The organism is Mucilaginibacter sp. Bleaf8, from assembly GCF_018390515.1.
Lineage (GTDB): Bacteria > Bacteroidota > Bacteroidia > Sphingobacteriales > Sphingobacteriaceae > Mucilaginibacter.
The window spans coordinates 1-115,343 of sequence record NZ_JAHBBK010000006.1; the positions used below are offsets into that span (position 1 = coordinate 1).

91 protein-coding genes (1 of these 91 running past the window's edge) are annotated in these 115,343 nt (G+C 43.8%); 61 read left to right on the forward strand and 30 right to left on the reverse strand.

What is annotated here, in order from left to right; genetic code table 11:
• On the forward strand, positions 1-230 hold a 230-nt coding region (locus tag KHS38_RS19920; protein ID WP_213490331.1), incomplete at its 5' end, for a hypothetical protein.
• Between the two features lie 100 nt (positions 231-330).
• Here KHS38_RS19920 and KHS38_RS19925 read toward each other — a convergent pair.
• From KHS38_RS19925 to KHS38_RS19945, 5 genes are all read right to left on the reverse strand, one after another.
• Positions 331-1,314 (reverse strand): hypothetical protein, encoded by a 984-nt coding sequence (locus tag KHS38_RS19925; RefSeq protein WP_213490332.1) that lies wholly within the window; start codon positions 1,312-1,314, stop codon positions 331-333.
• A 60-nt stretch (positions 1,315-1,374) separates the two neighbouring features.
• On the reverse strand, positions 1,375-3,495 hold the full coding sequence (locus KHS38_RS19930; RefSeq protein WP_213490333.1) for a peptidase associated/transthyretin-like domain-containing protein: 2,121 nt from the start codon (positions 3,493-3,495) through the stop codon (positions 1,375-1,377).
• A gap of 10 nt (positions 3,496-3,505) precedes the next feature.
• Positions 3,506-4,471, reverse strand: coding sequence for a FecR domain-containing protein (locus KHS38_RS19935; RefSeq protein ID WP_213490334.1), 966 nt, complete (start codon positions 4,469-4,471; stop codon positions 3,506-3,508).
• A 4-nt stretch (positions 4,472-4,475) separates the two neighbouring features.
• Positions 4,476-5,072 carry an RNA polymerase sigma-70 factor gene (locus tag KHS38_RS19940; protein ID WP_249665499.1) on the reverse strand — a complete coding sequence of 199 codons (597 nt, stop codon included), beginning with the start codon at positions 5,070-5,072 and terminating at the stop codon, positions 4,476-4,478.
• 283 nt (positions 5,073-5,355) lie between these two features.
• On the reverse strand, positions 5,356-7,017 hold the full coding sequence (locus tag KHS38_RS19945) for a S8 family serine peptidase (protein ID WP_213490335.1): 1,662 nt from the start codon (positions 7,015-7,017) through the stop codon (positions 5,356-5,358).
• Between the two features lie 320 nt (positions 7,018-7,337).
• Here KHS38_RS19945 and KHS38_RS19950 point away from each other — a divergent pair, with 320 nt between their 5' ends.
• The 5 genes from KHS38_RS19950 to KHS38_RS19970 all read left to right on the forward strand — a co-directional run bounded on the left by KHS38_RS19950 (position 7,338) and on the right by KHS38_RS19970 (position 11,838).
• The gene (locus tag KHS38_RS19950; protein ID WP_213490336.1) at positions 7,338-8,249 is read left to right on the forward strand and encodes an NAD(P)H-binding protein; all 912 of its coding nucleotides are present in this window, start codon (positions 7,338-7,340) and stop codon (positions 8,247-8,249) included.
• Positions 8,250-8,252: 3 nt separating this feature from the next.
• Positions 8,253-8,990: an SDR family oxidoreductase gene (locus KHS38_RS19955; protein WP_213490337.1), complete on the forward strand. Its 738-nt coding sequence runs from the start codon at positions 8,253-8,255 to the stop codon at positions 8,988-8,990.
• A gap of 29 nt (positions 8,991-9,019) precedes the next feature.
• Positions 9,020-9,934 carry a helix-turn-helix domain-containing protein gene (locus tag KHS38_RS19960; protein WP_213490338.1) on the forward strand — a complete coding sequence of 305 codons (915 nt, stop codon included), beginning with the start codon at positions 9,020-9,022 and terminating at the stop codon, positions 9,932-9,934.
• A 586-nt stretch (positions 9,935-10,520) separates the two neighbouring features.
• Positions 10,521-11,633 (forward strand): D-TA family PLP-dependent enzyme, encoded by a 1,113-nt coding sequence (locus KHS38_RS19965; RefSeq protein ID WP_213490339.1) that lies wholly within the window; start codon positions 10,521-10,523, stop codon positions 11,631-11,633.
• 37 nt (positions 11,634-11,670) lie between these two features.
• Complete coding sequence (locus tag KHS38_RS19970) at positions 11,671-11,838, forward strand: hypothetical protein (RefSeq protein ID WP_213490340.1); 168 nt, start codon at positions 11,671-11,673, stop codon at positions 11,836-11,838.
• Positions 11,839-11,909: 71 nt separating this feature from the next.
• On the opposite strand, the gene KHS38_RS22495 is transcribed toward KHS38_RS19970, so the two are convergent.
• On the reverse strand, positions 11,910-13,796 hold the full coding sequence (locus KHS38_RS22495) for a PAS domain-containing protein (protein WP_213490341.1): 1,887 nt from the start codon (positions 13,794-13,796) through the stop codon (positions 11,910-11,912).
• Positions 13,797-13,802: 6 nt separating this feature from the next.
• Entirely contained in the window at positions 13,803-14,606 is an 804-nt protein-coding gene (locus tag KHS38_RS19980; RefSeq protein WP_213490342.1) for an alpha/beta fold hydrolase, read from the reverse strand.
• Between the two features lie 673 nt (positions 14,607-15,279).
• On the opposite strand from KHS38_RS19980, the gene KHS38_RS19985 reads away from it, so the two are divergent.
• Complete coding sequence (locus KHS38_RS19985) at positions 15,280-16,374, forward strand: sensor histidine kinase (RefSeq protein WP_213490343.1); 1,095 nt, start codon at positions 15,280-15,282, stop codon at positions 16,372-16,374.
• A 193-nt stretch (positions 16,375-16,567) separates the two neighbouring features.
• Here the strand turns inward: KHS38_RS19985 and ligD are convergent, their stop codons facing one another.
• The gene (gene ligD / locus KHS38_RS19990) at positions 16,568-18,652 is read right to left on the reverse strand and encodes a DNA ligase D (RefSeq protein ID WP_213490344.1); all 2,085 of its coding nucleotides are present in this window, start codon (positions 18,650-18,652) and stop codon (positions 16,568-16,570) included.
• 236 nt (positions 18,653-18,888) lie between these two features.
• Positions 18,889-19,266: a hypothetical protein gene (locus KHS38_RS19995; protein WP_213490345.1), complete on the reverse strand. Its 378-nt coding sequence runs from the start codon at positions 19,264-19,266 to the stop codon at positions 18,889-18,891.
• Between the two features lie 325 nt (positions 19,267-19,591).
• Here KHS38_RS19995 and KHS38_RS20000 point away from each other — a divergent pair, with 325 nt between their 5' ends.
• The 4 genes from KHS38_RS20000 to KHS38_RS20015 all read left to right on the forward strand — a co-directional run bounded on the left by KHS38_RS20000 (position 19,592) and on the right by KHS38_RS20015 (position 24,114).
• On the forward strand, positions 19,592-21,151 hold the full coding sequence (locus tag KHS38_RS20000; RefSeq protein ID WP_213490346.1) for a protein adenylyltransferase SelO: 1,560 nt from the start codon (positions 19,592-19,594) through the stop codon (positions 21,149-21,151).
• A gap of 297 nt (positions 21,152-21,448) precedes the next feature.
• The gene (locus tag KHS38_RS20005) at positions 21,449-22,450 is read left to right on the forward strand and encodes a zinc-binding metallopeptidase family protein (RefSeq protein WP_213490347.1); all 1,002 of its coding nucleotides are present in this window, start codon (positions 21,449-21,451) and stop codon (positions 22,448-22,450) included.
• A gap of 188 nt (positions 22,451-22,638) precedes the next feature.
• Positions 22,639-23,217: a TetR/AcrR family transcriptional regulator gene (locus tag KHS38_RS20010; protein WP_213490348.1), complete on the forward strand. Its 579-nt coding sequence runs from the start codon at positions 22,639-22,641 to the stop codon at positions 23,215-23,217.
• A 105-nt stretch (positions 23,218-23,322) separates the two neighbouring features.
• Positions 23,323-24,114 (forward strand): SDR family oxidoreductase, encoded by a 792-nt coding sequence (locus KHS38_RS20015; protein ID WP_213490349.1) that lies wholly within the window; start codon positions 23,323-23,325, stop codon positions 24,112-24,114.
• A 155-nt stretch (positions 24,115-24,269) separates the two neighbouring features.
• Here KHS38_RS20015 and KHS38_RS20020 read toward each other — a convergent pair whose 3' ends face one another.
• The gene (locus KHS38_RS20020; protein WP_213490350.1) at positions 24,270-24,872 is read right to left on the reverse strand and encodes an FMN-dependent NADH-azoreductase; all 603 of its coding nucleotides are present in this window, start codon (positions 24,870-24,872) and stop codon (positions 24,270-24,272) included.
• A 186-nt stretch (positions 24,873-25,058) separates the two neighbouring features.
• Here KHS38_RS20020 and KHS38_RS20025 point away from each other — a divergent pair, with 186 nt between their 5' ends.
• The 3 genes from KHS38_RS20025 to KHS38_RS20035 all read left to right on the forward strand — a co-directional run bounded on the left by KHS38_RS20025 (position 25,059) and on the right by KHS38_RS20035 (position 29,684).
• Positions 25,059-25,445: a winged helix-turn-helix transcriptional regulator gene (locus tag KHS38_RS20025; RefSeq protein WP_249665500.1), complete on the forward strand. Its 387-nt coding sequence runs from the start codon at positions 25,059-25,061 to the stop codon at positions 25,443-25,445.
• A gap of 134 nt (positions 25,446-25,579) precedes the next feature.
• Complete coding sequence (locus KHS38_RS20030) at positions 25,580-28,213, forward strand: family 78 glycoside hydrolase catalytic domain (protein WP_213490351.1); 2,634 nt, start codon at positions 25,580-25,582, stop codon at positions 28,211-28,213.
• Positions 28,214-28,499: 286 nt separating this feature from the next.
• Positions 28,500-29,684 carry a TlpA family protein disulfide reductase gene (locus KHS38_RS20035; protein WP_213490352.1) on the forward strand — a complete coding sequence of 395 codons (1,185 nt, stop codon included), beginning with the start codon at positions 28,500-28,502 and terminating at the stop codon, positions 29,682-29,684.
• Between the two features lie 157 nt (positions 29,685-29,841).
• Here KHS38_RS20035 and KHS38_RS20040 read toward each other — a convergent pair whose 3' ends face one another.
• From KHS38_RS20040 to KHS38_RS20055, 4 genes are all read right to left on the reverse strand, one after another.
• Positions 29,842-30,012, reverse strand: a complete 171-nt coding sequence (locus KHS38_RS20040; RefSeq protein WP_213490353.1) for a type II toxin-antitoxin system antitoxin — start codon at positions 30,010-30,012, stop codon at positions 29,842-29,844.
• Between the two features lie 3 nt (positions 30,013-30,015).
• Positions 30,016-30,525 (reverse strand): LURP-one-related/scramblase family protein, encoded by a 510-nt coding sequence (locus KHS38_RS20045; RefSeq protein WP_213490354.1) that lies wholly within the window; start codon positions 30,523-30,525, stop codon positions 30,016-30,018.
• A 2-nt stretch (positions 30,526-30,527) separates the two neighbouring features.
• Positions 30,528-31,385, reverse strand: coding sequence for an SPFH domain-containing protein (locus tag KHS38_RS20050; protein ID WP_213490355.1), 858 nt, complete (start codon positions 31,383-31,385; stop codon positions 30,528-30,530).
• Between the two features lie 946 nt (positions 31,386-32,331).
• Positions 32,332-32,598, reverse strand: coding sequence for a hypothetical protein (locus KHS38_RS20055; RefSeq protein ID WP_213490356.1), 267 nt, complete (start codon positions 32,596-32,598; stop codon positions 32,332-32,334).
• A gap of 60 nt (positions 32,599-32,658) precedes the next feature.
• Between KHS38_RS20055 and KHS38_RS20060 the strand changes: the two genes are divergently transcribed.
• From KHS38_RS20060 to katG, 13 genes are all read left to right on the forward strand, one after another.
• Entirely contained in the window at positions 32,659-32,814 is a 156-nt protein-coding gene (locus tag KHS38_RS20060) for a hypothetical protein (protein ID WP_213490357.1), read from the forward strand.
• 132 nt (positions 32,815-32,946) lie between these two features.
• Positions 32,947-33,825, forward strand: coding sequence for a helix-turn-helix domain-containing protein (locus KHS38_RS20065; protein ID WP_213490358.1), 879 nt, complete (start codon positions 32,947-32,949; stop codon positions 33,823-33,825).
• Positions 33,826-33,889: 64 nt separating this feature from the next.
• On the forward strand, positions 33,890-34,450 hold the full coding sequence (locus KHS38_RS20070; protein ID WP_213490359.1) for a DapH/DapD/GlmU-related protein: 561 nt from the start codon (positions 33,890-33,892) through the stop codon (positions 34,448-34,450).
• 13 nt (positions 34,451-34,463) lie between these two features.
• The gene (locus tag KHS38_RS20075; RefSeq protein ID WP_213490360.1) at positions 34,464-35,528 is read left to right on the forward strand and encodes an NAD(P)-dependent alcohol dehydrogenase; all 1,065 of its coding nucleotides are present in this window, start codon (positions 34,464-34,466) and stop codon (positions 35,526-35,528) included.
• A gap of 26 nt (positions 35,529-35,554) precedes the next feature.
• Positions 35,555-35,965, forward strand: coding sequence for a cupin domain-containing protein (locus KHS38_RS20080; RefSeq protein WP_213490361.1), 411 nt, complete (start codon positions 35,555-35,557; stop codon positions 35,963-35,965).
• A gap of 186 nt (positions 35,966-36,151) precedes the next feature.
• A complete protein-coding gene (locus KHS38_RS20085; protein WP_213490362.1) occupies positions 36,152-36,715 on the forward strand; it encodes a Crp/Fnr family transcriptional regulator in 564 nt (187 codons plus the stop codon).
• A gap of 78 nt (positions 36,716-36,793) precedes the next feature.
• Positions 36,794-37,120, forward strand: a complete 327-nt coding sequence (locus KHS38_RS20090) for a DMT family transporter (RefSeq protein ID WP_213490363.1) — start codon at positions 36,794-36,796, stop codon at positions 37,118-37,120.
• Between the two features lie 47 nt (positions 37,121-37,167).
• Positions 37,168-37,698 carry a GNAT family N-acetyltransferase gene (locus KHS38_RS20095; protein WP_213490364.1) on the forward strand — a complete coding sequence of 177 codons (531 nt, stop codon included), beginning with the start codon at positions 37,168-37,170 and terminating at the stop codon, positions 37,696-37,698.
• 175 nt (positions 37,699-37,873) lie between these two features.
• Positions 37,874-40,222 (forward strand): PAS domain S-box protein, encoded by a 2,349-nt coding sequence (locus tag KHS38_RS20100; protein ID WP_213490365.1) that lies wholly within the window; start codon positions 37,874-37,876, stop codon positions 40,220-40,222.
• A gap of 78 nt (positions 40,223-40,300) precedes the next feature.
• Entirely contained in the window at positions 40,301-40,924 is a 624-nt protein-coding gene (locus KHS38_RS20105) for a class I SAM-dependent methyltransferase (protein WP_213490366.1), read from the forward strand.
• Between the two features lie 301 nt (positions 40,925-41,225).
• On the forward strand, positions 41,226-44,369 hold the full coding sequence (locus KHS38_RS20110) for a PAS domain-containing protein (protein ID WP_213490367.1): 3,144 nt from the start codon (positions 41,226-41,228) through the stop codon (positions 44,367-44,369).
• A 121-nt stretch (positions 44,370-44,490) separates the two neighbouring features.
• Positions 44,491-46,191 (forward strand): RluA family pseudouridine synthase, encoded by a 1,701-nt coding sequence (locus tag KHS38_RS20115; RefSeq protein WP_213490368.1) that lies wholly within the window; start codon positions 44,491-44,493, stop codon positions 46,189-46,191.
• A 248-nt stretch (positions 46,192-46,439) separates the two neighbouring features.
• Positions 46,440-48,716 (forward strand): catalase/peroxidase HPI, encoded by a 2,277-nt coding sequence (gene katG, locus KHS38_RS20120; protein ID WP_213490369.1) that lies wholly within the window; start codon positions 46,440-46,442, stop codon positions 48,714-48,716.
• Between the two features lie 132 nt (positions 48,717-48,848).
• On the opposite strand, the gene KHS38_RS20125 is transcribed toward katG, so the two are convergent.
• Together KHS38_RS20125 and KHS38_RS20130 are read right to left on the reverse strand one after the other, a co-directional pair.
• Positions 48,849-49,994: a hypothetical protein gene (locus KHS38_RS20125; protein ID WP_213490370.1), complete on the reverse strand. Its 1,146-nt coding sequence runs from the start codon at positions 49,992-49,994 to the stop codon at positions 48,849-48,851.
• 20 nt (positions 49,995-50,014) lie between these two features.
• On the reverse strand, positions 50,015-50,908 hold the full coding sequence (locus tag KHS38_RS20130; RefSeq protein WP_213490371.1) for a TssN family type VI secretion system protein: 894 nt from the start codon (positions 50,906-50,908) through the stop codon (positions 50,015-50,017).
• Between the two features lie 116 nt (positions 50,909-51,024).
• On the opposite strand from KHS38_RS20130, the gene KHS38_RS20135 reads away from it, so the two are divergent.
• Positions 51,025-51,963, forward strand: a complete 939-nt coding sequence (locus KHS38_RS20135) for a type VI secretion system baseplate subunit TssG (RefSeq protein WP_213490372.1) — start codon at positions 51,025-51,027, stop codon at positions 51,961-51,963.
• On the opposite strand, the gene KHS38_RS20140 is transcribed toward KHS38_RS20135, so the two are convergent.
• Together KHS38_RS20140 and KHS38_RS20145 are read right to left on the reverse strand one after the other, a co-directional pair.
• Entirely contained in the window at positions 51,960-53,807 is a 1,848-nt protein-coding gene (locus tag KHS38_RS20140; RefSeq protein WP_213490373.1) for a type VI secretion system baseplate subunit TssF, read from the reverse strand. The genes KHS38_RS20135 and KHS38_RS20140 overlap by 4 nt on opposite strands.
• A 7-nt stretch (positions 53,808-53,814) precedes the next feature.
• The gene (locus KHS38_RS20145) at positions 53,815-54,249 is read right to left on the reverse strand and encodes a GPW/gp25 family protein (protein WP_213490374.1); all 435 of its coding nucleotides are present in this window, start codon (positions 54,247-54,249) and stop codon (positions 53,815-53,817) included.
• A 206-nt stretch (positions 54,250-54,455) separates the two neighbouring features.
• On the opposite strand from KHS38_RS20145, the gene KHS38_RS20150 reads away from it, so the two are divergent.
• The 24 genes from KHS38_RS20150 to KHS38_RS20265 all read left to right on the forward strand — a co-directional run bounded on the left by KHS38_RS20150 (position 54,456) and on the right by KHS38_RS20265 (position 78,623).
• Positions 54,456-54,971 (forward strand): type VI secretion system TssO, encoded by a 516-nt coding sequence (locus KHS38_RS20150; RefSeq protein WP_213490375.1) that lies wholly within the window; start codon positions 54,456-54,458, stop codon positions 54,969-54,971.
• A gap of 2 nt (positions 54,972-54,973) precedes the next feature.
• Entirely contained in the window at positions 54,974-55,459 is a 486-nt protein-coding gene (tssO, locus tag KHS38_RS20155) for a type VI secretion system TssO (protein WP_213490376.1), read from the forward strand.
• A gap of 29 nt (positions 55,460-55,488) precedes the next feature.
• On the forward strand, positions 55,489-56,454 hold the full coding sequence (locus KHS38_RS20160) for a PKD domain-containing protein (RefSeq protein WP_213490377.1): 966 nt from the start codon (positions 55,489-55,491) through the stop codon (positions 56,452-56,454).
• A gap of 22 nt (positions 56,455-56,476) precedes the next feature.
• Positions 56,477-58,852, forward strand: a complete 2,376-nt coding sequence (tssR, locus tag KHS38_RS20165) for a type VI secretion system protein TssR domain-containing protein (RefSeq protein ID WP_213490378.1) — start codon at positions 56,477-56,479, stop codon at positions 58,850-58,852.
• Between the two features lie 16 nt (positions 58,853-58,868).
• Positions 58,869-61,355, forward strand: coding sequence for an ATP-dependent Clp protease ATP-binding subunit (locus KHS38_RS20170; RefSeq protein ID WP_213490379.1), 2,487 nt, complete (start codon positions 58,869-58,871; stop codon positions 61,353-61,355).
• A 97-nt stretch (positions 61,356-61,452) separates the two neighbouring features.
• On the forward strand, positions 61,453-61,890 hold the full coding sequence (locus tag KHS38_RS20175) for a type VI secretion system contractile sheath small subunit (RefSeq protein ID WP_213490380.1): 438 nt from the start codon (positions 61,453-61,455) through the stop codon (positions 61,888-61,890).
• A 37-nt stretch (positions 61,891-61,927) separates the two neighbouring features.
• On the forward strand, positions 61,928-63,316 hold the full coding sequence (locus KHS38_RS20180) for a DUF5458 family protein (RefSeq protein WP_213490381.1): 1,389 nt from the start codon (positions 61,928-61,930) through the stop codon (positions 63,314-63,316).
• A 132-nt stretch (positions 63,317-63,448) separates the two neighbouring features.
• Positions 63,449-64,018 carry an NAD(P)H-dependent oxidoreductase gene (locus tag KHS38_RS20185; RefSeq protein WP_213490383.1) on the forward strand — a complete coding sequence of 190 codons (570 nt, stop codon included), beginning with the start codon at positions 63,449-63,451 and terminating at the stop codon, positions 64,016-64,018.
• 124 nt (positions 64,019-64,142) lie between these two features.
• On the forward strand, positions 64,143-64,541 hold the full coding sequence (gene tssD, locus KHS38_RS20190) for a type VI secretion system tube protein TssD (RefSeq protein ID WP_213490385.1): 399 nt from the start codon (positions 64,143-64,145) through the stop codon (positions 64,539-64,541).
• 99 nt (positions 64,542-64,640) lie between these two features.
• Positions 64,641-65,033: a type VI secretion system tube protein TssD gene (gene tssD / locus KHS38_RS20195; protein ID WP_213490387.1), complete on the forward strand. Its 393-nt coding sequence runs from the start codon at positions 64,641-64,643 to the stop codon at positions 65,031-65,033.
• A gap of 118 nt (positions 65,034-65,151) precedes the next feature.
• The gene (locus KHS38_RS20200) at positions 65,152-66,054 is read left to right on the forward strand and encodes a hypothetical protein (protein ID WP_213490388.1); all 903 of its coding nucleotides are present in this window, start codon (positions 65,152-65,154) and stop codon (positions 66,052-66,054) included.
• A gap of 5 nt (positions 66,055-66,059) precedes the next feature.
• Positions 66,060-66,665 (forward strand): hypothetical protein, encoded by a 606-nt coding sequence (locus tag KHS38_RS20205; protein ID WP_213490390.1) that lies wholly within the window; start codon positions 66,060-66,062, stop codon positions 66,663-66,665.
• A gap of 15 nt (positions 66,666-66,680) precedes the next feature.
• Positions 66,681-68,519: a type VI secretion system Vgr family protein gene (locus KHS38_RS20210; RefSeq protein WP_213490392.1), complete on the forward strand. Its 1,839-nt coding sequence runs from the start codon at positions 66,681-66,683 to the stop codon at positions 68,517-68,519.
• Positions 68,520-68,529: 10 nt separating this feature from the next.
• Positions 68,530-70,044 (forward strand): polymorphic toxin-type HINT domain-containing protein, encoded by a 1,515-nt coding sequence (locus KHS38_RS20215; protein WP_213490394.1) that lies wholly within the window; start codon positions 68,530-68,532, stop codon positions 70,042-70,044.
• Positions 70,045-70,054: 10 nt separating this feature from the next.
• Complete coding sequence (locus tag KHS38_RS20220; protein WP_213490396.1) at positions 70,055-70,504, forward strand: hypothetical protein; 450 nt, start codon at positions 70,055-70,057, stop codon at positions 70,502-70,504.
• A gap of 1 nt (position 70,505) precedes the next feature.
• Positions 70,506-71,012 (forward strand): tetratricopeptide repeat protein, encoded by a 507-nt coding sequence (locus KHS38_RS20225; RefSeq protein ID WP_213490398.1) that lies wholly within the window; start codon positions 70,506-70,508, stop codon positions 71,010-71,012.
• Between the two features lie 39 nt (positions 71,013-71,051).
• A complete protein-coding gene (locus KHS38_RS20230) occupies positions 71,052-71,705 on the forward strand; it encodes a hypothetical protein (RefSeq protein WP_213490400.1) in 654 nt (217 codons plus the stop codon).
• A 217-nt stretch (positions 71,706-71,922) separates the two neighbouring features.
• Complete coding sequence (locus tag KHS38_RS20235) at positions 71,923-72,477, forward strand: hypothetical protein (RefSeq protein WP_213490402.1); 555 nt, start codon at positions 71,923-71,925, stop codon at positions 72,475-72,477.
• A gap of 20 nt (positions 72,478-72,497) precedes the next feature.
• A complete protein-coding gene (locus KHS38_RS20240) occupies positions 72,498-72,794 on the forward strand; it encodes a hypothetical protein (protein WP_213490404.1) in 297 nt (98 codons plus the stop codon).
• Complete coding sequence (locus KHS38_RS20245; RefSeq protein ID WP_213490406.1) at positions 72,779-73,069, forward strand: hypothetical protein; 291 nt, start codon at positions 72,779-72,781, stop codon at positions 73,067-73,069. The genes KHS38_RS20240 and KHS38_RS20245 overlap by 16 nt, the downstream gene beginning before the upstream one ends.
• Positions 73,070-73,131: 62 nt before the next feature.
• The gene (locus tag KHS38_RS20250) at positions 73,132-73,527 is read left to right on the forward strand and encodes an RHS repeat-associated core domain-containing protein (protein ID WP_213490408.1); all 396 of its coding nucleotides are present in this window, start codon (positions 73,132-73,134) and stop codon (positions 73,525-73,527) included.
• Between the two features lie 1,438 nt (positions 73,528-74,965).
• Positions 74,966-76,363: an alpha-L-fucosidase gene (locus tag KHS38_RS20255; RefSeq protein ID WP_213490410.1), complete on the forward strand. Its 1,398-nt coding sequence runs from the start codon at positions 74,966-74,968 to the stop codon at positions 76,361-76,363.
• A gap of 589 nt (positions 76,364-76,952) precedes the next feature.
• Positions 76,953-78,098, forward strand: coding sequence for a DUF3800 domain-containing protein (locus KHS38_RS20260; RefSeq protein ID WP_213490412.1), 1,146 nt, complete (start codon positions 76,953-76,955; stop codon positions 78,096-78,098).
• A gap of 381 nt (positions 78,099-78,479) precedes the next feature.
• The gene (locus KHS38_RS20265; protein ID WP_213490414.1) at positions 78,480-78,623 is read left to right on the forward strand and encodes a hypothetical protein; all 144 of its coding nucleotides are present in this window, start codon (positions 78,480-78,482) and stop codon (positions 78,621-78,623) included.
• A gap of 130 nt (positions 78,624-78,753) precedes the next feature.
• On the opposite strand, the gene KHS38_RS20270 is transcribed toward KHS38_RS20265, so the two are convergent.
• Positions 78,754-79,857, reverse strand: coding sequence for a hypothetical protein (locus KHS38_RS20270; protein WP_213490416.1), 1,104 nt, complete (start codon positions 79,855-79,857; stop codon positions 78,754-78,756).
• Between the two features lie 225 nt (positions 79,858-80,082).
• Here KHS38_RS20270 and KHS38_RS20275 point away from each other — a divergent pair, with 225 nt between their 5' ends.
• Positions 80,083-82,407 (forward strand): TonB-dependent receptor, encoded by a 2,325-nt coding sequence (locus KHS38_RS20275; protein WP_213490418.1) that lies wholly within the window; start codon positions 80,083-80,085, stop codon positions 82,405-82,407.
• A gap of 57 nt (positions 82,408-82,464) precedes the next feature.
• On the opposite strand, the gene KHS38_RS20280 is transcribed toward KHS38_RS20275, so the two are convergent.
• Both KHS38_RS20280 and KHS38_RS20285 read right to left on the reverse strand, forming a co-directional pair.
• Positions 82,465-83,232, reverse strand: a complete 768-nt coding sequence (locus KHS38_RS20280; protein ID WP_213490419.1) for a GLPGLI family protein — start codon at positions 83,230-83,232, stop codon at positions 82,465-82,467.
• Positions 83,233-83,237: 5 nt separating this feature from the next.
• The gene (locus KHS38_RS20285) at positions 83,238-86,030 is read right to left on the reverse strand and encodes an outer membrane beta-barrel family protein (RefSeq protein ID WP_213490422.1); all 2,793 of its coding nucleotides are present in this window, start codon (positions 86,028-86,030) and stop codon (positions 83,238-83,240) included.
• Positions 86,031-86,128: 98 nt separating this feature from the next.
• Here KHS38_RS20285 and KHS38_RS20290 point away from each other — a divergent pair, with 98 nt between their 5' ends.
• Entirely contained in the window at positions 86,129-86,554 is a 426-nt protein-coding gene (locus KHS38_RS20290; RefSeq protein ID WP_213490424.1) for a DUF3592 domain-containing protein, read from the forward strand.
• A 1,308-nt stretch (positions 86,555-87,862) separates the two neighbouring features.
• Here KHS38_RS20290 and KHS38_RS20295 read toward each other — a convergent pair.
• Positions 87,863-88,906, reverse strand: a complete 1,044-nt coding sequence (locus tag KHS38_RS20295) for a replication initiation protein (protein ID WP_213490426.1) — start codon at positions 88,904-88,906, stop codon at positions 87,863-87,865.
• Positions 88,907-89,484: 578 nt separating this feature from the next.
• Between KHS38_RS20295 and KHS38_RS20300 the strand changes: the two genes are divergently transcribed.
• From KHS38_RS20300 to KHS38_RS20325, 6 genes are all read left to right on the forward strand, one after another.
• Positions 89,485-90,165, forward strand: a complete 681-nt coding sequence (locus tag KHS38_RS20300; protein WP_213490428.1) for a recombinase family protein — start codon at positions 89,485-89,487, stop codon at positions 90,163-90,165.
• A gap of 354 nt (positions 90,166-90,519) precedes the next feature.
• Entirely contained in the window at positions 90,520-92,394 is a 1,875-nt protein-coding gene (locus KHS38_RS20305) for a type VI secretion system Vgr family protein (RefSeq protein ID WP_213490430.1), read from the forward strand.
• A 3-nt stretch (positions 92,395-92,397) separates the two neighbouring features.
• Positions 92,398-93,474, forward strand: a complete 1,077-nt coding sequence (locus KHS38_RS20310) for a PAAR domain-containing protein (protein ID WP_213490432.1) — start codon at positions 92,398-92,400, stop codon at positions 93,472-93,474.
• Positions 93,475-93,570: 96 nt separating this feature from the next.
• Positions 93,571-93,918, forward strand: coding sequence for a hypothetical protein (locus KHS38_RS20315; protein ID WP_213490434.1), 348 nt, complete (start codon positions 93,571-93,573; stop codon positions 93,916-93,918).
• A 99-nt stretch (positions 93,919-94,017) separates the two neighbouring features.
• Entirely contained in the window at positions 94,018-94,608 is a 591-nt protein-coding gene (locus KHS38_RS20320) for a hypothetical protein (protein ID WP_213490436.1), read from the forward strand.
• A gap of 7 nt (positions 94,609-94,615) precedes the next feature.
• Entirely contained in the window at positions 94,616-95,782 is a 1,167-nt protein-coding gene (locus tag KHS38_RS20325; RefSeq protein ID WP_213490438.1) for a hypothetical protein, read from the forward strand.
• Positions 95,783-95,918: 136 nt separating this feature from the next.
• On the opposite strand, the gene KHS38_RS20330 is transcribed toward KHS38_RS20325, so the two are convergent.
• The 5 genes from KHS38_RS20330 to KHS38_RS20350 form a co-directional block, all read right to left on the reverse strand.
• Complete coding sequence (locus KHS38_RS20330) at positions 95,919-98,357, reverse strand: TonB-dependent receptor (RefSeq protein ID WP_213490439.1); 2,439 nt, start codon at positions 98,355-98,357, stop codon at positions 95,919-95,921.
• A gap of 459 nt (positions 98,358-98,816) precedes the next feature.
• Positions 98,817-100,997: a TIM-barrel domain-containing protein gene (locus KHS38_RS20335; protein WP_213490440.1), complete on the reverse strand. Its 2,181-nt coding sequence runs from the start codon at positions 100,995-100,997 to the stop codon at positions 98,817-98,819.
• A gap of 126 nt (positions 100,998-101,123) precedes the next feature.
• Positions 101,124-102,884 (reverse strand): RagB/SusD family nutrient uptake outer membrane protein, encoded by a 1,761-nt coding sequence (locus tag KHS38_RS20340; protein ID WP_213490441.1) that lies wholly within the window; start codon positions 102,882-102,884, stop codon positions 101,124-101,126.
• A gap of 16 nt (positions 102,885-102,900) precedes the next feature.
• Positions 102,901-105,975, reverse strand: coding sequence for a SusC/RagA family TonB-linked outer membrane protein (locus KHS38_RS20345; RefSeq protein ID WP_213490443.1), 3,075 nt, complete (start codon positions 105,973-105,975; stop codon positions 102,901-102,903).
• A gap of 526 nt (positions 105,976-106,501) precedes the next feature.
• Positions 106,502-109,147 carry a glycoside hydrolase family 31 protein gene (locus tag KHS38_RS20350; protein ID WP_213490445.1) on the reverse strand — a complete coding sequence of 882 codons (2,646 nt, stop codon included), beginning with the start codon at positions 109,145-109,147 and terminating at the stop codon, positions 106,502-106,504.
• A gap of 337 nt (positions 109,148-109,484) precedes the next feature.
• Here KHS38_RS20350 and KHS38_RS20355 point away from each other — a divergent pair, with 337 nt between their 5' ends.
• Positions 109,485-113,477, forward strand: a complete 3,993-nt coding sequence (locus KHS38_RS20355; RefSeq protein ID WP_213490447.1) for a hybrid sensor histidine kinase/response regulator transcription factor — start codon at positions 109,485-109,487, stop codon at positions 113,475-113,477.
• 44 nt (positions 113,478-113,521) lie between these two features.
• On the opposite strand, the gene KHS38_RS20360 is transcribed toward KHS38_RS20355, so the two are convergent.
• The 3 genes in view from KHS38_RS20360 to KHS38_RS20370 are tightly spaced (at most 8 nt apart) and all read right to left on the reverse strand, a layout consistent with a single transcriptional unit that may run on beyond the window.
• Positions 113,522-114,160, reverse strand: coding sequence for a hypothetical protein (locus KHS38_RS20360; protein ID WP_249665501.1), 639 nt, complete (start codon positions 114,158-114,160; stop codon positions 113,522-113,524).
• Between the two features lie 8 nt (positions 114,161-114,168).
• A complete protein-coding gene (locus KHS38_RS20365; protein WP_213490451.1) occupies positions 114,169-114,999 on the reverse strand; it encodes an ABC transporter permease in 831 nt (276 codons plus the stop codon).
• Positions 114,996-115,343: the 3' end of an ABC transporter ATP-binding protein gene (locus tag KHS38_RS20370; protein WP_213490453.1), read on the reverse strand. It continues 507 nt past the right edge of the window; only the last 348 of its 855 coding nucleotides appear in the window; the start codon falls outside the window, past its right edge; it ends in the stop codon at positions 114,996-114,998. The genes KHS38_RS20365 and KHS38_RS20370 overlap by 4 nt, the downstream gene beginning before the upstream one ends.

The window sequence follows — 115,343 nt, forward strand, 5'->3', positions numbered from 1 at the left end:
AAAACTTCGAAAATGCGCTGCTGATATCCAAGGGGCTGGCGAAAGACGGCTTGGCCAGCGCGGCCGGAACACCCAAAAAGCTTGCTGACCTTGCTTTATTTGTTTACTTAAACAACTCTAAGATGGTTGGATTACAAAAAATCGCAGCACCTCTTTTTAACTATCTTGCCAAGAGTGCCATTAAAAAAGGACGTTTAAAAGAACTCGAACTGAAGTACTGCGGAGAATAATAGGTGGCGAAGAAAACAGGCTACAGAACAGCAAGTAAATCCGGAATAAAGAGTTGGAATATACTGCTGCTCCGATAGATAGGAAGGTTTAGGTAAATGACTAAAGTTTAAACCTATATCCCAGTTTTAATGACATCACATTGGGCATATTGCCCTCGCTGTATCTGTCATACCTGATGCCTACATCAAGGCCATTATTTAAGGCTAAGCCTGCTGAAGGTGCATAAACGAAATTGATTCTGCCGTTCATGGCAAACGCGGCTCCTGCTTCTCCGCTTACATAAAACTGATTGCCAGCGTACAGTCTTAAACCTGTTTTTACAGGAATGAATCCTTTTCTTTCTCCCGTAATATCAACCACCCACTCACCTGATGACTGGATGACACGATATCCTGTATATCCTTTAAAATAATGCGTATAGCCACCGCTCACAAAAGCTTCCAAGTTACTCGTTAGGTTTTTATTCACGCTAACCTCGCCGCCGAGTACAAAGTCCTCAAAGGCGGTGGTGGTTAAACCCGGCGTAAGGGCTACACCTAAATGCCATCCGGAATTGGTACTATTCCTTTTATGAGTTGCCAGCTTTCGGGGGCCAAAGCCATAAGCCAGACGCAAAGCAACATCTTTAGTTACCGGGCTTTTCGTATAATCCTCATATTTGAGGCTCACATCCCAGCCATTGCGAAATGCCATACCCACAGATGGCGACCATAAAAACGATGTACCCCACTGCTCAAATGCAATACCTGCGCCAGCCTCCCCGCCAAGATAGAGTTGATTTCCTACAAAGTATTTAATACCAGCCTTTACAGGAATTACATTATACGGGCTACCATACTGCGAATAGTTTGCAAAATGATCCTTTTCAAAAAAATGCGTAAAACCTGCGGTCAGCGTTCCGGCAATCCGGTCATTAAAGTTCTTCTGCACACGAATATCGGCACCAAGCGTGTACCTGAAAGCTTTACTGGTAGCAACGCCCGGGTTAAGGCCAAGGCCAACCCGCCAGCTGCTTTGTGCAAAACAAGCAACAGAGAAAAATAAAAGGCTTGTAATAATCAAAAGTTGAGATTTAAACTTCATCTGTAATGTTTTTTACAAGCAAGACAGTAAACTGATGCGATACCCTTACAGCACTTTATATTATTTGCTGAGCCTTAGCCGGTAACCCAAGCGTAAGGCAAACTGCTTATATTGTGATTGCAGGCCGTAATCTTCAAACTTCACGCCAGCTTCCAGGCCACTACCAAAACTGAAGCCGGTTGAAACGCTGTACATAAGTGAACGGTAAGGTCTCAAATCAGTAACAACAGCGCCATTCGTTGGATCAAGATAAACAACATATTCTTCATTGGGTCCAAATGCAGCACCAATTTCACCTTGAATAAAAAGCCCTCTGGCCATCTTTAAACGGATACCTGCTTGTAAAGGAACAATATTAACCGGCTTAATATCGCTATCTGTTGCAATGTTTGTGTATCCTGTTGACAGTACACCAGTAAGGCCTGAGCCCAAATCACGCTGTAAAAAAAGTTCGCCACCAGATACAGACCGGTAAGGCTCATCCCAGCCTATCCCGCCTGTTGCAGCAACACCCAGGTACCAGACCTGCGATCGATCAATAGTCTTTTTTGCCGGTTTGAACACGCCGTTAAATGCAATACCAGCTTCCCAGCCAAGCCAGTCTCTTGTTTGCGTGGCTCCACGGTGTAGCATGTCAGGGTATTCAGGTGCATGGGTTACATTTTGGTACCCAGTGATATGCCATTGATGATTATACTTGTAATGATTGTAGGTAGGGCCTGCTACCAAGCTTAATTTGGGCGTAAGCTGTAGGTTAAGTAATAACTTTCCCTGCATCCATTGATTGTCCCACTGCGTATTGTTGGCCAAATGATAATCAGCCTCGGCCGACAGGTATACATTATCATTGAACATAAAATCGTGCCCAATGCCCAAACCAAATGCATAAAACTTGTGGTTTGCCGATATGTTAACGCTGGTTAAAAGGGCGCTGTAAAAAACATGTGTGCCGGTTTTTAGAGCTATGTTGGTGTTAGCTAAATTATTGGCCGAATAGGATACTTTATAGAAACCGTTGCGTGTAATGTTTAAGAGACCTATGCTGGCACCTTCTGAGGTATCGGCAACGTTTACCAAGCCTATTTGCACCCCCTTTAGGCGGCGGGTTTCATTATGTAGGGCACTGAGCTGCAAGCCGGATACCTGCGCCTCCGCTTTGTTAGTAAATACAGCGAGCTGAACGCCGCGTAGGGTGTCTAATGCCAGATTGTGTGCTCCGGCCAGTTGCAAGCCCGTCATATTGCCACCCACTAAGTTAAATACACCAGCCAACTGCAAATATTTTGAGTTTTCTTTATTGATATTAAACAAACCGCCAACCTCTAACCCGTTTACACCGGCGGTATACCCGCCAGCCAGGTTAAGCGAAAACTTATTTACAACCTGCGGGCTGAACATGCCGTGCGTGCTCAGCCCTGGTGTTATGGAAACCTGAAATGGTCGCTTAGCAAAGAAATCAGGAATATTAAGACTTTGGATTTTTTGCCTGGCAGAGATGAATAATCCCCCTAAGCCTGTTCTTTCTACACGATTGTAATTATTGCTGCCGTATTTATACTCCCAGGCTTTTGCTCTGCTGCTTATAGGTACCGATTGCAAAAAATTGACTGTGGTATCTTTGTAACTGAGCTTACAAACGGTAATACGAACAGGCTCGCTACTACCCCCTCTGAGCTTTAGCCGGAAATAGCCATGCTCATCAGTGAGGGTAGATACAAGCTGCTGCTTTTCATATACGCTTACATTCATTAGCCTTTCGCCGGTGCGCTCATCAGCCACCAGGCCACTTACAGAGTAACTGTTGTTTTCATCCGTAATATCTGTATTGATTAATGTAAAAAGCCGCAGTTGCGGCAAGATGATTAAATAGTTTTTTCGCTCTTCGTAAGTGTACCGATCATGAAAAAGCTTTATTAATACAGAGGAGATTTTTTCATTGTCTGCAGATAGGCTCACTACGCTATCTTTAGCCAGCAACTTGCCGTCGTAAGCAAAATAGAAGTGTGCTTGTCTGCTAATTTCGCTAAGTACATCAGCTACCCGCTTTTGATTGTAATGCAGGGTAACTGATTTATTTAAAATACCCTGTGCATTGGATTCAAAGACGGCTATAAACAAAAACCAAAGCAGCGCAGCTACTAATTTGGGAACATTGAATTTAGTGGAGTAAGGTTTAGTCATCAATTACCTGTTACTTCAAGATAGTAACACCATTTGCCTTCACTACCTTAATTTCGAAGGTTCGGCTAATGATATCTAAAATATCATCTAAAGATTCGTTTTTAAAAGTAGTATTCAGCGGCATGTTGTTTAGCTTAGGATTAGTGATAACTATATGGCTCGCATAAGCTTCATTCAGCACATTTACAAGTTGCCATAAAGGGGTGTCGTCCGCCACAAATTCATGGGTACGGTAATACTTGTATAATTGGTTGTTAGTATTGGATTTAACTAACGCGCCTCCCGATGATTCGATGCTTAACTTTTCCCGGGGTTTTAGCATAACCGTTTGCGTGCCTCTGCTTACGGCAACCATGCCAGATTCCACAATGATTTCTATCTTACCATTGTTGTTCTTAACATTAAAAGAGGTACCCAATACCTGCACCTGTATTTTTCCGGCATGCATAATGAATGGTTCATTAGCTATATGTGCTACATCAAAAAAAGCTTCCCCTTTACTCAATACAACTTCGCGCCGCTTGCCTTTAAATTGTTCGGGATACCGGAGTGTAGTTTCTTGGTTTAAAGTGACAACAGACCCATCTGACAGGGTATCGGCTTTTACCTCAAAGCGTGTAGTTGCCAGTTCAATTTGAGCCGCGGGCCGCTGCATCCAAAACCACCAGCTGCCACCGGCAAGTAAAAGCAGCGTAGCGGCTATTTTGAGCCAGGTATACAATGGCTTCAGGTGTGCTACATCAGCAGTATCCTGCTGCGGCTCTAATGCCTTTTGCTTAAACCTTTGCAAGGATGCTTGGGCATCCATCTGTTGGTTCAAACTACTGCTTTTACTTGCCTGCCAAATCAACTTGAACTGTTCCAAACGGCGCTGATTTTCAGCATCTGCTTTTAGCCATGTTTCTATTTCCTTTCGCTGCTCGGCAGTAGCTTCATCAAGTAAGTAAGAGATTAATATGTCGTCATGTATTTTCATAGTTTTAGCTTTGGTAATGGTATAGAGCGTTCAACAGAATCCAAAGAATAACCGGCAGGTAGTCTGCCAACTGTGCCCTGAGCTTTTTCAACGCCCGGCTCATCTGTGTTTCTACTGTTTTAACAGATAATCCAAGTTGCTGGGCTATTTCCGCGTATTTCAATTCTTCGAAACGGCTAAGCTGAAAGATGGTGCGGCACTGTTCTGGCAGCATGTTAATTGCCAGTTTCACTTTTAGCTCCAGTTCTTTGTATTGCAACGTGCTCAGGGCATTTTCAGCGTAGGGTTCTTCCTGTTGCATAGCGTGGGATGTATAAGCTTGTTTTACTTGTTGATGCTTTAAATAGTTAAGGCACTCATGGTAAACAGACCGGTACAGGTAGGCCTTTACAGAAGTATGGATCTGAACACCACCCTGTCTTTCCAAAATTTTCCAGAACGTCTGATGTACCATTTCTTCCGCAACAATCTCATCACCTACCATGGCATAGGCATACCGGTGCAAAGCATTGAAATAAACGAGGTATACCTCATCGAATTCCTCGGTGTTTGCTTTTAAATGCAGCACCATACCGTTTTGATAATGTTGATTGACAGGCAAGTTTGTAGTTTATAATTTGAGATGTATAATCAAGTATGGAGACAACACAACTGAGCCAGACCCCTACAATGACTGAAAAAAGATTCAGACAGTTATAAATCATCAAATAACAGGAATTTATTTGTACCCAGACAGTTGGTTACAAAGACATCGCGATGTGCTCCCGGGAGCTAGCACCATAGTTCTTTAAGCCAATGTTGCAGAAAACAGGTTTCGGGCAAATGTTTAAAGCATTGTCAACTTAATTAAAATCTTTAAAACTGACTGATTAGAATGATTTATTTCACCTTGCGCCAACTTTTATTTTAGCCAGTTCCATCGCCTTTTTCATGTCTGCAATACCATAGCCAAAAGGTAATTCAGGATGGCTGGCCCGATCGGCCGATTTACGAATTATCTCCATCAAATCCTTATTGGTTAATTGGGGATTGGCTTCCCATAAACAGGCCACTAATCCACACATAATCGGACTGGCGTAAGACGTACCACTTCTGTTTTCGGTCGTGCCCGAAGAATTTATTACAGCTGCATTTCCTCCCATAGCCATTACATCTGGTTTTATCCGCCCGTCAGCTGTCATTCCCCAAGATGTAAAATAGTTTTGCTTGCCATCACTATTGATTGACCCTGTAGTTAATACACTCGGTGAATCGGCGGGGGTACCAACCCATTTCTGTTCGTTTCCGGCGCAGTTCACAATAAATATCCCTTTTTTAAAAGCCATATTTGCGGCCTTGGTAGCAAGAGCAGTTTTGCCATCCATATCAGTAGCAGTATAACGCTTTATAAGACTTGAATAGCCGTCGCTATAGGTTAAGGAGGAATTGACCAAATCTACTCCTGCACTATCTGCAAATTCTATGGCACTTGTCCAGTAATCCTCTTCAACGGGAAATTCAGTGGCGCTGTCTTCTGTTCTTAGCAACCAGTAATTCGCTTCGGGTGCAGTACCAACGTAGCTTCCAGGTTTACTCACCGCCATACATGAGGTTACCCAAACGCCATGTGTATCGATGCTATAGGGATCCTCGTTCTCATACACAAAGGATTTTGCGCCTTTAATATGTACGTTGCTGAAAGCTGCATTGTCTCTTAAATGGATAAATCCGGCGTCAATAACAGCAATATCCATTCCGGCGCCTTTAAAACCTTGCTGATGCAGCGCTTCGCCTTTTACAGTATTAATGTTAAGCGCGGCTGCACCGTAATCAATAGATGTACCCAAATTGCCTGCACTTCCTGACTGAGGGCTATCTATATATTTAGGAACATTTAAATTCTGTTTCCTTTTGCCAAAGTACACCAATGCAACCTCCTTTACAAATGGCAAAGCTTTGTATTTATCAATTAGAAACTGATCCCGAACGTTCACACACACGGTGTTTAACCACTTACTTTTAGCAACAATTGTGCCTCCAACTTCGGTTATCGCTTTAAGATATTCTCTGGAGATCGGCAAGTCACTTACATCTATGGGGATATGTTGTTTGCGACGCCTCTCAATGGCTTTTTTAGAAAGAAAAGCCTCTGGGTTACCAATTGAATAATCAGATTTTCCCTTATCGGTTAAAACAAGCCTAAATTTATAGTCATTACCATCGGTAACAATTATTTTGCATTTAGCTTCGCCCTTTCCATTTAGTAATTTCCCAAAAACATAGGTAATCCCGGCGCCCTTAGGCCATACAACTCCTTCAGCAGTTACTTCTGCAATACGCGGATTGTCTACACGCCATTCCGCACTGTTTGATGTACCTTCAGGAAAGTTGTCAAGTATGATGGAAAGCCGAGTGCCCAGAAAGTCGTCATTTGCCAGAATAATACTATCCAAACTCATGCGAACAGAAGCGACTGGTTCTTTTGGTATTTCATTCTTTTTACAGGCTGATAAAAAAACAAGAGATGCGAAAAGCCCTGTAAGTAAGTATCGAGTATAAAACTGCATTTAAAAATATTTATTTAGAAACCATTTCTTAATGGATTTTCTGGGATATAAAATTAGGAATAATAGCCATACGCACAAATCAACAAGAATAGGGTGCCGCTGTCTGCCATTTCTCCGGCGTTCCGGTGAACGAGTGTGCCCCCTGGTTTAAATAATATTGCTACAAAATATGTCAAGCGTTATTGACCATAGAGTTTTTGTAAAATCTAAACTTATTCTGTTTACGGACTGTAGCATACGCATTTCAGTTATGAAAAACCGCAGTTAAGTTAATTGAGCCGCTTTGCCTTTGCCCACCTTTGTGATAACATTTAAAGATTATGAAAATAGTTATCACCGGATCTTTAGGGCATATTGGTAAGCCCTTAACCACCAACCTGATTCAGAATGGACATCAGGTAACCGTTATTACCAGCAAAGCCGAACGGCAGCCTGCGATTGAGTCTATGGGTGCTAAAGCAGCTGTAGGAACCTTTTTTGATCTCGAATTCCTGACTTCGACTTTTACCGGCGCCGATGTTGTTTACCTGATGGAGGCCTGGGAAGGCATCGGCAGTATTTTTGACAAGAACGTCGACTTTGTGGCAGCATTCAATCAAATAGGTAACAATTACAAAACAGCAGTGGAGCAATCTGGCGTTAAGCGGGTAGTGCACCTGAGCAGCATCGGCGCACATACCGATCAGGGCACTGGCAGCCTTTACCTGCATAACCAGGTGGAGGGTATATTAGGCGGGTTGCCTAACGATGTTTCTATCAAGTTTATCCGGCCCGTGGGTTTCTACAGCAATTTGTACCGAAATCTTGATGCTATCCGCAACCAGCATGCTATTGTATCCACTTACGGAGGCGACCAAAAGGAACCTTGGGTAGCCGCTGAAGATATTGCCGAAACCATTACTGAGGAAATGGAAAAGCCATTCGAAGGCAGAACCGTTCACTACGTGGTTAGCGACGAAGTATCACCAAATGAAATTGCACAAATTCTGGGCGAAGCCATCGGTGAGCCGGAACTCAAATGGATTGTAATTTCTCAAGAACAAATGCTGAGCGGCATGCTGGCTGCCGGGATGAATGAATGGATTGCGAACGGATTCATCGCCATGCAAGCCGCACAAGGAAGCGGATCATTGTATGAAGACCTGTACCGCCATAAACCAGCGTTCGGCAAAACGAAGTTCAGGGACTTTGCCAAAGAATTTGCACAAGTATATCATCAACAAATCAAATAATTTATGAAAAAAGCATTAATTACCGGTGCCAACAAGGGCATCGGCTTTGAAACCGCACGCCAATTGTTAAGCCATGGCTATTATGTTTATCTGGGCAGCCGGACGCTTGAAAACGGAAAAATAGCTCTGGAAAAGTTGAAAGCAGAAGGTTGGGATCAGGCAGAGGCCATTGAATTGAATGTCACCGACGACCTGTCTGTGCAAGCTGCCCGCGAAGCGATTGGCAGCAAAACAGACGTACTGGATGTGCTTATCAATAATGCCGGTATCAACGGTGGTTTTCCGCAGTCTTCTTTAGAAGCCGGTATTGAGCAATATAAAGAAGTATTCGATACCAATCTGTATGGTGTGGTACGCGTCAGCCAGGCCTTTATCGACCTTTTAATAAAATCACCCGAGCCGCGTATTGTCAATGTATCTTCCAGCGGTTGTTCGCTTACTTTGCACAGCGATCCTACCTGGAAGTACTACTCGCATAAAGCAGCGTTGTATGCATCCTCTAAGGCGGCATTGAACATGTACACCATTGATCTGGCCTATCAATTAAAAGATACCGATTTTAAAGTAAATGCAGTTTGTCCCGGCTTTGTGGCTACCGATTTTAATGAACATCGTGGTACAGGTACAGTGCAGGAAGGTGGCACCCGCATTGCCAAATACGCGATGATTGACCCTGACGGACCTACCGGAAAATTTATTTCAGAGGAGTATAACCCCGAAACAGGTGAAACGCCCTGGTAATTGATATAACAAACAAGTAACTTTAGCTGATGAAAAAGGAAGAAAATCTGATTTATAAATTAGAATCCTTAACCGACTTTCACCGGATGTTTGGGCTCATCGCGCCCAGGCATCCGCTGGTCAGTTTTGTTGATATCCAGCAAATGAAATTTGAGCCGGCAAATCTCCCAGGCGCCTTAATCATGGATTTCTATAAAATAGCCTTTAAAGCTGGTTTATGCGGCAAGGCCAGATATGGCCAAAACTATTATGATTTTGGCGAAGGGGGTTTGGTATTTACCTCACCGGGACAAGTGTTTGAAAGTCCGGATGGTTCTGCCACTTCCGGTTATATGTTACTTGTTCACCCCGATCTACTTTTGTCTTATCCTATCGCGAAGAAAATTAAGCAATATGGCTTCTTTTCTTATGCTGCAAACGAAGCCCTGCATCTATCCGAGCAGGAACGGGCCACCATCATGACCATCTTTAACATTATTGATGAAGAGTTAACCAGCCGCATTGATGATTTTAGCCAGGATGTAATTGTTTCGCAGGTTGAGCTATTGCTGAATTACAGCAACCGCTTTTATAAACGGCAGTTTATTACCCGCAAAGCAGTTAACAATAGCCAGTTACAGCAGTTGGAAGAGCTGCTTGATCAGTATTTTACAACCAATAAAGCCGTGATTCAGGGGATACCAACCGTTCAATACCTGGCAGAACAGCTGCACTTATCACCCAGCTATTTGAGCGATATGTTGCGGGCGCTGACCGGTGAGAATGCGCAACAATTGATACACCACAAATTGGTAGAAAAAGCAAAAGAAGCTCTGTCAACATCCAATCTATCGGTTGCTGAAGTGGCTTACCAATTAGGGTTCGAACATCCGCAATCACTTACCCGGTTGTTTAAAAGCAAGACAAAGATGTCGCCAGTAGATTTTCGGAAATCGTTTAATTAAAATCAATACCGGCTTCGCATAAAAGTCAGTTATATCACAGCCGAGGACCCGCACAATGTGATCATAGCAGACCATAGCTATGCCGGGGCTGTGATTGCAGGTATTGCGGACAGGATACCCGGATGTTTGTCTAAATTGGTTCCTGAATGCAATGCCCTGGGAAATGGGCAAAATGCCCTCGATGTAGTCAAGAAGATATCCGGCAATATCTTAATAAGGGCCGCTACAGACTTCGATAAAGGACTAAGTATGCCGCTTTTACCAGTTACCTTTTGGGGTTGATCCACTTTTGCCGGTATCAAATGGGTGAACGCCCCCGGTTGTACCCAAATAAGTTCTACTATATATGCCGGGCTAATACGAAGCGGCGAAGGTTTTATCATATAAACTAACCTTTCTGTTTTCAGCGACATAAAAAATCAGTTTACAGTTTTGTAACTGAATCAGAACAGGAAGATTGCTAAACTAAATCGATACGGTATTTGATAAAAACACATAAATGATCCAAAGCAGGTACACAAAATTGTCTCTTGAATGTTCAACAGAACGGTAATGGCTGTCAAAAACCATTATTCTTTTTTAGAACATGACATCAGTATCAGCCTACAGGATAGAAAATTTAGAGGAAGCCGATACGCCGCTTCTGGCCGTATATCCTGATATCGTAGTCAAGAACATCGGAAAATTGATCAGTTTCTTTCCTGACAAAAAACAGATACGCCCGCATGTTAAGACGCATAAGTGCCCGCAGGTGGTAAAATTGCTTATAGAGGCCGGTATTACAAAGTTTAAATGTGCTACAATTGCGGAAGCAGAGATGCTTGCGATTGCAGGTGCTGTTGATATATTATTAGCGTACCAGCCCATCGGCCCAAAAGTTTTCCGCTTCATTAAATTGATGACCACTTATCCGGATTGTTCCTTCTCTTGTTTGGTTGATAATGAAACGTCTGCTCAGCAAATTTCTAAAGCGGCTATCGAGTTTAATCTGATTGCAGGCGTTTGGATTGATCTGAATGTGGGCATGGACCGTACTGGTGTTTTGCCGGCGACTGAAGGCAAAAGGTTATTTCAATTCTGCGGCCATTTAGACGGTATTAAAATTGCCGGACTACACGCTTACGACGGCCATTTAACAGATCCGGACCCCGGCGTACGCCTGGCACAGGCAGACGAGGGCTTTGCGGCTGTAAGAAATTTAGCCAATGACCTGGTACTCGCCGGGTTTGACCTGCCCAATATTGTAGCCGGAAGCACGCCGACTATTCAATACTATGCTCAGCAACCGAATATAGAATGCAGTCCTGGCACTTTTATATACTGGGACCAGCACTACCAGCGTCAATTTCCTGAGTTGGCCTTTGAAAATGCCGCATTGGTCATCAGCCGGGTGATCTCTAAGCCAAATCCGGAAACAGTGTGCCTGGATTTGGGCTATAAAGCAGTCTCATCGGAAAGCAGCAAAGAGGAAAGGGTTGATTTTCCTGAACTATCAGATGCTCAGATTATTTCACAAAGTGAGGAACACCTTCTGGTCTTCTCCGGAGCCTCGGAGCTTCAGATAAGTGACGTTGTTTATGGGTTGCCTTACCATATTGGCCGCACCTGCAATCTGTATGAAGCATGTGCCATAATAAAAGATCATAAAATTGAGGAATACTGGCACCATACAGCCAGGAGTAGATGTATAAATCTCTAAGTCCAACGCTCGGCAAAGGCCATTCTATAAGGATTCAATGGCTACAAAGCATGAATTGATTACCAAGGTTGGTATTTACAGATTTAAAGAAGAGCTGAATAACATAACTACACTGACCGGCTTCAAAGATTTTCATGTGCAAGCCGCTGCCGAAATTATCGAAGAAAGATATCTCTCTGATTCTGTTCAATTTCAGGACAGTTGACGGGTTAAATCATCATTCCGCTTTCTGTCTTTAATAGTCACTGCAAGAAACAATGATTGGCATACTGTTGGTTAACCCTGCTTTTCCAGGTGTGTTAAAGCGGTGATCTTACGGATAACCTGATCCAGCTTTTCAGTCGCATCTTCCAGATAATTAAGCAAAGCACCCATATCTTCCTCCGAAGGATTGTTCTTCAGCATGTTGGTGATAGACATAATATTGGTAAGGGGAGCCCTAACGAGATGGGATTGTGTCCAGGAAATATCCGTAAAGGCTTTATTTTGCTTCTCAATGGTGTTCAGGTGGTTCTGGCGCTCGGAGATATCACGCTCGGTGATACAAACCCCAATGACAGTACTTTCGTGATATACTGGTGTTAGTGTGAGGTGCGACCAGTATTTAGAGCCGTCTCCTGAATCAAAGGCCCTGTCATACTCAACCACTTCACCTTCGCTCACCTGCCTTAAATACCGGCCGAATGTTTCCCTTCGGTGTGGCTGCAGGTAGCATAACAGGCTATCGCCGGTTTTAAGCGTTTGCCCAAGAAATCTGTTTAAATATTTTTTTGCCCGGCTGTTAAATGCTTTTACATGATAAGTAGCATCCAGCAGCACGAAAGATTCTATGGAACTTTCAAAGATGGCTCTCAGGTTAAACTCTGATTCTTTGATCTTAATTTGCGCCAGTTTATGCGCGGTTACATCCCGTAATGCACCTACCATCCGGGTTGCTTTTCCGTTCACATCCCGTACAATCCAAGCCCGGTCTGTTACATGGGCATAAGCACCGTCCGCTTTGCGGTAGCGGTATTCGTCCGCCCAGTTAGATACCAAACCTTCAGCAGCCTCCGTAATACTTTTTATTACCCGGCTAGCGTCTTCCGGATGTATAGCTTCCTGCCACGCGTCAATGTGAGGCTTGTTTGAAGCCTGGTCATATCCAAAAATACTTTGGTAATTCTCTCCCCAAAACAAGCTGTTGTGCGTCAAATCCCAGTCCCAGATGGCATCGAATGTAGCTTTGCTTACATAGCGATATCGTAAGTTACTTTCTTCAGCTTCCCGGGTTTTCAAGGCCAATTCCTCGTTGAGTAATTTGAGGTTTTGCTCATACTGATAATGCTGTGTAACGTCCTCAAAAACCCAAAGCACGCCATTCATGCTGCCGGTCTTTACCCTGCGAAACTGGATGTTAATCGCTGTAATGACCGGCTCTTCATAAAGCCACAGCCAGTCCTGTACCTTTTTGTCAGCAAATGCCGCAATGGCTTTTTCTTCAATTTCCTGCTGGTTGGTAGCTTTACTGCGCAATTTGGACATAGCCTCGTGTATTAAGGCCGCATCATTGGTTCCGGGAGGTAACCGGAGTAACTGTGCTGCATTTTCATTGATCCAGCAATAACCACCGTGGTCTTCTAAAAATACGATACTGTGTGGTAACGATTTAAGAATGCCGTTAAACCTGATCTTGAGCTGATCATGCTTGCGTTTTGCATGATAGTCATTATGCAGGCTGTTTATAGCGTGCTGGCAAAACTTCAGGAATTCGAGGTGTTCGGAATTAAATGAATAATCTGCGTTATAAGCTATCACATAGCATGCGGTATGATGAGTAGTTTTTACAGGCAGGATATAGCAAGCCTGTACCTCGTTCGCCATTGATCCGGCAAGTATTTTTTTGAGACTATTAACGGCCTTTCCGGCTTCCTGTACCTTTAGCAATGCCCCGATACTTTCCGGACTAAAAATCAAGGTCTGCTCAACGGCCATCCGATGGCTACTCATTGATGTGGCGAACAACGTATTTTTTTCAAGCCAAAACACCTGCGTTGCCTTTGTATAAATAAGCAGGTTCAGCAAGCAGCTGTTAACCGGGCCGTTTGCAGTTGCCTCCGGCTTATCTTTTTGAACGGCTTCCAGAAAGTCAAACCCTTGCCTTAACCAATTTGTATGTTCCACGCTTTGCTACTTGATGAATTCCCGAATTGCTTTTATGATCTCCTGAGGTGCACTCATATGCGGAAAGTGTCCTTCTGCATCTACTGTTACCAGGCGGCTATTTCTAATATGCTGGTTAAGATAGATGGAAACCTCTTCAGGCACAACGGTATCCGTCTGGGATCGGATCAGCAGCACCTCTCGATTTACCTGAGGTAATATACTGCGAAAGTCTGATTCGAAAATAGACTTTGCCACTTGCAGCGCAGTGTCTGGTCTTAAAGCACTTAAGCTTTTCGAAAAGCTGGCTGCAAGATCAGGGTTGTGATGATTGGCCATGGCAAGTTTGGAAAATCCGCTTGCCCACTGCAGATAGCCGTCTGTCATTTGCGTATAAAGAGACTCCAGATCCTGCTTGCTAAACCCACCGCAGTACCCGGCATCATTCAAATATCTGGGTGAAGCACCGATTAAGATAAGCTTGGAAAACACATCATGCGCACTAATCGAAGACAACAGACCAATCATTGCGCTAACAGAATGGCCTACAAATATGGCATTACGTAAATTCAATGTATTGGCAATCTCTAAAAGATCTAACGCATAGCCTTGCAGAGAGCGGTATTTAGCAGGAGAGTAAGATAACGGGGCCGCCTGACCCGCACCGGCATTGTCAAATAAAACGAGCCTATAACTGCTTTCAAAAGCGGGCTTAACGCCCCTCCAGGCTGTCTGATCTGAACCAAATCCGTGTGCAAAAACGATCGTTTCAGGTCTTTCTATGTTCCCTTCTACATGTACGTTATTTCTTCTCAATATATCATTACTCATTTGAAGCACCTGCTAATATTTTCGTAATTATTAAGTTTGTTGGCCAAATGGGCTTTCTTTTCCCTTCCTGACGATTTGGTGTAGCAATTCCCTATAGTTTAAAGATATTGGAACCATTATCCAAATTCATGGAAAGAATACCAATATGGATTGACCAAAGGCACTTGTCGCCTTTTCGATAAACAATTATTTTGCCTGGTAAAGTAATATTTTACGGTGATAAGCTGGCATATGTTTTACAGTGGTCATGATAAGGTTATTTCTAAGTTTTTTTGATCAGGTACTTATGGGCACAAGGTATAATCTTTTCCTGACTATATCTGTGTTTAGCTGCTATGGAGGCTTTATTTGTCCAAACTGTGAAAACTTTTCCCCTTTGCACCCACCCTCTTAGCTGACTTAGCATAACGGCTTATAGAATAGTTATGCCGTACGCCTGATAATTACTTTATAGACAACTTTCGATACCTATTAAGATAGTTCGGATCTTATTAGTAAATAGTTGTAAATCTATGGCATATTCTACTTTTAACAATAAGTACTCAATGAATTGATAACCCTTTCGTAAGTACTTCCGTTTAAATGCTTAGACTGTGGTACCTTTCTTGTAAAAATAATTAAGAGCAACCGGAGAATATCGTTCAAACGCATACACCCTTTTAGAAGACAGGTAATGATTGAGGAGTTAAAAGACTTTAGCTATATCCAGAATATTATGGCGTATTCGTTGGATATGATCTGTACAGTGAACCAAGAAGGCTGCTTTGTTAGCATGAGCAATGCTGTTGAAGATATTTTAGGTTATAAGATAGGAGAAGTACTGGGCCGAAACTTTGCTGATTTTGTTCATCCGGATGACAGTGAACTCGCAGCCGCTAAGGCTGAGGAAATTTTATCCGGTATACCAGCCCGAAACTTTGTAAACCGATGCAGGCACAAAAACGGCACCTACGTGTATCTGTCCTGGAGCTCATTTTGGTCAGAAGAAAATGACTTGATCTACGGTATAGCCCGCGATGTGACCGAAATAAAAATCAGAGAGCAGAAGATACATGATCGCGAAGCTGCCCTGTCGCGTAGTGTGAGCCTGCTAACTCAGCAGAACCAGCAGTTGAAGAGCTTTAATCATATTTTGACACACAATCTGCGAAACCATGCCAATAATATTGCGATGCTAACCAGCTTTCTGGATCGTGAAACTTTGGGCGCAGGTAATATTGAACTCGTTCTAAAGCTGGAGAAAGTTTCTCAAAAGCTCACAGGAACAATAAACGACCTTTCTGAAGCCATTAAAATACGCGAGCGGGTTATCGAATCTGACAGGATTCCGTTAGAGGCGGCCACCGCTGAGGTGCTAAAAATATTGGCCATGGACCTTAATTATCTGAAAGCAGAGGTTGTACTGGCTTATGATATTGCTGAGATTAATTTTCCTAAAATATATTTTGAAAGTTTATTAACGAATCTGATCAGCAATTCACTCAAGTATAAGCGGGCAACGGAGCGCCCCTTGATTCATATTGCTGCTTTTTATGATGAGGACAGGCACTGCAATGTGCTAACGTATGAGGATAACGGTATCGGTATTGACCTCGACCGTTATGGCGATCAGATTTTTGGCCTATATAAAACGTTTACTCACCGTCAGGATTCGCATGGTGTAGGCCTATTTTTGGTAAAAACGCAGGTAGAATCTCAAGGCGGGAGCATTACAATCGAAAGCCGGCCGGATGAAGGTACAAGGTTTACCATCTTCTTTAAACCTTGAATGACGCAGAATGTGATATGTGCGCACTAGCTCTTTCCTTAGGCCGCCTTTTCAGTCTTTCAGTGACAGACAAATAGCCTTTTAATCGTTCTTGACAATAGCAGGCCTATTTATCCTTATTATGCATGAAGGTTATTTATAGCGTAAAGCTTCCCGGATCTACTTCATTAGCAGATCCGGGCAAGCGCCATAGCTATTTCCCGAACTGACTGTTTGCTTTGTTTAGCACCTTTTCCAAATCAATCCCTTTGCCTAATATGGGTTTAAATAAATCGCCTTCCATTTTCAGCCGGTTCACTGCGTTGAAAATGGTAAAATCTTTCATAGTCAGTCCGGGTTTAACTTCATCCCAATGCAGGGGCATAGACACCGTGGCGCCCGGCTTAGGTCGCAACGAATAGGGACCGGCTATGGTAGCGCCGGGGCGGTTCTGTAAAAAATCAAGGTACATTTTGCCACCCCGGTTTTCAATAAAACGTTCTACCGTGGTAAACTCAGGCAACTGCTCATTGACTATATGAACCAGCTTACGCGCAAAGTTCTGCGATTCATCATAGGTGTATTTGGCACCGAGTGGAATGTAAATATGCAGGCCGGTTGAGCCTGATGTTTTAGGATAGGTAGGAACACCTAGCGCATCCAGAACTTTACGCACCTCAATGGCAGCTTCAATCACCTGTTCGAAAGTATTCTGATCGGGGTCCAGGTCAATCACACAATAATCCGGGTTATCGGGCGCATGCGTGCGGCTAAACCAAGGGTTCATTTCAATGCAGCCAGAAGTTGCTGCCCACAACAAAGTATCTTCGTTATTGCCTACTAAAAATTCCTTGTGCTTGCCATCGCTGGTGGTGTAGGGGAAAGTTTCTGCCCAGTCAGGCGCTTTGCCCTTTACATCCTTTTGGTAAAAGCTCTTGCCATGAATACCATTTGGGAACCGGTTCAAGGAAAGCGGACGGTCCTTCAAATAGGGCAGGATATAATCGGCAATCTGATAATAAAAATTCAGCATATCACGCTTGCTCACCTGTTCTTCCGGCCAGTACAACTTGCCGAGGTTGGCAAACTTGATATCATGCCCGCAAACCGGCCGTACCTGGCTGTCATCCTTAGGATTCACCAAGGTGGCCCGGTCCCTTACTTTTGGCGGTTTCAGCGCGCCTGCAAAAGCTTCGTCGGCTTGGAGCGGTGCTGCTTTCGCGGCTTTAGGGCTGTGCCTGGCCACCTCGCGCACAATTTCTGAAGCTTTTTTATCAGAACGCATACCTTGAAAAGAGGGTTGACGGAAAACGCCGTCACTGGTCATTTCGACGTAGGCCACTTCACAGATCAGCTCGGGCCGAAGCCAGGTCACATCGGCTTTAGGCGGATTTGGCCGGAAGCGTGACGGCTTATTAATGTCAGGAATTACTTTAAACGCACTCTTTTCGGTAATATAGGGCTTAAAGGCATTAATGAGCTCTTCCTGTACTTTTTTGGTGAAACCTGTACCTACTTTGCCTACAAACTGCATCTCGCCCTTTTCGTAAACGCCCAACAGGAGGGAGCTGAACAGCTTATTTGTACCCTCATTCTTAGTGTAGCCGGCAATGATTGCTTCCTGCCGCTGGTGTACTTTAATTTTGAGCCATTCATTTGAACGCAGATCGGGCGTATAGGTGCTGCTTCTGCGTTTGGCCATGATGCCTTCCAGCTCCAGCTTTTCAGCATCTTTAAAAAAAGCGGTTCCCTTTTCGGTAAATACCTGCCCAATGCGGACCCGGTCATCATCCTTAGGCAAAATATCTTTCAGTATAGCCTGACGCTGGTAAAGGGGCAATTCCATCAAGTCCTTGCCTTCGTACCAAAGCAAATCAAAAACATAATATACCAGCGCACCATCCGCCTCGCTACGCCAGTTTTGCAGAGAGCTAAACTTGGATACGCCACTTTCATTGAGTACTAATATTTCGCCATCCAGCACCACATTCAGCTTCCAGCTTTTCAGCAGCTCATGAATAGGATAGTACTTCTCACTAAAACTTTTATTTTTACGGGAAAGCAGGTCTGCTTTACCGCTCTGAACATAAGCCAGGGTGCGGAAACCATCCCATTTAACTTCATACTGCCAGTCCGGGTCGTCAAAAGGAGCATCAACCAACGTGGCCAGCATCGGTTTTATGCACTCGGGCATTGGTGATTCCGGCGCTGCTTTCAGTAACGCGGCGGTATCCACATCCTGTTCTAAATGAGTATTGGATTCGGTAATGTCTTTAATTTGATCAGCTTTTTTCTTCATGATAGGGCAGCTTTTTAAAAGTGAAGTGGCAGAATTAAAACAGGCTTATTTTGATCCGTTGTTATTTTGGTACTCTTCTACCTTTTAACCAAATCTCTTACGGCCAGGGCGGCCAATATTATGTTTGCTATCCATTACGCTATTGTTGGTTGTTTTTCAACAGCAAGAAAGTGTTAATGGTTTGCTGTTAGCACAGAGTGTGGAAAACTTGCATGCGGGCGACCTGATAGGTTTGGTCACACCCACCAGTTTTCGTCAAGATAGATAATAAATACAGACTCCTGCTTCAGTTTTTCTTTAAGTTGAAGGCTTAAGGATTCGAGCGTTTCTCTAACCTCTTGATCATGTCGCTGCATGTCTTCCGGCGAGGATAATTCGCCGGTAAAGATGGCTGTCGGCGAAACGGTAACCAAGCTTTTTTCATCTTTGGCTACTGCCGGGAAGAACAGCGTGCCTTGCTGTAACAGGCCGGTAACAATGGGGTGCTGCTCTTTTAACCGCTGCTCCATCCACTCTTTGATCACCGTTTCCGCTTTACTTATTTCAAAAAGCTTTCCTTCAGGCGAATAGCCTTCTTTGAGGCTGCATGTTATTTTGTAGCTGCGTTTTTTCATAACTATATAGTACTTATTATCTGCTTAACCTACTTACGATGAAATTGTTAAAACGAAGTCGATATTAACCATGGTTAGCCTTTGAAAAGCGGTGGCTAATTTGTCAGTTCCTATTGCATACTGGTTAATTTGTATCGTTTGGAACCCGAATGTTTTTACGCCGATAAGGCTTCTAATAGCCATTGAAATGACTTATTGAAGGCAGGTAATCCCGTTTCAAAAATCCTCAGCTCCAAATTGATAATCTGCAGGTCATGTTCGTTATCAGGGTAACTTGTTCGGAGCTATGGCATGAACTTAGCTGCTGTTGTATCTTTGTCATCCCATGAAACAGCATTTAAGTTCGGACGTTTTTCAGTATGATTTCACAAATACTTTTCCAGGCGACCAAAGCGGGAACCTGACACCGCGGCAAACACCAGGCGTTTTGTATAGTAAAGCCCTGCCTACACCAGTGAATGAGCCGAAGCTGCTGGCCTGGTCAGACGACCTTGCAGCAGAATTGGGCCTCGAAAAGCCAAACGAAGCAGACGTTAATATACTGGGTGGCAACCTGGTGACACCATCCATGCAGCCGTATGCTTTGTGTTATGCGGGCCATCAGTTCGGTAACTGGGCCGGGCAACTGGGCGATGGCCGCGCCATCTGTTTAGGTGAATGGGAAGCTCCTGATAAAAACAAGTGGGAACTTCAGTTGAAAGGCGCTGGGCGTACAGCATACTCCCGCAGGGCAGATGGACGTGCCGTTTTACGTTCCTCGGTAAGGGAGTACTTAATGAGCGAGGCCATGCATTACCTGGGTGTGCCCACTACCAGGGCGCTCAGCCTCGTGGCCACTGGCGATCAGGTAGTCAGAGATATGTTTTATGATGGCAGGCCGGCCTACGAACCCGGCGCTATTGTATGCCGCACTGCACCAAGCTTTTTGCGGTTTGGAAGCTTTGAAATGCTTAGGGCCCGGAATGAAATTGATAACCTGACAAACCTGGTTAACTGGACAATTGACCGCTACTATCCACATATTAGTGGTGACGATAAGGTGCTAAAGTGGTTCGGTGAAGTGGTAGAGCGCACAGCCACCATGATTGTGGAGTGGTTACGGGTTGGTTTTGTACATGGCGTAATGAACACCGATAATATGTCTGTACTGGGCTTGACGATCGACTATGGCCCTTTTTCTTTCCTGGATAATTATGCCCCGGATTTTACGCCCAATACCACTGATCTGCCTGGCAGGCGCTATGCTTTTGGCCAGCAGGCGAATATCGCTTACTGGAACTTAAGCTGTTTATCCAATGCCCTGGTTCCCTTATTTTCGGATGCTGACCAGTTAGCCGAAGTGCTTAAAACATATGAGGATCATTACTGGGCAAAGTATTACGCCATGATGGCCGGTAAGCTGGGCTTAGACCAGGTACGAGATGAAGATGTTTACCTTTTCCAGGAATTCGAAAAGGTGCTATCCGCCATACAGCCGGATATGACAATATTTTATCAACTGCTCATTGAGCTGCCGCTCGACGCAAAGTCTGAAAGCGATATCACTGCACACTTTCAGGATAGTTTATATGATGAGCTTACATCTGATCAAGGTATGCAACTCCAAGGTGTTATCAACAGGTATCAAATCCGTAGAAAGGCAAACACTTGCACCGAAGATGATGTTCAAACACTAATGCGACGCAGCAACCCAAGGTTTATTTTAAGGAATTACCTGCTGCATCAGGCTATTGAAGAATTGGAGAAAGGCAAAAACGAACTTTTTTTGAAATTGCAGGAAGCTATTAAAGATCCCTACGCCAAACGCTTTGACGAGTTTTTTGAGATCAGACCCGGCTGGGCCGCGGAGCAGGCAGGCTGCTCTATGCTATCCTGCAGTTCATGATGGTAAAGCCCTTAAGCTATAAGGATTTTTAAACCACTGTAAATCAAATTGTGCCTGTTGCCGAACATTACGTGTGTGAATGTACGGGAGGAACCTGCTCCACAATTAGTTTGAAGAGCCTAACTGCTCAAAATGTGTGCTTGTATGGACAGCTTTCGCGTTTAAATAACCAATTACCTACCAGCGCTAACAGGAGGGACTGGCACAAATGCTGTGCAATATGTAAAGTTTATGGTACAAGTAAATTTACGGCCAACTTGTGCTTAACTTGAGCCATTCTAATTTATTGATCATTGCATGAAAGCCTTTTTTCTCTTTGTCTGTTTAGCGGCCAGTTCCCTTTTTTGTTCGGCACAAAAAACCTATGCACCGGCGGCGGCTTTGCCTGCCAAAAATCTGGCTATGTTTGCCAGAGGCTCTTACCCCGGAGATGATAAAACTTACCAGTTGCTAAAACAAAGCGGGTTTACAACCCTGCTGCTTTCCAGCTTTTACATCCATGCCGATGGCGACCTGTACTCCGGCGACTCACGCCAACCCATTGTTCATAACGGCAAGTGGGTAGGCGACTCGGCTTATGTAAAAAGGGTCAGAAACCTGAAAAAGAAATCTTCCATTTCACGTATTGAAATACTGTTGGAAGGCCGTTGGTATGGCCAGCCACCCAACACGTTCGATTTTATACGCGACTGGTACGATGACTCTAAATCGGTACCAGGCATTGTAACTGGCACTGGCGAACAAAGCACGTTGTATAATATTTGCAGGGTATTGAAAGAAGTGCTGGGCGCCGACGCATTTTGCATCGATGATGAATCTGTATACGATAGCCCATCTATCATTGCGATGGGCAAAATTGCCGCCAGGCTAAATATGCACATGACGCTGTGCCCTTTTAAAGGCTATACGTATTGGCAGGATATACTGAAAGCATCTGACGCCAAAGTTGTAGATGCCTTGTATTTACAGTGTTACGACGGCGGGGTGCGCAACGAAATTAAAGACTGGGTAGAAGCTCTAAAACCGACGCAGCCTATATACCCCATATTTATGGTACGCGGATCGTTCAGCACCTGTGGCAGTTATAAAGGGAGTAAGTCGGTAGCGGAGATCAGGGCTCAACTGAAAGGTTTCAAGCAAGACTATCCTGCTATGAGCGGCGCAGCGATATGGCAAATGGCAGATGTATACAACTTTGTAGAAATGGGATGCGCCGTTAAGGAGCCCACCTCGGGCACAGCCCGCAGTGCAACTGAGTTTTTGGGCCAGTTAAAAACTGGTTTAAAAAGCGAATTATAATAAAAAGGCGGTCTGAGTAAGACCGCCTTTTTACATACAGGTATGTTCATCGCACAAGCAACTTTTATTTTTGTCTAAGCAATGAATGAACTATCACCCGTAAGATACCTAAACCATTGTTATTAAAAATGACTTCTATCTGAAACAACTGCTTCAGAATCCTTTTATGTTTGTGGAAAGTATTACAAATGGCAAGAAATGTTGAGTTCAATGAAGCGGAAGCCATCCAAAAAGCTATGGAAGTTTTTTGGGAGAAGGGTTATAATGGCGCTTCGCTTCGCGACTTGACTGAGGCCATGAAAATCAACAGCAGCAGCCTTTACAATACCATCGGCGATAAGCACGAACTATTTGTGCGCTGTGTTAAACACTATATAGATATCCGGAAGAAGGACCTTGACCAACGGCTGGAAAGTAACGCATCGCCGCTTGCTATCCTGGTAACTTACATTAATGATGCAGTTAAGGTAATCATTAGCGAAGAGCACAGCTGCATGGCTGTTAAAACAGCATTTGAGGTTGCTACTAACGATCAAAGAGTGAAGGACATCCTTAAGGCAGACAGCAATTATACCTACCAGTTTTTATACACCCTGATTAATAAAGCTATACAGGCAGGCGAAATACCGAAAGAAGAAGACCCGGAACTGCTTGCCGATTATTTTCTAAGCACTTGGACAGGCTGGTATGAATCCTACATTCTGCATAGAGATGCGGCCAAGATTTCGAAGATGGCCCAATATTTTATAAGGCAGATTTCGAAGTAAAATTTTTTACGCTTTTTTGAAACATCCATTTCAGAATTATCACAATAAGTATATACACAGCAATTATTTTGAAACAAACAATTCAGAATTATTAATTACAACAACATGGAAAACAAACAAATCCACACAGACCTGCAGGGTAAAAGAGCGCTGGTAACCGGCGGAACCAAAGGCATTGGCAGAGCCATTGCAGATGAACTGGCACAGGCTGGTGCCCAGGTCATTGTTACGGCCAGAAATCACCCCGGTGATTCAAACCTACAACATCATTTCATTCCTGCCGATTTAACAAACGCTCAGCAGGTTCTGGATATGGCGCAGGAGGTTAACGAGAAGTTTGACGGTATTGACATTTTGATCAATAATGTAGGCGGACTTACCACGCCTCCAGGCGGTTTCAGCACCTTAACCGACGAGCATTGGGAGCAAGAACTACAATTGAACCTGTTGTCGGCAATTCGCCTGGACAGAATCTTTTTGCCTCAAATGCTTGAACAGCAAAGCGGCGTAATTATTCATATCTCCTCAGTTGCTGCCAAACAGCCCTTATGGAACCTTAACATGGCTTATGCGGTTTCTAAAGCGGCTTTAAACAGTTACAGCAAATCATTGGCAACAGAAATGGCCGGTAAGGGCATACGTGTGCTCACGGTAGCGCCCGGAGCAACCAAAACACCACCAATGGAGAAGTTTATTGCAGATTATGCCGCATCTGCAGGCCTAACCGTTGACGAAGCATTAGCGCAATTGCTGATCCAGACAGGCGGCATACCAATGGGCAGAATGGCCGAACCGGAAGAAGTTGCATCGCTGGTACATTACCTGGTTTCGCCAGCAGCCGCCTACCTAACCGGCACCATCTACGCTATCGACGGCGGGTCGCTTCCGGTAGTTTAAATATATTAATTCCAATAAAAAGGCAGGCAGGAGTTAGCTTAATAAAACTCCTACCTACCTTTTAGCGCACTGGCGAATGGAAATCAGGAAAGCAAGCCCGGCTCATGAAATCACATTTTTATTACGCTGTAGCTGTGCAAGGCGGCAATGCATAATTAATCGATATGTATGCTGGCAATGCCTTTTTCCAAGGCATGCTCTTTAACGCCCGGAACTTTAACACCTTCCGCCCGGAAAACCGCAAGATCTGTCATACCTAAAAAGCCTAGGAACGCTTTCAGGAAAGGCGCTACAAAATCGTTGCCCTGAGATGGCCCTTCTGAATAGATGCCACCGGATGACATAGCCACATATACCTTTTTACCGGTAACCATGCCGATAGGCCCATTTTCGCCATACCGGAAGGTAATGCCGGCCCTGGTGATATGATCAATCCAGGATTTAAGCGTTGTTGGAACAGTAAAGTTATAAAGCGGAGCGCCGATAACGACAATATCGGATGCCATTAATTGTTTAACCGCCTCGTCCGAGTAGCGCAACGACTCTTTGGCTTCGGGCGTCAACTGGTCGCCGGGCGTAAACATGGCCTGGAGCATTTTAGGATTCAGATGCGGAATATCCAGATTGTTTAGGTCCACCTCTTCAACGGTGCTGCCGGGGTACTTTTCGATTACCTTCTCAACAATGGCTTTGCCGAGCTTAAGGCTGTAAGACTCATTTCCCTGAATGGTAGAAATTAAATGCAGAATACGTTTCATAAACTTTGATTAAATGTGAATATTTCGGAATGGCAGGGAGCATGAATATATAAAGCACTGATGTTTAAACCCCACTTACGCAACTCCCGCAATTCCTACAAGCAAAGGTATCCGAACGCACTACCAAAAAGATAGTACTTACCCAAAGGAAAGCGCTTACCTTCAGGAAAGTACGTAGCTTTGTGCATGATGCTATTTCAGGATACAGAAACCCTTCCCGATAAACAAGAATGTGCCAGCTCGCTCAATAACGTACTGGATGCCTTGTATGTGCTTGGCGGCAAATGGAAATTGCCTTTAATTTTGAGCCTGGTACACTCTCCAAAAAGGTTTAATGAAATTCAACATGATGTAAGCGGCATCTCTCCCAAGATTTTGGCCAAGGAGTTGAAGGATTTAGAACTGAATGAATTCGTGAAGCGCAATGTATACGCAACCACGCCGGTAACCATCATTTATGAAGCAACCGAACATAGCCTCACATTAAAGAATGTTTTACATGAGTTGAGCTTGTGGGGCGAACAGCACCGCGAAAAGATTAAAAAGAGCATGAAAAAGCCGCTTGCGCAATAGCGTTTACTTTTGCCGTAAGGCCTACCTTTTATCTCTCCAGACGTACATAACCAGTTGAGTTAAGGTATTACATTGTCGAAAAATTATTCCGATAATTGTTAACCTAATCAATACCAATAACCTAACTGCCTCTCATGAACCTTTTTTATGCTAACCGCATGGCGGTTGTATTTACTGTACTGTTACATTTTGCCACGAGCCAGCACGCAGCCGCCCAAAAACTTTCGGTTTACGATCTGACCGTTGATTATCAAACAAATCCGCTAAGCACCGAAAGCCTCAGCCCACGGTTTAGCTGGAAAATTAAGTCAAATCAACAAAATACGGTTCAACAAGCTTACGACCTGAAAATAGGCGATAAGATTTTTCATGCCGTAACCGATCAATCTGTACTGGTTGCTTGTCCGCAACCTGCGCTTAAGGCGGGTACGCCCTACAGCTGGCAGGTAAGGGTTTCAGACAATCATGGCCATACATCCGGGTGGTCTGCCAGGCAATTTTTCCGGACGGGTATTGCACCCGGCGATTGGGTAGCCAAATGGGTAACGGTATCCGGAACGGATAGTTCCAGTAAAAGTCCGCTTTTCAGAAAGGATTTTTCTTTAAAGAAAGAAGTTAAATCTGCTACGCTCTATATAACAGCTAAGGGCCTTTATGAGGCCCGTTTAAATGGCAAACGGATAAGCAACAACTACCTGGCACCCGGCTGGACCAGTTATAACAAGCGCCTGCAATACCAAGTGTATGACGTAACAGCCAGTTTAACCAAAGGCAGCAATGTGATGGGTATTATGATGGGCGATGGCTGGTATAAAGGTCGGGTAGCGTTCAATGACCGCCATGACTTTTATGGCAACACACGGGCGGCACTGATGCAAATGCAGATCGTTTATACCGACGGATCCAAAGAAGTTGTGATAACCGATAACAGCTGGAAGTATGCCTATGGCGCCATACTGGCATCCAGTATATACGATGGTGAGATTTATGATGCACGTTTGGAAAAAACAGGCTGGGACGCTGCAGCTTACCGGGAAGATGCGACCTGGAAAAATACAGCCGTGGCAGAGAAAGGGGCTGAAGAGTTAGTAAGCATGAGCGGGCCGCCGGTAAAAAAGCATGAAGTTTTTAAACCGGTGAAAATCTTCACTACGCCAGCGGGCGAACAAGTGGTTGATTTTGGCCAGAACTTGGTGGGCTGGGTGGTTTTAAAGGCACAGGGCCCTGCCGGCGCCAAAATAACGCTGAGCCATGCTGAAGTATTAGACAAGGCTGGCAACTTTTACACCGAGAACCTGCGTTCGGCCAGGCAGCAAAATACCTATATCCTAAAACCGGGCACTGAACAAACTTTCGAGCCGCATTTTACATTTCAAGGTTTTCGGTATGTAAAGGTAGAAGGTTATCCGGGAACGTTAAAAGCTGATGACCTGACGGCTGTTGCCTTATATTCGGACATGGCCACAACAGGCAAGCTCAGCACCTCAAATGCTTTACTAAACCAGCTGCAACATAACATAGAATGGGGGCAAAAAGGCAATTTTGTAGACCTACCCACTGATTGCCCTCAACGGGATGAGCGCTTGGGCTGGACGGGCGATGCACAGGTATTTTTTAACACGGCAGCTTATAACATGAATGTTGCCGGCTTTTTCACTAAATGGCTCAGGGATGTAGAGGCTGATCAGCTGCCGAACGGCAGTATACCCTTTGTTGTACCCAACGTATTAAACGCATCCGATGCCGGCTCGGCCGGATGGGGCGATGTGGCCACTATTATACCCTGGGGTATGTATTCCGTTTATGGCGATAAGCAAATACTGCAAACGCAATACAGTAGTATGAAGGGCTGGGTGGATTATATAACGGCATCAGCTAAAAACAACCTTTGGAACACCGGTTCGCACTTTGGCGACTGGCTTTTTTACCGCCCCGATGATGATAATGACGGCAGGGCTGCGGTTACAGATAAGCACATGATTGCCCAATGCTTTTACGCACATTCTACTCACCTGCTTGCCCAGGCAGCCGGTGTACTGGGTAAAACCGATGATACCCAAAAATACACCGCCTTGCTGCAAAAAATAAAAGATGCCTATGTGCGGGAATACCTGACGGCTAATGGCAGGCTCGTATCCAACACGCAAACAGCCTATGTGCTGGCCCTGCAATTTGATATGCTTCCGGAACCATTAAGGCAACAGGCAGCCGAACGGCTGGTGGCCAACGTTCGTGATTATGGGAACCACCTCACCACCGGCTTTTTAGGTACCCCTTACCTATGCCATGTGCTGAGCCGGTACGGTTATACCGACGTTGCTTATGATCTGCTGATGCAGGAAAGCTACCCATCGTGGCTGTACCCGGTTAAAATGGGTGCCACCACTATATGGGAAAGGTGGGACGGACTGAAACCGGATGGCCGTTTTCAGACACCGGGCATGAATTCTTTCAACCATTATGCCTACGGCGCCATTGGAGATTGGATGTACAAAAATATCGCAGGCATCAACCCCGGCTTAGACAGGCCTGGTTATAAAACCATTTTGATCACCCCTCAACCGGGCGGAAAATTAACCAGCGCGTCTGGCCAATTAGAAACTTTATATGGTACAGTAACTTCAGCATGGCAGATTGAGAAAGGTAATTTTAACCTGGATGTAAACATTCCGGTTAATACAACGGCAACGGTAATTATGCCAGATAAAAGCAGACATGAAACCGGTTCAGGCTATTACCATTTTTCGTGCAAAACAGATAACAATTAAGGGGGCTCAACGAAGTAATGATTTATAACTTCCCGGGAAAGCCAGGGAGTAGCTAAGAGTTTATTCGTTTATCAACAACTCATCACATGTCTTATCAAAAAGTATGATTTATTGGAGTAAAGATTCGTTTCATAAGAAGCTTTGCAACCAGCTGTTGATTTATAATTATAGCACTCAGCAATCTTTCTTATCTGCTTTGCTTTTTGTTTTGTTTTTGGTAGCTTGCTTTAAAAGAAATTTATCCACTACCAATTTAGTTTTCTTTTTACTCAACCTATAACACAACATGATTGCAAACAAAAGTCTTACAGGGATCCTGCTTCCGGTTTACCTGTTGCTCCATTTTTTCACTGCAAATGCACAGGGGGGCAGAAAAAATCAACCAGGTACGTTTAAAGCAGAAGGCGTAATCCATAATATTACAGACACTGTACTTGCTGTAACTTACATCTCAGGAAAAGATACCATCAATAAAAAAATCAAACCTGGTGCCGAGGGCAAAGTTATGCTTACCGGTGTTGTTACGGAACCAACTCTGGTGTTGATTAATGAGGGAAGCGCAGGTCTCGATCCCTCTACCGGACAGCCATACGGTAAAGTTAAATTTTGGGTGGAACCAGGTAAAACGACGACCTTTTCTTTCTCGGATGAGGCACAGGGCACTTTGGCCAGTGGAAACATTACGCAAGAAGAGTATAACTCGTTTGACCGCCTTTATAAGGCTACAGTGAATGCGCAACAAAATATCATTAAACGCGGAGGGGATGCAAAAAAAGCAGGAAACTTCAATACAGTTAAGCCTCAGCTGGATAAAGAATGGGACTCTATTGAAGTATCGAAAAGGAATATCATTGTGAACTTTTTAAAGCAGCATAAGCAATCTTATGTTTCACTTTACCTGGTGCAGGAGTATAAGAACCTGTTTAAGTGGTCGGGTAAAACTGATGAGCTGATCGCTGCTTACCATAGTTTGTCTAGCGGCGTTAAGTCTTCGCCAAGAGGGGCAGGCGTTGCACAGTATCTCGGGTTAGAAGGCGACTTGAGAATCGGGGCCCCAATTAAAGAAATCAACGAAAAAAATCCATCTGGTCAATATGTAAGCCTTGCCGGCTTAAAAGGCAAATATGTGCTGATTGACTTTTGGGCAAGCTGGTGTGCTCCCTGCCGTATGGAGATCCCGGAGCTCAAAAAAATATATCAAAAGTTTAAAGATAAAAGCTTTACAATCTTAAGCGTTTCAATTGATGATAATAGAGAAAAGTGGGTAAAGGCTGTCAATGAGGAGAAGATGGAATGGCCAAACGTTTCTGATTTAAAGGGCTCTGATGGGCTGGCTGCCAAAACTTTTAATATTCATGCTATCCCACAAAATATATTGGTTGACCCAGACGGAAAAATTATAGCCAAAAACCTGAACATGGGAGAGCTGAATAAAAAACTTGAGTCTTATGTGCTCAAGCAGTCACATTAAGACAGTTAATACAACTTAATTCGCAGAGGAAAAGCATCTGTCTGTAATACATCAAGCGCTTTATCAAAAACGAAGGTCTTTTACTGAGCGATGGAAGCTTGATCTAGCAGTTGAATTATTTTTATGTCTTAATTAAAAATATTAAGGCGCGCAGATACTATTTATCTGCACGCCTTTTTCTTTGAGCTTTCTTGCGCTCGTTAAGCGCCTGGCTAAGCAAGTACTCGATTTGCCCATTGATACTCCTGAACTCATCGTTGGCCCATCCTTCGAGTTCTTTCAGCATCTCGGCACTTACTCTCAGTACAAATGATTTTTTCTCAGCCATAGTTTACATCGCTGCTACTGCGTGCTTTTGCCTGGTTAATTGAATCTCCAAAGCTAAGAAAGCCAGTATAAGTATCCACTGGTTTTGTTTGGCTTGCTCATTGATGTAGATCAAAGGCTGTTTAAATGCCCGGGCCTTAAAGGTTACTAGCTCGGTACCATCAGTAGCCTGCCAGCTAAATATACTTTTCCATAATGACTGGGTAATGAATGTGGCGGTGAAGCCGTCAATAGCAGTAAAAGTTATTTTATTGCCCCAAAAGTTACCGGATACGGTGCCTAACGGTTCACCCTGAGCCGTGGTGATTTTTATATTTCTCCATTTCATTCCGCTGATGACCCAAGTCTGGTCAGTAGCCTCAACAATTACCTTTGGCCGCCATACGCCTTCATAGCGTAGCGTGCCGTAACTGTTCTGACCATCCGTAAGTGTGAAAGTAGGCTTCCAAAAGCCGTTAGGCTTTACGGTCAATTCATTCGCCAGGCTTCGAGTTCTGGGTGCTTCCTGTCTCATGATTAATGGTATAAAGTGCCTGTATTAACCACAGGTGACACCGCACGCTCACCACAAAGTACAACCAGCAGATTGCTTACCATGGCTGCCTTGCGTTCTTCGTCCAACTCAACTATGTTTTTTTCGGAAAGACGGGCAAGCGCCATCTCGACCATACCGACAGCACCTTCCACAATTTGTTTGCGGGCGGCTATAATGGCGGACGCCTGCTGCCGTTGCAGCATAGCATTGGCTATTTCAGGCGCATAAGCAAGGTGGGATATACGGGCTTCCAGCACCTGTATGCCGGCACGGTCCAGCCGGTCGTTAAGCTCCTGTTCAAGCATCAAACTTACCTGCTCTGCACCGTCGCGGAGGGTAACCGCTGCTGATTCATCCTCCAAATTATCATACGCAAAAGTATTAGCCAGGTGCCGTACTGCTGCTTCGCTTTGTATGTTAACATACTGGATGTAATTCTCAACCGAGAAGATCGCTTTTGCCGTATCTTTTACCTGCCATACAATAACAGCGGCAATTTCGATAGGGTTGCCCAGCTTGTCGTTCACTTTAAGCTGTTGCCCGTTAAGGTTGTTTGCTTTTAAGGATACCTTCTTTTTAACCGTAAAAGGATTCACCCAAAAGAAGCCATCCTGCTTTACCGTACCAACATATTTGCCAAATAAGGTAAGTACTCTGGATTCGTTAGGGTTGACAATGATTAGCCCCGGCAAAACGAGCACCAAATTGATGACAGAAATAATTATGCAAGGAATTACATATTGCGCAATACCCAGGTAAATGGCTACCCCAAGAAGCACCAGGAACAAAATTAGGGCGCCGTAGCCGGACGGCGGGTTGGTTGTTTTTTCGGTTTCCATGTGAATGGTTTGATTTAAAATGATATCATAAAGATATCAAAATAATTTTTAAAATACCAAGAGAAATATTGATAATTAACGCTTTTTAATGATTATAACAGGTTCAAGTATCAGGTAATCGTATGCAATTAGTAAGACTTTATTCTTCAACAAGGACTATGATTGTAATCGTCACATAACTTTCCTTATTTATCATCATACTTTGCTTAAACCTCCATATTTGTTGTTGTGGAGATGTTGACTACCTTGTTCCGAGCGAAGCTGACCAACCAATTTGCTGCCGTGATAAGTGCAGCGGGAGCTTAAGAAGCCTTGTCAAAAAACGCCTATCTAAAAGCTCTTTTATTTAAGGTTATTTGCTGTTATGGCGTACGCTTCCTTCACAACTATTTTCTTTTCAGTTCGATCCTATGTGCATCATGATCTTATCCTGTCTAACATAACATCAGTATTTGTCTTATCACCTATCACTTCGAACCTAAAGTTGCGACATTTGACTATAGAGGCTTTGTCAAAACATATTTGATAAAGTTAATCTGACTATGGTGAAACCCAGGATTTATGATGAATCTTTACAAAGATGCCCGTAGAGTTGCCTGATGTTACATATTCAGTAAAAGAAGCTTTCCTGCATGGATTCGAACCACCATCTTCTAAACCAAAATAAGATGTGCTACCGTTGCACCACAGGAAAATATATGGAGTGCATAAAGTACTTGAACCTTTCAACCATCACTGTATTAGGATATCACTCCAACCAATTGAGCCAACTTTTAGTCCTGTATATCAACAGTTTGTCCTGGACACGAATCAAGAGCCTCCAATCCCAAATGTGATAATCTGACCAACCGATATACTACCCTGAAAATGTCCTGAAAATAAAAATCCCCTTAGATCTATCTAAGAGGATTCTGCATATTTTGCTTATCAGGCTACCCGGCTCCGATCAACTTTCCCGTCCTGACAGAAATCCCACCGTTTTGGGTTCTTGTATCTCGATGGCAAAGCCTTCCAGGTACAACTGCTCACCAATGTAGCGGGGGCGGAGGGTGCGTTCATCTACCTTAAAATTCTTTTCCTTCAGCAGGGCGTTAATGCGGTCAAGCACATCGCGGCTGGCAAAGCTGCCGGTTATGCGCAGGTCGTCGTTCACGGTTTGCATCAATACGTTCTCTACTTTATAAGAGAAACCGATAGTTTGGGTATTGCTCATAGGTATTTCTGTTTAATCAGTAAATGCAAGATAGCATTATTATACTGACAAGATTGTGTCATGAGTATAAATACCTGTACCAAACTGTACCGGGTGTTCCACCCTGTACCACTTATTTTGAACGGCCTCTGCATGCTGCAAATGGCGTTTTGGGTGTACCAAAGTGTACCACCTGTTCCGGCGTGTACCGGTTTGTTCCGCTTTGTACCACTTTAAAAGTGGTATACCTGGTTTTTAACCATAAAGCAAGGCTAAAGCATAAGTAACCGAACTAACACTTGCTATATGTAAGCTACTTATATACATTGGAGTGACCATCCGAAAGTTTGATTTCCTTAAATTTGTGTTATGGAAGATAAGCTTATCCGGTCAGTTTCTGATTTCAACAGCGAGCTTAAGCTCAAAGGTTTTAATGTGTTCGAAATAGAAACCGACAGCCAGGCCACTCGTACCTACAGCAGAAAAGACTTTTATAAGATATGCCTTACTACCGGCAAAAGCATTATTCACTATGCCGACCGGAGTTTTGAAGCCGAGGGTACGGTACTGTTTTTCGGGAATCCGCATATTCCATACTCCTGGGAAACCTTGTCGACCAGCTACAAGGGCTACACCTGCCTTTTTTCAGAAGACTTCCTGAAACTTTCGGAACGGTCTGAAAGCCTGCAGCAATCTCCCTTGTTTAAGATAGGCGGTACGCCCATTCTCACGATCAGCAGTGAGCAGCGCGAGTTTTTAAATGCCATCTTTCAAAAGATGATTGTTGAGCAGCAAACTAACTACGTATACAAAGATGACCTGATACGTAACTATGTTAACCTGATTATTCATGAGGCGATGAAACTGCAGCCTTCCGAAAACTTTGATCAGCACAGAAACGCAGCTGCACGCATCACGGCCGTATTTTTTGAGCTGCTGGAAAGGCAGTTCCCGATAGAAAGTCCGGACAAGCCCCTACAGTTAAAAACCGCGCAGGATTACGCGCAAAACCTTTCCCTGCACATCAATTACCTCAACCGCGCGGTAAAGGAAGTAACCGGTAAACCCACAACCAGCCACATCAGCGAGCGCATTATCAGCGAAGCCAAAGCCCTTTTACAGCACACCGATTGGAATATCGCTGATATTGCCTATGCACTCGGCTTTGAGTATCCCAGCTACTTCAACAACTATTTCAAACGCATAACAGGCACCAACCCATCCTCGCTTCGCGCTCTGGAAGTTTAAATATCTTAAGCATTGGTTTGAATATCATAAACAGGGAAGATCTAACACAATCTACCTTTGCATCATGAAAGACATCTTTGAAAGGCTGCGAAGCGGGGAGCGTGTGAGGTTAGATGATCCAGAATATTTTAAAATACAGGCAGTGGTTGACCGCACTTTGGCATTATCGCCACTGCTCAACGCCGCAACCAGTGTTTTTGAAATACGGGAGAAGCTGGGCGATATCATTGGCCAAAAGCTGGACGACAGCGTAACAGTATTTGGACCATTCTACACCAATTTTGGCCGCTTTATCAGAATCGGTAAAAATGTGTTCATCAATCATGCCTGCTCCTTTTTGGATATGGGCGGCATTATGCTGGAAGATGACGTACTGATTGGCCCCAAGGTAAACCTGATTACCGAAAACCACCCCATGGAGCCGGCAGACAGGCGGGCATTAATCACCAAACCCATTTTAATTAAGCGAAAGGCTTGGATTGGCGCTGCCGCTACAATATTACCCGGCGTAACCGTTGGCGAAAATGCTGTAGTAGCTGCGGGGGCTGTAGTTACCCAAAATGTGCCGGACAATGCCCTGGTAGCCGGCGTACCAGCTAAATTTATTAAATTCATAAACGACTAATAACTATTAACTTATGGAAACAACCAATATTAAAGCGTTCGGTACCGAAGCAGCAAACGCACCTTTAAATGAAATGAATATTAACCGCAGGAAAGCCACACCGCATGATGTGGAGATCGAGATTCTGTTCTGCGGTGTTTGCCATTCTGATTTGCATACAGCCAGAAGCGAATGGGGCCCATCCATGTATCCATGCGTACCAGGCCACGAGATTGTGGGCAGAGTGGTGAATGTAGGCGGCCATGTAAGCAAGTTCAAAGTAGGCGACCTGGTTGGCGTGGGCTGCATGGTAGACTCGTGCCGTGAATGCCAGTACTGCCAGGAGGGCTTGGAGCAGTATTGCGAGCCCGGCATGACCGGTACTTACAATTCACCGGACAAGCATCTTCAGGATACCCCAACCTTTGGCGGTTATTCAGAAAGCATCGTGGTAGATGAGAATTACGTATTGCGTATTCCTGAGAATCTGGACCTGGCTGCAACGGCACCTTTGTTATGTGCCGGTATTACCACTTATTCTCCATTACATCACTGGAAAGTGAGCCAGGGCATGAAGGTAGGCATCGTGGGTATCGGTGGCTTAGGCCATATGGGCATCAAAATTGCTAAAGCAATGGGCGCTACGGTAGTAGCCTTTACCACCTCCGAATCAAAATTTGCCGAGGCCAAACGCTTAGGTGCTGATGAAGTGGTATTATCTAAAGATGCCGGGCAAATGGCCGCTTACCGTGGCAAACTACATTTTATTTTAGATGCCGTATCTGCCGAGCATGATATCAATGCTTACCTGGCGCTGCTTCGCGTAGATGGCTCGCTGGCTTTGGTCGGTGCACCTGAGCAACCACTGCCTGTTGCTGCCTTCAGCATTATCATGGGTCGTAAAAGCTTTGCCGGTTCCATGATTGGTGGTATAGCCGAAACACAGGAAATGCTGGATTTCTGCGGTGAGCACAACATCACGGCAGATATTGAAATGATTGATATCCAAAATATCAATGAGGCGTATGAGCGTTTACTGAAAGGCGACGTGAAATATCGTTTCGTGATCGATATGGCTTCATTAAAAAACAAAAACTAATAGTCTACACATAAAGCATTTATTTTATGAAAAGCTACACTGGGGAACAACTGATAGCCGAAGGGTATAAACCAGCTCCGGCCGAATACTTTACCGGCAAGGCTTACCTGAAAAGCTTTGTGCAACCCGACGACAATACCAACTGTATCATCAGCGATGTGCTTTTTGAGCCGGGTACCCGCAACAACTGGCATACGCATGGAAGCAACCAGATTTTGATGATAAAAGAAGGCACCTGTTACTATCAGGAAGAAGGCAAACCCGTGCAAAAGATTGAAGCAGGCGGTGTAATTAATATCCTGCCGGGAGTAAAGCACTGGCATGGCGCATCACCCGATACCGCTATGATCCATACCGCCATTGGCATCAACACCGAAAAAGGGATTGTGAACTGGCTTGAACCCGTTACAGACGAACAATATAAAACCGAAGTTTAATACAAACGGCTGCACCCGTTAACAATAGCTTCCCGTAAAACAGGAAGCTATTGTTGTTTTAGTAAGGCTTGATGATTGCAACAATGATATCTATCCAAGCCATACAGCAACCGGTTTCTGTTTTGGCAGCCATTGTAATGATAGGTAGCGAATAGCTGCTTACCTTTGTACTCCAATTCAAAGCTGATGGATATCGACAAAATCATTGCAACGCTATACGTACTACCCGAACCATCCAAAGCAGCATTAATAGCTACGGCCAAACAGGTAACTTATCCCAAAGGCTATATCCTGCTAAAAGCCGACCGTATTGAAAAGAATATTTACTTCATTAAAAAAGGCGTTGTGCGGGCCTACTCTGATGCACCGGGCGGGCAGGTAACCTTTTGGTTTGGCGTGGAAGGTGCGCCTGTACTTTCCATGAAGAGCTATATCACTGGCGAGAAAAGCTATGAAAATATTGAACTGCTGGAAGACTGCGAGTTTTTTGAACTGAACATTGCTTCGCTTAAAGCACTTTATGAAAAGGATATACACCTGGCCAACTGGGGCCGGAAACTTGCCGAGCATGAATTGGTAAAAACGGAAGAACGGCTGATTGCCATGCAATTTAAAACGGCACAGGAGCGGTATATGGATTTGATTGGAAGCCAGCCTGCTTTACTGCTAAGGGTGCAATTAGGATACATTGCTTCCTACTTGGGCATGTCACAGGTGAGCCTTAGCCGTATACGTGCAGGCCTAAAGTAACCACCTGTGTTTTTTAACATTTGTAAAAAGCTAAAAGAAGCTGGTTAATGATCTTTGCAGTTTTAAATCAAAAGAAATATGAACTGGATCCTCGTTATTATAGCAGGCTTATTTGAAATTGCATTTGTTTCTTGCTTGGGCAAATTCCGTGAAACTACGGGCACCGAAATGTACTGGTGGTTTGGAGGATTCCTGATTTCCTTGTTCGTTAGCATGGCCTTAGTCATGAAAGCCACGCAAAGCCTGCCTATCGGTACAGCCTACGCCGTATGGACCGGCATAGGTGCTGTAGGTACGGCCATCATTGGCATCCTGATATTTAAAGAGCCTGCCACTTTCTGGCGCTTGTTTTTTATCACTACCCTAATTGGCTCTATCATCGGCCTTAAAGCGGTATCACACTAAGCTGGTTATCTGAAAATCCCACTTCTAAATATTTATCGCTAAAACATATGGAAACCATAACTATCACACGCGTAACACTTGCGGATATTGACCAGCTGCAGAAAATCAGCAGGCAAACGTTTTCCGAAACCTTCTCGGCAGGGAATAGGGCCGAAAACATGGCCCGGTACCTGGAAGAAGGCTTTTCCGCCCAAAAACTGGCGGCTGAACTTAGCGACGAAGCATCTTCCTTTTATTTTGCCATGCAGAATGACGAGGTAATTGGCTACTTGAAACTAAACTTCGGACAAGCACAAACAGAGATTAAAGACAACAAAGCGCTTGAAATCGAACGGATTTATGTATTGAAAGAATATCATGGCCAGAGTGTGGGGCAACTGCTTTATGATACAGCCATGCAGGTTGCTACGCAAAATGGAGCCACTTATGTATGGCTGGGCGTATGGGAAGAAAACCCCAGAGCTATCAGCTTTTACAAGAAAAATGGGTTTGTGCCGTTCGATAAGCATATTTTTAAATTAGGTGATGATGAGCAGACCGATATTATGATGAAAAAGGTACTGGAGGCAAGCTTGTAAAATGTAGAAGCCGGGTAGTAATTCAAAAGCTGCCTACTTATAAATAATAGGTTAAACCTGTCGGGTGTTCGCCGCTTTTGTGAACTTAATTTTATGCTCGGAAAAAAGTTATCAGGACTTTGCATACTGATTAGGCAAACATTTAATCTTTTATTTTATTTTGCCTTATACTAGCATGGAATTACCAGTCGACGAAAATAACTTTATTTATGCAAAAGGCGAGATGGCCGACAGAACCCGTACCTATAACTGGTCTGCCACATCCATCGGCCCAATATCGGGCTGGCCGGTGCCTTTGCTAACCACTGTAAATTTGATACTGGATTCGAGTTTTCCCATGTTTATCTGGTGGGGTGCAGAAAAAATCCAGTTTTATAATGATGCCTACCGCGAAATTTTGGGCACTGCCGAAAACAGCAAGCACCCCCGTGCATTGGGCCAACAGGGTGAAAAATGCTGGGCAGAGGCCTGGCCCATGATCGGGCCACTTATTGAAGGCGTTTTGGAAACCGGAAATTCCGTTTATCTGGAAAATCAGCTCATTCCTATCTACCGCAACAACAAACTTGATGATGTATACTGGACGTTTTCCTATAACCCGATAAGAGGGCATGCCGGAAAGCCCGATGGCATTTTAGTAGTTTGTACTGAAACTACCAAAACCAACCAGCAGCTGCAGGAAAACGAGCAACAATTACAACGGGTATTGGATCATATGGCCGAAGGTGTGGGCATTGTTGATAAAACAGGCCAGATCATCTATTCAAACCCGATGGCTCACCAGATTCTTAAAACCGATAGTGATCGCTTCCGTGAAAGAAGAAGCAACTCACCGGAGTGGTTCAACGTGCACCTGAACGGCAAGCCCATGACCGACAGCGAACACCCCACGATGATAGCTATGGCAACAGGCAAGCCTGTTTTTAATTTTGAACTTGCTATACAAAGGCCGGGCGCCAGCCGCATGTACCTTACCATGAATGCAGCGCCTATTACTGACAAAGACGGCAATATTACCGGTGCCGTAGGCATGTTTACTGATATTACAGAACGTAAGCTAACTGAGAAGGCCTTAAGAGAAGCGAAAGACGAATCGGAGCAGCAAAAAAGATTTTACGAAACCATTACCTCATCTACACCCGATCTGATTTACGTATTTGATTTGAACTACCGTTTCACCTACGCCAATAAGGCCTTGCTGAATATGTGGGGCAAAACCTGGGATACAGCAGTTGGCAAAGGCTTGCGGGAAAACGGCTACGAAGAATGGCATGCGGCAATGCACGAGCGGGAAATTGACCACATAGTGGCCACCCGCGAGTCGGTTAGGGGAGAGGTTTCTTTTCCGCACGCCACCTTGGGCAAACGTATTTACGACTATATTTTAAATCCGGTGACGGATGATGATGGGAAGGTAGTAGCTATTGCCGGTACCACCCGCGATATAACGGATATTAAAAATGCGGAGGCAGCCATTATGGAAAGTGAAGAGCGTTTCCGCGCAATGGCCGAGGGTTCCGGTATTTTGATTGCGGTGGCTGATGAAAGCAGTAATGCCACCTACTTTAGCCGGGCTTGGATAGACCTGACCGGCAGGCCCATGCAGGATATGTTAAAATTCGGTTGGGTAGATTTGCTGCACCCGGATGACCAGAAGCAGTATTTGGACACCTACCTTACAGCATTCCATCAGCGAGCATCTTTTACCAGTGAATTTAGGGTGTTTACAAAAGATGGCAATTACCGCTGGCTATTGGCCAATTCAACGCCGAGATTTCTGCCCGACGGCCCGTTTACCGGTTACATTACCGCCTGCCTGGACATTACGGAGCAAAAGCTGAACGAACAGCGAAAGAATGATTTCATTAGCATGGTTAGTCACGAGCTAAAAACGCCGCTAACTTCGCTTAACGGCTATGTACAGATCATCGAAGCAAAATCACGAAAAAAGGAGGATGCCTTTACGATAAACCTTGCGGAGAAGGCAACGAGGCAAATCGGTAAAATGACAACCCTGATCAACGGGTTCCTGAATGTATCCAGGCTCGAATCCGGGCAAATACATATTGAATGTGAGCGTTTTGATATAGCAGAACTCATTAAAGAGACCGAAGAAGAATCTTTAACCCAGATTACCACCCACCAGGTTATATTTGCCCCTGTTGAGGAAACCTGGGTAAATGCCGACCGCGACAAAATAGGGCAGGTGATTAACAACCTGATCAGCAATGCCGTAAAGTATTCCCCTGCGGGTAGTGCCATTCATATTGCCTGTGTAACCAAAAACGGAAAGGCAATAGTGAGTGTAAGCGACCAGGGCGTAGGTATTAGCGAAGAAAACCTGCCCCGGCTGTTTGAGCGCTATTACCGGGTAAACAATGCCGGCTATGAGAGTGTGGCGGGTTTTGGCATCGGGCTTTATTTATGCTATGAAATTCTGAAGCGCCATGAGGGCAATATCTGGGCAGAAAGTGAGTCCGGGCAAGGCTCTACATTTTATTTTGAGTTACCGGTTGCAGACTAACAGACCTTTTCGGAACAATTAAAGAACGGCAACAACGTTTGACACTTAACTATTTAACAGCGCTATAATTCAAAGAATATGACAGATACCTGGACCAACCGGTGGAACGAGCGCTATAGCGATAGCGCGTTTGCCTACGGCGAAGAACCCAATCACTATTTAAAGGAACAATTAGAGAAGCTAAAACCTGGCAAAATCCTTTTCCCTGCCGAAGGTGAAGGTCGCAATGCTGTCTTTGCCGCTACACAGGGCTGGGCCGTTTCTGCATTCGACATCAGTGCACAAGGCCAAAAGAAAGCCGAACAGCTTGCACAAAAAAACCAGGTAACTATCAGCTATAAGGTTGGGGAGTTGCCGGTGCTGGGATACCAGGAAGAGGAGTTTGACGCTATAGCACTCATTTACGGTCATTTTCCGGCTGCCATCAAGTCGCAGATGCATCAGGCGCTCAGCAAGCACCTGCGCAAAGGTGGTATTGTAATTTTTGAGGCCTTTAGTAAGGCCCACCTCAGCTACCTGGCCCAAAATGAAAAAGTGGGCGGGCCAAAAGATGTTGATTCCCTATTTTCTGTAGAAGAAATTAGAGCTGATTTTAACAATTACGATATAATCGAATTAGACGAAATAGAGATCCACCTGAACGAAGGGCTTTATCACAATGGTTTGGGTTCCGTTATCCGGTTTGTAGGCCGTAAAAAGTAAGGTTTGCCCTGAACACGAAGCCAAACATGACCGACTTATCCAAGCCGCACCGCACAGATAAGAACCGCCTGAGCGCACTGGCAACACAAAAACAGGCTGAACGTTTAGTTATTTACTGCCTGATAGGCTGCTCCAATCATAATAGGTTAAATAACCCACTTTAAGTGCATGCTTTCCAGCGGTTAACAGGTAGGGGCTGCAGTCTCAATTAAACAAGTTTTCTAATTCAAAAACGGAGCCGAAATCTTTTAATTTATGTGTATTCTTGTAAAATCTACTTAGACAAAAAAGATTATACGTTATGGAAAACATAAGCAGTTCGGCCTTACCGCCTGTTGCTTTACGTGTATTTGAAACATTACCGGTTTGTTGTGTGGTACTCTCTCCTGAGCTTATCATACTAACCGCCAGCGACGATCATGTGAAACTGACGGGAAAGACCCGGACCGAAATTACCGGCCGTTATTTCTTCGATGTATTTCCGGAAGTGCCTGAATGGGCCCAGGGAAAAGATGGCGGCATTGCCGAATCATTGCAACAGGTTTTAGCCACCAGGCAGCAGCACCATGTTCCGCTTACGCGGTTTGACGTGCCCGACCTGGAACATCCTGGTCAGCTTAAAGAAAGCTACTGGCAAACCTTGCATAAACCGGTACTGGATGAAAGCGGCAATATTCTTTACATTATTCACGAAACCCGTGACGTATCCAACCAGGTACTGACGGAGCATAAACTGGCCAAGCGACTTGAAAACGAGCGCAAGGCCAGAGCCGGTGCAGATCATCTGAGCAAACAGATGGAAATGCTGTTTCATACAATACCTGCGCAAATTGCTATTGTAAGCGGTTCTGACATGGTTTTCACCTACGTTAATCCGCAATACCAAAACGAACTATTTCCCGGAAGGGATGTGTTAGGACTTCCCTTGCTGGCAGCTTTACCTGAAATTGCGGGTGAACCTATATGGCACGTTCTAAATAAGGTTTACACCACCGGCGAACCGTTTGTAGATACCGAGATCCATGTACCACTGGCTGATCAAACTGGCGGTGAGCTTAGCGACCATTACTTCAATGTGGTGTATCAGCCGTTACGTGATGAAAGCGGTAACGTTAACGCTATCCTAAGCTTTAAATACGAAGTTACCGAACATGTAGCAGCCCGCAAACTACTCGAGGCCAATGAACATAAGCTGCATGAATTACATGAAGAAGTGCAGCAGGCTTACCAAGAGCTGCAGGCCAGCAACGAAGAACTTATTTCGGGTAACGAGGAGCTTGCCGTAACCATTGAAAGCCTGAGACAGACGCAGGAGCAACTTGAAGACCTGAATCAGAACCTTGAAGGCAAAGTGGAAGAGCGTACTACAGCACTTCAGGAAAGCGAAAGTGAACAACAGGCGCTGAATGAAGAGCTTACCGCCATGAACGAAGAGCTTCGGGCAACCAATGAAGAACTGGCAGACAGCCAAAGCAAGCTGGAAGAAACAGTACAGCAACTTGCAGCCAGTGAGCAGAAGGTACGCAGCCTGGTTGAAAGTGCACCTTTCCCAATTGGCGTATATACCGGCCGCGAAATGCGGATTGAACTACTTAACCAGTCCATTATTGACACCTGGAACAGGGGCAGCGATCTGATTGGCAAAACCTATGCCGAGGTACTGCCCGAACTGGCAGGCACCGGTGTTTATGAACGCCTGGACCATGTTTACCTAACCGGGATACCCTACCACACCGAAAACGAACGTGTTGATCTGCTGGTTGACGGAAAGCTACAGCCGTTTTATTTCAACTATGACTTTACGCCGCTCTTTGATCAGCATGGTAAAGTTTATGGGGTTATGAATACCGCATCTGATGTAACAGAACTGGTGAATGCCAAACTGCAAGTTGAGCAGAGCCAAAAAAGCCTGTATAACATCATTATGCATTCGCCCGTTTCCAAAAGCATTCTTTTAGGTTCGGATTACAAAGTAGAGATAGCTAATGATCGCATGATAGCCCTTTGGGGCAAGCCGCGGGAAGCAATTCTTAACCGGCCTCTTTTTGAAGGAGTGCCCGAGGCAAAAGGACAGGGGCTGGAGGAGTTGCTACAGGATATTTATACAACCGGCAATACCTTAGAAGCAAAGGAACGGCCCATTTCGCTGTTAAGGAACGGCCAGATGGAAACGCTGTACCTCGACTTTGTGTACCAACCCTATAAGGATGCGCATGACAATATTATAGGGGTAATTGTTACGGCCATTGATGTAACTGCACAGGTGGTTACCCGCGAAGAGGTGCAGCAACTTAATGAAGAGCTTGCCGCCACTAACGAAGAGTTGAAATTAGCCAACGAAGAGCAAGCGGCCGTAAACGAAGAGCTTGCCGCCCTGAACGATGCATTGAAGGTAAGTCAGGATGAATTGCAGCTGGCTATTGATGCTGCCGACCTGGCCACTTGGGATTTGAATCCCGCCACCGGCAGGTTTTCAGGCAACGATCTTACAAAAACCTGGTTCGGCCTACAGCCCGAAGACGAAATTGAACTGGACCAGGCCCTGGCAGCCATTGCAGATACCGATCGCGAAAAGGTTATTCAGGCCATCAACCATGCCATGACCTACGCATCAGGCGGAGATTATGATATCCATTACACCATCATCAATCCGCAAGATCAGTTGCCACGCGTGGTAAGGGCAAAGGGTAAAGCGCTTTTCGATGAACAGCAGCAGGCTACCCGCTTAAGCGGCATGCTGCTGGATGTTACGGAGCAGAAAAAAGACGAGCAGCGAAAAAACGATTTTATCGGGATAGTGAGCCATGAATTAAAAACACCGCTTACCTCGCTGAAGGCCTTATTGCAGGTAGCCGGCCTAAAACTAAAAGCCAGCGATGATAATTTCTTGCGTGGAGCGGTAGAAAAATCAAGCGTTCAGGTAAAAAAGATGGAAGCGATGATTAGCGGCTTTCTGAATATCTCCAGGCTGGAATCGGGCAAGATGTCCATTCAAAAAACATCATTTGACCTGCAGGAACTGATTGGCAACGTCATTAAAGAAACCGGACTAACGATGAACAGCCATCGCATTGAATTTGTAGCCGCCGGCCCGCTGTCCATTCATGCCGATCATGACAAAATTGAGTCTGTGGTTTCTAACCTGCTCAGCAATGCTATAAAATACTCGCCAAAGGGAACAACGGTTACTGTGGTTTACAAAACCGTTGCACACAGTGTACAGGTAAGCGTTCAGGACGAAGGTATGGGCATCAAGAAAGAAGACCAAGAAAAGCTTTTTGAGCGCTATTACCGGGTAGAAACCAGTAATACAAAGCACATCTCGGGCTTTGGTATAGGCTTATACTTGTGTGCCGAAATCATAGAGCGCCATGGCGGCAAAATATGGGTAGACAGTGTGGAAGGAAACGGAGCTACGTTTACTTTCAGCCTGCCGCTTGAGTAAAAGCAAGGTAGTCTACTATCTGTGAAAGTATTAGACAAGCTATTGATGACTGCTGCATTTATTGAAAGATGAATAAATGCAGCAGCGTTATAGGATAAGTGTTAATTTTGCAAATTAAATAATGCAAAACCACTTGGATAACCATAGTCAGGCTAAGATTACTTATTTTCCCGATCAGTTGGTGAAAGATATCGCCTTACCAGAGCGCTTTACCTTTCCTTTTTATTACGAGCCGCACCCGTTAACCAGAATAGCGGCAGCCCAACTGCAGCAATACCTGGAAGAGCAGGCGAGCCTCGATCATAACTTCGGACTTGACAGCGATCAGGAAGGTATGGCCATTGGCAAGATGTTTGGTGTTTTAGTGGTACAGGATACCGAAGGGAAAGTGGGTTACCTGTCGGCCTTTTCGGGCAAACTGGCCGGCTCAAATGATCATCCAAACTTTGTTCCGCCTGTTTTTGACATGCTGGTAGAAAACAGCTTTTTTCTTAAAGAGCAGGAAAATATAAACACGCTCAATGCGCAGGTAAAAGAGATATGGGCAGATACAACCTACACTCATTTACGGCAGCAGCTCGACCAATTTTCCACCCAATCTTCACAAGAAATAGCAGCCTTAAAGAAACAGCTAAAAGTTAACAAGCAGAACCGGAAGAAACTCCGCGAAGAGCAACAGAACAAACTTAATTTGTACGATTACGGGTTGTTTGAAGCCTACTTAGTTAAACACAGCTTGCACGATAAGCATCAGCTTAAAGTACTTACAGACCAATGGGAGCAGCTTTTGGATAAAACGCGCGAAAGCATGGCGCAATTCGAATCCAGAATTGAAGCACTGAAAAACGAGCGTAAAGAAAGATCAGCCGATTTGCAAAGGCAGCTCTTTGAACAGTACGCCTTTTTGAACCGAGATGGTAAAAGCAAAAGCTTACAGGATATCTTCAGCGTAACTGCCTTTGGAAAACCACCGGCAGGTGCGGGCGAATGTGCAACACCCAAGCTTTTGCAATTCGCTTTTGCAAACGGGTACAAACCACTGGCCATGGCCGAGTTTTGGTGGGGCGCTTCACCAAAATCAGAAATCAGAAAACATAAGCAGTTCTACCCGGCCTGTACAGGTAAATGTAAACCCATTTTAGGGCACATGCTGGAAGGCATGCCTGTTGATGATAACCCGCTTTTATTAAACCCCGGAGAAAACACCAAGCTGGAGATAATCTATGAGGACGCCTGCTTTGTAATAGTTAATAAGCCTGCCGGCCTGCGTTCTGTACGGGGTGTGGATATTCATGATTCGGTTTACACACGTTTAAAACAGGTATTGGTAAATACCGAACCGCTGATTGTTCACCGGTTGGATATGGGCACTTCCGGACTTTTAGTGGTAGCCAAAACCCCGGAGGCGCACAAGCATATTCAAAAGCAGTTTTTGAACCGCACACTAAGCAAACGTTACGTAGCGCTGTTATCAAAAGTGATTGATAAGCCCGAGGGCGAGATCAGTCTGCCTTTAACCGGCGACCCGTACAACCGCCCGCGGCAACTGGTTTGTTTTGAAACCGGGAAGAAAAGCATTACCAGGTGGCAGGTAGTTTACACAACCGAAACAACAACCAAGATTCACTTTTGGCCCCTTACAGGGCGCACCCACCAGCTGCGCATGCATTCGGCCCATGAGCTGGGACTTAATGCACCCATTGTAGGTGACGATTTGTATGGTACCCCTGCAGAACGCTTGTACCTGCATGCTGCCTACCTAGAGTTTGTACATCCCGAAACCAAAGAAAGAATCAGCTTTGAAGTAACAGAGGACTTTTAACGCGCTTGATAAGCTATGTCATTATGGAAAGGCTCGCTAACAGGGCTTCTATTGCTTTTCTTTAACTTCTATGGAAACGTCAGTTCATTGAGCTAACCTCTTGTTTTAGTAATATCAATTGCTCCGCAATTCATAGGCTTTAGCTATTGCTTATAGAATAAAACGATTGTGACGGCATACTTCCATGCTCTATTTTTACAGCTGTAAAACCTGATTGAGTTCAGGATTCCTTTAAAATTTAGACCAAGATGGATACCCAATCAAACGACATTAGCAAATGCCCGTTCCACAACGGCACCATGAAGCACAACTTAGCCGGCAACGGCACCCGCAACCATAACTGGTGGCCCAACCAGCTTAAATTGAATATTCTTCGTCAGCATTCGTCATTGTCCAACCCTTTGGATAAGGACTTTAATTATGCAGAAGCATTTAAAACCTTGGATCTGGAAGCCGTAAAGCAGGATCTGCATGCCCTGATGACCGATTCACAGGACTGGTGGCCTGCGGACTTTGGCCATTACGGTGGTTTATTTGTGCGTATGGCCTGGCACAGTGCCGGTACTTACCGTGTAACTGATGGCCGCGGCGGCGGTGGCGCCGGTTTGCAGCGCTTTGCCCCGCTTAACAGCTGGCCGGATAACGTAAGCCTGGATAAAGCCCGCAGACTGCTTTGGCCTATCAAACAGAAATACGGCCGTAAATTATCTTGGGCAGATTTAATGATTTTGACCGGTAACATAGCACTCGAATCTATGGGCTTTAAAACCTTCGGTTTTGCAGGCGGACGCGAAGATGCCTGGGAGGCGGATGAGTCTGTTTACTGGGGTTCGGAAAGAACCTGGCTGGGCGGCGATCTGCGTTATGCTAATGGTTCGGAAGGTGTGGTTGAAAATCATGGTGTGCTGGTGTCAGACGATAATGCTGATGGCAATATCCATTCACGCAACTTGGAAAAGCCGCTTGCTGCCGTGCAAATGGGTTTAATTTACGTAAATCCCGAAGGCCCTGATGGTAACCCCGACCCGGTTATGGCCGCCAAAGACATTCGCGATACCTTTGGCCGCATGGCCATGAATGACGAGGAAACCGTTGCCTTGATAGCAGGAGGCCACAGCTTTGGTAAAACTCACGGTGCCGCATCTGCAGATCATGTAGGCAAAGAACCGGAAGCTGCCGGTATGGAAGCACAGGGCTTTGGCTGGAGCAACAGCTTTGGCTCTGGCAAAGGTGCCGACACCATTACCAGCGGACTGGAAGTAACCTGGACCAAAACGCCGACGCAATGGAGCAATAACTTTTTTGAAAACTTGTTTGGTTTTGAGTGGGAATTAACCACCAGCCCGGCAGGTGCACACCAGTGGGTAGCTAAAGATGCCGAGGCAATCATTCCGGATGCTTATGACAACGCTAAAAAGCACCGCCCTACCATGCTCACTACCGACCTGGCCTTAAGATTTGACCCGGCTTACGAGAAAATATCCAGACGCTTTTTAGAAGACCACGAAGCATTTTCAGATGCATTTGCACGTGCTTGGTTTAAACTAACGCACCGCGATATGGGACCACGTGCCCGTTACCTGGGCCCGGACGTACCACAAGAAGAATTATTATGGCAAGACATTATCCCTGCAGTTAACCATGTGCTGGTTGATGAGAATGACGTTGCGACATTAAAAGCGAAAATTCTGGCATCGGGCCTGAGTGTGTCTGAACTGGTTTCAACCGCATGGGCTTCGGCCTCTACTTTCCGTGGCTCAGATAAACGCGGTGGCGCCAATGGTGCACGTATTCGCCTGGCTCCGCAGCGTTACTGGCGGGTAAACAACCCGGTACAATTACAAAAAGTATTGGGCGTGCTCGAAAAGATTCAGAATGAATTTAACGGCGCTCAAACTACCGGCAAGAAAGTTTCATCGGCCGACCTGATCGTGCTGGCAGGTAATGCCGGTGTAGAAAAAGCGGCTCAGGATGCCGGTCAGCCAATAACCGTTCCGTTCACCGCAGGCCGTACAGATGCCTCGCAGGAGCAAACCGACGTAGAATCATTCGGTTATCTTGAGCCGTTGGCTGATGGTTTCCGTAGCTACCGCAAATCAGGCTTAGGAGTATCTACCGAAGAGTTGCTGGTGGATAAAGCACACCTGCTAACGCTTACTGCACCAGAACTTACCGTACTGATGGGTGGCCTGAAGGCAATTAATATCAACTTTGATGGCTCGAACCACGGTGTACTTACCGCACGCCCTGGTCAGCTGAGTAATGATTACTTTGTAAACCTGTTGGATATGGGTACGGCCTGGAAAGCGACCTCAACCGACCGCGAGGTATACGAAGGTACCAGCCGTGCTACAGGCGAGCGCAAATGGACTGCTACCCGTGCCGACCTGGTATTCGGTTCACATGCAGAGTTACGTGCCGTTGCTGAAGTGTACGGCAGTGCAGACGGTCAACAAAAATTCCTGCAGGACTTTGTGGCTGCCTGGAACAAAGTGATGAATCTGGATCGTTTTGATTTGGTGTAACACTAAATTTTAATACATAAATCAAAAGAGGGGCTTATATAATATATAAGCCCCTCTTTTGTAATAACTGAATTTGCAGGATTTGCAACTAAAGCCAAAGCAATATTGCAATCGTTCTGCTTATAGGCGCTATTAATCCAGCAGGGTCCAGGTACGTTTGGCCTGCACCGTTTGTACAATCTGCTGCTCGGCTACCACAATGTTTTCTTTCCGCTGACCGATGTACTCCAACGTGCTGAGTTTATTCCATAAAGCTACGATAACACGCAAAAACTCATCTACTGCCGTCATAGACGAACGTATATCATGATGGTTGTATACGATCTCGATAAGGCGGGCCAACAACTCTTCAAAGTTGCCGGGAGTTACATCCTTCCATTCATAAAAATACTTTAACAGCTCTTCGCGCTCGGCACCCGCTATGCTTTTTACCGTGCTGAAAAATACATGTGCCATTTCCGAAAAATAACCTGTCAGCACTACGGGGGGCTGGTTATACACCATGTTTCGGTATGGAAAATAAATACGTGATATATAATCAAGCATTTTTTCGCATAGCGTTTTTACATTCTTACCAATGGTCGAAATAGAATCTTTTGAGGTTATCTTGTCCAGAATACGGAATGATAACAGCTGCAACTCGTTGAGCTGATTACTGAAAAACTCATAATAACGCACCAGATCCGGGTGGCTCAAAATATTCACACATGGCGGTATATAATCGGTCTGGATTTGCATGCCCGAACTGCTGCGGGTTAGCTTGCCTATTTCCAGATAATAATTAGCCCGATTATTGATTTGTGAGGCCGGTAATATGGTTACTGCATAACTGCTATCCACCTCAGGGTAACGCAGCGGCATTTCTTCTGCATCCGGCTGGCCTACAGCCACCCGCTCATGCGGGTTTACGGTAAGGATAATATAGTAGCTTTCTACTGCATCGGTTACACTATCCTGGCTGAAATAGTGATTAAAGAGCAGTTCCTGCCCAAGTGCCTGCGGCGAAATACGGATACGGTAGCCTTCGGCCGTTACGGCATTACACTGGCGTATCTTTACCTGTATATGATTGGATGCCCGCTCACTTATCTGGATATCCATTGAGCTGCTTTCGCCATTAAAGGGTGGCAACAAACCAAAATTATTGTTATGCAGCGTTAATGAGTTGCTGTCTTTAACCAGGTCATGAATAAAATTATCGGTCTGTACAAAATGACCGCTTGAAATTTTCATGCCGTCAACCCAGTTTACGGCTTTATGTTTGATGGGCAAAATCATGATTGCTAAAGGTTAATTGCTTATAAATATACCGCTTCGTCGCCTGTTCTTTGCGGCACATTCACGGCTTCAGATACCCGTTTGGCAAAAATGGGCAGCTTTTCGGTAATCTTATTTTGTTCAATATCGCGGTCGGGGTCAATAAAGTGCCGCTGACTGAAAAACGACGGTTTGATATAAAATATCCATTTATAGGATTCGCCCGTGTTTTGCTGGTACTGAATCTGCGAGTCAGGAAACTTCAGATTATAATCATCAATAAACTTCTGGAACCACTGCCCGAAGTTCATGTTACGCGGCGCTTTTGCCTTAACCTTGAGCGGTTCCTGGTCGTTAGTATGCTTATACAAATTAATTTCGAGCACCAGCAATCGGTTAAAGTCCAGGTGTTCCATGTTAATATCTTCGGGGATGGATGGGTATTGCCATACCTTATATATCTCAAGCGGAATATTCATGTAGGCAACGTAAGCCCACCAAAACAGCAGCGGCGCCAGGAACACAAATATAGATGTAGATGCCCAAACACCATATTTCAAATTGTTCAGCCAGTCGAACACCAGCTTAAACAAAAAGGCACCCAGCATGCAGGCTAATAGGCTGCAGATAAAAACAAAACCCTTACGCCCCAGCAATTCGCTTTCATAATGTGTGGCAGCAAGCCATACAAATACAATACCAGCTGTAAGGCTGTACAGCTGCACACAGATGTAGCCCCATGGCATAAACTGCAAATCTAAAAATCCCAGCAGGCCCGGCAGGCCCAGTACCAAAGAGGTAAGCAGTAAGGTTACAATTAGTTTTTTGTTGTTAAATACCTGGTTCTTTTTATTAATAATTGTCATGATTGCGGTACTCACCGCAAAAATCACCGGGAACAGCAGAAAACGTATAAAAAACGATTTAACGTCCATAAAAGTTATAGGTCTATGTTGCAAAGAAAAAGCTTAACTTGAGAAGTTCAACTTTGCTTAATCAATTACCAACAAATATGGTTATTGTTTTAGAAAAGCACTAACAACATCTGTACATGACAACTGATAAGCCTAATCTGATTGATACCGACTTTAAAGCAGCTGCTTTGGCAGCAGGCCTGATTGATAGTGGTAAAGTAGCCCCTGATGAAGTGATAATTATTCCTCAGGGCCCGCAAAAACGGGCTTACGCCAAAGAAATAGTTGATATCACCAGTTACCGGTCGGCTTACAGGAACCGGTTGATGACCGCTATTCATATCAACCGCGAAGGATTATATGATATGTTGCCCGAGGGGCTTTTTCATCAGCCGCCGGCCTCGAGCGTGATGGTTACGGAAGAGGAAATGATAAAAGATATCAAAACCCGCCGTGAGGAGGAAAAGCAGGCCCGCAACTTTTTTGCACCGCTGGAAACCGGGCTGTACCATCTGCGTACGGTAATTGAGCTTTACGAAAACCGCGTTGATAAAAAAGATGAGTACGATGAGCTGGTGAACATCTTTTTAAAAGAATGGAAAGAGTTCAAGTGCTTTACCAACCAGCAAATGGTTATACTGATTCATGTATTGCCGGTTATACATGAGCAGCGCAACAATCTCCCATTTATAGGCAACATATTAAACATCATGTTCGGTGTTAATTTTGACCTGCAATATCGCCTGCACGAAACTAAAATCGGCGTATCGCCGGTACTGGATACAGGCAGCAAACTGGGTGCAGGCAAGCTGGGCGTAAATTTTATTGCCGGCGACAGCTATGAAGCCGAAGAAGAGCTGCATATAACCATCGGGCCGCTTACGGCCGCCAAGATGCTTTCCTTTTTACCCGGCACCCGGCAGGCCGAGGCACTTGATGTACTGCTCAACTATTTTATACCCCTGCAAACTACCATTCGTACAAGTTACGTGGTAGAACCCGAGCACCAAAAACTGGTATTAGGTAATGATACAGAGAACGCCTGCCTGGGCTTTACCACTTACCTGGGCAGTTAGCCCTCCATAAATACTCGGTAACTGGCGTTCATTACGCTACGGCTCTCCAGCTTAGATAGCAATAAGGCAAGCAGCGTATCCCAATCCTGGCGGTCCAGTTTCAAGGTATCATCAGGCTTCAGGAAAATGTCAATGGTTTTCTTAAAGCCTTCTTTCGGGTTACTGGATACGGCCACGCCTTTGGCAGTCCGCACATTAGTGATCTTGTTACCCAGTTCATAATAGCAGAAACTGATCAGATCAGCTTGGGTAACAATGCGGTCTTTGGTGGTAAGGCCGTATTTGTAAGCCTGTATGCGTTCGGTGGCCCCCAGGCTGTTTCGCCCGCCAATGGTACCGGTCATCAACCGCAAGGTATCTGCCCTTAACTTAAACATTTCAAATTGCTGCAGGCGCGAGCCGCGACGGATATGGTTGGCTGCGTCGGCAAGGGTAGTCCAATAATGCACGTAAAGCATGGCTGCCTGCGCCGGCGGGTTCACAATTAAATAGTTGAACGGCTCCGGACTGTGATGGGCATGCTGCACTTTCCTTTCAATAAGTGACAGATTTTGCTCCAGCGTTCTTAAAATACCGGTCAGGTAGTCGGTGCCATAACTGGTGAAGGCCGCTTTTTCATCCCGCAATAACTCGAACAGGTACTGGATAATCTGCTGGGCATCGCGGGAGTCGAAACGCTCGGCCCCGCCATTACGGATGGAATAACTGCCATCGTAGCTTTTGCCGGCCTGTGCATAGGGTATTTCCGCATAATAGGTATTGCGGTCGTCGTACACTTCCTTAACCGAGAGAAAATGATCCTTGTTTTCGGGCTTAACCGGAATAACATTGTTCAGTTCACGCAGGCGATATTTCTTTTCGTGCAATCGCCGGTTAACTACCGGGAAGCAGTTGATCGCTATCTGAAGATCATCAATAACGGAAGCCGGAATAGCTGCCGGAAAGCTGAGCTTGATCCAGACACAAGGCCTGAGCCTGTTCATTTCACTATTATTAAAGAAAGGAATTAGTTCATCCGGAAGAGATCGTTTTTGCGTGCCGATATTCTGCAAGCGCTCGTCCGTTAACGAAATAAAGCGGCTATCGTAATAAGCTTTGATATCACGAATGATCAGGTTAATGATATTCTGCTCATAAAATACCGGGCGTATATCCTGTGCAAGGTCTTCCTGGTAAATAAATCCCGGCCTGCTCTGTACTTCTTCGTTATGCAGGTAGCACTTAACAACCGATAGCAGCTTATAAAAGTCTTCGTTGGCACCATAGTCGGGCCATTCTATAAAAAGGGATAGATTATTGATATCCGTTAATTGTTCGGCGCAATCAATACCGAGCCATAAACTCCGCCCATCGGTAATGCCGCTTTGTGTGGTATGGAGCACGGTGTTTTTGTGCAGGTGTTCATCATACTCAAACACGTTGTTACCGCTGCATATATACCGAATAGCCGCATTAAATAAGGAAACACCGCCCGCCGGCGAAAAAAACATGTCGGCTTGCTCGGCCTGTCCATTCTCCTTAGCTGCGGGCTGCCGGTAAAAAAAGTGACTGTCAACCGTCAATGCCTCACGGGATTCAATGGGCTGGGCTCTAAGAATGGCGTGCGCCGGTAAAGCCGAGGTCAGGTAATCGGATGCCAGGATACGTGATATCTTATTGAGTACCCTCGTTTCGAGGTTCTTAACGTCGTTTGATATATTAAACAGCTCCGTACTTAGCGCTTCTATCAGCAACTTCACCATCGGGTCCATATCGTTCGCGTTACTGGTGCCCCAGTAATCCATAGCATTGCGCAACATGCGCGAACGGATATCCTCTTTGGTATTAAATAGTATATTACTCATGATTAGATCAGGCTGATAACGGACTTAAAAACAGGGCAATAGAAAACCGGTAATTTTCTCCGGTTTTATGAACTTTTGCCCGTACAACAATCTCTACCTGCTTTTTGATTTCGGTAACATTGCGTAGTGGGTAAAACTTGTTGATTTCTGAGATATGCACGTCAATGTGTACATCATATATACGCTGCTCGTACTTAGTAATCGACCGCAGCAGCGACTGCCGCAATTTTTCTTCCCAGATACTTTCGCTGATGATCAGCTCAAAATCCAGGTCCCATATTTCGCAGCCAAAATCTGGCTGGTAGCGATGCTCGCCAAAACGGGTAAATATAATGAGTTCGATATACTCGGATATAGACGTACCTATATCCTGCGTCTCCAGATCCTGGCCCTTGAAAACGCTACCCAAACGAAACGGTTTTTTATATAAAGGTATAGGCATGTAACTAAGCGATAACTGCTGGTTTATTTTTTGATAACTATTAAACATTTTTTTTTGATAATGGTTGTATGAAATGTTGTGTTGACGAGTAAGCCTGTTGTACCGCCATATACAGGGGCTTTTAGTGTCCGGCAATTCTTTCCCGTTCGGGGAAAACGCCGGCAGTGCGGTAAGCAAACATAACACCAGCGTAATACCTGTTACAAATGAAGCCGATAAACAATCGAGATTTAAAAAGCTCGTATCTAAACTTTATACTCTATTTCGTTATTCTGCTGTTTTTCAGCGTACTGGTAGTCTATTTCTTTTTCCTGACGTCTAACCGGGAGGTAGCCATGCTGAACAACCGGGTCAAAGAATCAGAAAAACTGATTTCGGTACGTAATGATATCAACAATAACTTTGACATTATATTGCTGCGCCTTACGCAGCTGTCACAATACACCAAGCTTAATTCAACCGAACTGAACAATCAAAGCCTGCTGCTGAACGATATACAGGAAAGCAACTTAAAAATCCAGGCTTTGTTACAGCAAAATACCTTGCCGCTCAAGAGCTTTGAATTGTATAAAAAGTTAAGCAATAACATCAGCACGGTAGCCAGTATTAAAGATTCGCTCTTTACCACACGCTATCAGATCGAGAGCCTGCGTTCGCAGCTGCAATCGTGCAACAAAACCAATACATCAGCCATAAACACACTCAGAAGCCTCAGACGATAATTATGATGAAGTTTAGCATTAAAGAACGTCGCGAAAAGTTCCTGTTCTTTTTAGGACTTTTTCTGTTCACTGCAGCAGTGTTATGCACCGCCATCTTTTATAATTATGGTAACGACAGCGACATATCCAAAGAAGATTTTTCCAAACGCCTGAATGAAGAAGAGCGCTTTGAAGCCACCGTTGCTGAAGCGTTACCGGCCATTGATACTACCTATACCCGCATTGTGAAATTTAACCCCAATGTACAGGCTGTATTTCTGGAAAATGATATCAAAAATGCCATCACCGCTGTACGTTCTTATTATAACAGCCGGCCTTATGATAGCCGCTATAAATGCTTTGTATACGCATCCAAAATTCAGGAAAGCCTTTTTTACGATAAGCGCGAGCTGAGAGGTAATTATAATGACATATCACACATCAATAAACTTTTAGACGATTGTAAACTATCTACCCGGCAATTACAGCAAAGCCTGGGAACACGCTAAATCAATACTAAACAAACATCACTCAACCTATGCAAGACGATTACAATAACGGCAGATCAGTTGAAACTAACCGGCAGAATTACATCATCCTGTATATTATTGTTGCCATACTTTTATTAGCCGGCCTAATTTTTCTATTCAAAAGCTCGCTTTTTGAAGAAAACACCGTTAACGCAAAAATTCTGAAAGACCAGATTTACCTGAACGAGGATCTGGTGTACTCAGACAATACCAAAGGAGCCAGCAAATGGCTATGGGAATTTGGCAATGGTGAGCGTGCAACCACACAAAACGGGGTTTACCGGTTTAATAAGCCGGGCGCTTACATTGTGCGGGTAACGGTAAACGGTAAACTGCAGCAGCAGTTCCCGATTGACGTAAAAGACACCGTTGCTGCACCAATTAAAGATACGCTGATTACCATAAACGGGCCAACGCAGGGCATCGTGAACGAAGAGGTAAGGCTGGAAGCGCAGGGCAATGCCCGTATACTCGAGTGGTCGTTCGGTGAAACCGGCCGGGTGGATGTAAAGGGGCCAACCGCATTGTATACCTATCATAGCCCCGGCATTTATACCGTAAGGCTCAACACCGATAACAGCTTGCGCCAGGTTATACACCGCATCCGTATCACCAACCCCGACTCGGCCCTGGTTAATACACTGGTAGCCCCTGGCGAAGGCGAGCGCAAGGTAGTTGATGACATTCGTGCACACCTGCAGGCCATTGCCAATGGTGCCGATTTCAATAACCATTACTACTATCTGGTTAATAAATATTTCTGTGGCGATGAACGCGTGTCCGTAAACCTGGATGCCAATGGCGATACCAAGCAAACCGACCTTTATTCTTACTGCATGCGCCTTACTTTTGGCGGCGGTGTTAATATCGATGAAGCACAGGTTACCTTAAGGCCAAAATCCAATTGCTCGAGCTTACTTACCGTAAAGCAGCATTCGGCCACCTCTGCCCAGGGCATTAAACGTTCAAGATAGTTAGCTAAACCAAGCATTCACCATGAAACACACAATAACCTTTTTCACTATATTATTAACTGTTACAGCAGCGCAGGCGCAATCGCCGGTTTCTATCAGCAAAAAAGTTAAAACCATGCCGGCGGCTTTTGAAAAGCCCGATGCGCGCACCAATATTTATGAGGACGGCAAAACCACATCCTTACCATGGATCGTTTTTTCGGACCGCGACGAGAACTATACTTACACCGCACCGGGTGGCTCGCTGGTGATGAAGAAGATTAAGTTTATGGAGCCTTTCTATGTGAGCCAGGAAAGCAATGGCTACCTTAAACTAATCAAATACCAGCCGGGCATGGTTCAGGGCCGCAAGCTAACCAATAAAAAGGCGGCACAAAGCTACGGCTGGATCAGCAAGAATAAGGTGCTGCTTTGGCAGGCGGCCTATGTAAACAAAGCAAGCGGCCATACGCAAAAAGCGGTAACCATGGTTTCAGACAAGGGAGCGCTTTTGAACCCGGACGCTTATTATGACCGGTCGGATTCGCTTTACGTATATAACTCACCCGACCTGTCACAGAAAAAAAGTAAGGTTGCCCTTAACCAATTACTGTATATCTATAAAAAATCGCCCGATGGTAAAACCGTGCTGGTAGGATCTGATACCCAGCTGATACCAGATAGCGCACTAAACAGCGTATATGGCTGGATACCGGCCGATGCAGTACACAGCTGGGGCGAAAAGCTGTACATCACAGCTGCCAGACCGGGTTACGACACTGACGACTCAACCGCAATGGCTATCAATGCGGCCTTGAAGCCGGGCAGCCCTGTTGCAGGCAAATTTGCCTTTGATCCGCTTATTGAACCCGATCAGCCTTTGCTGCGCAGCTTGCCGGTGATAAACACCTCATCGGGTGCCAATGCCGGCAACATGCAGGTTGGCCTGGCTGCCGATGTTTATGACAAATCGAACAACAGCATACTGAACATTAAAGGCGGGCACATTTCTTACCAGGATTACCTGGCCCTGCGTAAAAACATGCGCAAAATCAATGTGGTTTTTGTTGTGGATGGTGGCAGTGCCATGCGTAATTATTTTGCAGGTTTAACCAGTACTATTCAGTCTTTCGAAAAAGTGTTTAACAGCTATAATGCAGGTAACCAGATACAGTATGGTGCAGTAGTTTACCGTAGCGAAAGTAACTGTACAACAGGAGGCATTGAGCAGCAACCTTTTAATTCTGATTACCGCCAGGTGGTGCGTTTTCTGGATAAACAAGCTGCCGTAACCGCAGGTTGTGCCGCAGCAACCAACAGCCAGCCGTTATTTGAAGGGATAGGCGCATCCGTAAACATGCTGGCCAGCCGCCGCAATCAAACCAACCTAATTGTATTGATAGGCAGCACTGGTAACGGTTACTATAACAACGAAAGCATTTACAATCTGGCATCGCGCGTGGCATCGGCCGATGCCCGGATATTAGCTATACAGGTTTACAGTGATTACAAACCTATTTATAACGACTTCGTTATTCAGGCACGTAAGCTGGTATCGGAATCGGCAGTACAGGCCGCCGAACGTAAAAAAAGCCGTATGGTTGTTGGCGAAGGTTTAACTAACAGTCAGCAGTTCAATACATCCGTGTCCGACTCTGTTTCGTTCTATCTGGATTATCCACGCAACAGTTTGGTACAGGGTGCGGTAGTATTTCCGCCAAAAGGCGTGGTTAAATCAAACCAGGCCATGGAAGCTTCTTTAAGCAGACTGATGGCCGAAACCCAATATGACATCAAATCGCAAACCCATTCGCTGGATAGCGCCTTCAGGCTTACCGGCCGCGAGCACCGCTATGTATCACCGGTGGTGCTAACCCAACTATCGGCACCGGTTCCTGATAACCTGGGCGATGATATGCCGCATAATGCCTTTAAGTATTTTCTGACGGCTGATTTGCCTGCAAGCGTTGTAACCGAGCATCCGCAATTACTACAGTACTCTTTAATATTAAACGATGCAGAGTATAAACAAATGCAGGATATACTATCCCTGATGATTGGCGAGAACCTGCAGCAGGATGCCGGTAATTTCCGCAAAAAGCTGTTCCGCAATTACCTGAACATTTTGCAGGATAACCTGGATATGGATATCAGCCGGGGCGATATCAAAAAAATGAGGCTAACCGACTACATTCAAAAAGCAACCGGACTGATACCACCTGCCAACCCTGCATTAGGTACCTACCGGGTGATAGATTTGAAACGTACAGGTAACATGCCACAGCAGCCTTTTGAGGCCTACATAAGTTACCTGATACGTAGCCGTAACAATATGAAACAGCAAACCATGCTGAAACAGCATTTCCTATCAAACGGCAAGGTGTACTACTACGTAACACAAGCTAACTGGCAACAATAATTTTAGCGAATCATTTATGAACATCATCAACTTGAGCGATTCGGTAAAAACAGCCGTCAGAGTAGCCCAGTCGCTGGCTAAAGAATACCATCATAAAGAATTCGGACCTGCGCATTTGCTTAAGGGACTGATGCACCAGGAAGTGGGCCTGCGTAATTTTTTAAACGCAATTGGTAAGGATGCAGCCTACGTAGGCGACTGGGCCGAGGTGCGCATGGAAGATTACAGCCCGGCCATGACCGTGCCCGATGAAATGCTGGGCAATGATGCCGTAAAGCGGGTATTTGACGAAGCCGACGATGTACGCATTAAATTAGGCTTGGACAGCATAACTCCGGTTTGTGTACTGGTTGCACTGGTAAAACCCAATATTGGCTTTGATCCGGGTCAGCTTAAATCCCTGCCCATCAAAGAAAAGGAGATACTGGATGTATACCTGCAGGATGACAGCCTGCAGCACGCTGTAGCCCAATCGTCGCCTAACGGCGAGGCAAATGCCGCAGCTGCAGGCGCCAAAACCACCGGAGCACTGCTCAAATATTGCATTGACCGTACCGATTTGGCCCGACAAGGAAAAATTGACCCCATTATTGGTCGCGATAGGGAAACGCGCATGGTGATGGAAATTCTAAGCCGGCGCACCAAGCCAAACGTGATGATTACCGGTGAGGCCGGCGTAGGCAAAACCGCATTGATTGACGGCTTTGCGCTGGATATTATCAATAACCAGGTACCGCAGTCACTGTTAAATGTAAGTTTATTTGAACTCGATTTAGGGTCGCTCATTGCAGGTGCATCTTACAAAGGTGAGATTGAAGACCGCCTGAAAAATATTCTGCGCGAAATTAAACAGTATGATAAAGCCATCTTGTTTATTGATGAGATACATACCCTGCTGGATAACAAAGGGCCTATAGGTGGCGGCGTGGGCAACCTGCTTAAACCCGAGTTGGCCCGTGGCGAAATCACGGTTATTGGTGCCACCACCATTGATGAATACCGCAAGATTATTGAGCCCGAACAGGCTTTTAGTCGCAGGTTTGAAGTATTACAGGTAAACGAGCCGGATATAGATACTGCCATTAAAATGCTCGAAAAGCTGGTGCCTTATTACGAGGAGCACCATGGCCTTAAAATAAGTAATGATGCCGTACAGGATTGCGTGCGCCTGGCTAAACGGTATTTAAAAGACCGCAGGTTGCCCGATGCGGCATTTGACCTGATGGACCGCACCATGGCCGCCATACGCCTGATGAACGATACATCAGACATGACGCTTACTGAACTGAACCAGCAGTTTGGTGAACTAACCAACAAAGATGAAGAACCGGCAACCGTAGCCGATTATAAATGGCTGTACAACCTGATGCAAAACAAAACCAGCGCTGTGCTTTTAGGCAAGCTGGAAGATGAAACGCAGGTAAGCAGCTTTGAAACGCCCGAAGAATTTATCACCTACTTTGAGCGCAACCTGCCCAAACTGGAAACCCTTGCCCAGGAAAAGGTAAGCGAGGTGGATAAACAGGATATTGCCGCTATTATATCCTTCAAAACCGGCATACCGATGGGTAAAATTCAGGCGCAGGAAAAGGAGCGGTTGCTGAATATGGAAAGCTTCCTGAAAAAGCGGGTAGTGGGGCAGGACCAAGCGCTTAAGGCGGTAGCCGATGCCATACTGGAATCGCGCAGCGGGCTTAACAAAAAAGGCCAGCCAATCGGGTCGTTCTTTTTACTGGGGCCAACCGGTACCGGTAAAACAGAGCTTGCCAAATCCATTGCCGACTTTTTGTTTAACGACGAAAAGGCCATGATACGGTTTGATATGTCGGAGTTTAAGGAAGAACATTCGGCTGCACTGCTTTATGGCGCCCCCCCGGGATATGTGGGTTATGAAGAAGGCGGCTTGCTGGTGAATAAAATCAGGCAGCAACCTTACGCCGTTTTACTGTTTGATGAAATAGAAAAGGCGCATCCATCTGTATTTGATATATTTTTACAGATACTGGATGAAGGTCACATGCATGACCGCTTGGGTAAAGAAGGTGATTTTTCCAACTCACTCATCCTATTTACCTCCAACATTGGCAGCGAGTGGATTGCCGAGCAGCTTAGCCAGGGGCACTTGCCAACATCCAACCAACTGATGGAAGTGATGGCAAGGCATTTCAGGCCCGAGTTTTTAGCCCGCCTTTCTGAAATTGTACCCTTTGCGCCAATATCAGAGCAAAATGTGGTCAAAATATTTGACATACAACTGCGGAGCCTTACCGACGCGCTGGATAAAATGGGCATTGGCTTTTCCATCAGTGACGATGCCAAAAGCATGCTCGCTTTGGGCGGCTTTACGCCTAAATATGGCGCACGGCAGCTATCCGGTGTTATCCGCAACCAGTTGCGCCGGCCCATATCCAGATATATCATTTCCGGCGAGTTAAAGAAAGGGCAAAGCATCAGCGTATCCAAAAAAACCGACACCAACGAGCTTGACTGGGTAATTAATTAACTATTAGCACGTTTAGAAACAATAGCAAAACATTTTTGCCCACAATTGGGTTAACCAATAAATAAGTTTAAGAAGCTACAAACCTCATCTCTGCAATATGTTTAACTACGAAATTGGAGGAAACGAAAAGAAAGTCGATACCTCAGAAGCGTTTGGAGAAATATCCCCGAATAAAACTTTATTCATCCAGAAATTAACTGATAACGAACCCCTGCGTCCTGAAAAGGTAGAAGGGCTGAAAACCGTTGAGGAAGTATTTGAGCATTTTAAACCTAATGTTGATATATCATTAGATAAACAGGATGGCTCAACCGTAACCGAAAACCTGAAATTTCAGAACCTGGGTGATTTTGGTGTAAAAAGGCTGGTGCAGCAAAGCAACTACTTGCGTAAACTGAACATCGAACGCGAGATGTACCTGAGCATCATCAAGCAGCTGAAAACTAACAAAACGTTAAAAACCGCGCTTGATAATGAAGAGACCCGGGGCGCTTTTATCAGCGCGCTGAAAAACTTTGTGAAGGAACTGGAGTAGTAACCAACGATTGACCTAAACACACCAAATTAAAAACATGGCAACACCAAATGAGCAAGCCCTGAATGATACCGCATCGGCTCAGGGTTATAAACAGGCCGAAAAGCCGGCCGTACAGGAATTATCCTTAAACCAAAGCCTCGACAAGCTTTCGCGCGTGGGCGGGTTTGATTTGCTGGAAACCACTATTGATGGTTTGCAAAACTTAAACCCTGAACGCAAAGCCCGTAAACAGATATTTTTGACCGATGATGAAAAGAAACGTGAACGTGAGGAACTAAAACAAAAGCTTAACCAATGGATCGAAGCACTGGAAAACGGTGGGTCGGTTGGTGAAATGGTTGAGAACAGTACCCAAAAGCTGCAACAGGTTGAAGAAAACCTGAATACCAACATCCACAACGTGTTGCAAAATACCCGTGAGCTGGAGCAGGCTTACCGCTCACTGCACCTGTTCTATAAAAACACGGAAGCCGATAAAGTGAAAAATGTGGTGTTAATGAACGCCAGCCTGGATCAGCTTAAAGAACTGGATAATCCGCGCTTTATTGAATACGTAGGCAACGAGTTAAAACAGAATTATGACAGGCTGGATCTGCGCCAAAACTATTCACTAATGGTTGTTCCGGGTTACCTGGGATCAAACAAAGTGGTAGAGCGCTGGTCAAAAATGGCCCACGAGAATAAAGTAATGCTGGTGACCGACTTTGCCGACCTGGATCAACCCGATGATGTGGTTGACCTGTTCAGCTCAGCTAACCTTACCGGTGGCGAAGCCTTTAAAGCCAATACCATCATGACCTGTAACTGGATGGTAGGCCGCGGTAAAGTAGCCGAGGTGGGTGAAGAGGAAGATTTGTTTGTACCCGGATCAGCAGCGCTGGCAGGCAAAATGTATTATACCTTAATGTCGCAGGTTACCGCCGGTAAAAAACATGGGGCCGTAAACGAGGTTGACGGTGTGCGCTTTGACCTGAAAAAAAGTGAGATATCACACCTTGAAAAATTAGGTTTGGTACCCATGGTTAATGAGTATGGCAAGGTGATGGCTTTTTCGGCCAAAACGTTGTTCAATGGCGATAACATTGGTCTGCAAACTTACTCGGTGGTGCGCGTGTTTGACTATATTACCAAAGTACTGTTCGACTTTTTGAACCGCCGCGCTTTTGAAAACTGGAATTCAAGAACCGAGCAGGACCTGCGCTCACAGATTGTGAAGTTTTTGGATGGTATACAAGGGCCTGACCGCCTGATAGAGCGATTTAAAATTGTTCGCTTTGAGCGCGATGAGGTACAAAAAGACCGCATCCATTTGGATATCCATATCACGCCTTACTTCCCGGCAAAAAGCTTTGTGGTTAAACTGGATGGCCACAAAGGCGACGATGAGGGCACTGTTTGGAATACCGAATACAACCAGCAGTAATTCTGCACTAAAAACATTTATGGCTCCGTTTCTGTACATACAGAATGGAGCCATATTTATTTAACGTTAAGCAAACGTTATTGCTTACTATTGTTTTATTGCCTGCACTGCGTATTTTTACCCGGTAAATTTATGAAGCAGGTAGTTCTCATTAATGCAGATATAAACAAAAGCGCTATTACACAGGCGCTGATGGATGCCTACCGGCATGGTGCCGGGCAGGCTGAGGCTGTTATTAAAGAGATTGCTATTGCCGACCTTAAATTTAATCCCAATAAATCCCTGCCCAATAAGCTGGCTGATGCCGAACAGGATTTGAACGAAGCTATAGATAAAATAAGGTGGAGCAATCATATCGTTATTTTCTGCCCGGTTTATAAAGATTCTATCCATTTTAAAATAAAAGGGTTTTTTGACCGCATTTTCCTGCCCGACCAGGTTTTTGTGATCAATCAGCCCCATTTTAGTAATGACTTTGCCGGTCGCTCTGCCCGTATTGTTTCCATACTGGACGAAGCCGCCTGGCACGACTGGCAAAACAGCCAGCGCACAACCTACCTGGCTATTAAACGCTCCGTGCTCGAAAAATGCCGTATTAAACCGGTACTTACCAATACTATCGGTTACCTCTATTCTCTGGATAATGCCTATGCCCAAAAGTGGCTCAAAAAGCTGCATGACTTCGGCCGGAAAGGCATTTGAAAAAAACTATTGATTAATTTTACTTTTCCTTAAACAATATTTGCCCAATATTGTAGTTAATATAAGAAAGCTCTCCGGTGGTCGGGGAGCAACATAATTAAATTAACCTCAAAAATTTATCGTTATGGCTTTCAAAGCAAGATTAAATTTTTCGGGCAGAGAGTACGATGTACTTAATTGCTCGTATGCCTTAAATCGCGACGTTGACTCTAAAGGTCGCCCGGCTTCAGGTGTTTATGGTGGTACTATCGATGTAGAAGTAGAATCAACCGAAGACACATCTATTGTTGAAGCTATGGTAAACAACCAGTACAAGCCTATAGCCGGTACTTTGTTAATCAAAAAATCAGAAGAAGATGCTAAAATGAAAGAGCTTTCTTTTGAAGATGGTTACATTGTAAAGTATGCGGAAGGTTTAAACATTGTAGGTGATACCCCTATGACTTACAAATTCACCATTTCGGCACGTAAACTGAAATTAGGTAACGCCGAGCACGTGAATGACTGGCCAGGCCGCAGCTAAACCGCTGTTATCCTATTATATCTTTTTGAAATCTATTAACAGAGATTAAGCAGCTTTTGCTGCCACCTCTGGATTGTTCTATCTATAATTTTTACTACTATGGCTTTTAAAGCAAGAATCAATATAGGCTCAAGAGAATTTGACGTGCTGCAATGCAGCTATGCACTGAGCCGTGATGTAGATGCTAAAGGACGCCCTTCATCAGGTGTTTACGGCGGTACAATACAAGTTGAAGTTGAATCAACTGAAGATACTTCGGTAATTGAATCAATGGTAAACAACCAGTACAAACCATTGAGCGGTGTAATTACTTTCAAAAAATCGGAAGAAGATGCCAAAATGAAAGAGCTTTCTTTTGAAGATGGTTACATCATTCAGTACAATGAGGGCTTATCTATTGTGGGTAACGCGCCAATGTCATTAAGCTTTGTGATTTCGGCCCGTAAACTAAAAGTAGGTAACGCCGAACACGAAAACGACTGGCCTAAATAAGCCATTATTTGAGAGCCCGGCCCAAGTCGGGCTCTGCTAAACTATAAAGATACGGAGGGGATATGCATAAGTATCTTCTCCGTTTTTTTTCTGCCACTGTTCCTTTTTGCTTTCTGCTATGAAGATTAAGAAGCGAATTATCAATCCACCCAAACCTACTACCCGCAAAAAGAAGTCGAGTATACCAACTGCCATGGAGTATATCACGCTGTTTAATACCTGCGAGATAAAAAAAGAAAAGATACTGGCTGTTGATAAGATCATTGACGAGAAGGTGGTAGTAAACCGGCAGCGCTATGAAAGTGTTTCAAATCTGGTTAAGGGCAACAATGTAAGCAGCCAATCGCTTAACCAGCCTTTTCAGTTTCAATCACCTTATACCCCTTTTTATAATCGTTTTGGCCAGTTAACTGGTAATACCGATACATCCGTAGCACAGAAATCGTTACTCACGCCGCCCTCGTTCGACCTGAATAACTCGCCTATGCTGGCCAGCCGCCTGCTGCAACCCAGTTTTACTGATAATAGCAGCGCATTTGGCTTAAACCGCGATATGTTTTCCCTGTCATCAGTGTTTAGCAGCGCAGGGGTACCATGGTATTTCATTGCTTGTGTACACTATTTGGAGTGCAGTTTTAGTTTTAAAAAACATTTGCATAATGGCGATCCGCTTACTGGCTATACTGTGCACGTGCCTGCACACCGCCCTAAAGTAGGGCATGCACCGCCATTTACCTTCGAGGAAAGCGCGGTTGATGCACTTAAGCTCATGAAATACGATCAGGTAACGAACTGGAGCCTGCCATTTATTTTACAGAAACTGGAAGGGTACAATGGCTTCGGTTATAATAAAAAGGGCGTACATACGCCATACCTCTGGAGCTTTTCAAACCATTATACCAAGGGCAAATACGTTAAGGATGGCGTTTTTGATGCCAATGCGGTATCGCAGCAATTAGGCGCAGCCGTAATTCTGAAACGCATGGAACAGCGGGCCTTAATCAGTATTCCAAGAAACTAAAATCAATGAATGCGCAATACATTTATATGATATGTGCTGCTTTGCTATTACAGCCGGTATATGGTTGTAACAACAAGCGCGGCGCGCAAAACACGACGAGCAATAAACCGGAAACCACAAGCGTACAAACACAAACTCAAGTTAAACCCGCATTATCAGACGAGCAGCAGTTTCGTCAGTTTTTAAAAGCGTTTAAACTGGCGGTAAAACAAAAGAATAAAGCACAGCTACTGCAAATGTTTAATGACCCGGTACAAACTGGTCCGCAGTGGAGCAACGAGGATTTACAAAGCTCAAGTGTTGACCACCGGGAGGATCTGGTAAGCCGGCAGGAACTGCCACAATATTTTGATGATATTTTTACTAAAGATGCCCAAAGACTGATACCCGGTAGCGTGGAAGATGAACTATCGGAAATAGATAAGCACACTACCGAAAATTACTACCAGCTACTATCGCAAACTGCCGACAAAGGCAGCACCCTGTATGAGTTGCAAATACAGTTTGTGCAGGATAACGGTAAGGAAACATCGTTTGGGTTTGTGTTCGGGAAGATAAAAGGAACTTATAGAATATTAAGCTATTATAGTCCCTGGCCATTGAAGGGATAAGTAAAAACCTTTGTTATGGAAAACAAAATCCGAGTAGATATCAATATAGAAGGTACGCCCATAGCTCACTTTTCGAGCTTTACGCTCAACCAGCGCTTCAACGAGCACCACACCTTTGAGCTGCGGCTGAACCATGACCAGATCGAGGGCACCAACCACATCACACTCGAAAGGTCCAAGGCCTTTATCGGTAAAAATATCACCGTACAGTTCGGCACCCTGCTGGGTAAAGAAAACCAGTTCACCGGCAAGATCACGCGCGTGGAGATCTCCCAGAGCCACGGCTTTCAGGGTGATATCCTGATCAGCGGCTTCAGCCCTTCTATTCTTTTGGACCGCGGGCCTGACCTGGGCTCTTACCTCAATAAAGACCTGAAAACCATCCTGCAGCAGGCTACCGCCGACGCACCGCAGAATGATCTGAACTTCCAGGTGAAACCAGCTTACACCTCGCCCATTGATTATATCATCCAGTACCGCGAAAGCGACTTCGAGTTCATCAACCGCCTTTCGGCCGAGTACCATGAATGGTTTTACTACGATGGCACCCGGCTCAACTTCGGCAAGCCTGATAAGCTGGAAGAAGTAAGCCTGGTATACGGCCGTGATCTGCACAGTTTGCAGTACGGCATGCAGATCGCGCCGCTTAAATACCAGAAGTTTGCCTATCATTCACCGCAGGATCAATTGTTCAGCGCGCAGCCTGCGGCAGCAGCCGCCTCTTCGCCTGATCTGGCGCATGTGGTGGATGCCTCCAACCAGGTGTTCAGCAAGCGCTACAACGGGCCGTTGAACGTGCGCATCAACTCCCAGAAAGAGATCGATACGTTTGTGAACGATGAGCACAGCGCCCTGGTATCGGAGCTATTGAGCATCATGGGCAACGGCGATAACCCGGAGGTGGGTTTGGGCAAGGTGGTGCACATCAGCACCAGTATGCGGGCCGAGAACGGTTTCCAGGTGCAGGACTTTGGCAAGTTTCTGGTAACCTCGGTGTACCACCAGCTGGATGGCGTGGGCCATTACCAGAACACGTTTGAAGGCGTATCGGCGGATAGTGAAAAGATCAGTGTCAAGGAAGCGCAGAAGCCGTTTGCCGACATGCAGCTGGCAACGGTGGTAGACAATGACGACCCCAAGGGACAGGGCCGCATCAAAGTGCAGTTCAAGTGGCAGTGCACCAGTAACGATCCTACTGAGTGGCTCAGGGTGGTTACGCCGGATGCCGGCAGCAGCGAAAAGGTAGGCACCAACCGCGGCTTTGTTTTCATTCCCGAAAAAGACGACCAGGTTTTGGTAGCTTTTGAGGAAGGCAATGTTGCCCGGCCGATGGTAATTGGCAGTATGTTTAGCGGTAAAACCGGTACCGGCGGCGGGCAAACCAATAAGGTAAAAGCCCTTACCACCCGAAGCGGCAATACGGTTATCCTTAACGACAGCGATGGCAGCATCAACGTGAAAGATCCGAGCGGCAATGTGATTACCATGCATGGCAATGGGCAGGTAACGCTTACCGCACCCAATTCTTTCACTATCAATACCAAAGATTTTATTGTAAACGCCAGCAACAGCGTAGCTATAAACGCCCAGCCCGGCGAACAAGGCGGGGGCGAAGGTACCATCAACATCAGCGCCAAGAAAACTATTGCAGCCACGGCCGATACGGAAGGTATTACTATTGATGCCACAACCATGGGCGTAGCCATTACCGGAAAAACCGACGTAAGTATACAAAGCACCTCGGCTGCGGCGTATGTAAGCGGCACCACCGAAACACACGTGCTTGGGGCCGATGTAAAAATGAATGGTACGGCCACTGTCAGAATCAATTCAAACGATACGGATATCACTTAATTCAAAGCTTATGCCTCATGAATTAGAGTATATTGTTGATAAGGCGGTATGCCATTGCAACAAAGGTTCGTCGCCAAATTATTTCAGAGGGCTGGCCAATCAAAATGTAAAAATTAGTGGCTGCATGGCTTGTACTAAGGCCGATAAAATTTCCTTAGAAAATATCCCGTCGTTTGGTACCTGCAGTGTAAACGGCGGATCATGCAAGCCGGAACCTACTGAGTGGACCGATACCTACAAGGTAAAAATAAAAGGTCAGGAAACATTACTGTTCAGAAGCAAAATGCCTTGCAGCGTAGGCGGAACAGTGGAGTTCATGACCAGCGGGCAGGTACCCGTAAGCCAGGATGATCTGCAAAAAATGGTAGACGAGAACAGCCAGGAGCAGGAAGATGAAGGCTGGGGTTGGTGGGATACCGCTGAGTTAATACCCGTGGCAGGCAGCATTATCGGTATTGTTCGCGAATCGGCCAAGGGTAATTTCTGGATGGCGGCCGCCAATGTGGGGTTTTTAGCTATGGATATAGCGGGGGTGGTAAGCTTTGGCGCTACTACAGCCGCCTCAACCGCTATGAAATCGGGCGCTAAGGTGGGCCTAAAAGCTGCTGCTAAGGCCTCGTTAAAAGCGGCAGGCAAATTACTTACTAAAGAAGGCGCAATTGCCGTAGCCAAAGGGTTGGCCAAGCATGTTGATGATATTGCTAAAGCAACAGGTAAAATATGCGTATTTGCCTGCTTTGCTGCCGGAACGCCGGTACATACCAGTAAAGGCACTAAAAATATTGAAGATGTAATTGAAGGTGACGAGGTATGGGCCTATGACGAAGACACAGGCCAAACTGCTCTGAAAAAAGTAACTGCCACGATGCAACGTGAGGTAGATGCTACCGTTGAAGTGACACTGGAAGGCGAAACTATAATCACCACGGCTGAGCACCCATTTTATACCCGTGAAGGTTGGAAACCAGCCGCCGACCTAAGCCCTGCCGATGAACTGCAAACCAAACAAGGTGAATGGCGGTTTATAAAGCATCAGGAATTTAAGTATCAAAAGAGCAAAGTCTTTAATTTTGAAGTACAGGGCTGGCACACTTACTTTGTAGGCATTCTGGCTTGGCTGGTACATAATGCAAAGGCATGTATTACAGGAGCCATTAAAGAAATTAGTAAAAGACTTAAATATCTTGGCCGGACACCTGGAAAAGCATCAAAAACTGGACTAGAGGTGTTTGAGCGCATGAAGAAATCAGGCTTAGCAAGAGAAGTTACGGATGACTTCGGAAATGTTGTGAAAGAGTTTTATGATGCAGACAATAAAATATGGCGAAATATTAAGGAAGCTGACATGGGACATATTCATGATGCAGTTTCATGGTGGAATTCAACAGGCCGATATTATGGTGCAAAAAGTAAAGAAGTAAGAGAATGGATGCTTGATTCCAAAAATTATATATACGAATACTATAAAACTAATAGAAGTAGAGGCGCTCAGTTATTAGAAGAGTACCTACCTCCAATGAAATAAACGATCTATTATGGCAAGTAAGGAACTGACAGCTGATATACAAGAAATAATAAATAATTACGGAATAAAAGCTCGTGAATGCTTTCAAAATAAAGACTTTGAAGGATTCGCTAAATGGCAATTAGAAAAGTGGAATGCAATTCCAGAACCTAAAGAAGCTTGGGAAGAAAGCTATCGAATCGCAAAGCTGTTTATTGTATTTTACATTAAACACGCTGTTGATTTTGACCAAGCCAATGTATGGTTACAAAAGTTGGCCTGGTTGGATGAGAAGCAACAACAGCATCCCGGAGAATTAGCTCTTATGAGGGGAAAAATGCTTTTTGAGAAAAAAGAGTTTGCTGGTGCACACGAATCCTTTTCAGTCGCTTACAGAGAATCAAAAGGGCATTGTTTCGGAACAGGCGATGAAGTGTACTTAGACTTTTATCGCAATCCGGATAAATATATGAACAGTTAATATGGAGTTACCTGACGAGATTTACGACCGAATCATAGCGTTATCAGAAAAAGGAGATGCCTATGCTGAAAATGAGCAGTTCGCTTCGGCGTTAGCACAGTACCAGCAAGCACTGGCTTTACTGCCTGAGCCTAAAACGGACTGGGAAGCAGCCACCTGGTTATACGCAGCTATAGGCGATGCTTATTTAAATAAACAGCAGCCAGATGATGCCCTGAACGCATATGAACAAGCACTTCAATCACCAGATGGCACGGGCAACGCTTACATTTGGTTCAGCATCGGACAGGTGTATTATGAGCAAGGAAACATAGCCAAAGCCAAACAGCATTTTATGAGTGCGTATATACTGGATGGCCATACCATCTTTGAAGATGAAAAGCCAGAATACTTTGCCCTCCTCCGTACAGAAGTAGAAAGTGCAGAACCACCTACTGATAGCAAATCAGATGCTAATCTGGGTAATAAAAACAATTCCTGGCTTCCTCCCGATTGGAACAAAAATTAAATTTAAGCAGCCAAAGGGCTGCTTTTATAATCTTATGAGATGATAATTAAATATCAAAGCTGGTTAACAGATTATAAAGAGTTAAATTCCGAATCAGGCACACAAACACTTCTGGATGCATCAAATGATACGAATAACAAGGCCAAAGTGAAATCTGGGAAGTTATCGGCTTCTGATGTGGCGAAGGAAAACCATAACAAAAAGCTGCACTATGAATTCTGTGTATTTACGGAAAGCGAAGACGTACCTTATTGCTATGTATCAGTAATTCCTCGAAATAAGCATATTGGGGTTAATTTCTTAGATGAAGCAGGAAGAGAATATCTGGCTTATGCCTTCCATGAAATACGAGAAGACCATACGCTATTTCTCAGAGAAATCTGGTACTATCATTTTGCTTCTGAGGCAGCTAAAGATGAAGAATACCGCATACATTATGCCTTTGATGAGCAGGGCGATATAAACTACCGTAAATACGATGAGAAAAACCAAAAGATACAGGACTTTGAGGGTAATAAGCGCTTTGATATAAGCGGTCTGTATGAGGCATATCCCGAGTTTGGTCAGTATGAAAGCCTTATTCGTTTGGAAAGGAACCTGCCTTTGGATATTGAGCCGCCTAACACAGCACCTGATAATACAACTGATTTGCCTAACAATGGCTGGTTGCCTCCGGGGTGGAATAAAAGTTAGAAAGAGTTATGCCCTAAACGTAGCTTTCAATACAGTTGAAAGAAGCGGATCCTCATAATAAACTATAAAATGTTAAGCGGTCGAATACTGACTATCACACAAAAGCCTATTATGATGAAATAAATATAAGACTCTTAAATGCCCATCCGGGAGCTGTCCGACAGGAATTAGATAAAATCAAACAAGAAATTCTAAAAGAACCATTTATCTATTAATTATGATAATACATAGAATAAAAACAGACGTTAAGCACTATCAATGGATTGCCCCTAATATTACGGAGGATTTAATGTATAACTATTTAGTTTTCGATGGTCTTTCTAAAACCAAAAGCTGGAATGCTATCGAATGGTACATATTAGATTCAAATCAACGATCGGGTAATTTTTTTAATATTAATTCTGGCGTTCTGGCTTTTGATAGTGCTGTTTTTAACAGTGACCTATTTTCGATTTTGGAAATGGCTGGAGAAATTCTTCCGATAAAAATCGAAGATAAATCCTTGTATGCATTAAATGTAATGGAAACCATCAACATGCTGGATCAAGAAAAAAGTACTTTCGATTATTATGATGATGGAAGTAAAGGAAGAATACTTAAATATAAATTTCACAATAGAATTCCAACTTCTCCAATTTTTAAAATACCTGAAACCTTACAAGGGGAGATCTTAACATATTCTAAGGTAAAAGACAAACAGGATGAGTTTTACTATCTTTATAAAAAGCTCGAGTTCACCGGTTTGTTATTTGAAGAACTATACTCTTCTTAAAAAGGTTTAAACCTAATTTCATGAAACAACTTTACCCCGTGGCAAACCGACGGTACACGGCAGTACGGAATGATCAACCATCTGTACAACGTGCTGGCACCATTACCGACAACTGTACACAGGCTACTGGTATTCCGAATAGAGATGACGGTAGAATGTATGGAATATTTATAACTACTCTTAGCGATGGCACAAAAGAGGGTAAAACAAAGGAAAATCAGATAAAACTATATAAAGATAGTGGTAATGAATATAAACCAAAGATGGTAGTAAAACACTTCCAGAAAGGAAGTAAAAGCAAATGGCAATTAACATAATCGAATTTGAGAAATTCATAATATCACAATCTCTTGGAAACAAGATAACTATAGAAAATTTTAAAGATAATTTACATTTCATTGATATCGACTGTTATCCTAACCAGCCTTACATATTAACTATTGAAATATCAAATGAGGATATTAAATTTTCAACTATCCGAAGGGAGGCTGAAATAGACTTTTCTTTATATGACTATGCTTTTACTGAGATTAATGAGGCAAAAAGCTTTTTTTCTAAAATAACTAAAGAAACAGCGTTTCCAATAATGTAAGTTTAGCTTACGTATAGAGCTACCGGCAAAACTAAAAGCCTATTACATATCAAAGTGCCAACTTGGGCAACGTGCTGGCCACCATTACCAACAACCGTATACAGGCCACTGGTAGCGGCACGGGGCTCCTGCCTGTAGTAGCCTCCGCGCAGGATTACTACGCATTTGGCGGCCAGCAGCCCCGCCGCAGCTACAACAACGGCACTTACCGATACGGCTTTAACGGTAAGGAGAATGATAACGAGGTAAAAGGTACCGGCAATAGTATTAACTTTGGGGAAAGAATGTATGATCCAAGAATTGGAAAGTGGTTAAGTGTAGATCTAGAACGTAAGAGATCTCCAGGGAAACACCTTTTAGATTTGGTCATAATAATCCTATTGCATTTAGAGATCCAAATGGCGGATGGGAGGAGATTTGAATCAACTTCATACAGTAGGGGATTCTTGGGCGCATAGCTACGTAGATGATGATGGTAGCAGGAAAATGTGGGATGGTGGAAATCTTTAGTTCTTAGTGCTTCATTAGAGCACGCGTTTTTTGGTGGTCACGGCAATGAGCATACAGATGACATTGCATATCGAAAAAAAGAATATACAAGCTATGTAAATTCACTTTATAAAGTATTTTCTGACAAGAAATTCTCCTTTATAAAAATACATCAGGAAAAGCCGATCTCTCAATATTTGGTTATGTACAACAATATGGAAGTAGTAAAGATGCTAATATATTCCTATTTAAATCATTTATCGAAATGAAGTCTTGGGGAAAAGCTTTACATCTGAAAATCGGCATTTATAGATAAGTTCCAGAGTTACTTAGATCAACAAGGAATAAAGTATACAACAAGTGAAAGTACTAGGGAGGTAAGCACAGGTGTAAGTCCGACAACAATGACACCGACTTCAACAACAGTTAAGAGTTATAATTTAAAAATCTCAAATTAATTGTGAAAGAGACGATGGATCTTAAATTGAAATATTCAATCCTTTACTTGTTTATAGAGGTTGTGATATTAATTACACATTTAACTCTAATTGAATTAAGTGTAGATTTATTATTTTATTTCTTTCAATATATTATAATAGCATTCATGGCTGTTGATCTTTTTTGGTTGGTATATTTATCGTTTGTAAGAAAATCGATGAGATCAAAAGATTTTAATTATAGCATTGGCCTAACTATTATAGGGCTTTTTTTGCCAGTATTTCTAGTGCTTTATATATTATCAAGGCTCCATTAATGCCGGTAATGTATAGTGGTGTTCGTCAACACTCGTCAGCAAAAGCTTCCACCCCGCTGATAGAAGCTGGGAAAGCCTGTCATGCTTTTTGCATTCCTCGTTCTTTCTCACGAGCTGCTGCCTCTGTACTGATCTGGCACTTCATTCAGCCTATTCCTTTAACATGAAGCAAGAAGAAATTGATGCTTTTTTTACTTTGAAAAGGTTACCTGCTAGTTTAGCTGATATGTTTTGTAAACTATCAAAACAGCCCTAACCCAATGGCAAACTGACAGCACACGACAGTACGGAATGATCAACCATCTGTACAACATGCTGGCCACTATTACCAATAACCGTACACAGGCTACAGATAATTATTGCTTAACATATTAAGATGGAATTTAATAACTGTTCTAATGCAGTCCTCTTTTAAAAACTCAATATGTACATGAATGACTTCATTATTACGTGTACTGTGCATAAGATAATTGTAGCACATTCAACAAAATCTTCGTATTGTTATTGCATTACCTTAGCGGATACAAGATATTGGAAATTAGTCTGCTATCAATCGCAAAGGTGCCCGATCCTAATTTCCTTATGAAACGACCTTTTATATAAATAACTCAACCACACTAAACATTAAAGCAAACTCTACTGCTCTCCTTATTATGAAAAAAACAAGCTCATTTTTTATTTTCATTTTCTGCTCATTATTTAATCTTGCTGTATTTGCACAGTCCAAAGCACCGCAGCCACTGGCGCAACTACAGCAATCTTTTGTTGATTTACGGTTCGGTATGTTTATTCACTTCAACATACCTACGTACTTTAATCAGGACTGGCCCGACCCAGAAGCTGCACCTGCAGCTTTTAATCCTACTCGCCTGGATTGCAATCAATGGGCCAAGGCGGCTAAAGCAGCAAACATGACCTACGGCTGCCTCACTACCAAGCACCATAGTGGTTTCTGTATTTGGGATACCAAAACAACAGATTACAGTGTAATGCGTAGCCCTTATAAAAAAGATGTAGTGAAGCAATTTGTAAAGGCTTTTCGGGATAATGGTTTGAAGGTGATGCTTTACTATTCCATCCTGGATACACATCATAAACTCAGACCTAACCAGATCACGGCCAAGCACATTGAGATGGTTAAAAAGCAGCTGACCGAATTGTTAACCAATTATGGCCCTATTGAGGCTTTGATTATTGATGGCTGGGATGCCCCTTGGTCGCGCATTTCATATGATGATGTTCCGTTTGAGCAAGTATACAAGCTCGTTAAATCTTTACAACCTAACTGTATACTAATGGATTTGAACGGTGCCAAGTATCCGGCAGACGGTTTGTACTATACCGATATCAAAACCTACGAAATGGGAGCAGGCCAACGCCTTTCAAAAGAAACTAATACAATGCCAGCACTGGCCTGTCTGCCGCTGCAAAGCTCCTGGTTCTGGAAAACCGATTTCCCTTCAACTACGGTTAAAGACCCGGCCAAGCTGGTTAATGAAACGCTGGTGCCGCTTAACAAGGCTAACTGCAATTTTATTTTAAATGTGGCCCCTAACCGCGATGGCCTGTTTGATGACAACGCCATAGTAGCGCTGAAGGAGATAGGAAAGCTGTATAAAAACGATGGTCGGCTGGCACAGTTTAAAAAGACAGGCGCGCCGATAATTTCAACTAATCTTGCCAAAAATCAGCCGGCCAATTCGAGCTGGAGCGATGACATGAATATTATGGATTTTGCCAATGATGATGATTTTCACAGCTCATGGCAATCCAACCCCGAAGTAAAGCAGCCCTGGTATGAAATAGCTTTCAAAACGCCGCAAACCTTCAATACCATAGCCGTATTTGAAAGCAAACTTAATATCAAAAAGTATAAATTGGAGTACTTAGAGAATAATGTATGGAAAACACTGTTTGAAGGCGAAACAGCGGAGCGCATGAAATTACACCGCTTTAAACCGGTACACGGCGAAAAAGTAAGAATGGCTATACAAACCTTTGATACGCCACCATCTATCGCCGAATTTCAAATTTACAACGAGACCAGATAATTATAAACAGGCGATATTACTAAGCCGTCAATCCAGCTTGAATGATCTACGCCATATCAGCCTTTGGTGGAACTGGATATGATATGACTTAAGGAAGCCATCATACCCTAAAACTCCTCTATCTTATTATTCATACTAAAAAAGCCCGCTAATAGCAGGCTTTTTTAGTATGCTAAAATTCGATTGCTATTGTTCACCCGCTCTATATAACACAATAGAGGGAGCAATATCATCAAAGCAAGTCTTTCAACCTTTTTGCCTGCATAACTAATTCTGCTAATAACAAAATTCAACCCACAGCAACGTAAACCGGCAGAAACATCTACTTACCTACAAACATACATACATTTATATTTTTAAACTTTTATGTATTTAATTGATTTAATTTTAGTATATTGCAGTTGCAAGTTGAAGCAGGATAATGATGACGAAGCGCGCAAAAATGAAACGGCGGTGTAACTATGCCACTATGTATTTTTAGCAACAGCTTAAGTTCATTATATAGTATTTGCATAAATTCAACTTTAAATCAAGAGAAAGAAGTAGGCTAAGGCCGGATAAAATGTCCGGAATAATTGTTCATCATATTATGAAAAACATTATTGCGTTTGCAGACGAGTATGGTAATAACTCATTTGAGTTTGGAACACAGGGCACGCATTTTATTGTAGCCAGTGTTATTCTGAAAAAAGAAAAGTTAGCAGAAACAGAGCGCTATATTGAAGATATCCGTAAACGGCACTTTCAAACCGGCGAAATCAAGTCGCGCAAGGTGGGCGATCAGCATAACCGCCGACTCAAAATACTGCAGGAACTTGTACAGGCCGACTTTTCTATTTATGCCGTTGTGGTTAACAAACGCAAACTGGTTGGAGAGGGCTTTAAGCACAAACCTTCTTTCTATAAATTTTTGAATGGGCTCGTTTACAAGGAATTATTTAAAACTTTCCCCGAGTTGGATCTGGTAGTAGATGAGCATGGCGACAATGACTTTATGCGCCAGTTTAAACGTTATGTACAGCGTTACCACCAGCCTAACCTTTTCTCGGGCAGCGAATTCCAGTTTGCAGGCAGTGCCGATAGTGTAATGATTCAGCTGGCCGACTTTGTGGCCGGCACTTTGGGTCGCTGCTTTGATGAAACGCGTATCAGTCCGGAAAGTGAACAGTTTCTGAAAGTACTGGAACCTAAAATCACCAGCCTCAACTTCTTCCCTTACGATCATCAGCATTTATTACAGGCAACAGACCAGCAGGAAGAAGGCTTTGATGAAGATATTGCACAGATAGGCGTGAACAGCGCCCTGTACTTCATTGATAACAAAAAGGTATTAACGCAGGATGATGCCGATCAGGTTAATTGCGTGAAGCTTATGCTGTTATACTTCAATACCTATGGTACCACACGCTATATCACTACGCGGCAGCTCATCCAGCACCTGCAGGTTGGCAGGGAAGAGATTTTAAGCGAGCATAATTTCCGAACCAAAGTAATTGGTAAGATAAGGGATGCCGGTGTACTGATTGTGAGCAGCAGTGCCGGTGAACACAAAGGCTATAAGCTGCCGGCCTCGTTGCAGGATTTGTACAAGTTTGTAAGCCATGGTAACAGCGTAATTATGCCTATGCTGCACCGCATCCAGGTATTTCGCGATAAAATAAAGCTGGCCACGCTGAACGAAGTGGACATCTTAAACAAAGACGAGTTCAGAGGTTTAAAAGAGCTTTTGGCCTAACAAGATGCTATGCACTTTGGGGTGTTCACTAATCTGGCCGGATTGTTCAGTTGCCCAGCATAAGCAGCCTTGTACAGATGCCCTGCGGTCTACACTTCTAAACCTCAATTAGTTGAAAGTAAGATTAGTATCGTTATTTATACAAGGCATTGCTTAATGTGTACTTATAAGCCCTGAGAGGTGTACAGAACCGGTCAAAAATAAATGCATTGTAAACCTAAAAAAGGATTGGCTGGTATTGAACCGAACGGTAGAAAGACTATCTTAAGCTATGCGTAATATAATTATTACGCAGTAAATGAACACTTTGCATAAATAGTGTTTAAATGTTCTTCTCTTTGGCACAGTGTTGGTAATAATCATTACATCAAACATAACACTATGAACGCATCTACTACAACAACCGTTATTCTTAAGTCACTGGACCTTGAACTGAAAGCGCTTTTAATGCAGGACATAGAGCGATTCAAAGCGTCAAAAAACAACGCAAATACCCAGTCTGCCGCAACTAAACAGGCGGCCTGATCTACATATACCATCTAACCTATGAAACAAAAGCGCTTCTTATATAAGAAGCGCTTTTTTATTTATCCAGATTTAGTGTAAAGAGTTATAAGCTGTTCTACTTTGCTTACCACATCATCACGATCATAATCTATTCATCCTTAGACATGATCAGCGTCAGATCTGTTGAAAATTCGAGCCCGGTAGTGGTAAGCGCTTTAACTATGAATTTATACCTGCCTGCCTGAAGTACTGAATTCTGCTTTACCGTAATAGCACCGGTTTTGGTGTTTAATTCAAATAACCCGTCTTTATTATCGAAGGCCACGCCATCCTTTTCAATGGAGGTAAGGCTGAATGTGGATTTATAATTTTCGGGGTAAAGGGTAGGGGCCGCAGATATATACCCGTTTGACAAAGCAATGTGAATTTGGTTAAACAGCAAAGTAAGATCAAGATCAGAGTAGTAAGTACCATAAAAAAACTTGATCTGCGGAATGAATACAACGCGGAAAGATCTTAACGCTATGCTGAAACCATCTTTTTGCAACGCAGGTACCAAATCGTATGCTTGCTCCGCTTTCTTTTTCGGGTCGCCGGCGCTTGCACTGAACTGTATCTGATTGCCCTTTAGCGAAACCACCGATCCGAGATTTCCTTCGGTACCCAGGTGCCAGGCCGTACCATCTAAAGGTACAGACGGCGCTTCCAGCTCAAAAGATGCATCCGCATTGCTATATAGCACATAGGCAAAAGGTACTTCATTTTTATTATCCACGCCCTTGATGTTAAGCCTGGCCGGCGCTATCTTGATTGCCAGGGTTTGTTTCCCTTCCAGCGCCTCTTGCGATGAGCTTGCAATAACAGTTACCTTATAGTTGTCTGGTATTTTGCTGCCTGTTACGGCTGAAACAGCACCATTTGGATATAGCAAGCGGCTGTCTACATGTATTTTTCCCTGGTTCCTGTCAATAGTAATTGCTTTGGCAAGCTTGTCGTGAAGTTTGCTACTATTGTTGATCTGCGTGTTGTCTGTTTCATTGAACTCCAGCCTGAAGTTAATATGTGATTGCTTTAGCAAATCTTCTGGTAAGGCTATATCAGTTTCTTCCCCATAAATTAATGCAAGGGTAGAAGGCAGGTTAACAGCAACTTGCCTGGTTGCCTGTTTTTCTTCCTCCTTTTTGCACGATGAGATGCTGAACAATAATGCAGCGGCAACGGCCAATAGTTTTGTGTAGTTTTTAATTCCCATGAATGTAAATTTTGGCCGAAAGTAGAACAAAATTTTATTAAATGCAATATAGTTGCATTTGTTGTTTTAGCATTTATCTTTGCACCGCGCCGAAGCGCAGGGCATTCATGCCTAAAACTTTTTTATAAAATGTCATTACTTAACCGCGCCTTTTGCGCTTTCACTACCGCCTTATTATTATTTAACTTTTGCACCTTTGCTCAAAACAGCAAAGCCCGGAATACCATGAAAAATACTATTCTGCGCGAAGTAACGGTATCCGGTAAACCAGGCAGTAGTACAGGCGAAATCAACGCCATCAAAGTTTCACGCAAACAGTTGGAGCTTTTGCAGTCGGGTACTTTGGGTGAAACGTTAAGCCACATTCCAGGTATTCAAAACTCCTATTTCGGTCCTAATTCCGGAACGCCGGTTATCAGGAGCCTAAGCGGAAACCGTGTGAAGGTGCTATCTGACGGCTTATCCGTAAACGATCTATCCGGCATCAGCCCGAATTTAAATGTCATCACAGATATGGATAACCTGCTTGGGATGGACGTGTATAAAGGGAGCGCCAGCATTCTGTTTGGTGGTAAGGCCATTGGCGGGGCCATTAACATGAAAGATAACACCATCCCCAAGGCTCAGATTGACAAAAGAGTAGCTGGCTTTGCAACTGCCGAGGGTGCAACTAACAATGGGTTTAAGCAGGCCTTTGACCTGAATGGTGACCTCGGCAAAAACTGGGTATGGCATTTAGGCGCAATGAATCGCTCAAACAAAGATTTGAAAATTCCGGGCAATACCAAGGCACCTATCGCTTACGATCCGAAAATAGACAACCTGACGCAAACTATGGCGCAGGTTAATGTGGAGACAGAAACCACCCGTAACTTAACCCTATATCCCTACATCAGCCAGTTTGTGCTCGAAAACCTGAACAACCCGGCGTGGGGACTTAGCGAAGCAGATTTATATACCTTTCAGGAAAATTCGGTAATAGGAGGCCAGGTTGTGCCTAACCCTAAAAATGACAAGTACATAGCCGGGCAAGACCCGAATACGCCTTTTTCTACAACCATTGTGAAAGGAATTTATGATTATGCTCCTGTAAAAAAGGGCATTATGCCTAACAGTCACTCAGATAGCCATGCTTTAAATATCGGTACCAGCTACATCGGCAAAAACTTTTATGCTGGCGTGGGCTATCGCAAATCTTATGGCTACTATGGCATACCCGGTTTTGCATTGCGACAATTGCCCGGCCATACACACACCCATGATGATGGCTATACGCATGTTATTGCAGGCGATATGGTGTATCTGCCAATTAATACCCGATTAGGCTCAAATAGCTTGCTGTTCGAAAGCGGTATCCATCCACATATCAAAGGAATCTCATCGGTGAAATTAAATTACATGATGCAGTTATCTGACGATAGTGAGCTGATTGGGGATTATGAAGCCAATAACTTTCATACTAACCGGCAGGTTGCCCGAGCAGAAATTGAACAGCAGGCTTTAAGTTTTTTGAAAGGTATAAGTGGTTTTGATTTTTCATCCATGAAAATGCGCGGAAGCGGTGAGCAAAGATATTTGCCGAACAATACAAGCCGTGAGTATGGCCTGTTTACTTTACAGCAATTCAATCTCAATCCCGTGTCAGTAAACGTAGGCTACCGCCATGATGCCGTAGAGCGCAGGGCAATGCCTGATGCCACTTACAAGCCCAGCAGGGGACTTGCCGGCGGGAAGCTATCGCCCAGAGATTTCCAGTTGAATCATTTCAATACGGATATACAATGGAGTATATTCAAGGCAGGGTATCTTAAAGCGTCGTACATTCATGCAGAGAGGGCGCCGGATGTTAATGAACTGTATTCGGGCAACAATCACTTTGCTATTATGCTGGAAGAGAACGGCGACGACCGGCTGAAAAAGGAAACAGCCAAAACTGTTGACTTGGGAGTAGGATTGAATTACGAGGGAATACACATGGCAGTAAGCCGTTACCTTACTACATTTCAAAATTACCTATACCTTGCTCATACAGGTATAGCCCGTTCCGGGGGCTTTTTGGTAAAGGAGTGGCGGCAATCAGATACTAAAATTACCGGATGGGAGGCGGAGCTGGCGTATAAACTCAGATTAGAAAAGATTGGTACCTGGGAATTAGGATCCTACTTTGACTTGGTTAAAAACATCAATACATCGGATGACAAATTGAGGCAGTGGGCAGAGGGTGATTACATGCCCAACATGCCAACCAGCAGATATGGCTTTTCATCCGCCGTAAGTGTTAAGAAAGCGGAACTTCATGTTTGGTTTGACCGTTATCTGAAACAGCGTTATCTCGGTAAAAACATAAATCCCGAGCCGCCAATGCCGGCATATAACATGCTTGGTGCAAGAGTTTCCTATAATAGCACCGTCAAAGGCCTTGCGCTCGAGTATTATTTGAGTGGCAATAACCTGCTGAATGTAGATGCCCGCCCTCAAAACTCCTTCCTAAAGTATCTTGCTCCATTGCCCGGGCGCAATATATTACTCGGTATCAGAGCCCGGATATAACTATATCGCGTTTTGATGAGGGCAGCTTTTACAAAGTTTATATTTAACTGAATTAAGCTAAAGCGTTAAAGCCTTTAAAGCGGTTTTGCCATAGTTCCCCCAGTCTGTCATGGCCGATTTTATGGTTTCAATAAGCTTTTTATTATCCATTGGCTTTCCTTTTACCGGCGGTTTAATAACATTGGGTTGTATGGGCTGGTCGGTAACCTTGGTAGCAAACCAAGTAATATTTTCATGTGGTAGCGCAACGCCCAATATCATGCCCGGTAAACCGGTGAACGATTCTGGCCCTCCGGATGCGGGTATTTCATCCGTATAAAAAGCTACCACATAAATAGAATCCATAACCAATGCATTAGCCCGGCGGCAGGAGTAACCGGCAATATCCCGCCGCTCATCCGTAATTTTCCAATTGATATGCCTCACGCTATCCTTTACCAGAAAAGATTGTTCAAAAACTGTTTTCTGTGTGGTGCTTATACCGCCGGCCAGATTAGTATAGGTGGTATTATTTTGGGTTACCATCGGGCTTGCAAACCACTGGTCGCCTTCAGTTTCTTCAACAGGAACATACAACGTTTGGTTATTGCTGAAGGTTAACGTGCTTTTGAGCTTTTTGAACTGCGGCTTTTGCTTCTTATATTCTTCATACAATGGCGTATAAAAGCTTTCGTTATTCTTATCAATCATCTTTTTGATGAGCGCATACATGTTTACTGTTTTCTCGAACTCGATGGTGCCACTGGGCGTAAAGCGTTTTGCTTGCGCCAGCACGGTGTAATTGGTAAAGAGAATTATGGCCAGTATTGCTATAATATTTTTCATAATGCTTATTTTTTAGCTTGTGTGCTGCCGCCCATTTTGCTAAAATCCCAGGTGAGCGATAGCATAAAATATCTTCTGATGTTGGTATAGGTAGTTTGGGTCAGCGTATTTCCGTATGCGCTTCTGTCAAAACCTTTGTTTTGGTTTAAAAGATCATAGCCTGCAAGCGATATTTTTAGCTGATCCTGCTTGGTAAATGTTTTGCTGATACGGGCGTTCCAGGTAAAGCGCTCAAAGCTTTGGTTAAAGGATTCGGTTTTTGCCCGGTACTGGTAATCTCCATCACTTCCAATCTGGAATTTTAATGGTAAATAGATATTAAAGCCGCCACTGCTATTAAAGCCATAACCGTTGTTGTTCAGCTTTTGAAGCGAAGATTCACTTACTGTATAGTTAGGCCCTGCAGACAGTTCCAAATCGTACTTTTTCTCTTTATACTTTGATACGTTAAGTGATCCGCTGTAATTGTAAGACTTGGTGTAGTTGATGGCATTATTAATCAGGTTGTAGGCGGTGTTTCCGTTTGCTGACAGATTGAGCCCTATATTAATGCTACCCAACGATTTAACCTTACGGCCGCTATACATACCAAAATAAAAGTTAGTAGCGTTCTTATTGAAATTTACAGACTGGTAAGTGCTTCGGCCGGCAGAATCGACCGTGGCATTACTAACGATAGGGTTGGAGGTAAAGCTATAAGAGCCATAGAGACCTACATATTGCTCGGTAAGCACTCTATATGAATTGTAATTCAAATTGAATTCGTTTCTGAACGATGGTTTTAGATTCGGATTACCAATGGTGATATTAAGCGGATCGGTGTTGTTAAATACCGGCTGCAGCTGATTGATGGTTGGCTGCATGGTATTACCCTGATAAGCCACCCGCAAGTTGGTTTGTGCTGCAAATTTATAGTTGTAAGAGGCCTGCGGATTCCAGTTAACAAAGCTTCTTTTAAATGCTTTGTCAGTAAATTCATCAATTTGCTTATAGTTCACAGTGGCGGCCCGCGTTCCAAAGTTTAAAGTTCCTTTTTTGCCCTTATAATTAAAAATTGCACCGCCCTCGTTGTATAATTGATTGAACTCATAGTTATTACTCAATAAGCTGTCTAAAGCGGTATAACCATTTCCTGAGGCATTATATGACCGGCGGTCTGAGGTGCTGTTGTTTACTGAAAATCCGTAGTTAACTACAACCGTAAAGTTTTTAGCCAGCGGTTCTGTGTAAGCAAGATTTGTTTTTAATACATTGCTTTTCACCTTCTCTGTTTTTAACTGATCAATAACCTGCCTTCTATCAAACCTGCCCGTACTATCATAAAAGTTAATTTTTGAATTTAAAAATCCACGGGCATTGTTTTCGTTGTAAGCTTCATCGGCAGTAAAAGATATGGTGCGGCTCTTTTTCTTGAACTTTCTGTTCCAGAACACATTAGCATGGAAAACTTTACCATCGGTATTGTTCGTAATATCCCGGGTACTTTCGTTTAACAATACGTCATTTCCGCGAACGCTCGTTGCATCATAGCTATCGGTCACCTTACCGCTTCGGGTGGTTGCATCCACAATTACCTTCAAGTTGGATGAAGTATCTATCTTCAGTTGATAAGTAGCGTCAAGCTTTTGCCTGAACATGCTCTTGTCAAAAGATTGATTGTTGTTGCTGTTAATGGTACCGGTTGGCAAGTTATTCTGCGAAAGGACGTTCTTTACACCGGTTATACTTATATCTCCTATTTTATAATTAGTGTTCAGGGATTCTTTGTCTTTATTCCACTTGGTATCATAATGTACGCCGGCAGTTTTTGCAGTTGGGATACCTTCGCCGTTGTAACGCCCGTCAAACGACTCCAGCTCGTCGCCACCACCACCAAAATAAAAGGCGACGCCGCCACCATCCATCATTTCCACGTTACCGGATGATGAACCATATTTCTGACTATCTTGCCAGCCTAATCCCGTTTTGCCGGTATTGGCCAATGTACCATAAACCGAAAGCTTTTGCTTGGCTTTAAAGGCGTTGAACATGGCTTGGGTTTGATAATACTTATCTGTACCTATCCCGCCGTCAACCTTGCCAAAGTAGCCCTGTTTCTTGTCGTCTTTTAGTTTGATATTGATTGTCTTGGCCTTTTTATCGTCATCGATGCCTGTAAAAGCGGCCTGATCGCTTTTCTTGTCATACAGTTGCACTTTGTCTACCATATCGGCCCGCAGGTTTTTGGTAACCAGGGTAGGGTCGTCGCCAAAAAATTCTTCGCCGTCAACCAGTACTTTATTTACCGCCTGGCCCTGCGCTGTAATTTTGCCATCCTTATCAACTTGTATACCTGGTAATTGCTTCAGCAAATCTTCTACTTTAGCATTAGGTTGTATTTTAAAACTACTGGCGTTAAACTCGGTGGTATCACCCTTAATTTTAATGGCAGCTTTTTCTGCTTTAACAATCACCTCCTGCAGTAGCTTCGATTTAAGGATCATATTGATGCGGCCAAATGCTTTGCTGCTTTTTACCGAGTCTAGTTCAAAGTTTTCGGCATAATCGGCATAGTCAGGATAGCTAACCAACAGAATATATTTTCCGCGTTTTAAGGCATTCATATTAAAGCTACCGTCGGCTTTGGCTCTCGTAAAACTTTGCAAAATGGAATCCTTTGCAGTTAATACTGCTATAGTTGCATTTTCAAGAGTTTGATTGGTTGTGGAATCTTTGATCATGCCCGAAACTCCATAGCGGCTTTGCGCAAGTAAAGTAGCGGGTAAGAAAACACACAACAGCAGAATGATGTATTTCATGTAAGGGTCGGTTGGTGACCCAATATAGCTCTTTTTGAAACTTTACAATTACTTTTTACATTTTTTAACAATTTGGCTATTCATTAACCATTTGAAATATGGATAAATCAGATAGAATTTTTTCCTTCCTTGCGATAATTGCTGGTTTAGCTGTAATTGTTCTCAGTATTAACTCTAATAGTAGAGATAATCACCTTCGGAAGACTGGTGAAAAGGCAATCGCATCGGTAGTTCGTACCACGGTAACCATTAACAACCCTAAAAGCAGGACTTATAATTCATTTAAAGATAAAAGTGTTTGGGGTGTTTATCAGTTCAAAGGAAGAAATGGTCAAATTTACGAAGTACAGGGTAAGACGTCTGGCGCACACTTGGGAGAAAAGACGATTATTTATTACGACCCGATTAATCCCGAACAGGACTTTTATTTAGATAGCGATGCTTACGGTTTCTTTTTGGGGATTGGTATCGGTTTAGATATAACGGTGCTGGGAGCTATTTTCTTTATAAGGTCATCAAGATGATTAAAAATGATGTCAAGTACTATTTTTTCTTTAAGGATGCTCGCTAATTTATTTATTGGCTTGCTAAACAGAAATAATAGGTAACCAAGATTATAATACCCGTAGTCCTTGTACTATATTAGGTAATAGTAATCCATAGTTATATTTGGCAAAATAGTATAAAAGTTTACATTATAATATATCTTATGTTAAGTAATGGTAAATCTATATGCTACTTATTAACCTGCTTTTTTACATATAGGGTTCAATTTATAAGATTTTGTCGGGGATAATAAATATGAATATAAACACCTATATGCTGTATCCTATAGCCGGAGCTTGATACAAAACTATACCGCTGCTTGTTTAAGCTATCCCCGACAAATTATTAACATATGAGATGCCCAATAAGTTCACTCAGACGTTGAGCTGGATAGTCACGACAGATATTTCATATAAATCGCTTGTAATCAGTATAATAATATTCATCTCAGACAAATACTTAGAATTTGACTGTACAACGGATTTTCACTGCCCCGACATAATCTTAGCTTTCCGCGGACGGCACCCCTTTCATTATTGATTAATTCTGATTTGTTTCAATTTCCATTTCAAATTATGCCATCTTGTCATTATTTTTACCTGAAACAAGGTTATATCAGTATAAAATTCTTTATTTGAATATATTTGTTTTTATTCATTGTAATTTGTAGGGTGGTGTAACATACAGATATACAGCAAGATGTGCAGGTTTCTTACGACAGTTTCTTAACTTTTTCCCGACAGAATCTTAACTATAAATGGACAAATTCTTAACCTTTGTCCCGACAGAATCTTAGCCACAAGCATTTTTCCCCGACATTTTCTTAGGAATTGAGATGGTTGTTGCCATTTACCCAGAGGACTAGAGGTCTTCAGGCTTCATTTGTGCTTATTTTAAGCGGTGGTAGGACTCAAACACGTTTGCCCAATGTGCAATCCACTGATAAAAGCCTCACGCAGCAGATTACATTGTGCAATCCCCGACAAATTCTTAAGATCTTTTACAGGCGAAGGTCTCGATTGGTGCAATGAGAGATGTATTTCTTAGCGAGGAAGCGCCAAGGCTATGCCAATCGTCCAAAATAATGAACTTGAAATTCCTATCCCCGACAAATACTTAGCTTTATGCCTGCTTATAAGAGAGAAAACTTTAAAGACGTGATTTAACATTTGCTAATTACTTATAGTGAATTGGCATCTCTGACAAATTCTTAGCTTTAATAATGCGCTTTTAAGATATACATCCCCGACATAATCTTAGCTTTTACTAATCGAGAGGTTGCAAGCTTATTGAGCGAACTCGTTCTTGATACTCTTAATTACGTATTCTTTCTTATGTACTATTTCGTGATGAGTAGACAAATACTCCGAAATTTGCATGATCTTATTGATAATATCTTGCCTGCTGATATCCTCACTATTTAATATAGGCCGGATTTCGTTTAAATCCACATCACTGAAGTTGTAATGATCGCGCAGAATATTTTTGATATAATCTGTCTTCTTCGTGTCTTCCTGTGCAAATTCGGGCGTGATCACTTTAAAATTAAGATGCGTAACCGCCTTTCCGTCGCGGATTTCGAAATCTTTAGCCTTACAGTTGAACCAGCAGTCGGCTTTTTCGTAAAGCTCTGCTTGCGCCGGCAATAAAACCCGCCGTTTAAAATCGCTGTAGGATGGGTATTTATTTATGATCCCCAGGTTTTCTTTTAGCTGATCCAGAGAAATGATAAATCCGCCACGCTTTTTCCAGGATGATATGATTTTGTATAATCTCGACGTATATTTCGTTTCGGCATTCTGTGCAATTTCGTAGATATACCGGGTGTAATTGATCGGTTTAGACGAAAAGTCTTTGTCTATTTCAATCAGTTTATGGGCAACTACTTTCTCCATATCAATAGATACGAAAGAAGAATAATCGGCATGTGCCGGAATATCGGCGCTGAAGAGGTTGGTTACCCGAATCCGCTCCTTTTTTTCCTTTGTAGTGTAAGGCAGCTCCAGTACAATAGAGGCCATTTCTTTAATGGCTTTTTTTACATCCTTATATTGCTCTGGCCTGCTGATATCTTTTAATGGAATATTGATCCGTACTTTATCGCTGCTGGTGAAAAGATCCAGCTGCTGATAGTTCAGGTTTTTCATCGACATGTTGATGGGTTCCTGAAGATAATACATGATAGCCGTAAAAATACGCTCCTGGAATAAAGTATAGTTGTATATCGCGTTAGTAATCCGGTTTGGCTGAATTACATAGTTCCTTACTTCCGGTAACATGACCAGTTTCTGCTTTTTCGCTGTTTTTTTTACAACTTTCTTTTTTTCCATACCCGTAAATATCTCCCACAGACAACTGCTTTATAGCTTGGCTGTCTTATAACATCGTTCAGAATTTTAAAGATAGAGATTTTTTATATTTTTCAATTGTAAACACCCGAATAAGCACTGTTGGTTTCCCCTACCCTGCTCACCTGATAATGTATTTCAAAGTACTTTTTATTGTTTAGCTTATAAGTATTTTGTAATTCCCGAAAAATAAAAAAACCTTCCAACACTCGCTGCCGGAAGGTTTCAACCTAAACCTTATCACAATTGCAGACGAGGACGTCTGCGCTTCAAATATGCATGACCAGTTTTGTGTATCCAAATTACAATTATTAATGGGTTATAAAAAAAAGTAATAACCGGGTTTAAAAGGCTTCCTGATCAGACAGCTTATAGACGATTCAAATATTGCATTCTCAAATTACGCTTTTCACAAAAATGATCTAAAAATACTGACTCCATAATTATAAATGCTTTATGAATGAAAACAGGCAAGCCGCATAACATGGGTGTCAAGATCGCAATCAGCGTTTTACAAAGCTTGAACGTCCGTTTCAGCTTTGTAATTATTATATTTGTGTATGACAAAACAGCAGTTGATTGCCTATTACCGGGTAAGTACAGCCGGTCAGGGGAAGTCGGGATTGGGACTGGAGGCGCAACGTAGCTCTGTCAACAGGTTTCTTAGAGTAGACCAACAGGTGCTCAAAGAATTTATTGAAATAGAAAGCGGGAAGAACAATAACAGACAAGTATTAAAGGAAGCGCTGGCTTATGCCCATAAGCATAAAGCAACACTCGTTATTGCCAAGTTGGATCGCTTGGCCAGAAACGCAGCCTTTATATTTGCACTGCGCGACAGTGGCGTAAACTTTGTTTGCGCAGATATGCCGGAAGCTAATACACTTACCATAGGTATTTTTGCAACCCTTGCTCAGTATGAGCGCGAATTAATCAGCGAAAGAACTAAAAAAGCGTTAGCTGCAAAAAAGGAACAAGGTTTCACTTTAGGCAAACCTGAAAACTTAACCCTTGCCGCAGGGCGCAAAGGTGCAGACACGATGCGGCGTAAAGCTTTAACCAATGACCATAACCGCAGGGCATCGGCTATGATTAACAATTTGCGTGCAGCTGGCCATACCTGGACTTCAATTGCCAGTCAGCTTAATGCGTTTGGCTTTCACACCAGTCAGGGTAAGCAATTTCGTGTGGTACAGGTACAGCGCATCTTTAAAAACTTTTCTCCTTCTACAGGTCCTTAAGATATTTATGTTTTTTAAACACTAATTATCATCATTGTAAAAAGGTAATAAATTATAGGTTAATCCGTTTTAACCATTGGCCGCCTCGCCACTTAAATATACTGATAATGCAACACCCATGTAATATTAGAAGTATGGTGTATAAAGCACTACCTTGTTCTGCGTTAAGCGGTTTTAGTAGCCGCTATACTATAAGCTGAAAGTAATGCCTTACCAGATTACAATTAATCCGGAAGAAAAAATCAGAACACTATTTTCACTTATTTGTTATAGGTGAATATCTAAGCATACAATTGTAAATACATTTAAATAGGGTTGCACAAAGCAGCCCAGGCTTGACACAACTAAACCTGTATGGAAGAGAAGATCCGAGTAGATATCAATATAGAAGGTACGCCCATAGCCCACTTTTCGAGCTTTACGCTCAACCAGCGCTTCAACGAGCACCACACCTTCGAACTGCGGCTGAACCATGACCAGATCGAGGGCACCAACCACATTACGCTCGAAAGGTCCAAAGCCTTTATCGGTAAAAACATCACCGTACAGTTCGGCACCCTGCTGGGTAAAGAAAACCAGTTCACCGGCAAGATCACCCGCGTGGAGATCTCCCAGAGCCACGGCTTTCAGGGTGATATCCTGATCAGCGGCTTCAGCCCCTCTATCCTTTTGGACCGCGGGCCTGACCTGGGCTCTTACCTCAATAAAGACCTGAAAACCATCCTGCAGCAGGCCACCGCCGATGCTCCGCAGAATGATCTGAACTTCCAGGTTAAACCCGCTTACACCTCACCCATCGATTATATCATCCAGTACCGCGAAAGCGACTTCGAGTTTATCAACCGCCTTTCGGCCGAGTACCATGAATGGTTTTACTACGATGGCACCCGGCTCAACTTCGGCAAGCCCGATAAGCTGGAAGAAGTAAGCCTGGTATACGGCCGTGATCTGCACAGTTTGCAGTACGGCATGCAGATTGCGCCGCTCAAATACCAGAAGTTTGCCTATCACTCACCGCAGGATCAATTGTTCAGTGCACAGCCTGCGGCAGCAGCCGCCTCTTCGCCTGACCTGGCGCACGTGGTGGATGCCTCCAACCAGGTGTTCAGCAAGCGCTACAACGGGCCGTTGAACGTGCGCATCAACTCCCAGAAAGAGATCGATACGTTTGTGAACGATGAGCACAGCGCCCTGGTATCCGAGCTACTGAGCATCATGGGCAACGGCGATAACCCGGAGGTGGGTTTGGGCAAGGTGGTGCACATCAGCACCAGTATGCGGGCCGAGAACGGTTTCCAGGTGCAGGACTTTGGCAAGTTTCTGGTGACCTCGGTGTATCACCAGCTGGATGGCGTGGGCCATTACCAGAACACGTTTGAAGGCGTATCGGCGGACAGTGAAAAGATCAGCGTTAAGGAAGCGCAGAAGCCGTTTGCAGACATGCAGCTGGCAACGGTGGTAGACAATGACGACCCCAAGGGACAGGGCCGCATCAAAGTGCAGTTCAAGTGGCAGTGCACCAGTAACGATCCTACCGAATGGCTTAGGGTGGTGAGCCCCAATGCCGGGCATGGCGATACGGGCAAAAACCGTGGCTTTTTGGTAGTTCCAGAAAAAGGTGACCAGGTAATTGTGGGCTTTGAGGAAGGAAATGTTGCCCGCCCGATGGTTTTTGGTAGTGTATACCACAGCAATAGCGTAGATAGCAGCAGCTTTGTGAACAGCAATATTAAAGGCATGACTTCCCGACGGGGTAGCGCCCTGATATTTGACGATCGGGGTCATCATTTAACTTTGGGCACCAATGCCGCCAACTTTGTGAACATTAAAAACGGACCGGCGTCACTAACCGCCCAGGCAGGCAGCAAAATTGTTATACACACCGGCGACAGCACTATAACGCTTGAAAAAAACGGTTCCATATCTATCACCGGTAAAAATATATCTATCAATGGCAGCGAAAGTATAGATATACAATCGCCCAAAATCACAATGGGTAATATTGCGGGCCAAGGCGCTACTGCAGAACAACAAGCAGGAGCCACGCAAACTATTGATATTAAGGGCAAAGCCATTACTATAGAGGGCGAAGATACGCTGAATGAAAAATCAAAGGCACTTACGGCCAACGGTACGGAATCACATAGTATAAGCTCAGGGAAATCGGTTAAGGTTTCTGGCGGCCAATTAACAGATATATCAGCTACAACGGTTAAAATAAATTCTTAAGCTATGGGCAAACCGGCAGCACGGGCATTAATTGATAAGGGAGCACATACGGGTCCTATTACCAAGGGTAGCGAAAATGTGATGATTGGCGGCAAACCCGCAGCAAGAGTTGGCGATCCGTTAAAGTGCTCTTCTCATGGAGAAGCTTCTATTGTTGAGGGGTCGAAAACGGTGCTGATTAATGGTAAACCGGCCGCGCGAATGGGCGATAAAACCAGTTGTGGTACCCCTCCGGCCACTCCTCCAAAGGGTGCTGAAGACAAAATGACGGTATTAACGGCGGCAAAAAACACAAATAAAGACGGCACCGTAAAAACACAATACCCCGACAACCTTACGGTTAAAGCATTATATGTTGAATACGGCCTGAAAGACAAAACCAAAAACGGTGACTATGACCAGGCTGCCGCTGGCTTTGGCTTAATGGATTTTAAAGCTAAAGGTGAAAAAGAACTTTTTGGGAAAGGCAACGGCGGTATTGGCGGCAGTGCAGGGATGTCTGTATTAAAGGGCGAAGGCGCGGCCGCTATGTATGGCAGCAATGGCCAGTATGGGTTTGAAACCACCGCTAAAGGCTCTGTTTATTCTGGTGAAGCCGAAGGGTACATCGGCACCGAAAAGATGAAATATATAGCTGCAAAAGCAGAAGGACAAGCTTTCACTGCCGAACATGAAGCTACAGCCGAGCTTTACACAGGTGGAGCCGATAATAAGTATGGTTTCAATTTACAATCGACAGAAAACTTTGCGGCTGTAAAAGGTTCAGTGAAAGCATCGTCTGATGTGGTTAAAACCAGTGGTTCAGTTGAAAAGAATGACAAGAAAACTAAACTAAGCTTAGGTGTTAGCGGTGATGCCGGTTCAGGAGGATGGGATTTAGGATTAGGTGGTTGGGTAGACACTGATGATTATGCCGCAAACGTAAAAGCCAAGCTTGGTGCACACGTTGTATTCGGTTTAAAAATAGACTTGGATTTAACCGTGAACTTTAAACCGTTGGTAGATCTATATCATTATTTTAGGCCGGCCACTAAACCTGGAACTATTTTAACCGGATGCCAAACCGTTTTAATTGGCTAATTAATATCTATGAAAATTTTATGCTGGCTAATTTTTACAGGGTTAAACTTCTGGCTATTATTTTTCTTCACGAAAAAGTTTGAAAGGCCTGTATTATTGAAAATATTCGCTTGGGGTATACCTGCATTATTTGTTATAGCATTGGCTATTATACTATTGATAGGCGTTACTAAGCTGCCAACAGGCGATATATTTGAGTTCTTTTTCTTTTCATCCATATTCGCCTTACTGGTTGTTCTCATGATCAATTTAGTCAATCAGTTCTTTTTTTATATGGTTGATACGGTTGTATCTTTTCATCAAAAAAACAATACTGCCAACCTTGACCGTCAGCCGGTAAAATTCCTGGTATCTAATCAAGACACCCTGAAGCGGGCAGCAACCATTATATGGTTTTTAGGATCTGCTTTGATGCTTTATGGTATCTGGCTCGGAAAAAAGTAAATCACTCACTAACAAACACCCATGAAAACAAAAATTTTCTGCATATTAATTACAGCTATTGTAAGTTCGTGCCAGTTAAACGGAAACGCAAAATCAAATATGGAAAACGACACCTCCCAGTCTGACAGTACAGCTTCGGGCAACAACAGCACAGAGCAAAAACAACCAGCAATTCCCTTTCCGTTGAACAGCGGCTTTTCTGATGATTATTTGAAAGCTACATTTTGGAAATGCAATTACAGCTCGGCCGGACCAGAACATGCTTACTGGGTTATACTGCCTAATACCATCAAGCCTACGTCGGTTGATCCTAAGCCACTGCCACAAGTGGGACTCAACAATATCGGCATCTATAATGTGATTGATAAAACTTTGCCTTACATAGAGGTATGGGTAGCCTACGAAACTGTGAAGGACAAGCAAACCCCAACAGAATGGCTATTGAACAAGCTACGTATCACTGGCGAAAAGGTACTCAACCAAAATGAGATCAACTACCCCAACGGGCAAAAAAACCTGGATGTACTTACCGTAAAAACTATTGGAAACGGTGAAAGGGTAATCAGCCGTTTTACAGGTGTGAGTAAAGGAAACAATTATTATGTGCTGAAAGCATCAGCCAACGAAAAAAACTATGCATCACAGGCAAACACTATTTTTCATATTGTATCACACTGGGGGTTAAAGTAAAGTGAATATGATAGCCGAAAATTTGGTTTTTCCTGTTGAGCAGACCTTACCGGTATCTTACCTCAAGTCAAACTTCTGGAAGTGTAATTTCACATCTGCCGAAAAACCCTTGCAATACTGGATACTTCTGCCTAACAACGTTAAGGTAATCAATGTTAATGCTATAGAGCACCCAGAACTAAGACTTACCGTACTGGGACAATACAGTACGGTTGATGATTCTGCATATATGGAGGTGCAGGTACTGTATGAGCATATTAGATATGACCTGAACCCATCTGACTGGCTATTAAAGAAGCTGGCCATAATGGGCGAAACCATTCTAAATGTAAGGGAAATTAAGGGAACAAGTACCGGCAAATATCTTGATGTACTCACCTACAGGCAATGGCCGGGAGGCGAAGAAATGATATCACGTTTCACTGTGCTTAAAGACTCGGATGCAAATCTATCCGGTGCCAATATATTCTGCGTAAAAGCATCCTGCTTGCAGGAAAATTATAATGAATGTGCTTATACGCTGCTGCAAATTGCAGGTAACTGGGACTTTATACATAAATCAAACTGGCAGATGGCCGAACTCCTGTACCCGTTTGAATATGACTTCACCGAGAAGGTTTCGTTTTATGTACCCGAATCCTGGGATATTAAATTTGAAACAGATAACAGTAAAACCTTTTCCCGCTTCCTGCTTACTCATGACGTTTCAGGTGAAAACAAGGGCATAATTAACGCACACTTTTATAGTCAATCAGCAGCGGCACGTGCAAATGAAATTTATGAGAAGTCTTTTGGCAGATTGTCAGATTTTAAGTCAACAATAAGCCCGTTGACCCCTGAAAGTACATTGAACCCATCCATAGCCGAACTTTGTGTGGCTACCGGTACCATTAAGTATGAAGAAGAACAAAGTGCTGCATATTTGAAGTTATACATACTTAAAACAACGGCGGGCTGGTATTATTTTGAACAGGTAGGGCCAAATCCAAATTTGGAAAATGATTTTTGGGAAGTAAATAAAAGAGCAATGGAAATGATCATCGACTCATTTAACAATCTGGAGTTTACCCAAACAGAGCCGGTAAAACAAGCTGTAAACAAACCGCTTATAGAAGAGGCCCCGGTTGAAAAAAAGAGTTGGCTTCCTCCCGGCTGGAAAAGCTTTCTTGAATAAATGCAGGTTTATTAAGTTAACAGGAGAGTTCCCAAGAGTAAGCTCAGCTATCATATAAACAGCTGATATAAGTTAATAATTATAGCTTGCATAACAGCTTTATATGCAGGCTATAATTAGTTAACAGTGTTTCGATTTAGTTTCTTGAACCGCCACTCACATCATCGTTTTTGATACCGCGCTGGTTTTTCTTCAGCTCGCCGCTCAGCTTGCCAAATTTGTAATTGAAGCTCACGTTAAAGTTACGGGCGTTATTTTCAAATACGGTGAACTGGTAAGATGTGGGCGTACGGATGGTATTGTCAATTTTACGGAACTTCTGGAACGGGGTGTTAGCGTACAAAGCTATAGTGGCCTTTTTGTTCAGGAATTCCTTCGAAATGCTGGCCGAATAGCCCACCCAGTAATTGTCCCGGCCTTGCAACATAACATAGCGGCTGTCATAATCAAAGTTTAGTCCGGCGCGGTAACCTTTATCAAAATTGTAAGTAGCCCCGGCAAACGTGTGCCCCTGGTAGCCTTTTGCGTTGAAAAACTGCCCGTTTACATACCCCTTTAGCCATACGTGCACCAACTGGCTGTTCACATTTACATTCAGCTTGCTTGTAACCGGATAGTTCACATTAAGATCCATACCCAAACGTTTGTTTGCACCTACGTTTTGATATGTTGAGGTACTTACTGCAGTTAAAGGATCGATGATAGTTATATTTTCGACCGTATTATTGGCAAACTTATAATTAAGCCCTACATTGATAGAGCCTTTTTTAAAGGTACTGTAAGTTAGCTCAACGTTATGGCTTACCACCGGCCTCAGATCGGGATTGCCAACATAAATCATGTTAGGGTTTTGTGTATTTATGAATGGGTTGAGCTGCCAGATTCCCGGGCGCTGAATCCTATCCGAATACCCCAAGTTAACACTACTGCTTTTAAAGCTGCGCTGAACCGACACCGATGGCACCAGGTTAGAATACCGCTGATTAATTGCGTTGTTAGCATTTACCGTAGTATATTCAAAACGAAGGCCACCTTTAGCAATCCACTTATCATTAAACTTGTATTGATAAGAATTGTAAAGGCTATAAACATTCTGCTGGTAATCAAAGTTATCCGTTTGCTCAGGTATAAGTATATACTGGTTTGTGGCCTTATCAAAAGTCTCGTTACGCGAATCGCTGAAGTTGTTTCGAAAAATGGCTTTGGCTCCTCCTTCCAGATTCAATTTTTTAAGCGGCTGCACATAGTCTAACTGCAGAGTATGTTCATTGCTTCCCGACTTATTAAATTGCTGGTAATTAGGAAAATTATAATTTACCCTTTCTATAAACTTGCTGTTATTGAACTGATCATTTTTTGACGCATTGAATTTGTAAGATGCTGTAAGCAACTGTTCCTTGTTGCGCTTAAAGCCCAGCTGATAATTTAAACCCGCACTCAAACCCCTATAGCCGTTATTGTTGGTGTTATATGACTGATAGCTATTGTTGCCAGTCACATCGCTGCTAATCAGGTTTGAAATCAAATCCCGATCCACAAAGTTTTTAACCCGATAAAACTCCACTGTACCGGTAAACAGATTCAGGCTATCCGCTTCATAAGTTAGTTCGGTACTGCCGTAAGCATTGTTGCCTTTACGGGCCGTATTGCCTTGCTGTGTCAGGTACGACGATGCAAAAGCCGGATCGTTTTCATTAAGCGAGTTACGGCTTTCATTAATGCTGCTATATGCGTTATTTAGCCTGCCTTGCGTGTAGTAGCCGGCATACCCGGCCAGGCCAAACCTGCCCTGCTTTACCGTCAGATTTAAATTACCGCCCGACCCCCAGATGGTACTATACCGGGCATTGACGCTGCCATTGTACCCCTGCTCCATGTTCTTTTTAGTGATGATATTGATAATGCCTGCAATACCCTCGGCATCGTACTTTGCCGGAGGCGTGGTGATGACTTCAATTTTTTGAATATTACTGGCAGGCATTGATTTAAAAACATCGGCCGGGTTACGTGCTATCAAGGCTGATTCTTTTCCGTTGATAAGAATTTTGTAATTAGTATTGCCCTGTAGTTTAATATTATCATTGCCGTCAACTGATAGCAACGGCACCTTACGCATCATATCTAATACCGTGATAACTTTACTGTCCGGGTCTGCCTGTACGTCGTAGCTCATGCGGTCCACTTCCCGTTTCATTAGCGGCTTAACAGTTACAACGCTTACCTCCTTTAACTGGTTCAATGATGGTGACAAATAGAGTTTACCTAAATCAGTTGTTGCTTTAGGGTTGCTGATATTAATGACCTTGTTTCCATAACCCACATTCACCACCGCCAGTTTATAAGGCTTAATGGCCGGACCATTTATCGAAAAACTGCCATCATCTTTGCTAAAAGTGCTTTTAATGGTAATGTTTGTAACTGCATCTACCAAAGCAATGGTAGCATAACTTAAAGGCTGATTTTTCGCAGAATCGATAACGATTCCCTTTACCGTCATGGCAGCAGGCTGGTTCTGCCCGCGAGTTAGTAAGGCAAAAGAAAGGAATACTATTGTGCTAAGTAAGGCTTTGTTCATAAGGTAGTGATAGTGCTGGTTTGTTGTATAGACTGCCACCTCAGGCAAAAGTTTAACAGCCAGCAAATTATGAGATGCAGAATTACCGCAAAACGTTGCACAGCCTATTAAGTTTTATTAAAGGTAGGCGTTTACTTTTGGTTAAAATGCAGGTTTAACATTATTTAACCAATGATTTCATCGATGCACATATATATTGAATTGACTAACACCTTACCCTTAATAGCTGCATTAAATCACGAAATTTTCTGGCGGAATCATCAGATTCTACCTACACCCACGGATAGGCTACCGAGGCCATGGTTACAAAAAAACGTCATCCTTAAACTGGAAACGGGATAGATGTTTCCAGTTTAAGGATGACGTTGACTTCGATTTATGCGTAGATACCTAAGTACCTGTTAAATATACACGCCTCCTCGACGGCTGTTTAACTTTCTATAAATCTGCAATTTAAAGTTATTCTGCTGCTTTATCCATCGATACAGTTACGCCTGATTTTAAGGATCCGGCACCGGTGTAATGCTTACCGCCTTTCACAAGCACAACTTTTACTTGTTGAACATCATTTTCAATTTTGTAGTTCCCTGCTTTTGAAGCCAGGCTAACTTGCACACGGTTCCCCTTTTTTATTGCGGAGAATGAAAGCAGGCTATAACCTTTAGATTTATAGTCCCAACCATTACCGGCATCCCAATAAAGTTGGCCATTTGCTTTACCTGTCTCATTTAGGCACACATAAAGTGTAAGTGGTGCAAATGAGCGTTCGGTAGTGCTTTCGGTAACCTGGCCTGCCGGAATTATACTACCGCCCTTTATTTTCAGCAAAGCCTGGTAAGGGTCCGATTCCTCTCCTATTACCAGTCGCAGGTTTTCCCAGATGCCCGATGGCAGCGTCGGGTCCTTAGCAAAGGCAGGAACTACCAACAGGTTATCACCTAATAGGAAAGCCTGCTCTTCACTTCTTAATTTTGCATTCTTGGTATCAGCAAAAAACACAGGTGCCATTACCGGTAAACCTGTTGTATGCGCTTGATAAAACAAAGTATAGAGGTACGGCAGTAAACGATAGCGGCGTGATAAAGCAATGCGTGAAGTGTTTTCAATTTCTTTACCAAAAGCCCATGGTTCTTTGTCGTTGGTACCGGCACAGGCGTGGCCCCGTGCAAAAGGCAAAAACACACCAAATCCAATCCATTGCGCCCATAAGTCGCCGCTTGTATTTTCCAGGAACCCGCCTATATCTGGTCCGCTGAAAGGCTGTCCCGAGAGGCCAAGCGTTAATGACATCGGAACAGAAACTTTCATAAATTCAGGGGATGCCAGGTTGTCTCCGGTCCAGGTTGCGGCATAACGCTGGCCGCCCAGCAAGTTTGCTCTGGTCAGCACAAACGGGCGCTTATCCGGGTTAGCTGCTAAAATCCCATTTCTTGATGCCTCAACCATAAAGCGGCCATAAGCATTATGATATAACAAATGCGGACCAGCCGGCAAATTGCCACCACCGCGGTGAGGCGTATTATAAGGCATGGTACCCAGGCGCTGATCTGCCGGAAAATCATTATCATTCACGGCAGGCTCGTTCATGTCATTCCAAATACCATCAATACCCGTACTCATAAAACCTTTGTAAAGGCCTGACCACCATTCACGTGTGCGAGGCATTGTAAAATCCGGGAATGCACAATCGCCCGGCCATACTTTGCCGTGGTACTCCTGACCGTTTGGCTGCTTAACCCAAACATCTTTGGCTGTGCCTGATTGATAAACAGCATAATTAGGGTCAACTTTTACCCCCGGGTCAATCATATAAATTGTTTTGAACCCTTGCTTGTGCAAGTCATCATTCAGCTTTTTAGGATCAGGGAAGTTCTGTTTATTGAAAGTGAATACCCGGTACCCTTCCATATAATCGATATCCATCCATATGGCATCGCAGGGGATGTGTTTCTCCCTAAAGGTTTGAGCTATGGATCGCACCTTTTGCTCTGTTCCGTACGAGAAACGGCACTGATGATACCCTAATGCCCATCTTGGCGGCATAGCTATGGTGCCGGTCAGTTCAGCCAGCCCTTTCAGTACCTCCTGCGGCGATTTGCGATTGATCACAAATACACGGAACAGCGCCCCTTCAGTTTTGAGTTCTATCTTGTCAGGGTCGGTAGTTAGCTCCGACTTCCATGAGCTGTCGAAAATGATGCCGAATGCAGTTCCGTCTTTACGCACACCCAAAACCCAGGGATGGGTTTGATAAAGCCGTTTACCTTCGTCTGTACCATAAGCGCCGTTATCAGTGTTCCACAGCTTAATGGTTTGCCCGTTCCTTAACAGTGGCCCGGTTACTTCGCCGCCGCCATACAAACTGATGTCGCCTTTTAAACGAACAACAGCACTTGCCTTGCCCTCATTAAAAGTAAATTCGGGAACGATATCCCAACCTGCCGGAACAGCACCTTTCAGCACCGGCTCTTTCTGCAAAATTAAGGATGGCGTTTTAATGGGATCAAATCCTGCCGGAATAAATTCGGCAATGGCGTTGCCCACCATGCCCGAGCGCTGAACCGGAACCGGTTTAGCCAGCCCCAAGGCACAGGATAGTAAGCCAACAAAAATCAGAAGATGTCTGGAAAGTAAAGTCATCTGTAATAGTAATATGTTTTATAGTTGAAGCTTTTGATGTGAATGAGCAGATCATAATGCTCATCATAAAATGATTAACCCGCCGGCATACACACTAAACGCATGATGCACGACGGGTTATTCTAATTAGTATCCGGGATTTTGAACAAACTGCGGATTTACCCCCATAACAGATATACCTATAGGAAATACCTCGGTATGTTTATCGCCGTCAGGCTTCTTGTCCCACCAGGTGCCGCTGCTGAATACCCCCCAGCGAATTAGGTCGGTACGGCGGCGATTCTCACCCAAAAACTCACGTCCCCATTCGTCGAGCATCTCTTGCTCATCCAGCTGACCTCCATCTGGCCGATACAAACTTGTTGAACCTTCGGGATAGCTTCTCTTTCTTACCTGATTCAGCAATTGCGCTGCGCCTGGCCGGTCGCCAGCCCTGTACTTGCATTCGGCAAGCATGTAATAGATTTCAGAAAGGCGTATTTCAGCATATGCCGAAGTGATACGATTGGCATCATCACTGGGATAAAGCGGGTATTTCATCATGAACACGCCTGAATTATGATCGGCATGGTTTACATTTGATTCCTTATCAGCAATTCTGGTTCCAGGTTTGGCCCCCCTAAACAGACCCACCTGATCGCGTATAAATAAAGGATAATTGCCTTTATTGCCCTTAACAGTATCTATCCGTTGCTGGCCATTTACTGTATGCCGGTAAGGCAGATAACCATACAGAAACATCCCTTCGCGCTTGCTGTTACCTAAATTTTTGTAAAGCTTCAGGCGCAAATCATCGGGGTACTTTTGAAATTTAACAAAAGGTTTTCCTAATTTGAAGGTGTACTCCACACTATCTACGTCTCGGCCGGGCTGTAAAGCATATTTAGGATTCGCTTGTCCCCAGTCAGTAAAGCCGCAATATAAAGGTGCTGCATCATAAGTCATTCCATTGAAATACATGCCGCCATCATACTGCCAATGTGTACGTGCGAGACTTGAAGGGAAGCCGAAGATAACTTCAGAATTAGGCAAATTATTTGTAAAATCAAACGGGCCATCCCATCGGGTATCCAGACTATAAGAACCGTATTTACCATCTATAATATCCTGGCAAATAGTAGCACAATCAGCAAACTTATCTACCCCTGTATATACCTTCGAGTTAAGATAAAGACGAGCAAGAACCGCCGCGGCGCCTGCTTTAGTCCAGCGGCCTACGCTACTGCTGTTACCGATTGGGGTAGTTCCTAACGCTTCGCGTGTTGGCAGATCCACAATAGCCGCTTTTAATTCCGACTCGATAAAATTAAACGCTTCCTGTGGGGCAACTTGCTTACCGCCTTCAGTTTGGTTTTTTACTTCTTTTACGATGACAATGTTACGGTAGTAATCTAACGCACGCAGGTGAAACCAGGCACGCAGGGTTCTAAGTTCTGCTTTAAAATCCGCCAGTTCAGATGGGGTAACATTAAATTTGGAAGGGTCTTCTATAGCTTCTAAATCTTGAAGTGAGTTGGTAGCTAATACTATTCCCTGATAAAAAGCCCGCCAGGCGTCGCTTGTAAAATTATCGTTAGTTGTCCAGGTATGGTAGTGCATACGCTGGTAATAGCCATTGTCATACCAGTCACCTTCACGGCTATAGGTTCCAAACTCATCAGAGCTATCCTCGTTCACAGCAAATATATCGCCGCCCTGTATACTCCAGTAAGCATGTTCAAACGGACGCAAAAAGTCACGGATCACATCATCGCGCCGACGCAGAAAAGAGTTTTCATCTACGCGGTCGTAAACTTTTTCATCAAGCTTTGTACAGCTGTTTGCCAGTGCCATAAAGACAACCAGCATTCCCGCTGTAAATTTGGTCGATTTAAAATATTGTTTCATAGTGAATAATCATTAATTAGAAGGTAACCTGTGCACCCATAATTACTTGTAACGTTGATGGATAATAGTTTAAAGTGCCATTACCATTGCCATCGAGTTGTAAACCCGGCGTTAAGCCATTTACCGGAATTAGATCCGGGTCGCCTATGCTAAGCTTTTTAAACGTGTGCAGGTTTCGCCCGGCCGCATACAAGCGTATGCCGTGAATAAATTTGGAATTGATTTTTTGTGTATAACCTAAAGAAACGTTATCTATCTTCACGAAGTCCCCGCTTTCCAAAAAATAATCGGAAGGAATGGCAACCGTTGCTCCATTGGTAAGCTTTGAGTATTTACTGCCGCTGTTATAAGCAGAGGTAAGTACATTGGCATCAATTTGAGTTGCAGGGGTACCCAAATAAAACGCAGGTGTATTAAACACCTGGTAACCAAAATTGCCACGCAAAAATATGCTCAGGTCAAATTTCTTGTAGGTGAAGGTATTGCCTAACGATGCTGTGTACTTGGGTAAACCGTTACCTACAAATTGCTTATCATCATTATTGGCTTGGTTAGCAGGCACTATACTTCCGTCTTTTTTATAAACCAATAAACTTCCGTTAGCATCTACACCTGCATTTTTGTACATATAAAAGGAACCAATACGCCTGCCTTCCTGCAAACGTTGTATATTACCGGGAGAACCCGGCCCTGGTAACCCAGCAACATCCAAATAAGGGGCGCCTTTGTATAAGTCGTTTGAAAAGGAAACAAACTTATTGTTATTATAAGCGCCTGCAAAGGTAAGGCTATAGCTAAAGTCCTTCTTTTTAATAAGAGCTGAGTAAAGCTGAATTTCAAGCCCTGAGTTTTTTAACGTACCAACATTCGCGTAAGTAAATTCTTGTGCATTGGGTGGCAGAGGAACACGATAATCACCTAACAAATCCTTATTCGTACGCACATAATAATTTACTGAACCAGACAGCTTACCGTTAAGGATTTCAAAATCAAACCCTGCGTTAAAATTGATAGCTTTTTCCCAGCGCAAATTAGGGTTTACGTTTTGAGATGGGCCATATACCTGATAGTAATTTCCATTGTACGAATAAAACCCAAAAGGACCGTATAATAATAAAGATTTATAATTGTCAAAATTTTGATTACCGGTAACACCATAGTCTGCCCTCACTTTAAGGTCATTCAGCCAGGAAAATTTATTTTTCAAGAAAGACTCTTCCGTCACACGCCATGCTGCCGAAACAGCAGGAAAGTTACCCCATTTATTATCAAAACCGAATTTAGACGAACCTTCATGTCTTAAGCTGGCTGTTAAAATGTATTTATTATCGTAACTGTAATTAACCCGGCCAAAGAAAGCAATAAGTGTTGAACTGTTTTTTGTTGAACCAACGGCATCTTGTCCAAAACCTTCACCTCCGCCATTATAACTGCCAGAACCTAAATTATTCCACAAAAATTCGTCGAATGGAATATCATAATTTCTTGCCCTGAATTGCTCATAGGTATAAAACGAATAGGCGTAACCTCCCAGTAATTTGATGTCATGCTTTTTAATATTCAATGAATAATTTCCGGTCCATTCAAAGTTTTTTACATCATTCTCTTCCTGCTCCTGCTGGGCATAATTTCTCTTGTACTTTGGATCATTTCTAACAATTGTCGAAAGCGTAGATGGCTGGAATGCCAGATTTTTAACCGATGAGCTGGATTCAGACAATGTAGCCGTGGTATACAGGTTTTTTAAAATATTTACCTTGAAAACCCCGCTTAGGTCCAACTTTTTTAGTTCCTGTTCATCCCTAACCAAACGTGCATTCTCTACCGGGTTATTTGAAAAAAAGCCGTTGTTAATAAAATTGTATTGTCCATTATCGCCATAGATAGGAAAGGTTGGATTGAGCGTTAAAGCATAATTAAACCCACTGTAATCGGCACGGCGGGTCTGCGCATAACGGGGCGCCGCTGAGAGTGTAGCTGAATAAACACCATTCTTTGACTTAAAATTGGCGTTGATACGGGTACCATATTCTTTTTTGTTGGCACGCAGATCAATACCATCAGCATTGCGGTAATCTGCTGAGGCGAAAAAATTCGCTTCGTTTGAACCACCCGATATTTGTACAGTATGCTTTTGACCAAATGCAGGCGACTTGCTCACCTCTTTCAGCCAATCTGTACTGCCGCCATAATCATTCCCTTGATTGTTGTTAACCCGGTTTTGAACAAAGGCATCTTTTGATAATACATTGTACTTATTGGTAATATAATCAAAGCTGCTGTACCCATCATAAAACAAGCGCGACTCGCTTGTCCCCTTTTTTGTGGTGATGATGATAACGCCGTTACCGCCCCGCGTACCATAGATAGCCGAGGCCGCACCGCCTTTCAGCACGTCAATCGATTCAATATCGTTTTGGTTAATGTTATCCACATTTGCCCCAATCACGCCGTTTACGATATAAAGCGGACCTAAACCTGCATTGCGTGATGATACCCCGCGTAGTTGAACAGAAGGCACGGAATTAGGATCGCCTGTGGCGGTGTTGGTTACTGTTAAACCGGCTACTTTGCCCTGTAATGCCTGTAGGGGGCTGTTGCTGGCTACAGTCAGTAGTTCTTTCCCGCCAACGTGAGTGATGGCACTTGATACTTCTCTTTTATCAAGTGTGCCGTAACCAACGCTTACTACTACCACTTCTTTCAATGATTTAAGATCCTGTACCAAACGAACATTGATTGATGTACGGTTGCCGGGGGTTATTTCCTGGGTTTGGTATCCAACGAAACTGATAACCAGAACAGAAGATGAGCTGCTTACATTTAACCGGTATTCTCCATTAATATCTGTTTGCGTTCCGTTGGTTGTTCCCTTTTCGGTAACGTTAACACCGGGTATGGCTTCACCTTTCTCGTCGGTTATTTTACCGCTTATTGAAATTGCCTGTTGTTGTTGTTCGAGTGGATTAAAGTGGGGAAACTTTTCACTTATGGTTGCTGCCTGCACCTGATGATTTAGTAACCCAGCCAACAAAAAGGTGGCAGGTTTTTTCCAGTGAGGTAGCTTAATGTTACGTAATGATTTTTTCATAATTGGTTTTTGGGGTGTTTTAACTGGCGGCTTATCTATGTGCTGATGTTATTGCACAAAAAATCAGTTACAGGTATCCTGCATACCAATAGCTTAGCGTCATCATGAGAAAAAATTATTATGGTTATAATGGTAACACACGCACCGGTTTATTGCAGTTAGCTATAAAAGCTCCGGTTTACGCGATGGGCTAAAGTATAGGCTTTATGGTTGCTGCACTTATCAAAGCAGTTCATTTTATATTCAAAATGATTCAGGAATTACATGCTAATTTATACATCTTTAGTACGTTGCACAGATGATTATAAAATGTTACCGTAATTATGTATGATGTTATCCCGGCGATTAGTTGAATTGAAAGTCGCCGCTAAAATGACTGGCTGGCAGCAACTGAGACTGCTATTAAAAAGGCAGGTGCAATCTTTATGACAAATCCCAACCTACTGGTTCTATGAACCAGTAGGTTGGGATTATTTAGGTAATATTTCTGCGGTGATTACGCAGAAGAATTATGATAAGGTAAAGGCTATGGCTTCTCTTGTATATTCGCCTTGAAGTATTCCTTGAACCAATTGGCATTATCGCCATTAGTTGTTTTTTTAATAGCGTCAGGAATTTGCGAATAGTTATCGTTAAAGTATTTTAAGGTTTTGTAGAACTGAGCCGGGTAGTATTGCAAGCTCAGGTTCGTTTCTTCACATTTGCCTACAAGTTCTGGTAGATTAATACCAGCATCTCTGAATTTTAAAGCGGTTATGCCTTTTGTTAGTCGTCTGAACTTTTTAACCAGTCCGGTATTCACATCAGCACTTTCTGTTTTGCTGTAATAAATACTTACCTCCTGCTGCTTCGCGCAACTGTTGCGTGGCAGTGGTATATTTACAGACAATTCTTTGCCATTATAGCTCCATGCTTTGCCATTAGGCTCGCCGGTGTAACTGATTTTTGTACCATTAACTACTATGTACTGTGGCATCTCGGCACCATACAGGCGCACGGTGTAAGTTCTGCTTTGTGGCATGCCTGCATATGCTCCTTTACGAGGCATAATTACAACTTTTTGCAGCCGACCGGGTAAATGCTTAGAAGTTACCTTGGTAACGGCGTAAGCATTGGCATAATCCTTACTGTTGCCTCCGTCTTCATAAATCTCAGTGGAACCGTCTGCTCCTGGGAATACATTGATGATATATTCATCAGCGTCATGAGTTAGGTTTTTTACCGGAGGATAAGTTGGCAGTATTGCACCTGCTTTTACATATATAGGATATTCTTCCAGGCCAAATACTCTCTCGCTGTTCTGGCCACCTTTTAACAGGGTGCCGGTTTGCCATTCAAACCAATCATTTCCGGCAGGCAGCCATACTTTTTTAGTAGATACGCCATTTTCCATCGGGCTTACAATAGGAGCGATCAGCAGATCATCGCCAAACATGTATTCTGATGAATTATCATAGGCATCTTTGGTTTCCGGATAGTCATAATACAAAGGTCGGCAAAGTGAAATACCTGTATCATAGGTTTTTCTGGCCATGGTATAGATATAGGGTGCCAATTGGTAACGCAACCGGATGGAATTGCTTAAGGCATCATAATACTCCCCTTTAAAGTTCCAGGCTTCCTTGTTGAGCGCAGCATCTTTAGATGAATGCGTTCTGAATATCGGGCTCAAAGCGCCGAATTGCATCCAGCGCACATATAGTTCGGGGTTAAGGGTCCTGTCGGGATTACGGCCAAACTGGTGGCCACCAATATCGTGGCTCCAGTAGCCATACAATACGTTAGAGGCGCTGCTGGTAAAATAAGGCTGGAAAGCCAGTGATTTCCAGGAAATAACAGCATCGCCCGAAAAGCCGATCTGGTAACGGTGATTACCCAGGCCACCCCAACGATGGTATAGCATAGAACGATTAGGTGAATTGCGCTCCATATCCGTAAAAAACACGTAGTTAAGCCACCATGTGTTGCTCAAATCCTGGATCTTTTTATCATTAGGCCATTGCTGCCAATCTAACCACCAAAAGCTAACGCCTTTCTTTTCCATCGGATGCAGTATAGTACTGAACAGTGCCTGCATATATTTTTTATCAGAGGCAATGAATGGAATATTGGGCTTACCTGTGGTATCAAAATTTAAGGTTTTGGCCATATCCTTATATGGTTGTTCAAATGGCGCTACGCCCGATGCGGGGTGCAGGTTCAAAGTTACCTTTAACTCCTTGTGTTGCATCCATTGCAAAAACTGATCAGGATCTGGAAACAATCTTTTGTTCCAGGTCCAGCCGGTCCATTGTTTTTCCTGGTCAAACACGTCGTGCTTTGTACGCAAGCTGTCGGTATAATGCCAGTCCATGTCTACTACAAATACATCTAGCGGTAATTTGTGCTGTTCAAAGTTGCCCACCACGTCACGTACCTCATTATCTGAATAGCTCCAATAGCGCGACCACCAGTAGCCAAATGCATAACGGGGCGGCAGTGGCACCTTACCTGCAATTTGCATGTAATCAAATAAAGCTTTCTTATACTGGCGTCCGTAGCCCAAAAAGTACAAATCCTGGTAACCGGCTCCTTCAGGGCGCTTTGTTACCCAAGGCCAGTCGCTATGGTCAAGAAGCAAGCTTTTAGAATCATCAATGAGTGTCCAGCCATCCGTTGCAAGCAGGCCGTCTTCTAGCTTAATTTTTTCTTTGCTCCAGATGTCTTCGTCGCCATCAAAGTTATCAAGCGTACGGTAGGTACCTTTAAGATTCCCGTTTTGCTTTGCTCCGGGTGCCCATGTAAAAGGGTGCCGGGCATCCAAAGATTTTACAGTAAGGTTCTGACTGGTAAACTTTCCTGATCCGGATTGATACCGGATTTCCAGTTCATCCGTTTTAATGACAAGCCAGCCATTATTTTTGGCAGAGGTAAAACGCGGCACCGGCAGGTTACGGTTAACTACCACAAAGCTTGCATTGTCAACAAACGATCCGTTGGGTGTCCATTCCATACGAACAAGGCGTGGCGTAAGTACCGTAAAGCGGGCCTGGCCCTCCTGAATTACAGCTTTAGGATTGGCCTTGGGTTGCGTGCCCGTTTGGGCAGTTGCAAAAAAGGCTGGTAAAATAAACAGCAAATGTATTAACGCAGCTTTGGTTAATGAGCATCGCATATAGGCAGCACGAAACATGTTATAGTGATTACTTAAGTGATGAATTTAGCAAGTGAATGATTGGTTTCCTCTGCAGGCGTGGTATCTTTACCTGATTGGTACACCGGCCATACAAACTCTGACAACGAAATAATAAATAATTAAAAAGGGAAGCTTTCCATTAGGGGTCAAAATATATTCAGCTTGTATCAATGTAGGTTCATACAAGGCAACATCAAACGATATAACTATTTTAGCCAACGTTATTATGGCAATCGGCTATAACAATGTAAATTTGCGGCCGCCAGTTATAAGCAGCAATGCTTTAAACCTAATAAACTACGGATATACGAATGGCCTAACCGCCTGTTGAACTATGCTAAAAAAGTTGATAGTAAGATTATCTTTCCTGTTGCTGATCATGCTATCCGGAGCTGCTGGCTTTACCCAATCTCTTTACTTTAAGCACTTTACAACCAACGACGGATTATCGCACAATACCGTCACAAGTATCTTTCAGGATAAAAAAGGTTTTCTTTGGATTGGAACCAAAGGCGGATTAAACCGGTTTGATGGCTCTACCTTTCGGAGGTTTAAAAACAAACACCAGGAGTTCGGTAATATTGGCGATGACCTGATCCAGTGTATTTGTGAGGATGTTTATGGAAACCTGTGGTTAGGCACAGGACGTGGCCTGCTGAAATTCAATCCCGAAACCGAAGATTTTGAAGAGCTCAATACAACAGCGAGCGGAAACATCAGCTCTATTGTAACCGATGGCAAGCAGTCCATTTGGTTTGTTTCGTCGGGCAGGCTTTACCAATACAACCTCACCACACGCGGGCTTACTGACCTGCATATAACTGCAAATTGCATAGGTATTGACAAGCAGCTGGTTTTATGGCTGGGTACGGAAGAAGGCACACTAAAGCGGTACAACCCAAATACGAAGAGCCAAGCTGAATTCCGGGTAATTGATGAAAAAGTACCTGTTAACGCAAGACGTATCGACAAGGTTCTGCCGACGGACGAAGGCATCATCCTGATTGGGACAATTAAGCTGGGCCTGATGAGTTATGACACCCGCTTAAATAAACCAAAAGCTTTATTAACACGCAACCCCGATCATACAGATATCACCATCAGAGACATTCTATCAGCCGGCGATCATCAGTTCTGGCTGGCTACGGAATCTGGTCTGTTTATTTATAACCTGAAAACAAACACAGCTGTAAACTTCAAAAAAGACCAGGACGATCCGTATGCCATTAATGATAATGCGATCTATTCTTTTTGCCAAGACACGCAGGGGGGCATATGGGTGGGCACTTACTTTGGTGGCTTAAATTATTACACGGCTAAAAATTCGAGATTTAAGAAATACTACCATACTGAAGGCAAAAACGCTATTGCAGGCAATGCCATCAGTGCAATTTGCGAGGATAGCAAAAGCAACATATGGTTAGGTACCGAGGACGCCGGCATAAGTAAAATTAATCTTCGTACCGGCGATATCAGGAATTACACCTCTAACGGTAAAATTAACGGATTAGGTTATCCGAACGTACATAGTTTAGTTATTAAGGATAACAAATTGTATATCGGCCTTTTTCATCACGGACTGGAAGTGATGGATGTGAATAGCGGACTGGTGACAGACAAATTTGAACAACTTGGCGGCCGGACCGGGGAGAACAGAAGCAACTTTGTATTGTGCCTGATGCAATCTAAAGCCGGCAAAATCTATCTCGGAACAATAGACATGCAATCCGGCTTGTACCTGTTTGATGAGCAGCGTAAAACCTTTACCAAAATAAACAAGGCAAACGACAGTAACCCGGTCTTTGCGATTGCAGAAGACAATCAGGGTGTGATGTGGCTGGGAAGCGAGAACAAGGGTATTTTTGGCTATAACCCTTTTACGAATAAATCAGTTCATATTCGGTTGGCAGCATCAACAAAGGCAGGTGCTGCCCTTGAGGAGCCCACTGTACATGATATATACGAAAGCAGCGACCATTGCTTGTGGTTAGCCACCGAAGGTGGCGGCGTTATACGGCTAAGCCAAGACCATAAAAGCCTTACCCGATACACCACACACAACGGCCTGCCCAGCAACTATGTGTACCGGATTTTGGAAGACAGCGAGAAGAATGTCTGGATGAGTTCTATTAACGGCTTGGTTAAGTTAAACCAGCGCACGGGTAAGATGACCACTTACATGCAAGAGAACGGGCTTCTTACCGACCAGTTCAATTATGGTGCCGCATTCAAGACTAAAGACGGTACGATGTACTTTGGTACGGTTAAAGGACTGGTATCATTTAACCCTCATGACTTTGCTTCAACGGTAAAAACACCTCCGGTTTATATCACAAACATAGAGGTCAATAACGAAGCGTTAGCTCCGGTTAGCCATGCAGAACCATTTCATCGCTCTATAGTATATGCTGATTCTATTACCCTCGGGCACCAGCAAAACAACCTTAATTTAGAGTTTGCCGCGCTGGATTATACAGCCCCAAAGGCTATTACTTATAGTTACATACTGCACGGTTTTAGCTCAGATTGGACCCACCTGGATAAAAACAGGAAGGTATATTTTACCGGCCTGCCTCCGGGGCATTACACCTTTGAGGTAAAGGCCCAAAGCAACATTGGTGAATGGATAAGCAGCGGCAAGAAAATCTATATAGAAATACGGCCACCGTTTTATAAAACGCAGGCTGCATTCCTTGCGTATATTTTGTTTACCTGTTTGTTAATTACTTATATCATATTTACCTACAGAAATTACCTCAACAACAAACATCAGCGCAAGCTCGAATTATTTGAATATGAAAAAGCCCAGGAGTTATATCAGGTAAAAATCAATTTCTTTACCAATATTGCCCATGAAATTAAAACCCCGCTAACTTTAATAAAACTGCCGGTAGATAAGATGTTGAATATGCCCGGTTTCCATGAACATGTCAGAGAAAATATTCTTATGATCAAAAAAAATACTGAGCGCCTGATTGAATTGACTAACCAACTACTTGATTTCCGCAGAATTGAAGGGCAAAAGCCTGGTTTAACCTTTGTAAAAGCTAATTTAAACAACCTGTTGCAGGATGCTTATAACGACTTTCAGCTACTGGCCCACGAGAAAGGACTTCGCTATAAGTTAGATCTTCCCCGCTATATTACCTTGCATGCGTCGCTGGACGTAGAGGCTTTTAAGAAGATACTTGTTAACCTGCTGTCGAACGCTGTGAAATATGCGGAAAGCGAAGTTACCGTCAGGATACTGCCCATTAACAGTGAAGACGAGTTATTCAGCATTGAGTTTAAAAACGATGGGGAGCTAATTCCGGCCAAATTTCATCAAAAGATATTCGAACCGTTTTTCAGAATTCATGAAAAAGAGCAGGGAAGCGGTATTGGTTTGTCTTTCGCGCTTTCATTAACCCTAATGCACAAGGGCACGCTAACGCTCGATACCACAAACCAGTTTAACATTTTCAAACTGAGCTTGCCCCTGTATCAGGATACGGAAGTTAGCCTTCCTCCTACCGAGCCGGATAACGCGGATATGCCAACCATACCAGACGATGCCGAACCGGCCCATGCGCCGGGAATGCCTGCGGTTCTGTTAGTTGAAGACAACCCCGACATCTTAAAGCAAATTGAACTGGAATTAAAAAATGACTATTCTGTTTACAAAGCCGGCAACGGAAGCGATGCCCTTAAACTTTTGGAAAAGCAATCGGTACAGCTGATCGTAAGTGATATTATGATGCCCGTTATGGATGGCATTGAACTTTGTAAACGCGTTAAAACAGACTTTGCCTATAGCCACATTCCTGTTATTTTGCTTACAGCAAAAACTTCGGTTGACGCAAAAATAGAAGGGTTAAGTACCGGGGCTGATGCCTATATAGAAAAGCCTTTCTCGATGCCCTTCCTGTATGCTCAAATCAGAAGCTTGTTAACCAACCGGAAACTTGTAAAGGAGCATCTGGCCCGGTCTCCGTTAAGCCAGATCAAAAGTGTTGCCTACTCCAAAGCCGACCTTGATTTCCTGGAAACACTTTCAGCAATAATCAACAACAGGCTTACCGACATTGACCTGAATGTAGAAACGCTATCGGAGCTGATGCATATGAGCCGGCCTACGCTTTACCGTAAAATTAAAGCACTAACGGATATAACGCCAAGTGAGTTTATAAATCTATTAAGGCTAAAGCGCTCTGCCGAGTTATTAGCAGAGGGGCAATATAAAATAAACCAGGTGGCTTACATTGTGGGATACACCTCCCCGGCAAACTTTACGCGCGATTTTCAAAAGCAGTTTGGCTTAACCCCTTCTGCTTACATCAAGCGTTAAACTCAACTAAGCATCCTGATTTTATAACAAAACATTACGCTGCCCTACCCCAGTTTAACATCCCGATAACGAAACTGCATTTTAATTTTGCCTGTTTTGGTTTCCATACTGCGCATTTTTTTCCGGTCAATTTTAGTGTCTTTACCCATAAAGTTCAGGGGGATCTTCAGCCGCTCGATAGCGAAAGCGGCTTCCACATTTTGTGGCAACGTTTGCCCCGGCTGGTATTGCATTTGTAATGTATAGGAGCCGTCTTTACGGGTATTGATCTCCGACTCGACAAGGTGCCGGGCTTTGGTATCCATATAAAGCACGGCCATTACCAGATCAGATTTACCATCAGTGGGTATAAGGTTAATGACCTTGAGCATTTTGCCACCGCGTGTGATAGTTCCGCGGTCAACAGTAATAAAGGGATGTTTAAAAAGCTCGTTCATTGAAAAATCGAGCCCACGCTTGGGTAGCATCACAAAATCTTTAGAGGCAAATTTCATTCCGCTTCCGTGCTGGTAGTTTACCTCCGCATTTTTGGTCGGCATTTGAATGAAAGGCACATCCAGGTTCAGCGTTACCATTGCCGAAAAATGTTGTACCGAATCCATGCGCTGCTTAATACGCAGTAAGTCGGCATCTATTTTCTGTGCATGTACCCAAAGTGCACACAGCATAAGTAATAACGTCATGAGTTTTCTCATCCTATATCTTTCTTTTGAAACAGCCATATGCCCAGTGCGGCAAAAGCCATTGTATACATCACTAACAGTAAATTATTAAAACCCAACTGATGCCAGTTCACCTCATAATTGAACAGTTGCTGCCAGGTATCCATCAGTTTGGGGAAAAACACCGCATCAACCTGAGCAGGCAAAAATTCTGCTTTGAGCAACAGATTGGTGATGATGAGGAACAGGGCGGATACAATCCATGTTTTGGCAGATTCTTGCATGAGGACGGCCAGCGTAACGCTTACCACGCTATAAAACACCATGGCTATGCTACCCGAACCAAAAGCCCAGCATATACGTTGAAATGCCTCCGGCGCTTTAAAAAAGTTCAAGGTACCCAAATATACCACCAAATCACCGTTGCCAAACAGGCTGTAGGCCAGTATAAAAGTGGTGACCATCATAAAAGCCATAACCAGCAAAGTAAAAACAATTGCAGCCAGGTATTTGGCCAGCATAAACTGCCACTTTTTTACAGCCTGCAGCATCACTGTCTGAACTGAATTATCTTTATATTCATCGGTAACCAGGCTGGATGTAACAATCATTAATATCAAAGGCACATTGAACCAAAGCGAGTTCAGCACAATGTACATAATGAGGTTACCGTTAAGCAGGGTGCCTTCAAAATAAAACGACTGCCGCAAATTGCTCAGCAGCAGGTCCAGTATTGCGCTCCCCTGGTAATAGGCGGTTATGAAAATCAGCAGTTCAATGATGGTCACAGCAGCTAAGGCATAATACGTTTTGCTTTGCCTGCGCAGTTTTAAAAATTCAGCGGATATTAATCCTCTCATATAGCATCATTGTTTACAAGCTGCTCCAGTGACAGCTCCGGTGTACAGGATGTAACCAGGGTACCTTCCTGAAAGAGGTCATTCAGTAACTTGGGCATATCGGCAGGGCGGCAACCTACCCGTACATCATTTAAGCCCCATTTAATATCATATCTTTTCAGCACCTCTGATGAGGACAGGCCCGGACCCGATAAACTGTAGTGACTAACATTCTCTTGGATCAACTGTTCAGTTGGTGCCGCCCGTACAATTTGCCCGTTATCCATTACGTAAAGGTAATGACAGCATTTGGTTAGCTCTGCCATTAGGTGCGACGACAACAGAATAGCCATATTCTCTTGCAC

What these genes read in the sequence shown, in the direction of transcription:
- KHS38_RS19925 (WP_213490332.1), bottom strand. Translation starts at nt 1,314, where the DNA reads ATGAAGTTTAAATCTCAACTTTTGATTATTACAAGCCTTTTATTTTTC.
- KHS38_RS19930 (WP_213490333.1), bottom strand. Translation starts at nt 3,495, where the DNA reads ATGACTAAACCTTACTCCACTAAATTCAATGTTCCCAAATTAGTAGCT.
- KHS38_RS19935 (WP_213490334.1), bottom strand. Translation starts at nt 4,471, where the DNA reads ATGAAAATACATGACGACATATTAATCTCTTACTTACTTGATGAAGCT.
- KHS38_RS19945 (WP_213490335.1), bottom strand. Translation starts at nt 7,017, where the DNA reads ATGCAGTTTTATACTCGATACTTACTTACAGGGCTTTTCGCATCTCTT.
- KHS38_RS19950 (WP_213490336.1), top strand. Translation starts at nt 7,338, where the DNA reads ATGAAAATAGTTATCACCGGATCTTTAGGGCATATTGGTAAGCCCTTA.
- KHS38_RS19955 (WP_213490337.1), top strand. Translation starts at nt 8,253, where the DNA reads ATGAAAAAAGCATTAATTACCGGTGCCAACAAGGGCATCGGCTTTGAA.
- KHS38_RS19960 (WP_213490338.1), top strand. Translation starts at nt 9,020, where the DNA reads ATGAAAAAGGAAGAAAATCTGATTTATAAATTAGAATCCTTAACCGAC.
- KHS38_RS19965 (WP_213490339.1), top strand. Translation starts at nt 10,521, where the DNA reads ATGACATCAGTATCAGCCTACAGGATAGAAAATTTAGAGGAAGCCGAT.
- KHS38_RS19970 (WP_213490340.1), top strand. Translation starts at nt 11,671, where the DNA reads ATGGCTACAAAGCATGAATTGATTACCAAGGTTGGTATTTACAGATTT.
- KHS38_RS19980 (WP_213490342.1), bottom strand. Translation starts at nt 14,606, where the DNA reads ATGAGTAATGATATATTGAGAAGAAATAACGTACATGTAGAAGGGAAC.
- KHS38_RS19985 (WP_213490343.1), top strand. Translation starts at nt 15,280, where the DNA reads ATGATTGAGGAGTTAAAAGACTTTAGCTATATCCAGAATATTATGGCG.
- ligD (WP_213490344.1), bottom strand. Translation starts at nt 18,652, where the DNA reads ATGAAGAAAAAAGCTGATCAAATTAAAGACATTACCGAATCCAATACT.
- KHS38_RS19995 (WP_213490345.1), bottom strand. Translation starts at nt 19,266, where the DNA reads ATGAAAAAACGCAGCTACAAAATAACATGCAGCCTCAAAGAAGGCTAT.
- KHS38_RS20000 (WP_213490346.1), top strand. Translation starts at nt 19,592, where the DNA reads ATGAAACAGCATTTAAGTTCGGACGTTTTTCAGTATGATTTCACAAAT.
- KHS38_RS20005 (WP_213490347.1), top strand. Translation starts at nt 21,449, where the DNA reads ATGAAAGCCTTTTTTCTCTTTGTCTGTTTAGCGGCCAGTTCCCTTTTT.
- KHS38_RS20010 (WP_213490348.1), top strand. Translation starts at nt 22,639, where the DNA reads ATGGCAAGAAATGTTGAGTTCAATGAAGCGGAAGCCATCCAAAAAGCT.
- KHS38_RS20015 (WP_213490349.1), top strand. Translation starts at nt 23,323, where the DNA reads ATGGAAAACAAACAAATCCACACAGACCTGCAGGGTAAAAGAGCGCTG.
- KHS38_RS20020 (WP_213490350.1), bottom strand. Translation starts at nt 24,872, where the DNA reads ATGAAACGTATTCTGCATTTAATTTCTACCATTCAGGGAAATGAGTCT.
- KHS38_RS20025 (WP_249665500.1), top strand. Translation starts at nt 25,059, where the DNA reads ATGATGCTATTTCAGGATACAGAAACCCTTCCCGATAAACAAGAATGT.
- KHS38_RS20030 (WP_213490351.1), top strand. Translation starts at nt 25,580, where the DNA reads ATGAACCTTTTTTATGCTAACCGCATGGCGGTTGTATTTACTGTACTG.
- KHS38_RS20035 (WP_213490352.1), top strand. Translation starts at nt 28,500, where the DNA reads ATGATTGCAAACAAAAGTCTTACAGGGATCCTGCTTCCGGTTTACCTG.
- KHS38_RS20040 (WP_213490353.1), bottom strand. Translation starts at nt 30,012, where the DNA reads ATGGCTGAGAAAAAATCATTTGTACTGAGAGTAAGTGCCGAGATGCTG.
- KHS38_RS20045 (WP_213490354.1), bottom strand. Translation starts at nt 30,525, where the DNA reads ATGAGACAGGAAGCACCCAGAACTCGAAGCCTGGCGAATGAATTGACC.
- KHS38_RS20050 (WP_213490355.1), bottom strand. Translation starts at nt 31,385, where the DNA reads ATGGAAACCGAAAAAACAACCAACCCGCCGTCCGGCTACGGCGCCCTA.
- KHS38_RS20055 (WP_213490356.1), bottom strand. Translation starts at nt 32,598, where the DNA reads ATGAGCAATACCCAAACTATCGGTTTCTCTTATAAAGTAGAGAACGTA.
- KHS38_RS20060 (WP_213490357.1), top strand. Translation starts at nt 32,659, where the DNA reads ATGAGTATAAATACCTGTACCAAACTGTACCGGGTGTTCCACCCTGTA.
- KHS38_RS20065 (WP_213490358.1), top strand. Translation starts at nt 32,947, where the DNA reads ATGGAAGATAAGCTTATCCGGTCAGTTTCTGATTTCAACAGCGAGCTT.
- KHS38_RS20070 (WP_213490359.1), top strand. Translation starts at nt 33,890, where the DNA reads ATGAAAGACATCTTTGAAAGGCTGCGAAGCGGGGAGCGTGTGAGGTTA.
- KHS38_RS20075 (WP_213490360.1), top strand. Translation starts at nt 34,464, where the DNA reads ATGGAAACAACCAATATTAAAGCGTTCGGTACCGAAGCAGCAAACGCA.
- KHS38_RS20080 (WP_213490361.1), top strand. Translation starts at nt 35,555, where the DNA reads ATGAAAAGCTACACTGGGGAACAACTGATAGCCGAAGGGTATAAACCA.
- KHS38_RS20085 (WP_213490362.1), top strand. Translation starts at nt 36,152, where the DNA reads ATGGATATCGACAAAATCATTGCAACGCTATACGTACTACCCGAACCA.
- KHS38_RS20090 (WP_213490363.1), top strand. Translation starts at nt 36,794, where the DNA reads ATGAACTGGATCCTCGTTATTATAGCAGGCTTATTTGAAATTGCATTT.
- KHS38_RS20095 (WP_213490364.1), top strand. Translation starts at nt 37,168, where the DNA reads ATGGAAACCATAACTATCACACGCGTAACACTTGCGGATATTGACCAG.
- KHS38_RS20100 (WP_213490365.1), top strand. Translation starts at nt 37,874, where the DNA reads ATGGAATTACCAGTCGACGAAAATAACTTTATTTATGCAAAAGGCGAG.
- KHS38_RS20105 (WP_213490366.1), top strand. Translation starts at nt 40,301, where the DNA reads ATGACAGATACCTGGACCAACCGGTGGAACGAGCGCTATAGCGATAGC.
- KHS38_RS20110 (WP_213490367.1), top strand. Translation starts at nt 41,226, where the DNA reads ATGGAAAACATAAGCAGTTCGGCCTTACCGCCTGTTGCTTTACGTGTA.
- KHS38_RS20115 (WP_213490368.1), top strand. Translation starts at nt 44,491, where the DNA reads ATGCAAAACCACTTGGATAACCATAGTCAGGCTAAGATTACTTATTTT.
- katG (WP_213490369.1), top strand. Translation starts at nt 46,440, where the DNA reads ATGGATACCCAATCAAACGACATTAGCAAATGCCCGTTCCACAACGGC.
- KHS38_RS20125 (WP_213490370.1), bottom strand. Translation starts at nt 49,994, where the DNA reads ATGATTTTGCCCATCAAACATAAAGCCGTAAACTGGGTTGACGGCATG.
- KHS38_RS20130 (WP_213490371.1), bottom strand. Translation starts at nt 50,908, where the DNA reads ATGGACGTTAAATCGTTTTTTATACGTTTTCTGCTGTTCCCGGTGATT.
- KHS38_RS20135 (WP_213490372.1), top strand. Translation starts at nt 51,025, where the DNA reads ATGACAACTGATAAGCCTAATCTGATTGATACCGACTTTAAAGCAGCT.
- KHS38_RS20140 (WP_213490373.1), bottom strand. Translation starts at nt 53,807, where the DNA reads ATGAGTAATATACTATTTAATACCAAAGAGGATATCCGTTCGCGCATG.
- KHS38_RS20145 (WP_213490374.1), bottom strand. Translation starts at nt 54,249, where the DNA reads ATGCCTATACCTTTATATAAAAAACCGTTTCGTTTGGGTAGCGTTTTC.
- KHS38_RS20150 (WP_213490375.1), top strand. Translation starts at nt 54,456, where the DNA reads ATGAAGCCGATAAACAATCGAGATTTAAAAAGCTCGTATCTAAACTTT.
- tssO (WP_213490376.1), top strand. Translation starts at nt 54,974, where the DNA reads ATGATGAAGTTTAGCATTAAAGAACGTCGCGAAAAGTTCCTGTTCTTT.
- KHS38_RS20160 (WP_213490377.1), top strand. Translation starts at nt 55,489, where the DNA reads ATGCAAGACGATTACAATAACGGCAGATCAGTTGAAACTAACCGGCAG.
- tssR (WP_213490378.1), top strand. Translation starts at nt 56,477, where the DNA reads ATGAAACACACAATAACCTTTTTCACTATATTATTAACTGTTACAGCA.
- KHS38_RS20170 (WP_213490379.1), top strand. Translation starts at nt 58,869, where the DNA reads ATGAACATCATCAACTTGAGCGATTCGGTAAAAACAGCCGTCAGAGTA.
- KHS38_RS20175 (WP_213490380.1), top strand. Translation starts at nt 61,453, where the DNA reads ATGTTTAACTACGAAATTGGAGGAAACGAAAAGAAAGTCGATACCTCA.
- KHS38_RS20180 (WP_213490381.1), top strand. Translation starts at nt 61,928, where the DNA reads ATGGCAACACCAAATGAGCAAGCCCTGAATGATACCGCATCGGCTCAG.
- KHS38_RS20185 (WP_213490383.1), top strand. Translation starts at nt 63,449, where the DNA reads ATGAAGCAGGTAGTTCTCATTAATGCAGATATAAACAAAAGCGCTATT.
- tssD (WP_213490385.1), top strand. Translation starts at nt 64,143, where the DNA reads ATGGCTTTCAAAGCAAGATTAAATTTTTCGGGCAGAGAGTACGATGTA.
- tssD (WP_213490387.1), top strand. Translation starts at nt 64,641, where the DNA reads ATGGCTTTTAAAGCAAGAATCAATATAGGCTCAAGAGAATTTGACGTG.
- KHS38_RS20200 (WP_213490388.1), top strand. Translation starts at nt 65,152, where the DNA reads ATGAAGATTAAGAAGCGAATTATCAATCCACCCAAACCTACTACCCGC.
- KHS38_RS20205 (WP_213490390.1), top strand. Translation starts at nt 66,060, where the DNA reads ATGAATGCGCAATACATTTATATGATATGTGCTGCTTTGCTATTACAG.
- KHS38_RS20210 (WP_213490392.1), top strand. Translation starts at nt 66,681, where the DNA reads ATGGAAAACAAAATCCGAGTAGATATCAATATAGAAGGTACGCCCATA.
- KHS38_RS20215 (WP_213490394.1), top strand. Translation starts at nt 68,530, where the DNA reads ATGCCTCATGAATTAGAGTATATTGTTGATAAGGCGGTATGCCATTGC.
- KHS38_RS20220 (WP_213490396.1), top strand. Translation starts at nt 70,055, where the DNA reads ATGGCAAGTAAGGAACTGACAGCTGATATACAAGAAATAATAAATAAT.
- KHS38_RS20225 (WP_213490398.1), top strand. Translation starts at nt 70,506, where the DNA reads ATGGAGTTACCTGACGAGATTTACGACCGAATCATAGCGTTATCAGAA.
- KHS38_RS20230 (WP_213490400.1), top strand. Translation starts at nt 71,052, where the DNA reads ATGATAATTAAATATCAAAGCTGGTTAACAGATTATAAAGAGTTAAAT.
- KHS38_RS20235 (WP_213490402.1), top strand. Translation starts at nt 71,923, where the DNA reads ATGATAATACATAGAATAAAAACAGACGTTAAGCACTATCAATGGATT.
- KHS38_RS20240 (WP_213490404.1), top strand. Translation starts at nt 72,498, where the DNA reads ATGAAACAACTTTACCCCGTGGCAAACCGACGGTACACGGCAGTACGG.
- KHS38_RS20245 (WP_213490406.1), top strand. Translation starts at nt 72,779, where the DNA reads ATGGCAATTAACATAATCGAATTTGAGAAATTCATAATATCACAATCT.
- KHS38_RS20255 (WP_213490410.1), top strand. Translation starts at nt 74,966, where the DNA reads ATGAAAAAAACAAGCTCATTTTTTATTTTCATTTTCTGCTCATTATTT.
- KHS38_RS20260 (WP_213490412.1), top strand. Translation starts at nt 76,953, where the DNA reads ATGAAAAACATTATTGCGTTTGCAGACGAGTATGGTAATAACTCATTT.
- KHS38_RS20265 (WP_213490414.1), top strand. Translation starts at nt 78,480, where the DNA reads ATGAACGCATCTACTACAACAACCGTTATTCTTAAGTCACTGGACCTT.
- KHS38_RS20270 (WP_213490416.1), bottom strand. Translation starts at nt 79,857, where the DNA reads ATGGGAATTAAAAACTACACAAAACTATTGGCCGTTGCCGCTGCATTA.
- KHS38_RS20275 (WP_213490418.1), top strand. Translation starts at nt 80,083, where the DNA reads ATGAAAAATACTATTCTGCGCGAAGTAACGGTATCCGGTAAACCAGGC.
- KHS38_RS20280 (WP_213490419.1), bottom strand. Translation starts at nt 83,232, where the DNA reads ATGAAAAATATTATAGCAATACTGGCCATAATTCTCTTTACCAATTAC.
- KHS38_RS20285 (WP_213490422.1), bottom strand. Translation starts at nt 86,030, where the DNA reads ATGAAATACATCATTCTGCTGTTGTGTGTTTTCTTACCCGCTACTTTA.
- KHS38_RS20290 (WP_213490424.1), top strand. Translation starts at nt 86,129, where the DNA reads ATGGATAAATCAGATAGAATTTTTTCCTTCCTTGCGATAATTGCTGGT.
- KHS38_RS20295 (WP_213490426.1), bottom strand. Translation starts at nt 88,906, where the DNA reads ATGGAAAAAAAGAAAGTTGTAAAAAAAACAGCGAAAAAGCAGAAACTG.
- KHS38_RS20300 (WP_213490428.1), top strand. Translation starts at nt 89,485, where the DNA reads ATGACAAAACAGCAGTTGATTGCCTATTACCGGGTAAGTACAGCCGGT.
- KHS38_RS20305 (WP_213490430.1), top strand. Translation starts at nt 90,520, where the DNA reads ATGGAAGAGAAGATCCGAGTAGATATCAATATAGAAGGTACGCCCATA.
- KHS38_RS20310 (WP_213490432.1), top strand. Translation starts at nt 92,398, where the DNA reads ATGGGCAAACCGGCAGCACGGGCATTAATTGATAAGGGAGCACATACG.
- KHS38_RS20320 (WP_213490436.1), top strand. Translation starts at nt 94,018, where the DNA reads ATGGAAAACGACACCTCCCAGTCTGACAGTACAGCTTCGGGCAACAAC.
- KHS38_RS20325 (WP_213490438.1), top strand. Translation starts at nt 94,616, where the DNA reads ATGATAGCCGAAAATTTGGTTTTTCCTGTTGAGCAGACCTTACCGGTA.
- KHS38_RS20330 (WP_213490439.1), bottom strand. Translation starts at nt 98,357, where the DNA reads ATGAACAAAGCCTTACTTAGCACAATAGTATTCCTTTCTTTTGCCTTA.
- KHS38_RS20335 (WP_213490440.1), bottom strand. Translation starts at nt 100,997, where the DNA reads ATGACTTTACTTTCCAGACATCTTCTGATTTTTGTTGGCTTACTATCC.
- KHS38_RS20340 (WP_213490441.1), bottom strand. Translation starts at nt 102,884, where the DNA reads ATGAAACAATATTTTAAATCGACCAAATTTACAGCGGGAATGCTGGTT.
- KHS38_RS20345 (WP_213490443.1), bottom strand. Translation starts at nt 105,975, where the DNA reads ATGAAAAAATCATTACGTAACATTAAGCTACCTCACTGGAAAAAACCT.
- KHS38_RS20350 (WP_213490445.1), bottom strand. Translation starts at nt 109,147, where the DNA reads ATGTTTCGTGCTGCCTATATGCGATGCTCATTAACCAAAGCTGCGTTA.
- KHS38_RS20355 (WP_213490447.1), top strand. Translation starts at nt 109,485, where the DNA reads ATGCTAAAAAAGTTGATAGTAAGATTATCTTTCCTGTTGCTGATCATG.
- KHS38_RS20360 (WP_249665501.1), bottom strand. Translation starts at nt 114,160, where the DNA reads ATGACGTTATTACTTATGCTGTGTGCACTTTGGGTACATGCACAGAAA.
- KHS38_RS20365 (WP_213490451.1), bottom strand. Translation starts at nt 114,999, where the DNA reads ATGAGAGGATTAATATCCGCTGAATTTTTAAAACTGCGCAGGCAAAGC.